Here is a 115,343-nt window from a genome sequence, read left to right on the forward strand (position 1 = left end):
TTGCACAGATGATATCCTATGAAATTCCCCTCGTCATGTCTGTCATCGGGGTGATCCTTTTTTCAGGAAGTCTTAATCTATCAGAGATTGTGGAAAGTCAGCGATATGTGCCGTATATCTTATTACAGCCGATTGGTTTTCTCGTATTTGTCATTGCGGCTACCGCTGAATTAAACCGGACACCATTTGACCTTCCTGAAGCAGAATCTGAACTCATTGCCGGATATCATGTTGAATATTCAGGATTCCGTTTTGCGTTTTTTATGCTGGCAGAATATGTTTATCTTTTTGCCATGTCTGCTTTAATCACCGTTTTGTTTCTGGGTGGATGGAACCCGATTATCGGCTTGAATTTCATTCCGGGGGTGATCTGGTTCGTCTTGAAATTCAGTCTCGTTGTCTTTTTCTTCATGTGGCTCCGGGCTACTTTTCCCAGGCTTAGAGCGGATCAGCTCATGGAGTTTGGATGGAAAGTTCTTCTTCCAGTAGCCCTTTTCAATATATTTTTGTCAGCCATTATGAAAGAGCTGTTTTTCTAGACCGTATGATCAGTCGGGATTTTGAATGATATCACAAAAGGGGTGTAAGCCGTGAAAGGATTAGCAAAGGGGTTAACATATACCCTGAAAAATATGACCCGAGAAAAAGCAACCTATCATTATCCGGAAGAACCGCTTCCTCTGCCAGACCGGTTTCGGGGAATCCAAAAATTTTACCCGGAAAAATGCATTGTGTGCAACCAGTGTGTGAATATTTGTCCCACTGATTGCATTACGCTGACCGGTAAGAAACACCCGGATCCGGAAAGGAAAGGGAGAATTATAGAAACCTATAACATTAATTTTGAGATCTGCATCCTATGTGATTTGTGCACAGAAGTATGTCCGACCGAGGCCATAGTAATGACCAATAATTTTGAGCTCGCCGAGTATTCAAGGGATGAATTTTTTAAAGATTTGCAATGGCTGGATGAAAACGACACGAATATTCGAAAGGAGAACTGACCATGAACGGAGAAATCATCGCATTTGCGCTCCTTTCTGCTGCCAGTGTCCTGGGTGCACTGGCGATGCTGTATGTATCGAAAGTGGTTCATATGCTGTTGTCCCTTGTGCTGACCTTTTTCAGTCTGGCCGGAATTTATGTGCTGTTATCCGCTGAATTTGTAGCGGTTGTGCAGGTGCTGATTTATTCCGGAGCTGTGTCTATCATGATGATTTTTGGCATTATGTTGACAAAGCACAAGGATCAAGAGAACAGACCTCCAAATATAAAGCGTTCGCTGATCACTGGAGCCGGAATCATTGTTTTTTTTGCAGCTGTATATGGTGCCATTCGAAAAGTTCCCTTTGGTGAACAGACTCCGAACCTGCATGAGGCAAACACTGAACAGATTGGGATTAAAATCTTTTCCTATTATGTCATACCGTTTGAGGTGGTTTCTGTCGTATTACTTGCAGCACTGGTGGGAGCCATTCTGCTCGCCAGAAAGGAAGGAGATGATCAGTCATGAGTTCCGTTCCTGCACAGGGGTACTTAATTCTTGCTTTAATCCTGTTTTGCATCGGTCTGTTTGGAGCTCTGACCAAACGAAATACAATAATTGTACTCATATCGATAGAATTGATGTTAAATGCCGTAAACCTGAATCTGGTGGCATTTAGCAAATACGGAATCAATCCGAACATGACCGGTCAGGTATTTTCACTGTTTTCCATCACGATTGCTGCGGCTGAGGCAGCTGTTGGGATTGCCATTCTGCTTTCCCTTTACCGGAATCGCCGTACAGTTCATATCGATGAAATGGATACGTTAAAACATTAATCACGATTAGAAGGGATATGATAAAATGATCAGTTTTGCATGGCTGATCCCGCTGTTTCCGTTGCTTTCCTTTCTAGTATTGATTCTCTCGGGAAAAAAACTGAAGACGGTAAGCGGCTATCTGGCTTCTCTGCTGACAGGAATCTCCTTCATTTTTACGTTAGGAGTGATCGCAGATTTACGCAGCGTTACTGAATATGAAGCGACATGGACCTGGCTGACCATTGGCACGACAGATATTCAGGCAGGTGTGTGGCTCAATCCATTAAATGGACTGATGCTGTTCATCGTATCTTTTGTTAGCCTCCTAGTACATATTTATTCGCTTGGCTACATGGGGGAGAATGATCGCAGGGCAACCTATTTTGCTTATTTGGGCCTGTTTACATTTGCGATGCTCGGCCTCGTCATGTCACCCAATCTTATTCAGTTTTATATGTTCTGGGAACTGGTAGGGCTTGGTTCCTTTCTGTTAATCGGCTTTTATCTGTATAAAGAAAGTGCAAAACGTGCGGCACGAAAAGCTTTCATTATGACACGAATTGGCGATGCGGGATTGCTTGTCGGATTGATTCTAATATTCTGGCAAACAGGTTCTCTCTCTTTTACAGAAATTTTTCAGGCTGTGGAGCAAAACGAATTCGCCCCGGGCATGGTTACACTAACGGCCATTTTGCTGTTTATCGGGGCAGTGGGGAAATCCGGCCAGTTCCCCCTTCATACCTGGCTGCCTGATGCCATGGAAGGTCCGACACCGGTATCAGCTTTAATTCATGCAGCAACGATGGTGGCTGCGGGGGTGTATCTCGTCGCTGCGGCTTACCCGTTATTTTTAGCCAGTGAATGGGCGTTAATGATTGTGGCGGTTATAGGGGCATTTACAGCCATTTTCGCTGCTACGATCGGTTTAGTCCAGGATGATTTGAAGCGAGTTCTGGCATATTCTACGGTATCCCAGCTGGGCTATATGATGCTGGCACTGGGCGCGGGAGGGTATGTGGCCGGCATGTTCCATCTGACGACTCATGCCTTTTTCAAAGCCCTCTTGTTTCTGGCAGCCGGAAGTGTAATTTTAGCCCTGAGAAAACAGAATATCAAAGAAATCGCCGGAGAAGGGAGACATTTGGCCATTACAAAGTGGGGGTTTCTGGCAGGCACCCTTGCAATCAGTGGTTTTCCACTGTTATCGGGGTCTTTCAGTAAGGAAGCGATTTTTGCAGCTCTGCTGGAAGATGGTCAATACGGGCTCCTGGGGGTTGCTCTGCTTACCGCCTTTTTAACGTCTGTTTATATGTTCAGGCTATATTTCATGGTGTTTCACGGAAAAGGGGCAGACAAACCACCGAAGTCTGTTCCTGTCAGCATGAAAATCCCCGTGATCATTCTTGCGGCACTCGCTGTCATCAGTGGATTTTTCGCTACCGGATTTGCTGACTGGCTGGCAGCCGAACAGGAATATGCCGTATTGCATCATAGCCCGACCTGGCTGATCTTTCTGGCTACCTTACTATCCCTTGGGGGAATCGTATTTGCCTATTTCATCTATGTGCGAAAACAGATGGACCGGGAGGAATGGAAGACGACGTTTTCATCAACATACACCATTTTATATCACAAATATTTTATCGATGAGTTTTATCAAAACACCATCATATACAGTACACGTGCCATTTCTTATCTCATGTATTACACCGAACGTTATGTAGTGGAAACCATTGCGGCATTTGCAGCAGGAATGGTAAAGGAGATCGGAAAAACAGGGTCCAGACTGCAAAATGGCCGGGTCCAGACTTATGGAACCGTAGCTTTGCTGGGACTCGCCGTCATTGTACTGATCTTTGTTGTCAGAGGGGGGTATTTCTAAATGGGACTGCTAAGTCTGTTCGTGTTTTCACCGATTGTTGGATTGGTTCTCATATCTCTGCTGTCAAACAACAGCAGCCCAAAAATCGTTCAGCGTTACGCTTTAATTGGTGGCTTCATCCCCCTGATCGTTTCCTGGATTGTTTATTTCATTTATCAGCGAAATAACCGTCTGGCGGAAAACTTTTCCTGGTTTTCCTATGAAACAGACAGCCGGACACTGGTCATCGACTACGAACTAGAGTTGAACGGATTTCGGCTTGCACTCCTATTATTGACCACTTTAATTGTCACGCTGTCCATTCTGGCGTCTGTTAAGGACATCAAAAAAAATCCGAAATTGTTTTATCAATGGCTGTTCATACTGGAACTCGGTATGCTGGGTGTCTTTGCTTCAGATAACATGTTTTTATTCTTTTTCTTCTTTGAACTGACTCTCATTCCCATGTTCTTTTTAATTGGGAAATGGGGTCATGTAGAAAGGGAAGAGACTGCATATAAATATCTCATTTATAACGGACTTGGTTCAGCGGTTCTTCTCATCGCGATTGTTGCTGTCTTCATTCAGGCAGGTAACGCCAATTTTGAGGCTGTAAAAGACTATATGTCCACCATGGATGATCAGGCTTATCAGATTGGGGTAATCGTTGCCTTTCTGGTTGCCTTTGGTGTGAAATTGCCTATCGTTCCGCTTCATTCCTGGATGGTGAATGTGCACGTGTATGCACCGCCGGCTGTCGTCATGATCCACGCGGGCGTCCTGTTGAAAATTGGCGCTTATGGTTTGCTTCAGTTTGGAGCTGGAATGTTTCCGGAGACTTTCCCGTTACTGGCCGTCACCCTGGCTGTACTGGGGCTCATTAATCTGTTATACGGTGCATTTCTCGCCCTGATTCAGGACGACCTGCGAAAAGTTTTTGCCTATGCCAGTGTATCCCATATGGGAATCATTCTTCTCGGAATAGCCGGAATGAACACTGCAGGCTATCAGGGAGCCATCTTCCAGACCATTTCCCATGGCTTAATTTCTGCACTTCTCTTTTATTTAGTAGGGGTTTTAATCAACCGAACTAGCACAACCAATCTGGAAAAATTAGGGGGTCTGTGGACAACTGCACCGGTGCTCTCGGGGTTCTTTTTAGCAGCTGCCCTTGCAGGACTCGGACTTCCCGGTATGAGCGGTTTTGTCAGCGAATTCATGGCATTCCTTGGCGTCTTTGAAAATCTTCCTGTATTCGGTGCAATCGGAATCATTGGCATCATCCTGACAGCTGTCTATTTCCTTAGAGCGATTTTAAACATCAGTTTTGGAAAAAGAAAGGGAAAAGCCTTAGATAAAATGACCGATTTGCGCAATCTAGAACTTCTTCCTGCAGGAGTTCTGCTGGCGTTCATTATCTTGATCGGCGTATATCCTGACAGCCTCGGTCAGCTTCTACAAATCACCCTGGAAACATTCGTTGCAGGGATGGGGGGATAAGCAATGGATTTAGAAACACTATTGAGTTTTAAATGGAGTATCATGGCACCGGAATTCACCATTTTAATAACAGGAGTCATCGTTTCACTGCAGGATTTGTTTTACGGAAACAAACGTTTGTCCAGCTGGCTGTCCATTCTGGGTGTCCTGCTGGCCATTGCCTTTCTGTCCACCCAGTATCAGCACGAATCAGTATCCATTCTTTATGACACGTATATATTTGATGAAGTCACTTTCTTCTTTAAAATCATTTTGCTGACTGGTACACTGCTGATCCTTTTGATGACCAGCCCATCATGGGATGAAGAGACAGAACGGGTAAGGGGAGATTTTCATTATCTGCTGCTGGCAGCTCTGCTTGGAGGAATGATTGTCGTGTCCAGCGGGGACGTCATTACCCTTTATGCAGGACTGGAACTGCTGTCGATTTCCTCCTATATCATGGTTGGAATCAGGAAATACAATCGAAATGCCAATGAAGGGGCTATGAAATACATCATTACAGGATCCCTGGCATCAGCGGTTACCCTGTTTGGGCTCAGCTACATTTATGGCTTAACAGGTACGACAAATTTATTCGATATTTCCCGGGAAATGTCGGCCATTGACACTCAACTGGAACCGCTGGCAATACTGGGGTTTGTCATAACATTTGTAGGCCTGACCTTTAAAATTTCCACTGTACCATTTCATATGTGGACACCGGATGTGTATCAGGGGGCATCTACTCCAGTTGCAGCCTTTTTAAGTGTTGTGTCCAAAGCGGCAGGTTTTATACTGATCGCCCGAATGTTGATCATCGCCTTTACTGCGGAGCCGGGGCTGGAGCAGGGGACTGTCTATGAGTACGGAGTTGGGCTCATTGCCGTTTTGGCCGCATTAACGATGATTGTTGGAAATACGGTCGCTTTAAGACAGCGAAACATGAAGCGACTGTTTGCTTATTCCAGTATTGCCCACGCCGGCTACCTGCTCATTCCACTGGCGGCTCTTACATCATTCAGCCTGGAAACCATATGGTTTTATTTACTCGCATACATGCTGATGAATATTGGTGCATTTGCGGTTCTTCATGTATTAATACAAAATCATGCAAATGAAGATATGTCCATATTTTCAGGGCTTTATCACCGTTCGCCTGTTCTTACCGTGATGATGACGATATTCCTTGCATCACTCGCCGGTATCCCGGGCACAGCTGGCTTTATCGGGAAATTTAACATCTTCCTTGGAGCATTATCGGCTGATCCAGCCCGTTACGTGCTGGCGGGGATCATGGTTGCAACAACTGTCATATCCTATGTTTATTATTTCAATATCCTGGTGCAGATGTATTCCCGTCCGGCTGAAAAACATGCAAACCTCCAGGTTCCAGCGATCACCTGGGTGACAGTGGGATTTTGTACGCTTGGTACGGTTCTATTCGGAATTTTCCCGAATCTCCCTTTACAATTTTTCAACTGGTAACCTCCTGTTAGGGGCTTTGTTTGACAAAGCCCCTAAAAACGTGTAATGGTTGTATAGATGAGCAAACGAAGGAGGGAACTCGCATGTTGCAGTCACTGGGTATTGAAGCGGTTATCGGCATGTTTTCACATGTTTTATTTATCATTCTGACATGGAGAGCCATGCAGGGCTTACGTCTGGAAGCGATCATAAGAAAGGGAAGTGTTGTGGAAGCACGGATCATTTATCTTTTAATTGCAATTGCCATTGGAACAAGTGTCAGCCGCTTTTTTCTGGATTTCTTAAAATGGTCCCAGCAATTAAATTATTTATTTCAGTAACGATGAAAATAAATGATCTTATTTCGTTATAAACTCTTCTTCTCCCGTCCATACTGTTGATAAAAACGAAGCGGGAGAGGAAGAGACGTATGAAAAAAAGATGGTTATTTCCTTTTATTTCTATGATTCTATTATCAGCTTCATGGATCAGTCACGCAAATGCGAACACTGAAGAGGACTTAAAGCCCCTGTTAAACCTTCACTCGTTTATGCATGAGGAAAACCTGCCGTTAACCAGCTTTGAGCTTATGATGCGGAAGACGATGAAATGGGAAGGTGAAAAGACCCTCGAGGGAGTGAAGCAGGCACTCCATCTAAATACCCCCTTTAAAACAGCAACAACGAATCAATCTAAGAAATATTACATAGAAAACGTACATAAAAAAATAGGTCTATCCGAACAGGTAATAGTGATAAAAGAAAAAGGGAATTTGCAACCATATGTCGAAATCATATATACATTATCAGGAAAAAAGTTAGATAAAAATATGATGAATTCAATCGAAAAGCATCTAAATTTGGCGAAGTCACATATTTTTCAAGAAAATACACCGATTTACACTTGTTTACAGTCCAAAACAGATGCTATTATAAAAAATAGTTTATTAGACAAGTTTATGCACGATCACAAAGTGGATTTACTACATAAACTGGAAGAAGAAGACTTTTTGGTTATATCGGGCTATACGGATCAATGGGACGTCCATGTTCCGATTTCTGAAGACAGCAAGATGAATGTTCAGTTTTCAATTCGAAGAGGATTGGACGGGATGACTTATGTCACAATCGGCACACCAATCCTGACAGTTGAATATTAATATATAGAAACTAGTCGCGGAGGGGAATAACTTGGAAAAAATCATCGTACGTGGTGGGAGGCAGCTTAAAGGTACCGTAAGAGTTGAAGGTGCCAAGAATGCTGTACTGCCTGTCATCGCAGCAAGTATAATGGCAAGTAAAGGAAGAAGTGTCATCCATGACGTGCCCGCTCTTGCAGATGTAGACACCATGAATGAAGTTTTGCGATATATGAATGTGCAAGTCATCAATCAAAACCACACGATAAAAATTAATGCAGAACTGCCGCTAAAAACCGAAGCCCCTTTTGAGTATGTGCGAAAAATGCGTGCATCGGTCCTGGTGCTTGGACCACTCCTGGCGAGATACGGCCATGCTAAGGTAGCCATGCCGGGAGGATGTGCCATCGGTTCAAGACCAATTGATCAGCATTTGAAAGGTTTTGAAGCCATGGGGGCCGAGGTCCATGTGGGAAATGGCTTTATCGAGGCCCACACGAAACAGGACCGATTGAAGGGTGCACGTATTTATCTGGATGTGCCCAGTGTTGGTGCAACAGAAAATATTATGATGGCTGCGACACTGGCTAAAGGCCGCACAATTATTGAAAACTGCGCAAAAGAGCCAGAGATTGTGGACTTAGCGAATTTCTTAAATAAAATGGGGGCAAACATTGTCGGTGCTGGAACAGAAACGATCCGGATAGAGGGAGTGGATTGTCTCCATGGATGCGAACACACGATTATTCCGGATCGCATCGAAGCAGGAACCTTTATGGTTGCATCAGCCATCACAAAGGGAAATGTGTTCGTCCAGGGAGCTGTTTCAGACCACCTTCGATCCCTTATAGCAAAATTAAAAGAAATGGGTGTCGGAATCGAAGAATATGATGAAGGCATTCGGGTCATTGGACCGGAACAATTAAAGTCAGTAGATATTAAAACAATGCCGCACCCGGGATTCCCAACGGATATGCAGGCACAGATGATGGCACTTACTATGGCAGCGAACGGAACGAGTGTGATTACAGAGACCGTTTTTGAAAACCGTTTCATGCATGTCGAAGAGTTTCGGCGTATGAATGCCAGAATCAAAATCGAAGGACGAAGCGCCATTATTGATGGCCCGGTTCAGCTTCAGGGTGCCGAAGTCGCTGCAACAGATTTGCGTGCAGCTGCTGCCCTTATTCTCGCCGGTCTTGTCGCAGACGGTTATACGAGGGTGACCCAGCTGAACCATCTTGACAGAGGTTACGTGGATTTTGTCGGTAAACTAAAACAATTAGGAGCCGATATTCAGCGCATATCTGAATATAAATCAAGCGACCAGAAACATCTATCATCCCTATAATCCTTATCCCGAATCTAACCCCTGATGGCAACGTTGTAGTTTCCATCGGGGGTTTTCGTTTTCTGTGCTTTAAGTTGTCCCTGGTTTAGTCAAACATTAAAAGCAACCTGTTTCGGTATGAGACGCAGTATTTTTACGAAAGGGCCAGATTATCACCGCATTGTTTTATCACAAAAATTGTGACGAATGGTTCCTCAACAGAACCACTCCCTTACCCCATTTTCTTCCTTTGAATGATTCAGCACTTTACCTTTTCCATCCAGTAAAAACATTCATAGGTTTTCAAAAAAGATCCTTGTTTTTGTCTCCTTATGTTAAATGGTAATTTTGGTTCTATTAAATCTCCTTTCTGTATAAGTTTTATAGTAGAGACCAGAGAGGAGGCGAAGTGGTTGAACTGGAAAAAATCGGGCATCATTCTTGTGAGTATCCTGGCAGCGATTATCCTGATTATTCCGAGTGTGATTGTGATACCATTCATTGAAGCAGGGGAAAATGAGACTACTCAATCAAACCGGCATGAAAATGATTCAATTCTGGAACTGGATTCGTCTTTTACAATCAAAGTATTTCGTACTGCCAGCAGTCAAGTGGAAGATGTGCCGCTGGAAGTCTATGTTGCAAGAGTAGTTGCTTCGGAAATGCCAGCTGACTTTGAAATGGAAGCGTTGAAAGCACAGGCGCTGGCAGCCAGAACATTTCTTGTGAAACATTTGCTTCAGGGTAGCCAGGCTCCGGAAAATTCCCATGTCAAAGATACCGTGGAGCATCAGGTTTACAAAAACGAAGATGAACTGAGACAGCTATGGGGAACAGATTACTCCTGGAAGATGAAGCGGATCAAACAGGCGGTTGCTGAAACACAGGGAGAAATCATCACATATGAAGGCGAACCCATTACCGCAGCCTTCTTTTCCACAAGCAACGGCTTTACCGAGAATTCTGAAGACTACTGGCAAAATTCCATACCATATTTACGAAGTGTCCAAAGTCCATGGGATGAAGAGTCACCCAAGTTTCTGAATCAGAAAATTGTCGCGCTCGATGAGGTGGAAAATAAGCTTGGGGTGGATTTAAGTCAACAACCGATTTTCTCTGATTTAACTCGTACAGAAAGTAACCGTGTCGAAACGGTAACCATTGGAGATAAAACGTTTACCGGAAGGGAAGTAAGGGAAGCCCTCGGCCTACATTCCAGTGATTTTTCCATTGCGAAAAAAGATCATTATTTAATTTTTACAACAAAAGGCTATGGCCACGGGGTCGGGATGAGTCAATACGGGGCCAATGGAATGGCAAAAGAAGGGAAAACCTATAAAGAAATTGTTCAATACTATTACAAAGGTGCGACGATTTCCGATATTACGCCTTATCTGGAACGGATGGAATCCAGTAAACAGTAATTTTTCTGTATGGAAGCTGGCTTGTGGTGAAGCCAGTTTTTTTGTGTTCAGGTATGATAACCATCAGCGGATGTGGGCTACTTTACGTGGAAACGGCTGCAGCGCCTGGTTCCCGGGGATGCTTTGTTCATCCACCCCGGGTAAGCGCCAGGAGCCTGAGGGCCTGTCAGGGCGCCATTGTGTTTCTTGTTTATAACGCCAGCATTTCCCCAAAATTTTTGGGGAAAAATGAATAAAAAATGTATATATTTTTCTGTGTGTAGAAAAATAAAAGGAAAAATTTTTAAAAAACATGTATATATTTTCCTCTTTCTGCTCAGAATGGTTGCTGAGGTGATGGAAAATGAAAGAGGAAGGCAAAAAGCCAAACTTCAAACATTCAGCCTGGAAGAAAATCTCAAGAAAAAAATGGTTTTATCCAGCGGTTTACTTAACTTTAGTAGCGTTTGTTTTAGCTGGTGTACTCTGGTATCAAAATCGGTCTGTTGATCTTCCGGATGAGAATCAGACAGCAAATAATGAAACACAGGACAACTCTATGGTATCCAATCCGTTATACAACAACAATAATGAAGACGAGGCTACTCCAGTAATGGAACAGAGCGAAATGATTCAGATGCCGGTAAAACATGCAGACGATACGGAGATTGTTACCAAATTCTACGATTATAATGCATCAGAAGAAGAACAAGAACAGGCCCTAATTCTTTACAACAATAAGTATTACCAGAGCATGGGAATTGACATTGCATCACAAAATGATGAACCATTCGACGTAACGGCATCACTGAGTGGCAAGGTAACGGAAGTGAAAGAAGATCCCCTTTATGGAAATGTGGTCGAAATCACTCATGACTATGGTGTAACCACCAAATATGCTAGTCTGGGTGAAGTCATGGTTGAAAAAGGGGCAAACGTACAGCAGGGAGATGTGATTGGAACCGCTGGAAGAAATCTCTATGGCCAGGCTAATGGAATTCATGTTCATTTTGAGTTAAGAAAGGACAACGAACCATTAAACCCTGAAGAATACTTTAACAAACCGGTCAGCGAGATTAAACCATCCACTGATGAAGAAGACCAGGCAGAAGAAAATGAAAGCCAGGAAGAATCTGATAACAAAGTAACCAATGACGAAACGGAATCCTCTATTTCAATGGAAAACACATAATGGTGAAGTTGATACCCCCGGAACAGCATGCTGTTCCGGGGTTTTTTTCTACAGGATCATGCTCTGGATGGTCAAAGGATCAAGCTGACCGCCCAAACGGGGGAGGGAATGACCCATGACAGGAACAAAACGGCCCAAACGGGAGAGGTAATGACCCATGACGGGAACAAAACGGCCCAAACGGGAAAGGGAATGACCCATGACGGGAACAAAACGGCCCAAACAGGAGAGGTAATGACCCATGACGGGAACAAAACGGCCCAAACGGGAGAGGTAATGGCCCATGACGGGAACAAAACGGCCCAAACAGGAGAGGTAATGACCCATGATGGGAACAAAACGGCCCAAACGGGAGAGGTAATGGCCCATGACGGGAACAAAACGGCCCAAACGGGAGAGGTAATGGCCCATGACGGGAACAAAACGGCCTAAACAGGGGAGGTAATGACCCATGATGGGAACAAAACGGCCCAAACAGGGGAGATAATGACCCCATACTCGACCGACTCGAACGCAATCGCCCCTACCCCTAATCGGAAATTCAGCTCCAGCATGCCCGAAAGAGCTGTTGCTGCCCAGAAAAAAAGAACTCAGAGAATAATCTCCTTAACCAGCAAGCTGCCCCAGACAATGAAAAGGGATTTGGAACCAGATCCTATCTATTCCGTGAAAACAAACAGGAAGGAATCAGTTAATGGTTCCATCTGTTTCAGGCAAAATGAATTCAACCCTTGTCCCCCTTGAAATTTAAGCATATTCCCATAAAAAAATTAATAAAATTATACAAATCAAGCTAAAGGAAAGGTTTGAGGTGAGAAAGTGTGGTTTGTTGCTGAAAACGTAAAAGAAGGATCTGCCACTGTATGTCTTCTAATCATTTATGCCAATTTCCCACGCACCATCACCACGTCTCATTTCACACCTTTGCAAGATCCAACTTAGGGAGGCGAGTGGTGTGCACGATTACATCAAAGAACGAACAATCAAGATTGGGAAATATATCGTGGAGACGAGGAAGACGGTGAGGGTTATTGCGAAAGAATTTGGCGTATCCAAAAGCACCGTCCACAAAGATTTGACCGAAAGGCTGCCGGAAATCAATCCGGAACTGGCCAAAGAGGTCAAAAAAATCCTCGAATACCATAAGTCCATCCGTCATCTGCGGGGGGGAGAAGCAACAAAACGGAAATACAGAGAGCGTTCAACGACAAAAGCCGGCTCATAAAGGAACAGCCTATCCTAATCTCCTTCACATATTTCCGATAAAAAAAGAATAAAATTCCTCTATTACAAATTAAAAGAAAAATATGATCTTTTTTTCAAAACAAAGAGACGCATTCATCCAATTTATGATAAAATATTATAATAGTTAAACTACGTTCTGTGACATCGTTCGAAGTTTTATATGGCAGGGAGGATTAATGGTAAATGTTTTCTAGGGATATTGGCATTGATTTAGGTACTGCAAATGTCTTGATTCATGTGAAGGGAAAGGGCATTGTGTTAAACGAGCCATCCGTTGTCGCAATGGATCGAAATACAAATCGTGTACTTGAAGTAGGTCATGCAGCACGCCGTATGGTCGGACGTACACCGGGCAATATCGAAGCCATTCGTCCGCTGAAAGATGGCGTGATTGCTGATTTTGATGTTACCGAAGCTATGTTAAAACATTTTATTAAAAAAATCAATGTTCGTGGATTTTTGTCAAAGCCGCGAATTCTCGTTTGTTGTCCGACAAATATTACGAAAGTCGAACAAAAGGCAATTAAAGAAGCAGCCGAAAAAAGTGGGGGCAAACCTGTCTACCTGGAAGAAGAACCAAAAGTCTCCGCAATTGGTGCCGGTATGGATATTTTTCAGCCAAGCGGAAATATGGTGGTAGATATAGGCGGTGGGACAACTGATGTTGCTGTGTTGTCAATGGGAGATATCGTCACCGCCTCTTCCATTAAGCTGGCAGGGGACAAGTTTGATCAGGAAATTTTACAATATATTAAACGAAAATATAAGCTTTTGATCGGTGACCGAACCGCCGAAGACATTAAAATCAACGTGGCTACCGTTTTCCCTGGAGAACGTCAGGAAGAAATGGATATCCGGGGACGGGATATGGTAACCGGACTTCCCCGCACGATCACGGTTCAATCAGAAGAAATTCATGACGCTCTGAAAGAATCGGTCGCCGTCATTGTACAGGCAGCTAAATCGGTTCTGGAGCGCACACCACCGGAACTGTCTGCTGATATCATTGACAGGGGAATTATTTTAACCGGAGGTGGTGCACTGTTAAATGGTCTGGACAAGCTTCTTTCCGAAGAGCTGAAAGTACCTGTATTTATTGCAGAAGAACCGATGAACTGTGTCGTAAAGGGAACAGGCATCATGCTGGAAAACATCGATAAATTGCCGAAAAGAAATACGGTTAAATAGGAGGTAGCTGCTTTGTTACGAGGATATTATACAGCTGCATCAGGAATGCTGAGCCAGCAGCGGAGACAGGAAGTTTTGTCAAACAATATGTCCAATGTATTGACACCCGGTTACAAAGCTGAACAAACCACAGTAAGAGCCTTTCCTGAAATGCTGATTGAGCGGATGGAATCCCACAAGCTTCCGGTAAAAAACAGCGGGCATATCCCTTTTAGTTCCCGAATCGGGGCATTAAATACCGGGGCATATGTCCATGAAACGCTTCCCACATTCACCCAGGGAAGTTTGAGAGAAACGGGGTTTTCGACGGATTTTGCTATCATAAATGGTGAACTTCCGGATGAAAATGGGTATTTGTTTTTTACCGTTGAGAATGAAGACGGCACTTTAAGGTACACCCGAAACGGTAATTTTACCGTTGACAGTGAAGGATTTCTTGTCACCAGTCATGGGCATTACGTACTGGATGAAAATGGAGAGCGGATTCAGACCGGCAGTGAGGAATTTGCTGTCAATTCAAGTGGTGTCATTGAGCTGGGTGACGGCACAACAGCAAACCTTGGAATCGCTTATTATCTGGATCAAAGCAATTTTGTCCATGAAGGGAACAGTTTATTTCGATTCGAGCCGGATACACCATTGAATGCACGTGCCCAAAACTTCCCCTTCCAGATTACACAGGCTGGAAACAACCTGGCTATTGAAAATGGAGAACTTCCAGATGAAAACGGCGGACTGTTTTTCGCTTTGCAAAACGAAGAAGGCGAAATCCAGTATACCCAGAATGCTGATTTTGTGGTGGATGAGGATGGTTTCCTGACAAACGGAGCCGGATTTTATGTATTAAATGAACGCGGAGGCCGAATTCAGGCCGATGCTGGTTATACAGTAGATGAAAATGGCGTCATCCAGTCCGGAGATGACGAAGTAAATCTCGCTGTTGTTTATCATCCAAATATGGATGAACTGGATCAGGCGGGGGCATTCTGGCAGCATGCAGAGCCGGAAGATGCACGGGCAATCGGAGAAGGAGTGCCCTTTCAAATTAAACAGGGTTATCTGGAACAGTCTAATGTCAATCCTGAACGGACCATGACGGAAATGCTGCGTACATACCGTTTATTCGAGATGAATCAACAGGTGCTTAAAGCGTATGATAAAAGTATGGACCTTGCCGTAAACCGGATCGCACAGCTTCGCTAAAATAGGAGGTTAAAGGCATGATAAATTTATACTATTCAGCCGTAACGATGGAACAGCTCCAGAAAAAATTAGATATGATCAGCCATGATGTTTCCAACAGCGAAACTCCAGGGTATAAGGACAAAAGCACAAACTTTTCGTCACTGTTAGTACGTGAACTGGAATCACTGCCAGGTGATGAACCAGGGAATCGCGGACGTATTGCCCCGCTTGATCTTCGGGTAGGTTCCGGAGCAAGACTGGGCCATACCAATGTGAATATGAAACAGGGGGCTTTGAAGATGACCGAGCGTCCCCTTGATGTAGCAATCCTCTCAGAAAACCAGTTTTTTCAGGTTCAGGTGACGGAAAACGGGGTGACCGAGACCCGTTATACGAAAGCTGGAAACTTTTATCTCCAGCCGGTCAATGGCGGTCAGGAAGCCATGCTGGTGACCAGTGAAGGATATCCTGTCACAGGCCAGAATGGAGCAATTTTGATTCCGAATGATGCTGAATCCTTATCGATTAATGAAGATGGCACCATTCTTGTTCGTGATCAGGGACAGACTTATGAAGCAGATCGTCTTGAACTGGTTGAGATTGATCAGCCCCGTACGCTGATGGCTGCAGGAAACAATACATTTCGTTTTCCCCCGGAAGAGGACCTCGGAGTGAATCCGCAGGAACTTGTGAATGAAGTGGCCAGAGAAGACGCTTCTCTTAAACCCGGAGCCCTTGAAGTTTCCAATGTAAATATGGGCGAGGAATTGACCGAATTGCTTCAGACCCAGAGGGCATATCAATTTAACGCCCGTGCCATTTCCATTGGTGATCAAATGATGGGACTCATCGGGAACCTTCGTTAATCATCATGAATAGGACAAAAGGAGTTAACGGTTATGCCATCAAATGAGATGAGGAAGCAATCCCCGTCGACTCGTGCAAAGCGCCGAATTCAAAAAAAGGAACAGCGAAAAGAAATAAGGCAGGCAAAACAGGAAAAAAAGGATGCTGCCAAACATGCAGACAAGCCGGAACGTCCTAAAAAGCTGAGAAAACGGCTGATACCAATCTGGCTCAGGGTGATCATTGTGGTGCTGCTATGCTTTGTCTCCCTGATGGCCGGGTTAGTGTTCGGATATGGGGTTATTGGCGAAGGAAATCCATCTGATGCCCTTGACAAGTCTACATGGCAGCACATCATTGATATTGTCACAAAACAGGAATAGGAGGATTCCGAACATGTATGACATAGAGGCAATTAAGAACGTGATCCCCCATCGCTACCCTTTTCTTTTGATTGATCAGGTAACAGAAATGGAAGAGGGGAAACGGGCGGTAGGCGTAAAAAATGTGTCTGTGAACGAACCTTATTTTCAGGGTCACTTCCCTGACTATCCGGTTATGCCGGGGGTGTTGATTGTTGAAGCCCTTGCACAGGTTGGAGCAGTAGCCATGCTCAGTAAAGAAGAAAACAGGGGAAAACTCGCTTTTTTTACGGGAATTGATAAGTGCCGCTTTAAACGTCAGGTCAAACCAGGAGATCAGTTGAAGCTGGAAGTGGAGATTATACGGGCAAAAGGCAGAATAGGAAAAGGGAAAGGAATCGCGACAGTTGCCGGAGAGGTAGCCTGTGAGACAGAAATCATGTTTGCTATTGGGGAATAATTAATTATAAAAGATTACAGATGGGGATAAAAGGGCTGTTCATGCAGCTCTTTTTTTCATGGTTGTTTGGCAACAATGGCATCGGGTGAAAGGGAAAGGATCATCCCGCTGGTATTTCTCTAGCTCCGCAGAATTTCCGTCATTCCTCGTCATGCTGGTTGCCTGTCTTTTTTTGGCTGTTGCCATTTAACCTCAGTATGATTCTTGAAAAATTCAAGGATCTGTCATATTTTTTCACAACCTGTACAACCTAATTTTTAGAGATGCTTTTCCAGCTAAAAGAGAATCACTGCTAACATGATTCGGAAAAGCGGTTTTAGAAATTCATGCAAAAAAAAGGAGGATATACGTATGAAAAAATGGTTGTGGAAAATCAGCCTTCCTTTTATGGCAGTCGTGCTTGTCACAGCATGTGCCCAGGAAGAGGGCGGAGATAATGGAGAGGAACAGCAGCAGCAGGACCAACAGGAACAGCAAGGCAATCAGAATGGTGGTGGGGGTGAAGGCGCAGATCAAGGAACAGACCAGGGTAACCAGAATGATCAGGGCGGTCAGGAAGAACAGGGAGATCAGGATAATGATATGATGCAAGAAGATCAGGAAGGCGGAGAAGGTCAAAACGGAAACAACAATGAAGATCAATAAAATGGTGCCTGTCTCTTGTTGGATTCAACCAGAGACAGGCACCATTTTCATGAGCTTAACCTTTCATATCAATGTGCTTTCCCAGAGTCGGGTGGGGCAGGTGAACATCAGGTACAGATTTCTCTAACATCTGTATCAGATCATTACCCTGCTGTTTCATTTGTAACATGGCTTTGTCCATTAAGGCCAGGCTTGCATCCTGACGTAATTGGCTGTGACTCAATGCCATTGATAATTTTGCTACATCCAATAAAATTCCCTCCTGACACATTAACGGGCTGTATGCTAGCGTCGTTATCCAAATTCGACAAATAAGCAAAACGACCTTGTATATTTTCAAAAATAATTCAATATCCCTAATAGATTAACAATATATAGAAATTATTGAGTTCAAAAAGAAGGATTTTTGGCATAGAAATAGTAAATATATGGTATATGATGTTTGGATACACTGTGGAGGGAGAAAATATGGATAAGTTTTCAAACCGTTATATCGTAAATAAAAATACTCTAGCTATTTTCTACAACCATGATCCACTCTATATCACAAAAATTCTAGAGCCAGATCAAACGATTTATTGTACACGAACAGCTCTTAAAGTTTTAGAAGACTCATGTATAGAAGGGGGAGCAAGCCTGGCTGGGAGAAAAGAGGTTATGAAAAGAGTTCTTCGTACCCGGACCAAACTTCCCATTCCCGTTAATCCAAAAATGGGGATATATATGTTCCCAACTAAATCCCATCTCAATATAGAATGCAATTGGATTTCCTTTTTCCATGTCAGTGGTTATTGGTCCAGCACGGATAAGAAAGATCACCTGGAAATTCAATTTACAAATGGGTCAAAACATACCATTGCTTCCTCTTACACCTCCTTTCAAAAACAAATGTTAAAAACAGGCCTCGCTGTTGCATATTATTGCAGAAATGATTTCTGGCCAGACGACGGCCTGACCCTTTACTAACCGTAAGGGGGTGCCTGTACCTGTCGAATCTAGGGAGAAACCATATTCGACAGGTGACAGGCAATTTTTATGTCTTTTGAAACCATTTTACGTGAATGGTCTGATCTTTTGCGTTTTTCTCGTCGGCAAAATGTAACAGGTGACAGGCACCACAACCATGTCATAAAGTATTCATATTTATTCATTGCAGCAGGTGTCTTTTTCTTGTATAGTCTAAAATGTAGCAAACTGACTGACCGGTCATACATACATCGTAACCCACCCTCATCGTTTTTTCAGTCATCCACCTGGAATCAAAGCTAAAAAATCTACACCACGCACCGAGGTGATCCAGTCCTTTCCGAGCATTCCATTTCAGGATCATCTCAAGCTAAAAAATAAATCGGACACATATCTCCAAAAAGGAGTGCCCAACATGAATGAAAAGAAAAAAAGAATGATCGAAACGGCGATCGACCTTTTCGCCCAGAAAAGTTTCCATACGGTATCCGTTAAAGAAATCACCGACAAAAGCGGGGTATCTAAAGGTGCCTTTTACATTTATTTTGATTCAAAAGAAGATTTAGTGCTTGCGATTTACAAATACTACTACCAGGTTATCATGGACCGAATCATCGAAGTCGGCAGTCAGCACAAAGATCCCAAACAGTCTCTGATTGAGCAATTAAACATGTTTTTTGAAACTTTATTTCATAACCGATCGTTTATATTAATGTTGCTCCGGGACCAGGTCTCCCTTGGGCCAAAAGTAAAGGAAATGATTTATCAGATCAAAGATCAGCAGATGGAGTGGGCGAAAAACAACCTGCGAGCCATCTATGGATCCCAAATTCAACCTTATATTCTGGATGGGGCCATTATACTCCAGGGTCTGATGCACAGTTATTCAAACTACATGGTAATCGAACATCATCAAAACATAGACCTTCCCGAACTTTCCAGATTTATTGTCAAGCGGCTCGATGACTGTGTTCAGGGCATGATTCAGAGCAAGGAACCACCTGTCATACAGGAGATTGAAAAAACCGATGATCTTGAGCATATGTTAGACAAAGTAGAAGTAAAATTTCAGTCAGCTAACATCCCCCCTGAACAGAGAAGAGATCTAACCGAAGCGCTCTCCGTTTTGAAACGGGAACTTGTCAAAAACAGACCGAACCCAATCATTGTTCAGGCAATGCTCAATCAATTTCAGTCCGTTCAGCCGCTGAAAGAAGTATATAAATCCCTTATTAATCATCATACCATTCAGGCTATGATTCATAATCAAAGGAGCGATTACTCATGAAACGTTTTTCCATTATAACCGGAATGATTTTTCTCATTCTTACCGGATGTGCACAAAATACAGAAAACCAGAGTGACCAGCCTGATCCTATAACCCCAGTGGAAGTCGCCCGGGTGATAAAAGGTGATTTGCAAAAGGAACACGAGATCTTTGGCCGTGCTATACCGGGAGACAGTGAAGCGGTTATTCCGAAAGTATCCGGAGAACTGACGGAAATCCACATTCAAAAAGGAGATGTGGTGGAAAAGGGACAGCTGCTTGCCAGAGTCGACCCGGAATCCATTCAGAACCAGATCGAGCTTCAGCAGATCGCTGTAACTCAGGCTCAGACCCAGCTTGATCAGGCCATCTCAAGCAAGGAGGCGGCGGAAACAGCACTGGATAACGCCCGGGACCAGCGAGCTGATGCAGAAGAAAATGTAGAGCAGGCCTCAGACGATCCAGCAGCGGCAGAAGCAGCCCGTCAGCAATTGAAACAGGCTGAAAACGCTGTTTCCCAGGCAGAACAAAACCTGGAGCAGGCCGAATTTGGTGTGGAACAGGCCCGCATTCAGCTTCAGCAGGCCCAAACTCAGCTTCAGCAAACAAAAAGTCAGATGGAAACCGCGTCTATTACAGCGGGGATGTCAGGAATTGTGACAGAAGTAAACGGAAAAGAAGGCGGATTCGCATCCAACACCCAGCCGTTTGCTACCATTATTTCGTTGAACCCGATTAAAATCCAGGCAAATATAGGTGCTGATGAATTGCCTTTATTTCAAGATCGAGAAAACGTAGCGGTTTATATCTATCCGTTACAACAATCGCATGATGCAGCCATTACCTATATTTCACCGGTTGTAAACGACAGCGGGATGTATACGGTTGAAGCAGAACTCGAGAATAAAAATCAAGAGATCAAACCCGGGATGATGGCCGGGTTCCAGCTGCCGCAAACAACTGTAAAAGATCAACTGCTTGTACCGACGAGCGCCGTTGTGGAACAGGGGGAATCTTCATACGTTTTTATGGTTGAAAATGACCGGGCTGTACAAAAACAGGTAAAGATGATTGAAACACAAACTGAATTCACTGCCATTGAAGGAGATCTCAAGCCAGGGGATCAAGTTGTGACCAAAGGCCAGCTTACTTTATCCGATGGCAATAAAGTACAGGTGATGAAGGAGGCCCAGCAATGAAACTGGTAGACGTATCTGTAAGACGGCCCGTTGGTGTCACCATGCTTGTCATCGCCATACTTGCACTGGGCTTTGTATCATTAAGAAACCTGGTTATTGACCTTTATCCTGATATTGAACTTCCCATTGCAGTCGTTTCCACCAGCTATGAAGGGGCAGCTCCCCAGGAAGTGGAAAACCTTGTGAGCCGACCAATTGAGTCTGCAGTCAGTACCATTGAAGGGATTGATACGGTTCAGACCCAGTCCCAGCCTGGTGCATCCCTGGTTGTTCTCATGTTCAACAATGGTGTAGACCTGGATCAGGCTCTTCTGGATGTCCGGGAATCAGTGGACCGGGTGAAAGGATTCCTGCCAGAGAATGCTGGAGAACCGAATGTGTTAAAATTTGATCCCCAGCAGGTTCCGATCATGTGGCTGGGCCTTAAGGGAACCGATTCCGTTGAACTGCAGCGGGTTGCTGAAGATCGCATTGTCCCTTTCCTGGAACGTCAGGAAGGAGTTGGTTCGGTCAGTATTGAAGGAGGAAGGGAACAAGTTATCCATGTCGTGTTAAAGCAGGAACAACTGTTTAACTATGGATTGAACGCCTCCTCTCTGGCCCAGGCCATTAATGCTGCCAACCAGTCCGCATCAGCGGGCGTCATAGATAAAGGTGATCAGGATCTGCAAATCCGTATTCAGGGGGAGTATGAATCCGTTGAGGAAATTGAAAAAACGTTGATCCAGACTCCGGCAGGAGAACAAATTTATTTAAAAGATGTGGCAGATATTGAAGAAACGTTTAAGGAACAAAACTCCCTCTCCATCGTGAATGGCGAACCTGCAGTCGTTTTGTCCATATTGAAAAAATCAGAAGGCAACACCGTACAGGTCGCTGACGAAATCAATGAAGCGATCAAAGAAATCAGGCCAGAGCTTTCCGATGAAATCTCGCTTGATGTTGTTTTTGATACTTCCATCTTTGTGAGGCAGGCCATTGATTCCGTCGTCAAAAACATGCTGGCAGGGGCGGTTTTTTCCGTTTTCGTATTGCTCTTATTTTTAAAAAGCTTCCGGGCTACCATTGTAATTGGTCTGTCCATACCGATTGCCATTATTTCAACATTTACCCTGATGTATTTTACCGGAGAAACCTTGAATGTTCTGACCATGGGCGGGCTCGCTCTTGGTATCGGTATGATGGTTGACTCATCCATTGTCATCCTGGAGCACATCGTCAGTTACAGACAGCAGGGCTATTCCCTTGTTGAAGCTGCGAAAAAGGGTGGATCCGAGCTGGCCCCGGCTGTGATCGCATCTACCACTACGACACTGGTCGTGTTCTTGCCGATCGTATTTGTTGAGGGACTGGCATCAGAGCTGTTTACACCACTGGCGATGACAGTTTCCTTTGCCTTAATTGCTTCCCTTGTAGTGTCTATTACTTTGATCCCGATGCTGTCATCCAAGTTGCTGAAAAAATCTTTTCAGACACAAGGGCGCCGCTACTGGTTCGACCGGCTGATGGAAAAAGTATATCGTGTGTATCGCAGCATGTTGTCCTTTGTGTTAAAACACCGAAAAACAACTGTTTTTACAACATTACTGCTAATTGCAGCCAGCCTGTCCCTCATTCCAATGATCGGAACATCGTTTATTCCTGAATCGGATCAGGGACAGCTGGAAATCAGGGTTACCGCACCAGAAGGAACATCGATGGAAGCAACCAGACAGATCACTGAGGAAGTCGATGAGAAGATAAAAAAGTATGAGGATATTATGCAAACGAACTATTTAAGTATTGCCGGCGGCGGATTTGAAGGGTTTGGCGGAAGTGCCAACCGGGCCACTTATACCATTCAGCTTATCCCGCCCGATGAACGGGAAATAACCACCCAGGAAGTGGTAGCCAATCTTGATGAAGAGCTGCAAAAAATTCCCGGGGCTGAGATCGTAGTCAGTGAAATGAGTGCTGGCCTGGGTACAGGCGATCCCGTGCAAATTAAACTGAATGGACCGGACTATGATGTGCTTACTGAAATCGCAGACCAGGTGGTCTATATGATATCGGATATTGAAGGGGTCCAGAACCCAGAATCATCAGCGTCAGAAGGGCGGCCGGAAATACAGGTAGAAGTAAATCAAGATCTGGCAGGGGAGTATGGTTTAACGCAGCAGCAGGTCATGAGCCAGGTCCAGCTTGCTTTTAATGGACAGACGGTAACCCGTTACCGGACCGGCGGTGATGAAATCGATGTCCGACTTGTTCTGCCGGAAGAAAAACGGCAATCAATTGAGGATTTGGAAACATTGCTTTTACAGACTGCCACCGGACAGATGATTCCGTTAAGCGCAGTGGCTGAGCTAAAACAGGTTACGGGTCCTGTAGCCCTGAACAGGGAAAATCAGCAACGTCAGGTCAATGTTACCAGTGATATTGCTGGCAGGGATCTCGGCAGTATAACAGCGGATATTGAAAACCGCCTGGAAAACATGAATTTCCCTGAGGGATATTCCTATACGATCGGGGGCCAGGCTGAAGATATGCTTGAATCCTTCCAGCAGCTGGCGCTTGCTTTAGTCTTTTCCATTTTTCTTGTTTATGCGGTCATGGCGATCCAGTTTGAAAACTATTTATATCCATTTGTGATTATGTTTTCAATGCCGGCTACCGTCATCGGTGTGCTACTGGGGTTATTTGTCACCCAGAAACCCCTCAGTCTGCCAGCTTTTGTCGGGGTTATCATGCTTGCAGGTATTGTCGTAAATAACGCTATTGTCCTTGTGGATTATATCAATATTCTTAGAAGAAGAGGAATTGACCGGTACGAAGCAATCATGGAAGCGGGTCCAAGCCGCCTGCGTCCAATATTAATGACCACCCTTACGACCGTGCTCGGCATGGTGCCGCTAGCTCTAGGATGGGGGCAGGGTGCTGAAGCCCAGCAGCCCCTCGCCATCGTCATTATTTTTGGATTGACAGTTTCCATGATCTTTACACTACTGTTAATCCCGGTGGTGTATACCTATTTCGATGATCTGCCTAAATTAAAGGGAAAAGTGGCTGGCTTGTTCAGAAGAAGCCGAACAAATCCATAAAAGATAGGAAAAAACCAGAAGGCGCAGGGCCTTCTGGTTTTTGTTGTGGTCATTTTCTGGGATGGCTTGCAGCAAGTCATGCATAACCGCCCAGGCCTGGGATGCAACGGCCCAAACCGGGGATGTAATGGCCCAAGCATGGGGAGTAGTGGCCCAAGGTTGGGTTGCAATGGCCCAAACCGGGGATGTAATGGCCCATGCAGGAGTTGCAACGGCCCAAGCAAGGGGTGTAACAGCCCAAGCGTGGGGAGTAATGGCCCAAGCTTGGAGAGCGATGGCCCAAGTATGGGGAGCAACGGCCCAAGCATAGGTTGCAACGGCCCAAGCAAGGGGAGCAACGGCCCAAGCGCGGGGAGCAACGGCCCAATCCCGGAGCATAAAGGCCCAAGCTGGGGATGCAACGGCCCAAGGCTGGGGTGTAACGGCCCAAGCGCGGGGAGCAACGGCGCAAGTCTGGGACGCAACGGCCCAAGCGCGGGGAGCAACGGCGCAAGTCTGGGACGCAACGGCCCAAGCGCGGGGAGCAACGGCCCAAGCAAGGGGTGTAACAGCCCAAGCGTGGGGAGTAATGGCCCAAGGTGAGGAGCTAATGGCCCAAGCGCGGGGAGCAACGGCGCAAGTCTGGGACGCAACGGCCCAAACAATTGATCCAACACCTAGAAATTTCTTTTATCGAATCACCATGGGTATCCCTTGTAGGCGCTAGCTAACCATCTTGTTTTGGTAAAGCTGTGATAACTTATCATGACAGTCCAAAGGGGATTATCAAATATTTATAGGTGGAAATATTCACCTGCGATGATCTACTACATTCTTAAGTGAACGTTTAAAACTTAAATATTTGTTGCGATAAAGAACATGATTCCAATCATAATGGAGATTTCCGTGATAATTTCGCGATCATATAGTTAAAATGAAAAAAACTCCACAGTCGAATATCAGAAACATAAAAAATACCAGGCCAATTATGATGATTTTGACAGCATAACTAATGGAAAAAGCGCATTTTATCGTTTTTTCTTTTTTCTAAAAAAATCTAAAATATAAGTTAAAATGACTTAAGGAGTGTAAAAAAGATATGATCTTACTTCCCCGAACCAAGCCTCACACTCTTCCACAACTGGAATCTCTGCTTCCTCGTCTAGATCCGAAAGATTCTATTTATCCAGTATTAAAAAATATAAAACATCGTCTTGAATCAGGCTACGCAGGAGAAAAATCACTTGACTATTTTTATGAGATTTTAGATCTGCAACCTTTCCCCATTCTCCACAACTTACGTCTCAAAAATAATGACAAATATTTTCAAATTGATACTCTCATTCTTTTTAACAATTTTTTCCTCATCATAGAGGTGAAAAATTATAGCGGAATAATTAGGTATAATCCAGATTCTTCACTATTGGTTCGTGAGGGTGATAACGGGAAGCTGGAACGTTTTAGTGATCCGTTCATACAGGCACAAATCCAGCGGAATCATCTTGCTAGTTTTTTGAGGAAACACAATTTGCCTGCCATTCCTATCCATACGTTAATTGTATTTTCTCATCAAGCTGCAATTTTAGAATTTAGTCGTCATATACCTGATATGATTGTTTCTCAGAAATTATTAGACCGTGTTCCTGAGCTCCGGAAACAGTATGGATCTAAAATCTACTCCAATCAACAATTGGTTACGATTGGAAAATTACTCGCCGGTGCAAGTGAACCTCAAAAAGACCGGGTGATCGATATTTACAGTATTTCTCACAATCGTATTAAGAATGGTGTCTGGTGTACAGGCTGCCGGAACGAAATGATGGTAAGAGAAAGAAGAAATTGGCTATGTCCAATATGTTTTCACAGAGATCGAAAGGCCCATATTCCTGCTTTACAGGACTATAAATGGATTTTCGGACCTGAAATAACGAATGAAAAGGCCCGTACATTCTTAGGAGTCCCATCACGATGGATTATAAAAAATTTGTTAAAACGTTCAGGACTCACTCAAATAGGTGTAAAAAGCAAAACAAAATATATTATTCCGTAAAAATTGCATAAAAAAGGAAGGCGCGTGATTCACGCGCCTTTTCATTTAACTTTTGCAATGCATGTGAGAATACCTGAGCGCGAAGTAGGTACATTTCATCCCGCCAATAGAAGCGATGACATATAACTGGAAAACAAGGCCCAATCAGGAGAGCTAATGACCCAAGTCTCGGTTGCAACGGCCCAACCGCGGGACACAACGGCCCACGCTTGAGGATCAACAGCCCAAGCCCGGGACGCGATGGCCCAAGGAAGGGGAGTAATGGCCCAACCGCGGGACACAACGGCCCAAGCCCCAGGCGCGATGGCCCAATCCCGGGACGCAACGGCCCAAGCCCCAGGCGCGATGGCCCAACCCCGGGGAACAACAGCCCAAACCTGAGGATCAACAGTCCAAGCCCCAGACGCAACAGCCCAACATCAACTCCAGGCGCAATCCCCATTCTCAAGGCTGGGATACGATCTCTCCTCAATTCCCCGGAAAAGCATATGGTAAATATCGCCTGCCAGAACCTTTCCCCCATCCTTATCACGTCATCCAACATTATTTCTTTTGCTTTCTGACTAACTGCATCATTTTCAAAACCCTCTTCCGATCAATCAAAACTAGAATCGCAGCATATACTCCGCCCCCGGCGCCTGCCAGTACCAGCAATTCCAGAAGGGTATACAGTTCTGCGATGGCAGGGATTTGCATCAGTCCGTAGACGGCAGCTGACATTACTCCTGTAGCGATACCGGCACGGGCCAGCAGGTTTAAAAAACGGAGCCATTCCCTTCGGCCGGTTTGTCTCAATAGAACAATCATAACCGCCGTCATGTAGTACAGCGAAACAAGGGAGGTGGCAAGCGCGATTCCAGGATAGCCGAACAGATGACTTAAAATATCGTTCAGCCCGATATTTAAAAGGATGGTCGTTGAACTAATCGCCAGTATTTGTCTGTTCTGTCCCCGTGCATACATTCCTTTCACCGACACCATGGACATGGCCTGGGTTACAATGAGCGGGACGTAAAACTGCAAGGCCCGGTATGTATTGGCTCGATCGACGGAAGTAAAAGCACCCCGCTCATAAATAAAAGATATAACAGCTTCACCTGTTAAAAGCACACCTGCAGCCACAGGCAAAAGTCCTAAGATCCCAATCTGGTATCCCATAAAGAGCGTCTCGTTAAACTTCCCCTGATTCCGCACCTGTTCTGAAAGAAGGGTGAAAATAATAGCCAGAAAAGTAGTCGAAAAAATGGCTGTCGGAATGCTCGTGATCAATGAAGCATTATTTAAGTAGGTTACCGCTCCGCTGACCGTTCCCGTTGCAAACAGTTTGTCCACAAACAAATTAATATGCCCCACTGATGAGTGTAAAATCGCCGGCCACAGCAGAACGAAAAATGTGCGGTGAACCTGAGATTCCATGTCCAATCGGGCATGCCAGCGAAAACCACTTTTCAGCAAAAAATACAGCTGAATCATCCCCCCTAAAAACATTCCGAAGACAAAACCATAAGCGATGCTGTATACCCCCCACAGATCGGCAAAAAACACAATAAAGAGGGTAGCCATCAGGGTTCCCATCATTTTTGAAATATGGGTAGGTACATAAATTCTGCGGGCCTGCAAAAAGGAATCCAGCACACTGCTAAATACGATCACCACCATAAACAAAAAAAAGAATTGCGTGATGTCAATAGCCAGCTCTTTTGTCACCGGATGCATTTCGCCAAAGACAAGGGGGACCAGCCACGGGGTCAGCCCATAACCTGCAGCGGATAAAATGAGAAAAAACAGTATCGTCCGGTTTAACAGACCGCTGGCGTTTTGATCGGCCTTCTGTACATCCTGCTGCCGCTCATTCACATAATGAGGCAAAAACGCGGAGTGAAAGCCGTTGGCGATCAGGGCAATTATAAATGTGACAAAAGTAAATGAAAGCAAAAATCCGTCCGTATATTCATTGGCGCCAAACTCACTGGCAATCATGCTCTCCCGCAAGAAACCAAGGATTTTAAGCAGTACCGATAATATTGTGATCCAGATGGCAGATTGTTTTAAACTGGACATGCCACATTCCTTCTTTGAATTATTTTCGCACGGAATCGTATACATCAACGTAGGATTTTGCCGCAGAAAGATGGGAATAGTGCTGTTCAATTTTTTCCCTGGCTTTCCTGGCAAGACGGCTGCCAAAATCAGCATCCTGGAGCAGGCGTACTATGGCATGAGCCAGCTCCCCTGTATCTTTTTCCTTTACAAGCAAACCGTTTACCTCATGATCAATGATTTCCTTCAGCCCACCTACAGATGAAGCAATGACGGGAATTCCTGCCCCCATCCCTTCAAGCGCAGAAATGGACGTCGCTTCCTCCACCCCATCAGAATGGATGCTCGGAATCAATGTTAAATCGCTCATGGCATAGTAATCCTTCATCTGTTCATGGGGAATGGCCCCTATCAGATGTACCCGGTGACCAATCCCCAGCTCTTTTGCTTTTGCCCGAATATGTATTTCCTCTTCCCCGGTGCCGGCATAAACAAGATGAACATCTGGCACCTGCCGCAAAATCACCGGCATGGCCAGAACAGGATAGATCACCCCGTTTTTCTTCGTCAGCCGTCTCGGCACAAACAAATAAAAACTTTTCTCATTCAGACCATATTTTTTTCGCAGATTATTCCGCTGGTCGGTCGCTGGCTTAAATTGATCCACGTCAATAAAATTGTGAATCTTCACGCTGTCAACGCCTGCGTGTTTTTTTAAATATTCCTTGATCCGATGATCCACGGTGATGGTCTGAAGGGTCTGCTGGTAGGCGAGCTTCTCCTTTTCCAGCAGCATCCTGGCAGGCCGGCTTCCCTCTTTCATTGTTCCCCGGCTGATCGCCTCATAGGTCATGTAGCCGTGAACCGTTGTCACCACAGGGGCGCCTGCCTGGATGGAAGCAAAAGTGGCATAAACATCCTGGGCATTCACCATGTCATAACACTTCTGTTCATGTGCATCCCGTATCAATGTCATCAACAGCTGTGAGCGTTTCTCAGAGTTATATAGCAACCCTTTTCCTGCCGAGAAGCGATTCATGAAAAACCCCGGTCCCCTCACAAGAAACTGCCTTTTCCATCCGGGCACTTCTGAAAAAGAGATGATATCCACTTCATGGCCCTGGGATTCAAGGCCTGATTTCAGGGTTGTCATATGGGTCGATAACCCGCCGGTATGGGGATAATCGAAAATGGTTGCAAGTAATATCTTCATTGAATCCCTTCCTTTGATCCGGAATGAAAATCCACTTTTTTTACAAGTGTTGCCGAAATGACTCCCCTGTAAAATTATATTTTTTTCTTCCGGACATATTCAGTGGGTTTACACAACGTTTACGTAAAAATCGTTTTTCTGACATATTCAACCAGCCTCCCTTTCATATACATCAAATAAATAAACTATTCTGCTGTCAGGGAATCTGAGCTTTTCTGGCATGCTGTCCGTCATTGATTCCGGGGCATGCCTGTTTTTCCAATGTTGCCTGTCCTGCACATATGATTGCTGAGATTTCCCTTCTGTTTTTCAGCCAATCTAAACGAAAGAAGTGTCTGATGATGAAAAACATTTGCGTAATCGGTCTTGGGTATATCGGATTACCCACTGCGGCTTTATTTGCGAGCAGAAACTTTGAAGTATTGGGCGTGGATATTGACCCCAGAGTTATAGAAACGATCAGGCAGGGCAAAATACATTTAGAAGAACCAGGTCTAAAAACGCTGATCAAAGATAGTTTAAAAAAAGGAACTTTACGGGTGTCTTCCACACCTGCTGAGGCAGATATTTTTATCATTGCCGTTCCCACCCCGGTCTATGAAGACAAACGGGCGAATCTGGAATTTGTTAAACAGGCAGTACGGGACATCATTCCATTTATCAAACAAGGGGATACGATGATCATTGAATCCACCATTCCCCCGAGAACGACGGACGATGTCATCGTTCCTATGCTGCAAAAAGCAGGATTTGACCCGAAGAACAACGACCTTTATGTCGCCCACTGCCCGGAGCGGGTCATTCCGGGAAAAATTTTGATTGAGCTTGTTGAAAACCACCGCATGGTCGGCGGGGTGACCAGGGAAGCAGCCAAACGGGCCAGCGAAGTATATAAACCTGTGATCAATGGGAAAATAATAGAAACAGAGGCGATGGTTGCTGAGACAGCAAAGTTAATGGAAAACACCTATCGGGATGTTAATATTGCCCTGGCCAATGAACTGGCCAAAATTGCTGCCAGACTCAACATCAATGCTCACGAAGTCATTGAGCTGGCCAACATGCACCCGAGGGTCAACATTCTGGAACCCGGTCCCGGGGTAGGGGGGCACTGCATTGCGGTCGATCCCTATTTTATGATCGAAAAAGCAAAAGATGTGGCATCTTTAATTCAGACAGCCCGAAAGATCAATGATTCCATGCCCACTTTTGTTGTGGAAAAAGTCAAGCAGCTCACATCAAGAATTGCCAATCCAAAAATCGCGATTTTGGGCCTGACCTATAAAGGCAATGTGGACGATACCCGGGAGAGTCCGGCGTTGACCATTGTCCATAAGCTGATGACAGACAAACATAATTATACGGTGAAGTGCCACGATCCACTGCTCAGACAGGAACATATTCCGCTGAAATTATACGGCCTCCATGAAGCCCTGGAAGACACCCATCTCGCTCTAGTGCTCGCAGACCATCAGCCCTTTAAACAATTGCATCCATCGGTTTTTGCCGAAACGATGAAACATCCCATTATTTTTGACACGAAAAACTGCATTGCCGATGATCCTGACATTACGCTATATAAAATCGGACATCTTTCCGGTTTAAAGCCAATCGAACCGTAAGAAGGTATGGGTTTGGACCGTCTCAATCGCAGACAATAAAGCCAATCCGTAAGAAGGGGTGAAGCATGAAAAAGGAGACTTATCTGGGGGTGAACGTCAGCCCCCTGACGTACGAGGAAATCATCCATGATATCCAAAAACGGATGAATGCCCAAAAACAGTCCACCATTATCGCTGTGAACCCGGAAAAAATCATGAAAGCCCAGCGGGATGAGCAACTGAGGAAACTAATTAACGAATCCACCTATCAGCTCCCAGATGGCGTGGGCGTCCTCCTTGCATCCCGTTTAAAAGGAGGAGCCATCCGGGAGCGGGTAACCGGGATTGACATGATGGACCACCTGCTCCGTCTCGCCCACCAGCACGCCTATCGGGTCTTTTTCTATGGAGCAAAAAAGGAAGTCCTCAAGCGGGCCATAAAAAATATTCAGTCCAGGTACCCGGGGCTAGACATCGCGGGCTATCAGCACGGTTATACAGCCAATGAACAGGCCTTGATCGAACGAATTCAAACAACCAGGCCCCATATCCTGTTTGTCGCCCTGGGTAGCCCGAAACAGGAACACTGGATCCGCAAACACAAGGACCGCCTTCCAGTCTATATCTTTCAGGGGGTAGGCGGAAGTTTTGACGTGTACGCCGGAGAAGTGAAAAGAGCCCCGGCTGTTTTCCAGAAGGCGGGACTGGAATGGCTATACCGGCTGATTACAGAACCCAAACGGTGGAAGAGACAGCTCGCCCTGCCAAGATTTTTCTTCAAGGTGTTATTCAAACAGTCCCGTATTTCATAAATAGGATGTTGTAGTTAAAAAAAGTGGTACGGAAACCCAGATATTTCGAGCGTGAGTCCTGATAAGTTAAGTACGAGTCCTGATATTAGGAACGCGAATCCTGATATTAGGTGCTTGAGCTCTGATATTAGGTGTGAGCTCTGATATTAGGAGCGCGAGCCTTGATATTAGATGCGTGAGTCCTGATATTTACGATGTGAGCCCTGATATTAGGAGCACGAGCCTTGATATTTGCGATGCGAGTCCTGATATTAGGAACGCGAATCCTGATATTAGGTGTGTGAGTTCTGATATTAAGAGCGTGAGCCTTGATATTTGGATTGCGAGCCCTGATTAGATGCGTGAGTCCTGATATTTACGATGTGAGCCCTGATATTAAGAGCGTGAGCCTTGATATTTGGATTGCGAGCCCTGATTAGATGCGTGAGTCCTGATATTTACGATGTGAGCCCTAATATTAGGAGCACGAACCTTGATATTTGCGATGCGAGCCCTGATATTAGGAACGCGAATCCTGATATTAGGTGTGTGAGTTCTGATATTAAGAGCGTGAGCCTTGATATTTGGATTGCGAGCCCTGATTAGATGCGTGAGTCCTGATATTTGGCACCTATGCGTGGCATTTCCTACGTTGTTAAAGATAGGGGGGAAAATCGTGAAAGTCATGCATCTGATTTCCGGGGGAGAAACAGGGGGATCAAAAGTACATATGATCAACCTGTTATCCCGGTTTCCCCGGAGCCAGACTACGCTTTCGGTGATGGAGACAGGCCCATTATATGAGGAAGCCAGGGATAAACAGCTGAACGTCCTGTCTTTGAACCAGAGATCCCGTTATGATCTAAGCGCATTAAAAAAACTCATCCATACCCTGAAAGATGGAAACTATGATTTGCTCCACACCCATGGGCCAAGGGCAAATGTTTATGGTGCACTCGCAAAACGGTCAATCCAAATCCCCTGGTTGTCTACCATTCATAGTGATCCCCGGCTTGATTTTATTCAGGGTGGTTTGAAGGGGAAGATGTTTACTCGGATGAATCTGTGGGCTCTGAATAAAATCGATCATTTTTTTGCGGTATCCAGCCGGTTCAAGCAACATTTAATCCAGCTGGGCATTTCTGAGGAAAAAATAACGGTCATCTATAATGGGATCGACTTTTCCCGGGATATCACGATGCGGAAAGTCGGCACCGCCCGCAAGTCGTTCGGGCTGACAGATGAGGATTTCGTCATGACAATGGCAGCGAGGTTGCATCCCATCAAGGGTCACGTCTCCGTTTTCGAAGCGATGCAAAAGCTAGGAGATCCGACTGTTCATTTGCTGCTCGCAGGGGATGGACCCGAGCGTTCCACCCTGGAAAAAAGAGCTGCCAATCTTGGCCTGAGCAGACAGGTGCATTTTCTCGGATACAGGAACGATGTGGCTGATCTTTATCGGACGAGTGACGTGGGGCTCCTGGCATCTCTCAGTGAAAGCTTTCCCTTTGCTCTGCTGGAGGCAGCCCGGGAAAAGACTCCGGTTATCGCCACGGATGTCGGTGATGTTGCCCTGATGCTGGACAATTACGGCTGGGTTGTTCCCGTGAAAGATTCGAATGCGCTTAAGGAGGCAATCAGCGAAGCAAAGCAAAAGAAAAAGTCAGGAGAACTGGATGCCTTAGGAGAACGTTTTCATGACCACGTTCGCAGACATTTTTCGCTAGAACAATTGGCTCATTCTGTAAAAACCACGTATGAAACGATTGTTGGACGGTGAACCTCTAATCAAGTTGGATTCTGTGGGACATACATAGATGATGGATGATGAAACAGTTGTTTAGGATGGACAGCAGCCGCGTCGATTAACATGGAGCTAAAGAACCAGAGGAGCTGCTGCATGTCTGTGGTATCAGGTGCACGGTCCCCGATGAAATGGATTGAGGTGAGTTTCTAAAATGGAAAAACAGCATTCATGGACATATTATGTGATTTTGCTGATGATCGTTATCATACCGCTTGTCCCATTTAAAGGGTATATTGGGCCGGTTCCGTTATCAGCCGAGGTTTTTCTAATCCCGCTGCTGACGGCTGTGTTTTTATGGGAATGGGTTCAGGGCCGGATCAAACTTAATGACACCCCCGTTAATATGTTCCTCTATTTATTTGGCATTTTTTTGTTGGTTCAGCTCATTTCCCTCAGCCAGGCGGTTGCCCTGCTGCCGGCTGTTAAAGAAATCGTGCGCTATATATCCTATGTTGTCCTGTTTTATATTGTCATGAAAGTCCGATTTACGCAAATGGAATATCGTCATTTTGCCTATACTTTTCTGGGCACTCTGACTATCGCAGTTGTTTACGGGCTATTTCAATTTGTGTTTGATTTTAATCTGAACAAAGCAGGACTCTATGCGCTTGATGATGCCTGGGGGCGGGTACCATCCACGATGGTTAACCCGAACTACTGGGGCGGCTTTATTAATTTTGTTCTGCCTGTTATCCTGCTGGTGGCCGTCATTTACGTAAAAAAGAAACCATGGCAGCTCGTTTTTTTTGGGCTTTTTTCCATGCTAGTCATCAATCAATTGTTGACCTACACCCGCTCGGCCTGGGTGATTATGGTTCTGGCCATCATTCTGACTGCTTTGATGATGCCAAAAATGTTTTTCAAAAAGTTTTTGACGGTCCACCTGCTGATCGCCACATTGTTTCTCGCATCAATTGTCTATCATCTGCCGGACGTCGAAAACAGAGCCGTGTCATCCCTGCTCGTGATTCAATCCTTTATCCCGATTCAGGTGATTCAGCCTCAGGGAGCGGATCAGGCAGACGGACCTGCGGAAAACCTTAAAGAAAACAAAGAAGATACAAGCAAAGCGGTCGTATCCCGGACGACCCTGTGGAAAACAGGCTGGTACATGTGGCGTGATCATCCCGTGATCGGAGTGGGAATCGGCAATTACTATGAAAGATATAAAGATACCGTAGCAAAATACCCGGAACTGGACATCGGACATGACCGCTATTCAGTCCATAACTCCTATCTGAAAGTAGCAGCCGAAACCGGCACCATCGGGCTGATCAGCTTTTTACTGATTTACCTTTATTACTACGTGCAAATCGGAAGGGAATACATAAGAAACAGGGATGAACTGCTGAAAAAAATTTTGCTTATCGGGCTGTTTATTGGAAGCGGGACCTTTCTGGGACAAAATCTGGCCAACAATCTCATCTTCATTCCCCAGGTCAATGTCCTGTTCTGGCTCGTTTCCGGGCTACTATTCAATTACGTCCATTCCAGTACCTCTTCAAGCCCCATTTAGGTGCCTGTTTTGGTACCAGTCACTGCCCACATGGAAAAGCGAAATTCTAGAGGGGTGGGGTTTTCACCCTTCTAATCATGAATCTGCATACCCCAATATCCCAAATTTAAGTGCCAGTCACCTCCCGAATATTGTCGATATTTGTCATAAGGGGTTACCTCTCTTCTTTCGTGCAATCTGCAATGGAGTCAGTCACTCCCTCAATCATGGCGAAAGTTGTCTTACGATTTTCCGTTTTACCAGAATCGATGTCGAACGGCTTTAATTTTGGCAAAATTCCTATAGCAATTTTGCCAATTTTGAGCTGAAAAACGGCTAAATCGAGATGTGATTTTTCGAAAAAATTTTTCTACCATCATCATAACCGCGGAATACACACAGAAGAGCGCGCTTTTCGGAAAGAGGTTATGATGAAAGGATTGTCGTATGAAGAAGTGGTTGAAGAGTACGGGAACATGATCCACCATGTGATTCACCGTCTGGGGATTCACGATTCCTATCAGGAGTTCTACCACGAAGGGCTTTTGGCCCTCTGGGAAGCCTGCCGAAAGTATGATGAGTCAAAAGGGGACTTTCCGGGATTCGCTTATTTCACAATCCGAAGCCGCATCATCGATGCCATCCGGAAGAAGCGCCGTTACACCGAGCGGGAGAGACCGGCTGAAGATTTTCCGGTTATTGGCTGCATACACGAGGAAATGGAGGAATTGGATCCCTATTTCTGGCGAATGGTCCGTGGCCAGCTTACCGACAAACAGTGGATTTACGTGAACGAACATATTGTAGAAGGAAAATCTATCAAAGAAATCGCCCGAAATCACAACACCACGATCGACGCCGTCAAAAACTGGGGAAAACTCGCCAGAAAAAAACTCAAGAACTGTGAATTTCTGAAACAGCGTTATTAAATGCTAATCCCGGGGAGCCTTCCCCCGGGCTCACCAAGTATTTATAAACGTAATCTTTTTCGAGCTCCTGCGGGGCCGTCATCTGTCGAATGAAATTTCCCGGGAAATTAACAAAAAACTCATAAAATGCAGAAAGAGAGTGGAAAAATGAATTTTATTCCTCTATGGAGCTAAAAAACGTCTAAAGGAGAGTAAGATGGGTACCAAATTTCGTAGCTTGTCGAAATTGAATCATACCTTTCAACATGCCAGAAGTTTCTACTCGCAGGTCAGGTTCAAGGAATTTTTACGATAGCGCATCAAAAACAGACATAAAATAAAGGTATTGATCGAATGCTATAATTAATCGATTCAAATAAAAGTATAAAGAATTTTCGACAAAAATACCCCCTTGCCTATGAAATTCGGCAACGATAAAATAGGAAGAGACTGTGAAAAAAGAACTAATCCCAACATAATAACGTGTTGCAACTTCATACCTATTCGTTTTTAGATATAGGATATTTGTCAGGTGTATCGAACCGGCAGTAAAAAGAAAAGCTTGTCGTAAACGTTTTACTTCTTTTTAAAGAAAAAACATAAATCTACAATTCTATCTGTCGAAAATCTGTCATTCTATGCTATAATTTCTTATGTAAGCCAGTGCTTACCAGATCAAAAGATTCAGAACAATTTGTAAAAGGGAGAGCAAGGGATGGAAGAGGAAATCAGTCTACGGGAAATCATTGAAACCATGCTGGACGGCAAATGGATCATCGCAGGTGTGACTGCAGTTGCCGTGGCAATCAGCGCCGTTTTCAGCTTTTTTGTGATCGATCCGACCTATAAAGCCAGTTCAACTATGATGGTCAATCATATAAACCAGACGGAGACAACCTTTAATGAATATTTAGAAGGGGTCATGACTCCACAGGTCTACGTGGAAAAATTAAAATCGCCGGAACTGTTATCACGGGTGATTGATAAAGAGAACCTGGATCCGGAAGTATGGACGGTGTCATCGTTGCAGCAAAAACTGCAAATTGAAAACAAGGAAAATACAAACTTAATTACGATATCCATGGAGGGCAAAGACCCCGAACAGCTTGCCAGCATTATTAATACCGTTGTCGCCGAATCAAAAACACTGACAGCGGAACAAGTACATACCCAGCTTCAGGCATTAATGACCGAATATGAAGAAAAAATGACAGAAGAACAGAAAAACCTGGATGCGGCCATTGCTGAATACAATCAGCTAAAAGCGGATGCCGGCCTGCCTGCTTTAATCCTGTTCCAGCAAACAGCTTCCGGGTCCCAGTACATCATGGAAGCCAATCAGGAGCTTTTAGATGAATTGCGAAATCTGGATAAAGAAAAGCAGGTACAATTTGAACAGATCAATACGAAAATTAATAAGTTGACACAACTTTATAATTCCTACTATACCAAATACGAAGAAGCCCGCAGCATCAGTTCTGCAGAGCTGATTCAAAATAAAGTCGAAACCATTGCCGAAGCATTTCCACCGCAGAATCCTGTCGGACCAAATAAAATGCTGAACATCGCCATAGCCGTTGTCCTGGGATTAATGGCGGGCACAGGATACGTGTTTTTAAGAAGTTACTGGAAGAATACAGAGCCGGTGAACGAGCCGTCGGTTGGTGTGTAATTCCATGTTTTCCCCATTTGCAAAAAATGGGGATCTTTATTAGTGCACATTAACTGTACGATCTAAATGTACAGAAAAAAACCAATTAGAAAGGTTCGGTATATGATGAGAAACATAGCGGTTGTCGGAACAGGATATGTGGGCCTGGTTACAGGAGTATGTCTGTCAGATATTGGGCATCACGTTACCTGCATTGACATTGATGAGCAGAAAATTCAACTGCTAAAACAGGGGAAATCACCGATTTATGAACCAGGCTTAGAAGAACTGATGCTGAAAAATATCAACAATGGCAGGTTAACATTCACAACCGATCATCAGACAGGATTTCATCAAAAAGAAGTCATATACATAGCCGTTGGTACTCCTCAAAAAAAAGATGGTTCGGCTGATCTCTCATATGTGCATCAGGTTGCCAGGGATATTGCCCGGAATATCAAGCAGGATGTAATCGTAGTTACCAAAAGTACCGTACCCGTTGGAACGAATGACGAAATAAGACAGGTCATTAAAGAAAATCTGGTTTCAGATGTTCAGGTTGATGTTGTATCCAATCCAGAGTTTTTAAGGGAAGGTTCTGCGGTACAGGATACCTTCCATGGTGATCGGATTGTCATTGGTGCAGACAACGAGAAGGCAGCTACCATGATTGAAGAAATTAATAAACCCTTTGGCATTCCTGTTGTTAAGACGGATATTCGCAGTGCTGAAATGATCAAGTATGCATCAAATGCCTTCCTGGCAACGAAAATCAGTTTTATCAATGAAATTTCGAATATATGCGAAAAGCTTGGCGCCAATATTGAAGACGTTGCATACGGAATGGGACTGGATCATCGGATTGGCAATCAGTTTTTGCGAGCCGGAATCGGTTACGGGGGATCCTGTTTTCCAAAGGATACGAAGGCACTGGTGCAAATGGCCGGAAATGTTGACCATAAGTTTGAACTGCTAGAATCAGTCATTCGTGTAAATAATGTCCAGCAGGCGAAACTGGTGGAAAAAGCAAAAGGTTTTTTCGGTTCGCTTGAGGGAAAAACGGTAGCCATCCTGGGACTGGCTTTTAAACCGAATACAGACGATATGAGGGAAGCCGCGTCAGTCGTTATTGCCAACATGCTTATTCAAGAGGGTGCCAGAATTAAAGGTTATGATCCCATTGCGCTGGAAAATGCCAAACGTATTCTGGGAGATTCAATAGAATACTCAGATAATATTGAGGATGTTCTGGCAGATGCGGATATTGCGTTTATTTCGACGGAATGGAAAGAAATCGTCGAATTTGAACTACACCTGTACTCAAAATATATGAAAACACCCATAGTGTTTGATGGTAGAAACTGTTACGCCCTCGAAGAAGTGGAAAAACATGATCTGGAATACCATTCAATCGGCCGTCCAAGTGTTTACCGTAGCAAGGCCAAAGTATAAACAGGGGGAATGAAATTGAAAAAGGTCCGAAAAGCCATTATTCCAGCAGCCGGACTGGGTACCCGATTTCTTCCGGCAACAAAGGCAATGCCAAAAGAGATGCTGCCTATTGTCGATAAACCGACGATTCAATATATTGTCGAAGAAGCCATTGATTCAGGAATTGAAGATATTATCATTGTCACCGGAAAAGGGAAACGGGCCATTGAGGATCATTTTGATAATAATTTTGAACTGGAACAAAACCTAATGGAAAAAGAAAAATATGACCTTCTGGAGAAAGTACGCCAGCCTTCAAAGGTGGAAATTCATTATATTCGACAGAAAGAACCTAAGGGGCTGGGACATGCCATCTGGGTAGCCCGAAAATTTATCGGTGATGAACCGTTTGCGGTCCTGCTGGGAGACGATATTGTCCAGTCTGAGGTGCCATGTCTGAAACAGCTGATTTATGAATACGAACAGACTTCAGCTTCGATTATCGGAGTTCAACAGGTAAGGGATGAAGATACCCATCGTTATGGCATCATTGACCCAATGGATCAAGATGGAAGAAGGTATCAGGTTAAAGATTTTGTAGAAAAACCGCCACAGGGTACGGCACCTTCTAACCTGGCCATCATGGGCCGCTATATTCTCAATCCTGAAATATTTATGTTTCTGGAAGAACAAAAGATTGGTGCTGGCGGTGAAATTCAGCTCACTGATGCCATTCAGGAACTGAACAAAATTCAGCGGGTGTTTGCTTATGACTTTGAAGGTAAACGCTATGATGTAGGAGAAAAATTAGGATTTATTCAGACAACTATTGAATTTGCCATGCAGGATCAAAATTTAAGGGAAAAATTGCGTCCGTTTTTAGAAAACATCCTGAAAAAGGAAGGATCGGAAGCATAATTTAACCGAAAGTCAGGTGAGACTATTGTCTTATCAGATGAGATTGATCTCTTTAATCATTATCGATTCGCTGATTGTATCTTTTTCGATTTATATGTCCCATTTTTTCCTGAACCCATATGCAGCAACGTTTAATCAGATGATTCTATTAAGCTCGATTATTCTTCTTGCAGGGCATCATATCTTTTCTTACGCTTTTGGGCTTTATCGCAAGGTATGGCGCTATGCCAGCCTGGAAGAATTGAGGGGAATCTTTTTCGTTGTCACCCTTTCCGTTTTATTGGCTGGTGCAGGGCAATATCTCGTTTATGATTCGATATATCAGCGTGCTTTAATCGTGACCTGGATGCTGCATATCATTTTAATCGGCGGAGTTCGCTTTGCCTGGCGCTATATCAATACATATGGATTTAACTTGTTCCCCAAAAAGGTCAAATCACCTGAATCCCAAAACCGCACTCTCATTATTGGTGCCGGTTCGGCCGGTCGCATGCTGGCACGGCAATACAAGGAAAATCAGGGGAATGATTTTGAGGTAATTGGATTTATTGATGATGATTTTACCCTTCACCATTTGACCATCTCCGGTTTGCCGGTTTATGGCTCGATGCATGATTTGCCAAAAGTGGTGGAAAAGAAAGGCATCAATCATATTGTGATTGCCATGCCTTCGGTAGAAAAATCAAGGATTAAGGAAATCGTTCAACAGGCAAAAGCGGTGTGTCAAAATGTGCAAATCTTGCCGATGATTGAAGATCTGGTCCTCGGGAATGTCTCAGTGAATCAGGTTCGGGATGTCTCCATTGAAGATTTGCTGGGAAGGGAGCCTGTTGAGCTGGATATCGACAGTATCTCGGGTTATATCGAAAATAAAACCGTTCTCGTAACAGGAGCCGGGGGATCAATTGGTTCGGAAATTTGCCGGCAAGTTTGCAAGTTTAATCCCAAAAAAATCATACTTCTTGGTCATGGCGAAAACAGCATATACCAGATTGATATGGAACTTCGCCAGAATATGTATGACATGGAGTGTGAAATCGTTCCTGTCATCGGGGATATTCAGGATCGGGAACGGATGTTTGAAGTCATGGAAGAACATCAGCCCGATGTCGTCTATCATGCAGCTGCACATAAACATGTACCCCTGATGGAGTATAATCCAAAAGAGGCAGTAAAGAACAACATTATTGGGACTAAAAACGTCGCAGAAGCAGCAGATGCCTCAGAAGTTCATACTTTTGTGCTGATTTCATCGGATAAAGCCGTGAATCCGACGAATGTCATGGGAGCGACCAAGCGTGTAGCCGAAATGGTCATTCAGTCTATTAATGAAGATAGTCATACAAAATTTGTCGCTGTTCGCTTCGGTAATGTACTGGGAAGCAGAGGGAGTGTCATTCCATTATTTAAAAAACAAATTGCCAATGGCGGCCCGGTTACCGTTACTCATCCAGATATGACCCGTTACTTTATGACGATCCCGGAAGCATCCAGGCTTGTCATTCAGGCCGGGGCACTGGCAAAAGGCGGAGAAATATTTGTTCTCGATATGGGCGAGCCAGTAAAAATTGTAGATCTTGCAAAAAATCTTATTAAACTGTCCGGTTACGATGTGGATGAAATTGGAATTCAATTTACCGGGATTCGCCCGGGTGAGAAAATGTATGAAGAATTGTTGAATGAAAATGAGGTACATCCTGAGCAAATTTTTGAGAAAATATATATTGGTAAGGTACATCATATTAATAAAACTTATTTAAACAAAATAATCAAAGATCATTTACATATGTCTGACAATGAAATAATATCCCATGTGTTAAATATAGCTAATGCTAAAACAGGCTCAACGCAATTGGGTCAAATGATTTAAGGTCAATTTTTTGTGGGGTGAAGACGTTGTACCAACAATTTTTTAAAAGATTTATAGATATTGTTTTATCCTTTTTAGCACTTATTTTATTATCCTCATTATTTGTATTAATTTCATTGTTAATCAAAGTTGATTCAAAGGGTCCGATTTTATTTAAACAAAAGCGAGTGGGTAAATACAAAAAACATTTTTATATATTGAAATTCAGAACGATGAGGACAGATACACCCACAGATATGCCTACGCATATGCTGGACAACCCTGAATCATATATTACAAGGATTGGAAAAGTCCTTAGAAAAACAAGTCTTGATGAACTACCACAAATTTTTAATATTTTAAAAGGAGATATGAGTATAATTGGCCCCAGACCAGCTTTGTGGAATCAATTTGATTTAATAGCGGAAAGAGATAAATATGGGGCTAATGACTTGTTGCCTGGCCTTACTGGCTGGGCACAAATTAATGGTAGAGATGAAATACCGATCGAGGAAAAAGCCAAACTAGATGGATATTACGTAAAGAAAATAAGCTTTACTATGGATGTAAGGTGTCTGTTTGGAACTATTATAAGTGTTATAAAAAGTGAAGGAATAGTGGAAGGTAGAAACGGTATTAATAATAAAAGAGTTGTTTCGGATAAGGAGTCTATTACAAAATGAAAAAAATACTTATTACGGGTGTTAATAGTTATATAGGTAACAGCTTTGAAAAATGGTTAAAGAGATTCCCCGATAAGTATTTAGTGAACAAAATCAGCTTAAAAAATGATAAATGGCAAGAAAATAGTTTTTCTATGTACGATGTAATATTTCATGTTGCAGGAATTGCGCATGTTTCATCTGATCCTAAGATGGAAGACTTGTATTTTAAAATTAATCGTGATTTAACTATTAAAGTGGCCAAAAAATCAAAGGCTGATGGAGTAAAACAGTTTATTTTTATGAGCAGTATAATTGTTTATGGGGATAGAAGTGCAGAAAAAGGATATATTAACAAAGATACAATACCAAACCCTGAGAATTTTTATGGAAAAAGTAAGCTACAAGCTGAAAAAGGTTTAAAACTTTTAGAAGATGATAACTTTAAGATAGTTATATTGAGGCCACCAATGATTTATGGCAAAAACTCAAAAGGTAATTATTCTAAACTATCTAAAGCTGTTAAATTATTGCCGCTATTCCCTGATGTTCACAACAAGCGTAGTATGATTTACATAGACAATTTGAGTGAGCTTATCAGATTAGTGATTGATAATGAAGATAAGGGAATTTTTTTTCCTCAAAATACCGAATATATCAAAACAAGTAATATGGTTAAAATAATAGCAGAAGTAAATGGAAAAAAGATTAGATTTACCAGGCTTTTTAACTATTTCTTAATAAAAATATTGAAACCGAAACTTGATTTAATAAATAAGGTTTTCGGTGACCTTTACTACGATAAACAAATGAGTGAATATAGAGATAATTATAGAGTTATCAGTGATTTTCGGAAAACCATTGAATTATCTGAAATGGGGAGAAAAAATGAGGAATAAAGATGAAAACGATAAAGATTTAGTTTCAGTAATTATTCCTGCTTATAATTGTGAAAAATTTATTGGTAGTGCTATAGAGTCGGTTATATCCCAAACATATAATAATTGGGAAGCAATAGTTATCGATGATTGTTCAACTGATAGAACAGGAGAGATCATTAAGTCTTATCTTAAAAAGGAACCTCGTATTAGATACTTTAGGCTAGATAAAAATTCTGGTGCTGCTGCTGCCAGAAATAAAGCAATAGAATTAGCAAATGGTAAATATTTAGCCTTTTTAGATAGCGATGACATATGGCATCCAGAAAAACTATCAAGACAGATAACATTTATGAAACAAAATGGCTATAATTTTACTTGTACAAGTTATTCGAAAGTAGGCGAAAACGGAAATGATCTTAATAGAATTGTTGAGGCTAAAGCTAAGAGTGACTATGAGGGCTTACTAAAACATTGTCCTGGGAATTCAACAGTGATCTATAATGCCGAAGTTTTAGGAAAGTTTGAAATACCTAATATTAAAAAGAGAAATGATTACATTTTATGGCTGCAAATAATTAAGGAAGAGAAGTACATATATGGTTTAAAAGAAGTTCTTGCAAGTCATCGTGAAAGAGATAATTCAATTTCCAGTAATAAAATATCTCTCGTAAGCTACCACTGGAAAATATACCGAGAATATGAACATTTATCATTGGTTAAGTCTATGAGTTTGTTAATATACTGGATTCTCAAAGCAATCATTAAAATAAAATAAATAATGTAATACCCATTACTTTTATTAATTTGTTAATGCTTTTAGATGTGAGGGATAATCTTGTCAATAGCTCTTCAAAACCAACAAAAAAGTATTTTTAACTTTATTTCTGTATCCTGGATTATTTTTATTATTGGTTCATATGTAGGATATGTTTATACAAATGTATATAACCCAGTTGTACTCTTTACTTTTGCGGTTTTTGCATTTTGCGGATTAAGATTATTTTTTACAAATGTAACTTATGATTACTTTATTTTATTTTTTACTGGATACCATATTATTTCGGGGATAGCATATAACAATTTATATGATTTTCTCTCATTAACAATTTACAGCATATTATTACTATTTATGTATTTGATCGTTGAGTATTTAAAATATAACGCTATTACCTATGTATCCTACATTATTATGATCATTAATAACATTAATTTTTTAATCATAATGTTTTCCCCTGTTTCAAAAACAAGAGTTAAATATATATTTAACTTGGCGATAGAAATTAATTCTGTAGAATTTTTAAGGTTTAGTGTTACAGCTTTAGTTGCTTTAATTTCTTTTATATTTGCGCTGCATTTAAAACCTCAACAGATTTTTTTAAAAATATTTAAATTTTCTACATTGGCTACAAGTCTATATATTATTTTCTTTAGTGGAAAGTTAAGTATTTTGGGTTCGTTTATAATTGTTCTTATCTCATCATTTATTATTTTTAAAGTTATCAAAAATAAAATACTGCAAAAAATCATTACAGTGTTAATAATAGCTATAACCTTTAGTTCGTCTTTTTTTATGGAATTTATAATTTCGAAGTCTTCAGAATATGGTTTGAATTATCGATTGATTTTTAGTGGAAGAGAAGAGATATGGATAGATTATATAAACTACTATAAGAATTTATCAGTAGTAAATCAGTTAATAGGTGTCTCATATGTTAGGAATATAAATAATATAGGTGGGTTCCTACAAGTACATCCTCATAATCAATATTTAACTATATTGATAGGTACTGGTGCTATTGGATTTTTTCTTTACACTTTTCTGTTTTACAAAGCATATAAGGCAACCCTTATTTCAAATGATCGAAGGGGCTTTATGCTTATATTGGCAATAAATTTATATGGGTTAACAGATGACTATGTTTTTTTAACTGTATCTTGTATAAACGCTTTCTATATAATATATTATTTTTCTATACATAAAATGATTAAAAAAGTAGGGACTACAAAAGGTGGATGACGTAATGGACAATTTAAAGGATATAAGGGATTGGTTTATCAACATAGAAAAAAATTATCAAGTATTTGATTTGAAATATAAAAATATTGCTTTTTGGAAGTTAATCCGTAAAGATTTGTTTGAGGAAATTTTAATGAAAAGAGGCTTGATTGAGCAGGGCCATCCAATGTCAGTTGCTGATAAATTTAAACGTATAGTGTTACTAATTAAATATAGCATATTAAACATATCAAAAAGGAAAAATTTACAAGACTATGATGTATTGATATTGTCTCATGGTAGAAAAATAAAGTATAAGGGAGATTATGTAGATGCATATTTATATGATATTATTGAGAAATTAAAGATAGAAAATAAAAATTATTTGTTCCTTGACAGACCTGATCATTACGGAAAACATTTAGGGGAGAATGTAGGATTATATTATGAGAGATTTGGTCACTTAATTAGAGACGGCCTCTATAAATTGTTTTCTTGGAAAATTAAGCTGCAGGGTATAAAAATTTTGAAAGACATTGAAGATGAAATAAAACAAAAGTTAAAGATTAATATCAAGATAACTCATTTAGTAAAAAAGAAGATATTTAGGTTTTATTTTGATAAGAAGTTTTATGACAAGTTATTAGATAAAATTAAGCCTAAAGAGATATATCTTGTGGTTTCCTATGGAAAAGAAGAACTTATTGCCGCTGCAAAAGAAAGAGGTATTCTAGTTAAAGAAGTTCAGCATGGAGTTATAAACAACTATCATATGGGATATTATTTCCCGGTTGATTATGAAATACCGTACTTTCCAGATGAGATAATCACTTTTGGTGAATATTGGATTGACAGCGTGAAGTTACCTATTAATAATATTCAATCAGTAAATGAATTTAAATGTTTAAAACCATTAAATAATATTTTGGAATACAAGTTGAAAAGTGATGATGTACTATTTATTTCCCAAGGAACTATAGGGAAACAGTTATCAAGTATTGCTGCAGATTTTATAAGTAAAAATAAAGATGTAAAAGTTTATTATAAACTCCATCCAAGTGAATTCAATAATTGGGAAGAAAAATATAAGGATTTATATTTATTTAAGGATACACAACAGTTAGAAGTTATAACTAATCAATTATCAATATATTATTTATTAAATAAATGTAAATATGTTATAGGAGTAAATAGCACTGCAATCTTTGAATCTTTACTATATAATTGTAAAACTTTTGTAGTGAATATTGAAGGATACCAATATATGGATGACCTAATAAAAAGAGGTTATGTTAAGTTGATTTCCACCAATATCTCTTATAGTCAATTAAAAAAGATGAATTTAAAACCGTTAAAAAATAAGCAATATTTTTATTACTGATGATACTGATCAGTATACCTATATTAAATGTATTAAATTTTTTTTACCACCTTATTTAGTGCAGAATAATATTTGGAGGTATAGAAATTGTCTTACTTATTATTGTCAACTTATCCTCAAAGTGGAACAAAAAATTCTGGAGATGATTTAATCGGTAAAAGTCTTGCCGAACTTATAAAATATGTGAAAGGAAGTGAAGTAAAGATTGATTTTACAAGTGCGGTTGATAATACGCCAATAGAAGTTGAAAACCTTACAAAATATAAAGCAATTTTAGCACCAGCATTAAGACCTACTCTTAAAGGTAATAGTGTAGCTCCTAAAAACAGAAGTATGTTTTTAGAAGAAGCATATAGAAATGCAATACCTATATTTGCGGTGGGGGCTGGATGGAAAGCTTATCCAGGTACATTAAGACAATCACATAAATTAATGCTTGACAAAAAAGATAAAGAACAATTAGCAAAATATTTCGGTGAAAAAAATGATTCTTATGGTGCTCATGGGGCTATATCTTGTAGAGATATAACCACTGAGAATCTCCTAAAGAATAATGGAATTAATTGTTATGGAACAACTGGTGATTGCGGATTGTTTGACTATAATTATATAGAGAAACCATTTGTACTCCCCAAAGAAATAAAAAATATTAGTATATCTATACCCCATAATAATCATCATAAAGAAATGGCGTATTTGTTAGCACTAAAAGTAAAAAAAGAATTTTCTTGTGATGTATATATAACATTTCACGGATATAAGGGGAGTTTAGAAGAGGAAATTAAGCCCCATTGGAATAGAAATGAAGTATATTTTGTTGATTTATCTGGTGGATCAGAGAAATTATCTTTTTATAGTAATATTGATGCTCATATTGGATTTAGACTCCATGCACATATATGGTTTCTTCGAACACGAAAACCTAGTTTATTATTAGCGGAAGATGGAAGAGGTTTGGGACACTTATATACCTTTAATGGGTTAGGGTATTCGGCTGCTCCAAAATTATCCCTTAAAACTTCAAATGTATTTCCTAAGTTTACTGATTCGTTAATGAAGATTCTTAACAGAAAAAACCCTAGTTACGATGCAATAGAGATGTTTAAAGAGGAAATGCAAAATGGTTACCCTACAACTCAAAAAACTTTGTTAGAAATTGACAATTTATGGAAAGTTAAAATGAAACCATTTTTAGAACTTATCCCTTAACATTTTTTCCATAACTCTATTTGAAAGAGAGTTATTGATCATGTATTTAAAAAAGACATTAAAGAAAAATATTTTTTTAAGAAACTCCATATTGTATATTTTAGGAGGAATCGTAACCCCATTAGTAGGATTTTTAATGCTTCCTATTTATACTTATTATTTGTCTCCTTCAGAATATGCAATAATGACTACAGTTCAAACACTTGTTGGTCTATTTGAAATTTTTTTAATTTTTTCATTAAAAGGTGCAATAACACGCTTTTATTATGATTTTAAAGATCAAACGATAAAGCAAAGGGAATACTTAGGGTCTATATTATTATTTTCTATATTACTATCATCATGTATTGCGGTTGTTTTGATATACTTTTACGAATTTATAGGTGGAATTTTATTTAATAATATCCCAGTGTTCCCATTTTATTTTTATTTAATAGGTATATCTTGGGCTTCAGCATTGCTTTCTATTCCAATGGCTCTTTTTAGGGTTCAAGAAAAGGCTGGCTTATTTGTTTTAATAAACACAGTAAAAGCAGCTCTGATAATGTTACTTACAATATATTTAATTATTGGTAAAGGTTTAGGTGCTGAAAGTGCTTTAATATCACAATTATTATTTACTTCTATTTTGCTAATATTCAGCTACATACTGCAGTATAAATCTTTTAAATTTAAGATAAATCTAAATTTTGTTAAACAAAGCTTAAAATATAGTATTCCTATGATGCCTCATGTAGCAAGTGTTTGGATAATTAATTCATCTGATCGAATCATCCTGGAAAAGTTTGTTGATCTAAATGATCTTGGTGTTTACTCTTTAGCAGTTCAGATTTCAATGGTACTTGCATTATTTTATACTAGTGTCAATAATGCCTTTGTACCAAGATATATGAGGTTAAGAACTGAGGAAAAGCAGGCTGAAGCAGAAAAACTGTTAAAAATATTCTTTTACATAGTTCTAGTATTTGGATTGATATCTATACCAGTAGCTATGTTTGGTTTAAAGTTAATCAGTTCCAGTGGTTTTTATGGACCAATATTACTCCTTCCTAGTTTATTAATAGCACAAATTATTAAAGGATTTTACTATATACCTGTTGCAAAGATACTATATGAAAAAAAAACAAAATCAATTGCAACTAGTAGTTCTCTCTCTGCCATGATTAATGTAATAATAAGTTTAATTCTTATACCAGTAATAGGAATATTTGGAGCAGTTTGCTCAACCATTGTTTCTGAATCAGTAAGGTTATTATTAATGTTAAAGGCTAGTAAACGTTAATAAATAAAGTTGTTTTACTTTTAATTATTATCTTAAAAAAAATTGTTAGATACGTGGGAAGTTATATGACACTATTAATTTATTCAATATAAAGGGTTATAAAATAAACATTGGAGTGATTCTATGTATAATCTGAAGAACAAAACCATCCTGGTAACTGGCGGTACCGGTTCATTCGGGAAAAAATTTATTAAGAGGATCCTGCAATACGATGTCAAAAAAGTCATTGTGTTCAGCCGGGATGAATTAAAACAGTATGAAATGGCGCAGGAATATACGGATCCCCGGATGCGTTTCTTTATTGGAGATGTAAGAGATAAAGAGCGTCTCTACCGGGCTTTTGACGGTGTGGATGTCGTCATTCATGCTGCTGCCCTGAAGCATGTGGGCGCATGTGAGTACAATCCGTTTGAAGCGGTGAAAACCAATATTCACGGGGCTCAGAATATTATTGAAGCGGCGATTGACCGCGGGGTTGAGCGGGTGATTGCCCTGAGCACCGACAAAGCTGCAGCACCTGTGAATCTCTATGGAGCGACAAAACTGGCATCTGACAAGTTGTTTGTTGCGGGCAATTCGTATGTTGGCGATAAGGAGACGAAATTTGCTGTTGTCCGTTATGGAAATGTCGTTGGCAGCCGGGGCAGTGTCGTGCCGTTCTTTTTGAAGATGAAAGAAACCGGAAGTCTGCCGATTACGGATGAACGGATGACGAGGTTCTGGATTACGCTGGATCAGGGTGTGCAGTTTGTTATTGACAACCTCGAACGGATGAAAGGCGGAGAAATTTTTGTGCCGAAGATCCCGAGCATGAGGGTCGTTGATCTGGCACAGGCGATTGCGCCGGAGTGTGAACTGGACTTTGTCGGTATCCGCCCGGGAGAAAAACTGCATGAAGCGATGATCACGGAGGATGATGCCCGGAGAACCCTGGAATATGAAGATTATTTCATTATTCAGCCGGAGTTCCCGTGGTGGAATGATCAAGAAATAAACGGCGGCAAGCCACTGCCCGATGGATTTAAATATACCAGTGATACAAATGATGAGTGGCTAACCGTGGAAGAATTGCGGGCTTTAGTCGAAGATCTTAACCAGCCAATAGCGAAACAGGGAGTTTAGATGACAATGCCAGACGTAAAACATCGCTTTATCCCATATGGAAGACAGTGGATTGATCAGGATGATATTGACGCGGTTGTGGAAGTGCTAAAAGGTGATTATTTAACGACGGGGCCATACATCGAACAATTTGAGGAGGCCATTGCCGAGTACACAGGTGCAAGGTATGCGGTTGCCTTTGCTAATGGGACCGCTGCCCTCCATGGGGCCTGCTTTGCTGCGGGTATAACGGAGGGAGATGAAGTCATTACCACTCCGATGACCTTTGCGGCCAGTGCCAACTGTGTCCTGTATCAGGGCGGTACCCCGGTATTCGCGGATATCGACGAAAAAACCTATAACATAGACCCGCAAGAAATTGAAAAGAAAATCACAGCAAAAACAAAAGCGATCATACCCGTTGATTTTACCGGACAGCCGGTTGATCTGGATGAGATCCTTGAGATTGCCAGACGCCACAATCTGGTGGTCATTGAAGATGCCGCCCATGCCCTGGGAGCCACTTATAAAGAAAGAAAAATCGGTTCCATCAGTGATATGACCATGTTCAGCTTTCATCCGGTTAAGCACATTACATCCGGGGAAGGCGGGATTATTACAACCAATCATCGGGATTACTACGAAACATTGGTGCAGTTCCGCCAGCACGGCATCACCAGGGACCCGGACAGGCTTCAGAATCCGGATGAAGGACCCTGGTTTTATGAAATGCATTTTCTCGGCTACAATTACCGGATGACCGATATTCAGGCAGCACTGGGAACGAGTCAAATGAAAAAACTGGATCCGTTTGTGGAAAGACGCAGGGAGATTGTGAAGCGATATAACGAAGCATTTTCCGATGTTCCCGGGATCACCATTCCATTTGAAAAAGATGACCGCCGTTCCAGCTGGCATTTATATGTGATCCGTCTAAATCCGGAACATTTAAAAAATGCTGACCGTAAAAGGATTTTTGAGGCATTGCGTACACAACAGATCGGAGTCAATGTTCATTATATCCCCGTTCATTATCATCCGTATTACCGTGAACGTGGCTATGAGAAAGGATCCTATCCGATTGCTGAAAAGCTGTACGAGGAAATGATGACGCTGCCGTTATTTCCAGCTATGGAAGATGATGATGTGCAACACGTCATTGATACAGTCAAGCATATTATGTCAACATATAGCAGGTGATGTTTGTGAAAACTGTTGCGATTATCCAGGCAAGGATGGGGTCTACCCGTTTGCCCGGAAAAGTGTTAAAAAAAGTGCTCGGGAAACCTTTGCTGGAATACCAGCTAGAGCGGGTGAAAAAATCCAGGCTTATTGATGAGATTGTGGTAGCTACCACAGTAAAAGAACAGGACCAGCCAATCGTTGATTTTTGCACGGAAAAGGGTGTTTCCTGTTACAGGGGATCTGAAGAAGATGTACTGGCCCGATACTATGAAGCGGCGAATGAATATGAGGCAGAAATTGTGGTTCGGCTGACATCGGATTGTCCGGTGATTGATCCCGGTGTGATTGACCGGGTGATCCAGGCGTTTCTGGAGGATGAAGAAGCGGATTATGTGTCCAATACGCTGGAGCGCACCTTCCCCCGGGGCATGGATACGGAAGTATTTTCGTTTCAGGCTCTGGAGCAGGCTTTTCAGTCTGCCCGTATGCAATCGGAACGGGAACATGTCACACCGTATATCTGGAAAAATTCTGATCGGTTTTCGATTAAAAGCGTATTTCATCGTGATGATTTAAGCATACATCGCTGGACTGTTGACACTCCGGAGGATTTCGAATTAATCAAGAAAATGATTGAACACCTGTATCGGGTTCAACGTGATTTTTCAATGGAAGATATGCTCCAATTGCTGGATCAGCATCCTCAATGGAAAGAAATCAATGCACATATTGAACAGAAAAAAGTTGAGAATGAAGCGTGATTGTGATGAACGTGGTTATACGAGCAGACGCATCAGTACAAATCGGAACCGGTCATGTCATGAGATGTCTAACCCTTGCCGAACAGTTAAAGGAGCGGGGGACAGACGTTGCTTTCATTTGCCGGGAACATGAAGGACATTTGTGTGAGTTCATCCGGGATAAAGGCTTTCATGTTTTCGCTTTGCCCGGGAAGGATGTCAAAATTAACGAGCCGAGAAATACCCATGAGAAATGGCTGGGAGTCCCGCAGGAAAGGGATGCAGCGGAAACCATTGAGGTTTTGAAAACCATTCGACCCGATTTGCTGATTGTTGATCACTATGGAATCGATCATATATGGGAGCAGACCATCCGCCCTTATGTTCACAACATCATGGTCATTGATGATCTGGCAGACCGGCCGCATCAATGTGATTATTTGCTGGATCAGAATTTTTATGAGCAAATGAACAGACGATATGATGCGCTGGTTCCCCGGCACTGTTCATTATTTCTGGGACCCAAATATGCGCTTCTTCGCAAAGAATTTCGCCAAACCGATACACGTGTTAGAAATCAACTGAATCATGTCCTTGTCTTTTTTGGGGGCAGTGATCTGTCAAATGAGACGGCAAGGGCTTTGCAGGCGATTCAGCATATCAAATCCAGAACATTAACTGCGGATGTCGTTCTCGGAAAAAACAATCCCTATAAAGATGAGTTAAAAGCCAGATACGCTGAAGATGAGAGAATCCATTTTCATATTCATGTAGATTATATGGCCAGACTGATGAATCGGGCAGATGTATGCATTGGTGCCGGCGGTTCGACTACATGGGAGCGCTGCTATCTGGGCTTGCCAACCATAATGATGACAGTTGCCAAAAACCAGGAGGAGATTGCAAGAGATTTATCCGAAAACGGAATCGTTCATTATCTGGGGAAGAAAGAGGACGTAACCCCGGAAATGATCGCCCAATCTCTTGAACAGTTGATCCAGCATCCCGATCAACTGCGCCAGTACAGTCAGAAATCTGTCAAATTAATGGAAAAGAAAGAAATGCACATGGAAAACCTATTTCAAACGATTTTACAAAAAGGAGATCATTCCCATTGAGCAAGTATAACTTAGAACCTGTCCGTCAAGAACATCTGGAAATGATTTTGAAATGGCGTAATTCGGAGCGGATTCGAAAAAGCATGTTTTCCGAGAATAAGATATCTCTCGACGAGCATCAGGAGTGGTTTAAAAAAATATCCGCAAGTGATCAGTATGCCTATTTTATTTTTTCCATGAAGGAACGCCCCATCGGACTGATTGGCTTTTCCGATATCCATAAGCACCATAGCCACTGTTACTGGGGATTCTATATCGGTGAAGAGGATGCGCCCAGTGGGGCAGGCACGGTTATGGGCTATTTAGCTTTAAACCATATGTTTGAACAATTTGATCTTGTGAAAATTTGTGGAGAAGTCCTGCTGAATAACCAGGCCAGTTTACACTTTCATCAGAAGCTTGGATTTATTCAGGAAGGTCATTTTAAAAAACATATCCGTAAAGGTGATACCTATATAGACGTAGTCAGATATGCCTTGTTTAAGGAGAGCTGGTATGAAGTTCGTGAGCATGTGAAAAACCATCTTCGTGAAAAAGGGATAGAGATGACATAAATTATTATGAGAAGGGTGTTTGCATTGAAAGACATTTATATCGAAGGAAAAACCATCGGTAGAACCCATAAACCTTTTATGATCGCTGAAATGTCCGGGAATCATAACCAGTCACTGGAACGGGCGCTTGAAATTGTGGAAGCGGCAGCTGCTGCTGGTGCCGATGCGTTAAAACTACAGACTTATACCGCGGATACGATGACGTTAAACATCAAGAGCAAGGATTTTTACATAGACGATGCAGAAAGTCTGTGGGAAGGGAAATCCCTGTATGATCTGTATCAGGAAGCCTACACCCCGTGGGAATGGCATCAGCCGATTTTTGACAGATGCCGGGAGCTGGGGTTAATCCCGTTAAGCACGCCTTTTGATGAAACGGCGGTTGATTTTTTAGAGGAACTGGACATTCCTCTTTATAAAATCGCTTCCTTTGAAAACACAGACATCCCGTTGATTAAAAAAGTAGCATCCACCGGAAAACCGATGATTATCTCAACCGGAATGGCAACAGCTGCTGAATTGGAGGAGGCGGTTCAAGCAGCCAGAGAAGCCGGATGTCAGGATTTGATTTTGCTCAAATGTACAAGCACCTACCCGGCATCTCCAGAGAATACCAACATACGGACCATCCCGCATATGCAGGACCTGTTTAAGTGCCAGGTGGGGCTATCTGATCATACTATGGGTACTGGTGTCGCCGTAGCCAGTGTAGCCCTGGGGGCAACCGTAATCGAAAAACATTTTACTTTATCAAGGGCAGATGGCGGTGTAGATGCCGCATTCTCACTTGAACCAGATGAATTGCGGGCTCTTGTCGTTGAAACCGAACGTGCCTGGCAGTCCCTGGGTGAAGTGACATATGGACCGACAGATAAAGAGAAAAACTCGTTAAAATTCCGCAGATCCATTTATGCAGCAAAAGATATTCAAAAAGGAGAAACACTGACGAAAGAAAATATAAGGGTGATCCGACCAGGTTATGGGCTTGCACCCAAATATTATGACAGGCTGTTAGGCAGAAAAGCAAATCAAGATATCCAGGCGGGATCACCGCTTAATTTTGATATGCTATGTTAGGTAAGGATGGATCAGGGTCAGCTGGGTATGACCGGTTATCGGTCATGCCTCTTTGTTTTTCAAAAATTTTCCAGAAGGATCCTGATATCTTTTCCTGCGGTTTCAGCACTTTCATTAATATTATCACTGTTTACTACATGTTAACATCTAATATATTCTATGGAGGTCAAAAGCACTTTAAAGAAAACAGCTATCAAACCTGGAATGATTTTTAACATGAAAGGATATGGGGGGGGAAGATGAAATGTCTAACAATTATGGGGAACGTTATCATACGAATCAACCTTATGGTGGTACGTTAGTTAGTTTAGAGCAAGAGGAAAATGAAAAAAATAAACTGCTATACAAAGCGAAAAACATGAGGTCACTTCAGTTGTCATCCTGGAGCATATCCGACCTCGAGCTCATAGGCATCGGCGGCTTCAGTCCATTAACTGGATTCATGGGCAAAGAAGACTACGAATCCGTTGTGCATAACATGCGTTTATCTAATGGTTTAGTCTGGAGCATCCCAATTACCTTGCCTGTTACGCAGGAAGAGGCGGATCAGCTGAACATTGGCGAGGAAATTGCTTTAAAAGGTGAGGATGGGGTGATTTACGGTACGCTCACCCTGGAAGAAAAATTTACTTATGATAAAGACCTGGAGGCAGAAAAGGTTTATGGAACAACTGATCTGGCACATCCCGGAGTAAAAAAGGTTTATGAAAAAGGAGACGTATACCTGGCAGGTCCTATTAAACTATTGAACCGCCCGGATCATGGTGAATTTAAAGACTTTTATCTGGACCCTGCAGAAACTCGCAAGATGTTTGCCGATCTTGGATGGAAGACGGTTGTCGGTTTCCAGACCCGCAATCCGGTTCATCGTGCCCATGAATATATCCAGAAGTGTGCGCTGGAAGCCGTGGATGGACTGCTGTTAAATCCCCTTGTTGGCGAAACGAAATCGGATGATATTCCGGCGGATGTGCGGATGGAAAGCTATCAGGTGATTCTGAAACATTACTATCCTCAGGATCGCGTGCGCCTTGTCATCTATCCGGCAGCTATGCGTTATGCCGGTCCGCGTGAAGCGATTCTTCACGCTATCGTACGGAAAAACTATGGATGTACACACTTTATTGTAGGTCGGGATCATGCCGGGGTTGGTGACTACTACGGGACCTATGAAGCCCAGGAGCTGATCAGTCAATATGAAGATGAACTGGGGATTCAGATTTTTAAATTTGAACATGCTTTCTATTGCACGAAATGTGAGAACATGGGAACAGCTAAAACCTGCCCGCATGATAAGGAGTACCATGTGCATTTAAGCGGCACGAAAGTACGGGAAATGCTGCGAAATGGCCAGAAGCCGCCAAAAGAGTTTTCTCGTCCGGAAGTTGCTGAGGTTTTAATCAAGGGAATGAAACAGAACACCGAAACGGTTTAACATAAGGTACGTGATCTATTATGACCTGGGAAATGGCGTTCGTCCTCATCGTGGTATTGCTGATGCTGGCCGGGCTAATATTTGAAGTTGCCCGGCCTGATATCATTATGTTTATTACCCTGACAATTCTTATGCTGACGGGTATTCTAACGCCCGCTGAAGCTTTAAAAGGTTTTTCTAATCAGGGAATGTTAACGATTGCTTTATTGTTTATCGTGGTTGGAGCCGTTCAGAAAACGGATTTGATTGATCGTTTGATGACGAAAATATTAAATTCAGATCATAATCACAGACGGGTAATGTCCAGATTTTTATTCCCTGCATCAGGCATTTCTGGATTCTTAAACAATACACCGATTGTCGTTGCTTTTACACCGGTAATCAGAAAATGGTGCATTGATCATAACATTTCCCCATCTAAATTTTTAATCCCGTTATCCTATGCTACCATCATGGGCGGGATGATTACTTTAATGGGGACGTCGACGAATCTGGTTGTTCATGGATTATTAATTGATGCCACGGGAGAAGGATTTTCCATTTTTCAGCTGGCTTTCATTGGTGTTCCTGTCACGATTGTCGGAATCGTCTATTTGGTGACGATTGGGTATCGATTGTTGCCTGATCGTAAAGTTTTAACAGAAAAAGCAGACAGGGAAAGTCGTGAATACTTAAGTGAAGTACTGGTAGAACCCAATTATCCATTCATTGGGAAAACGGTAGAACAGGCAGGACTTCGTCATTTGCAGGGGCTGTTTTTGGTATCCATTGTGAGGGGAAAGGAGAAAATTTCTCCGGTTAAGTCCTCTACCAAAATTCAAGCAGGAGACCGATTGATTTTTACAGGGTTAATTTCCACCCTGGCGGAATTACAGCGAAACAAGGGACTGAAAATGGATACTGGTACGGATTTATCTCTGGATACCATTAAGAACGGAGATTCCCAGCTAGTGGAAGTGGTTGTTTCCCATCAGTCCCACTTAGCTTATAAAACCGTGAAAGAAACTGGTTTCCGGGGCCGGTATGATGCAGCAGTTCTGGCTGTCCACCGCAAACATGAACGAATTAAAAGCAAAATCGGTGACATTACGCTTAAACCCGGAGATACCCTGTTGTTGTTGACAGGTCCGGATTTTAAAAACCGGATGAACCATCAGGATTTTTATGTCGTTACCCCCATTTACGAACCGAAATTGATGGAGGATAGTCGTCAAACCTGGTTTTCTCTGGGTATATTAACGTTGATGATTTTCCTGGTGACCTTTAATATGTTGTCGATGTTTAAAGCGGCAACCCTGGCTGTCGTGTTAATGCTGATTTTCCGAATGATTACTCCGGATGAAGCAAAACAATCGGTACAATTTAATGTGTTGCTGTTAATTGCCAGTGCCTTTGGTATTGGAGAAGCAATGGTGAAAACAGGGCTGGCGCAATTTATAGCTTCCAATTTAGTATCAGTTGTACAGCCATTCGGCATAATTGCTTTTTTATTTATGATTTATGTTTTGACAAATGTATTTACAGAAATGATTACGAATAATGCGGCAGCTGTTATAATGTTTCCCATCGCGATGGAAATGGCCCATCAGATACATATCAATCCAATGGCTGCAGCAGTTACAATTGCGATTGCTGCATCCGCAAGTTTTGTTACACCTATTGGTTACCAGACAAATATGATTGTCTACGGTCCAGGGGGATACCGGTTTATGGATTATGTTAAGGTCGGGCTGCCTTTAAGCTTCATGACAATGGTGATCACCATTTTTATTGTTCATTTAGTATGGGTCTAACCATAGAAAAGGGAGAGTAGAAGATGAAAGCAACCAATATTACCTGGCATGAAGGAAAAGTTACGAAAGAAGACCGGAGAAACTTGAACAACCATCAGAGTTTTGTTCTCTGGTTTACCGGTTTGTCAGGCGCTGGAAAGTCAACCTTGTCTGTTGCCGTTGAACAGGAGTTGTATAAGCGTGGCATTCGCACTTACCGGTTAGATGGAGATAATATTCGTCACGGGTTAAACAAAAATCTCGGATTCAGTCCAGAGGATCGTAAGGAAAACATTCGTCGTATTGGTGAAGTGTCTAAATTAATGGTAGAGGCGGGTGTCGTCACTCTATCTGCGTTTATTTCTCCATATCGTGAAGACCGTAACATGGTTAGAGAACTGGTTGAAGACAATGAATTTATCGAAATTTATGTGAAGTGTGGCCTGGACGTCTGTGAACAGCGGGATCCAAAAGGGTTATATAAGAAAGCTCGTGCAGGAGAGATTAAAGGATTTACGGGTATTGATGCACCATATGAAGCACCTGAAAATCCCGATATCATTGTTGAAACCGATCAGCAGTCATTGGAAGAATGTGTAGAGAACGTATTGCTGTATCTAGAAGAAAAACAGCTGATTCCGGTACACACGAAAAGTTAGGAGGTTCCATTGTGCTCGAACAAATTGATCTGAATGAAGTGGTGTCTATAGCCATATCCGCTGGTGAAAAAGTACTTGACGTTTATCAGACCGATTTTGAAGTGGAGAAAAAAGAAGATCAGTCTCCATTAACGCTGGCTGACCGGCAATCTCATATGATTATCACGACAAAGCTGAATGAACGATATCCAGATATCCCGATTTTAAGTGAGGAAGGGAGAGAAATCGATTATTCTGAGCGTTCCCGCTGGGGGTACCTCTGGATAGTCGACCCTCTGGATGGAACGAAGGAATTTGTCAAGAAAAATGGAGAGTTTACTATAAACATTGCCCTGGTACATCATGGGAAACCTGTACTCGGAGTCATTTACGCCCCTTTTTTAGATACCCTTTATGTAGCCAGAAAAGGGATGGGAGCGTATAAGCTTGAGAAAGCAACCGCATCGATGGATAAAGGGCAATGGATGGATCAAGCAGAAAAGCTCCCTCTTAGTTTCGACAAGAAAAGGTTTACAGTCGTCGCCAGTCGTTCCCACCTGTCACCGGAAACCGAAGAATATATCGATCATTTAAAGGCACTGCATGGTAACATTAGCATCACTTCAGCCGGAAGCTCCCTTAAACTCTGTCTGGTCGCAGAAGGGAAAGCTGACGTATACCCTCGTTTCGCTCCAACGATGGAATGGGATACGGCAGCTGGACAGGCAATTGTGGAACAGGCCGGCGGTAAAGTATTAACTGTTGAACATGAACGTCCATTGACCTATAACAAGGAAAATCTTTTAAATCCATGGTTTATTGCCAGCAAATAGCGAAAGAATAGATAACATCTAAGCACATGGCTAAGCCATGTGCTTGTTTTGTAAATGATTCTCTAATTCCTGTTCATAGAATTCAGGGTAATCCGGAAGAATGTGAGCCTTTAAAAAGTTTATGAATTTAGACCTGATGACTTCAGACAGTTCCGCTGGCAAGTGAAAGTGTAGAAAGTCTTCTTCAGGCTCAGTAATATTAAACATGCTGTAGAGGTGTTTGATTTTTTCATCATTCGCAAATTCTACAAACCGTCTATGAACCCACTTGCCGGTATGTGCATGGTTTTTGACAAGATAGGTTTTCTCCTGGGCATCACGATAGTTGTCCGATTGTGCTAAATTATTTAAAATCATGCGGTTCATCCCGTTTAATTTGGACAGAAGATATACTCTTTCAACATCGAGAGATGGATTTAATTTCTCGCTGATCCTTGTTTCTGCAACAGGAGTGTTAAATGAATATGAAATAATTTCCCAGAATGCCTGTTCATCTTGTTTTAAAATTTCATATGGGAGAATTAAAATGTTCCCGAAGTATCGCTGATAGCAGCCTAGTATATGTTCAAGATCCAGAGAATGTTTCAAAAAGGTGAACTGCCTGTCAACAAACTCCTGGGCACTGCCGCTCCATCCTTCTTTTATGGACTGTATGTATATAGACCTTATCCATGATAAGGGTTCCCGGATGACCATCAGCAAATTCGGTGTCTCTTTCGCCAGTTTCCCGAGGTTGCGGCTCGTTAAATCAATAAAGTGGGGGATCTTTGCCTGGAATTCCAGTTGATTGAGGTAAGCCGTTGAAAATCCTTCATTGCTGATGACAAGGGTTTCTCCTTTATTCAGGTTTCTGTCTACATGGATGTCCAGTGAAAGGTCATGAAAAGCATCATCTTTTTTGGCAGTCTCTCTCAGCTTTTCTAAAAATGACATCGTCCCTCTCCACGATAATGAATAGGATTTGTCCCTCAACCAGACATTTTGCATATAAGTGGAAGCGGTTTTCATCATTCCGATATGTATAAAACCAGTGTTCATTAAATAGTTCCCCTTTCCTTCTATGTATGTTTTCTCCGATAATAAATAGATTATAACATTCAATAGACAAAAACCACCATATTTCGCAGAATGAGTTACTAGTTTAATGAAAACCAGTACCTTTATCGATATATACTTTTAACTAATAGAATCATCACTAATTGATTATAGAGATGGACAATAGACTACTATATAGCCTATGTTTTCATGGTAAAATAATAGATAAATTTCAGTAAAAACAACTCGTTTAGAGCTCAAAGCTTAATAGGCTTTGAGTCCGGGAGTCGGGGATCGTGTGTGACATATCAGAGCCTTGCGAATCGGAAATCAGGACTCACGCATGAAGAATCAGAGTTCATGCATGAGATATCAGTGTTCACGCACGAGAAATCAGAACTCGCTGCAGAAGAATCAGAGTTCACGCGCGAGAAATCAGAACTCGCTGCAGAAGAATCAGGTCTCACGCACGAGAAATCAGGACTCGCTGCAGAAGAATCAGGTTTCGTGATCGAGAAATCAGGACTCACGCATGAAGAATCAGAGTTCCCGCACGAGAAATCAGGACTCACGCATGAAGAATCAGGGCTCACGCACGAGAAATCAGGACTCGTGCACGAAGAATCAGGGCTCAGGCGCGAGAAATCAGGATTTACGCTCGAATAATCAGGACTCACGATCGAAATATTCAGGACTTACGCAAGTCCTTGCAGGAGTTTGTTCAAGTGAATCGAAAGATAAAGAAGAAAAATATATACAGGTGACCAGGAGGTTTTTTGATGCACTGGCAACACGCTTATCAAAAATGGAAGCATTTCGATAAACTGGATAAAGAATTAAAACAGCAGCTGGATAATATGGATGAAAAAGCACTGGAAGACGCTTTTTATAAACCTCTGACCTTTGGTACGGGCGGGATGCGCGGGGAACTTGGCCCCGGTACGAACCGGATGAACATTTATACCGTTCGGAAAGCAGCGGAGGGGCTGGCCCGTTATCTGATGGAAAAAGGCGAGGAGTGGTCGGCGAAAGGGATTGTGGTGGCCCACGATTCCCGGCACATGTCGCCGGAGTTTGCGCTTGAGACGGCGAAAGTGATGGGAGCCCATCGGATTCCGGTGACATTGTTCACTTCCCTGCGTCCGACCCCGGAGCTTTCCTTTGCGGTCCGTCACCTGGGTGCTGCCGCTGGCGTGGTCATTACCGCCAGCCACAATCCGCCGGAATACAACGGCTACAAAGTTTATAACGAAGCCGGCGGTCAGGTCCCGCCGGATGAGGCCGAAAAGATCATCGCGAAGGTTCAGGAAGTGGAAAATGAACTGACGGTGAAGGTCGCTGAAAAAAAAGAAATGGAAACGAGGGGGCTGCTGCGCTGGGTCGATGAAGAAGTGGATGGACCGTATGTGCAGGCACTGGAGACAATTGTGCGGCGGCGTGACGTTATTCAAGAACAGGCGGACAGACTGAAAATAGTCTTCACCCCACTGCATGGTACATCCCGTGACCTCCTTGTCCGTGGCCTGGATCAGCTGGGCTTTAAACATGTAACGGTTGTGGAGGAGCAGGCTCAGCCTGATCCGGAATTTTCAACGGTGGAGTCACCGAACCCGGAAGAGCACCAGGCTTTTACCATGGCTATTGAATACGGAAAACGTTTGAATGCGGATATTTTAATCGGAACCGACCCAGATGCTGACCGACTCGGTGTCGCCGTGAAAAATGACCAGGGTGACTATCCGGTTTTAACCGGTAACCAGCTCGGCGCTTTGATGCTGCATTACCTGCTTTCAAAAAGCGAGAAGCTCCCCGACAACGGCGTCATGATCAAAACCATCGTCACTTCCGAGATGGGACGGGCTATTGCCGATCATTTCGGTATTGCTACCATCGACACCCTGACCGGCTTCAAATTTATCGGCGAAAAAATCCGCCAGTACGAATTGAGCGGTGAACATACCTTTTTATTTGGCTATGAAGAAAGTTATGGCTATTTAATTGGCGACTTCGTTCGGGACAAAGACGCCATCCAGGCTGCCATCGTTGCCTGTGAAATGGCTGCGTACTACAAGACGAAAGGGAAAACGCTGCTGGACGCCCTGAATGACCTGTATCAGCAGTTCGGTTATTATCGGGAGGATCTCCACTCCATCACCCTGAAAGGAAAAGAAGGGGAAGAGAAGATTCGCGGGATCATGGAAGACTTCCGAAAGAACCCCCTGGATCGTGCCGGTGATCTCCGCGTGTATGCAGTGGAAGACTATCAGACTGGTGAACGCACATTTGTCAAAGACGGACAGGTAGAATCCATCAATCTTCCCCGTGCCAGCGTCGTCAAGTTCTTGATGAACGACAACTGCTGGTGCTGCCTCCGCCCATCCGGTACCGAGCCGAAGATGAAGTTTTACTTTGGGGTGAGGGGGGAAACGAGAGAAGCGTGCAACAAACGCCTGAAGGAGCTGAAAGAAGCCGTATTAAGCAGAGTAAAAGTAGAAGCATAAATGAAAACTGTCATTATACTTTTAACGGAAGAACGTCTTTGCTTACCTTTTTGGTAAAGTTGAAGCATAACGAAAACCCTCTGTCCGGGAAACCGAAAGATTCCACGGACAGGGGTGTATTTTTTACACTGGGTAGCCGTCCAAAGCACCTTTATCATCCCTGACATTCTATTACGGTGTAGAATGATGCAGGCTATTCATAGCGGCTCATTTACAAACCAGCATAGACTTTAAACGGATTAAATCGAACAGAGGAACGGAAATTACTTGATTTCCAATTTAACATTTATTCTTCAACAGGATGACTGGCCTCATACAATAACTGATCCAGTTCTGCCGTATAGGTCTGTTTTTCATGATCTGACCAATCCAATACTTTTGCTAAATAATTCATCACTGCATCCTTATTTTGAAAAACCCACTGAATATTAAAGAAAATCGCGCCGGTTCGCCGAATAAAGAAGTCAACGGGCTTATAGGATAACTCATGTTCAATAGAATAACGTAATATGGCATAAACGACAGGGTCCAAATGTTCTTGATGAGCACTGGATTTTTCATTTTGGTAAATGGCAAAAACATTGTCGACATTTGAGCCATATCGTTTGGTTAAATATTCAGCTTCAGTTGGAGATAAACCGATCTCTGTCCCTTCTTTAACCTTTGTCGTGACAAATTCTGCAAACTTTTCAGACCCTCCGACGTCACCGCCGGAAATCGGGAGATGTTTGGTGGACGACTCTGGAAATTCTATACCATACTCTTCCTGCAACTGGTTGGCAATTAGATTAACAACATTTTCAGCCATTTTACGGTATCCTGTCAGTTTGCCTCCCGCAATAGAGATTAAACCAGATGGAGACACAAACATTTCGTCTTTTCTTGATATTTCAGAAGGGCTTTTTCCTTCTTCATGTATAAGGGGGCGCAAACCGGCCCAGCTGGATTCAACATCTGCTGGCTGAATGTGTACATCCGGGAACATGTAATCAATGGCTTTTAATAGATAATTTCGATCTTCAATGGTTACTTTCGGGGATGCTAAGTTTCCTGAATAAACAGTATCCGTCGTTCCAACATAGGTTTTACCTTCTCTGGGGATGGCAAAAACCATGCGTCCGTCTGGTGTATCAAAGTAAATCGCTTGTTGTAACGGGAATCGCCTGTGATCAAAGACTAAATGAACGCCCTTGGTCAATTGCAGAAATTTTCCTTTTTTCGATTGGTCCAGTTCCCGGATTTGATCGACCCACGGTCCTGTGGCATTGACAATTTTTTTGGAAATGACCGAGTGTCTGGTTCCATCCATTTGATCTTCAATGACTGCTCCTGCAACATGGTTGTTTTGGTAGGTTAGTTCGCACACTTTTGCATAATTCATTGCAAGTGCGCCTTTTTCGATTGCTTTTTTCATCACTTCTATGGTTAACCGAGCATCGTCCGTTTTATATTCCACATAATAGCCTGCCCCTTTTAAGCCTTCTTTTTTTAAAAGGGGTTCTTTCTCTAAAGCTTCGGATGGAGTTAACATTTTTCTCCGTTCACTTTTTTTCACACCCGCCAGAAAATCATAGGTGCGGAGGCCGATATTGGTTAAAAACGGTCCAAATGTTCCGCCTTCGTAAAAAGGAAGCATCATCCATTCAGGTGTTGTTACATGAGGCCCATTTTCGTAAACGACCGCCCTTTCTTTACCAACTTCTGAAACCATGCCAAATTCATATTGTTTTAAATAACGAAGTCCGCCGTGAATGAGTTTTGTCGACCTGCTTGATGTGCCTGCAGCAAAATCCTGCATGTCAACAACAGCAACCTTCATTCCCCTTGTTGCTGCATCTAACGCTATGCCGGCACCTGTAATTCCTCCGCCGATGACCAGCAAATCAAGTTCTGTTTCTTCCATTTTGTTGTATATTTCGGATCTTCTTAAGCTGGAAGATATCATATTTATCGCTCCTTTAAACATCAGATCACTTCATTTAGGTATAGTAGTACAGTTAGACGAGTCCTCTAATGGCATAAAAGAATCAAATTGATTTGTAAACCCTTGTTGCTTCTACGGCTTTTTTCCATCCGTCATAGAGTTTTTGCCGTTTTTCATCAGAAATGCTGCTAGTGAATGTGCGGTCAATTTTCCATTGCTTTACGATTTCCTCTTTACTGTTCCAATAACCTACAGCTAAACCAGCAAGATATGCAGCTCCCAGTGCGGTTGTTTCCTGGACGACTGGCCGGTCAACCGGCACACCCAGGATATCGCTCTGGAACTGCATTAAAAAGTTATTTTTCACCGCTCCGCCATCGACGCGAAGGGATTTTAATTCAATTTCTGAGTCAGCTGTCATGGCATCCAGTACATCTTTTGTCTGATATGCCAGTGATTCTAGAGTAGCTCTGACTAAATGTTCTTTTTCGGTCCCCCGTGTTAAACCAAAGATGGCTCCCCGAGCATCACTATCCCAGTAGGGGGTTCCTAATCCGACAAATGCCGGTACGAAATATACTCCATCGGTAGAGCCTACTTTTTGCGCAAGATCTTCCGTCTCTGCGGCACGTTCGATCAGTTTTAAACCATCACGCAGCCATTGGATGGCAGACCCGGCAACAAAAATACTTCCTTCCAGCGCATATTCCACTTTTCCATCTACACCCCATGCCAGTGTGGTCAATAACCCGTGTTTGGAAGGTACGCCTTCTGACCCTGTGTTCATTAACATAAAACAGCCGGTACCGTAAGTGTTTTTTGCCATGCCTTTTTCAAAACAAGCCTGGCCAAAGAGTGCTGCTTGCTGGTCTCCGGCAATACCCGCGATTGGAATTTCGTGTCCCTGGAACAGGTTCCGGTCCGTATGTGCATAGATTTCAGAGGACTGGCGAACGTCAGGCAGCATGGATTTCGGGACGGATAAAAGGTCCAGCAGCTCCTCATCCCATTTTAAATCGTGAATGTTAAACAGTAGGGTGCGGGAAGCATTTGAATAATCGGTGATATGGACTTTACCTCCCGAAAGCTTGTAGACGAGCCAGGTGTCGATCGTCCCAAACATCAACTCGCCGTTTTCAGCTTTTTCCCTGGCTCCTTCCACATGGTCCAATATCCACTTGACCTTTGTTCCCGAGAAATAGGCATCAATTAAAAGACCGGTTTTTTCACGGAATAACTCATGGTAACCCTTTTCATTTAATTCATTGCAAATATCGGCTGTCTGGCGTGATTGCCAGACGATGGCGTTATAAATAGGCTGGCCCGTATGTTTATCCCAAACCACTGTTGTTTCCCGTTGATTGGTGATACCGATTCCGGCAATTTCAGAAGGATCGATATCAGTCTTTTTTAAGACATCATTCATGCAATATAAGATGGTGTCCCAAATTTCATTCGCATCATGTTCGACCCAGCCCGGTTTCGGAAAGTGCTGCTGAAATTCCTTTTGTGCTGCAGCAACCATTTCACCCTGATGATTAAATAAAATGGCCCGGGAGCTTGTGGTTCCTTGATCGAGAGATAAAATAAATTTACCCAATAGGATCGCCTCCTAAACGTTTTTGATATACGATAAACCTTTTTGGTATCGGTTTAACTCATGCTTTTTTCGGACGCAACATCAGAATCAAAATAGGATTTCGATTTTTTTAATTCTGAGAATGCTGCTAAAAAGAGGATGACTGCCATCATAACAGATAATATCCAGAAAGCGGTTCCAATTTCATGATGGAAAATGGCCTGATAAAAGACTGCCCCATAAATCCCTCCTATAATGGGCCCGACAACCGGAATCAAGGCATAGCTCCAGTCAGAACGGCCTTTACCTGGAATCGGCAAGACTGCATGTGCAATTCTTGGGCCTAAATCTCGGGCAGGATTGATGGCATACCCTGTGGTTCCCCCTAAAGACATACCGATGGCAACAATTAGTAACCCCACTATAAATGGATTTAGTCCCTGTGTAAATTCATTGGCACCAATGAATAACAGTCCCAGTAACAGAACAAACGTGCCTATGATCTCGCTAACCAGATTCGAAAGAGGGCTGCGTACAGCTGGATCCGTTGAAAATACAGCTAATTTGGCTCCTTGATCTTCAGTTTTGCTCCAGTGGGGCAGATATTGAAAAAACACAATCACTGCACCCAGAAACGCACCAATCATTTGAGCGGAAACATAGAGCGGCACTTTATCCCATGGAAATTCACCAATCGAAGCCATGCCAATCGTAACAGCAGGATTAATATGGGCACCAGAAATACTGCCTACTGCATAAATCGCCATGGTTACGGCAAGCCCCCACCCGATCGTGATGACGATCCACCCGGCTCCTTCTGCCTTTGAGTTTTTTAATACTACACCACCTACTACACCTCCTCCAAAAATAATCAAAATCATCGTCCCAATCAGTTCGGCTAAAAACGCTGACATGTTAACCATCCTCCTCCTCGTTTTTTTTAATATTCAAAAAAATAAGCATATAAAAAACCCACACTTCGGACCTATACTTCCATTTAGCGGAAGTATGGCTAAAGTGTGGGTCTCAACATCTCCGACACAATCTTAACTTGTTAATTCAAATTTACATTACTATGAAAGCGCTGTCAATACCTGATATGGAAAAAGATTCACATACTGAATAAATATGAGGAAGGCCCGACCTGATCAATTTGAGCCCAATTGAGAACCCATGAAAAAGCAGAACAAGACCGCTTTATATAATATAGGACAAACCATTTTAGCAATCCCACAGGTCGATATGAGAAGTCGTAACTGCGCTGGCACCTGCCTGTAATGCCATCTCTACATCTTTAGATGTTCGAATGAGTCCACCTGCAATGACGGGCAAACCTGTTTTTTCACTCACTTCCTTTATCATTCTGGGAATGATCCCGGGTAACACCTCAACATAATCAGGTTTGACATTGCCTGTCATTTTTAAGTTGTGATCCAGTGCATGGCTGTCCAGCAAAAACAACCTTTGAACAGCCGTGACATGATGTTTTTTTGCCAGTGAGATCACGTTGACTTTAGTAGAAATCATTCCGTCTACTTCTAAATGACGTATCAGAAATTCAATGCCGTATTCATCCGTCTTTAATCCCTGGATTAAATCGACATGAAGCCATACTTTTTTGTTATATCTTTTGGCATATTTCACTATACTTGCCAACTGTGAAAGTCTTGTCTCTAAAAAAATCACGTGCTCATGATTGCTTGAAAGAATTTTTTCAAAATCGCGCAGGTTGCGTACCGCTGGTAAAATACCCTGTAATTGTATCATTGGGAATTCACCTCACGTTCAAAACCTTATCCATACGTGTTATTAAACATATATATGGTCGAAAATCAATATTAGAAGTACGCAGACTTTTAGGGAGCATAGTAGCAGAAGGTGACGAATAGGTGTATGATCATGATGTCATTTTTGAATAATATATTACTAAAATAACAAATGAATCAAAATTTTATTGTATTTTTTGTCAAAAGGGTTATTTTAATTAGATCCATTGATTAAACTGCATCTTCAGAATGACGATTTCATCCGGTATAAAGATATCACCCAGGATGCCATTGTCGTCTGCGAAATGGTAGGGTCTAAGGCAAAAGGCAAAACGTTGACGCTGCCTCCATCCATTCGACACCATGACGAAGATGAAGTGTGCTTCATGTCGAGCGGTTGCAGGTATGAAAAGAAACTGTAATGACTATGGAAAAGCTTGAAAAAAGCCCTCGCCCGTGACCGTGATTCGCTTGCGGACGGGGGTTGTTTTATATAAAAAAGTTCCCCTGAGATAGTTCTATATATGGCGAGCACGATAGATTGAAGATATCGGCCGGCAAATGATTCAAATATTAATCGAAAAAGAAAGGAATAACCAGAGAGAATTGAAGATATGATGCTTCATGTAATTTTTTCCATTCTTTAAAATCACGAATTACAGGGCATGATCATCGAAGGAGGCACGAGAATATGTTCTAAGAAATAAAGTCCTCAGGAAAGGGGAATAAATGATTGAATCCCCGATGTCCATAAAAAAACTTAGACTACAAATAGAACAAATTTTTAAAATTTTTTCAATTGCTACTTTACAGAAACCGACAATTATTTTAAAATATACAGCAAGAGTTAGTTAGTTAACTTTACTTACTAACTTTGATGACGCAGTACCTTATAAGGAGAATTAGGATATGCAGAAAAAAAATACTGAACATATAGAGATGGTATTAAGTTGTGTAAAAAAGGAACAAATTACTTCAAGAGCAGAGATCGCAAAAAAACTTTCATTAAGTAAACCTACAGTTTCGAAAATTGTCAATCAGTTAATAGATGAGGATTGGGTGTTCGAAACAGGGACCGGAGAAGCGTCGACAAGCGGTGGAAGAAAACCTGTCAAGCTAAAGTTTAATCCCAGGAAAGCGTTTGTTATAGGTGTAGATATTGGGGGAACAAAAGTAGCTGTCGGGATATTGGATCTGGTGGGAAATGTTTGTGCATATAGTGAATTTCCTACCCAGCAATATATCGCTAATGGATTTTTTGAACAAATGAAATATAAAATAGATGCTATGATCAAAGAAAATCGAATTGAAAAATCCAAAATACTGGGAATGGGGGTAGGGATTCCTGGAATTACAAATGTAGAGAGTGGAGTTGTTCAAGATGCCCCGGCACTTGGATGGAAAAGCTTCCCTGTCAAAGAAAAACTAAAAGAATTCTTCGACATCCCTATCTACATTGATAATGATGTCAATATTAATGTTCTCGGTGAGCAATGGAAAGGAGCTGGAAAAGGAAAATCCAACCTGATTTATATCGCTATTGGGACGGGTATTGGAAGCGGAATTATGATAAACGGAGAATTATACCGCGGAAGCAATTACAGTGCCGGTGAAATGGGTTATATGGTTACCGACCGTCAATATGCAAATAAATACTATCCCGTATATGAAGGATACGGTTTTTTAGAAAGTGTAGCAAGTGGCTCATCTATTGGAAATTCACTGACTAGAAAACTAGGCTACAAGATAACTGCTGATGAAGCATTTTCTCTTTATGAACAAGGGAATCCAGCTGTGAAAGATGTGATAGAAGAAGCAGTAGATCATTTGTCAATTGGTATTGCCAATTATATTTCTCTGTTAGACCCAGAAGTTGTCATTGTGGGGGGAGGTGTAAGCGGGTCATTCTCATTATTCGAACAAACAATTAAGGACGCTATTAGCCATTATACTCCTCAGAAGTGTAAAGTAGTGAAAACCACATTCGGGAAGGAAGCAGGGGTCATTGGAGCAGTAGCTCTATTTCTAAAAGAGTATGGAGGCATTTTTAAAATTTAGAATGCAAACACAAAAATGAAAGGGGTTTCATACATGAAAAATATTAAAAATTTTAAGTTTGTGAGCTTCGGATTATTGTTAGTATTATTTGCATTTGTGCTGGCAGGATGCATGGCTGGAGAAAATACCGGAGGCGATTCGGAAGAAAACAATTCTGCCAGCCAATCCGGGGATTCCGGAAACGTTAATACGGACAACCTGGAAGAAAAAGTTGTTGTCTATTCTCCACATGGTAAAGATATTTTAAGTGAATTCGAAAAACAGTTTGAAGAGAAATACGGTATTGATATGCAATTCTTGGATATGGGTTCACAGGAAATTTTGGATCGTGTGCGTTCAGAAAAAAGCAATCCTCAGGCGGATGTATGGTGGGGTGCTCCTCAGGTAAACTTTGATCAGGCAAAGGAAGAAGGTTTGCTTGCTCAATACAAACCTACATATGCCGATGCTCTGGACGAAATGTATTATGACGAGGATTGGATGTGGACGGGTACTTCGATCACTCCAGAAGTCATCTTATTCAATACAAAAGAAATCTCAAAAGAAGAAGCGCCGAAAGATTGGGATGATTTGCTAGACCCTAAATGGAAAGATGAAATCATAATCAGGTATCCTCTTGCCTCTGGTACAATGCGTACGATTTACTCTTCTATGATTTATAGAACCTACAAAGAGACAGGAAGTGCGGAAGAAGGCTATGAATGGTTAAGAAAGCTGGATGAAAACACAAAAGAATATGCGGCTAATCCAGAGATTATGTACAATCAGGTAGCAAAAGGGGTAGGGTCCTTATCTGTATGGAATATGCCTGACACAGTCATGTTGGCGAAAGAAAAAGGATATCCATTTGACTACATTATTCCGGAAAGCGGCACTCCGGTGTTGACTGAAGGAATAGCCATAATCAAAGATGCACCGCATCCTAATGCTGCAAAAGCATTTTATGAATTTGTAAATACACCTGAAGCTGCGAAATTATTAGCAGAAACCTATTATCGGATTCCGACGAGGAATGACGTTAAAGACTTGCCGGACTGGATCAGTGAAAGTGAAATAAAACCTATGGAAATTGACTGGAATGTATTCCAGGAGAAACAAGATGAATGGATGGAGTATTGGGATACAAATATAAAAAATACTGAGAAGGATAAGAGATAACTGGATAACGTAATGATAAATAAAGTCTATCGCGGATCATTCCGCGATAGACTAAATTTACTCAAAAAAGTGAGGTTGTTGTTCATGTCATCAGTGCAGTTAACGAACATAACTAAAAAATTCAAGGATGTGACAGCAGTTGAAGATTTAAATTTAACGATCAATGAAGGGGAGTTTTTCACATTTTTAGGTCCAAGTGGATGCGGAAAAACAACAACACTCAGAATGATTGCCGGATTCTATTATCCGACTGCTGGAACAATTACATTTAACGATCGAGATATGACAAAGGTTCCTCCTGAAAAAAGAAATACTGGAATGGTATTTCAAAATTATGCTTTATTCCCACACATGAGCGTTTTTGAAAATGTAGCGTTTGGATTAAAAGTAAGAAAATTGAACAAAAGTGACATTAAAAGAAAAGTTATGGATGTGTTAGAAAAAGTCCGTTTGGAACAATATTACGATCGTCAAGTCAGCCAACTAAGCGGCGGACAGCAGCAGCGCGTTGCTTTAGCAAGGGCATTAGTTATTGAGCCGGATATTTTATTATTGGATGAACCGCTTAGTAATCTTGACGCACGCCTGAGAGATCAAATGAGGACAGAAATATTAAGGCTTCAGAGAGATTTTGGCATCACGACAATATATGTAACTCATGATCAAGTTGAGGCTTTAACAATGAGTGACCGGATTGCCGTATTTAATATGGGGAAATGTCAGCAAGTTGGGACGCCACTTGACATTTATAATAATCCTGTCAATGATTTTGTCGCACAGTTTATCGGCGAAACCAATTTGTTCCCGGTAGAACCTGAAATTACAGATGAACAAATTAAGGTTTATAAACTGAAAGATAGTAATTTTAAAATACACGCCAAACATAAAAAGTCAGAAATTTCAGATGACAAACATAGCGGGCTGTATATGTCTATTCGGCCTGAAGCAGTTCGATTAAAGAATGAAAAGATGGAAGGAAATAATGTAGTGGAAGGTGTAATTGAAATTGTCCAATTTACAGGTGCTTCCGTCCATTTTTTTGTAAGGGTTGATAAAAGTATTACGGTTCGGATAACCAGACTTAATAAAGGTCCTCATACATATTTCAATGAGGGAGATAAAGTATTTGTTCAATTGCCCGAAGAACATATTCGTATTGTCCCAAAGGCAGGGGAGTGATGGAATATGATGAATGCTGAAAACAGAAGAACAGCGATGCTGCTCATCCCTATATCATTAGTTTTGATAGGATACGTTTTATATCCATCGATTGAAACAATAATAGAAAGTTTTAAATCGCAGGATGCCTTCTCATTTAAGAATTATGAGGATTTTTTTGGATCAAAAGCATCAGCTAATCTCGAAGCACTATGGAATTCTGTTTGGATATCAATCTTAAGTGTTTTTTTTAGTGCATTAATAGGTGTTCCTCTGGCATTTATATTTAATCGATATGATTTTCCGGGAAGAAAGTTTTTTTCGAGCGTTGCGATTATGCCGATTGTCCTTCCTTCCTTAGTTGGGGTTATGGCATTTATGTTTTTATATGGAGAAGCTGGCCTTGTTCCGAATGCCATTAAAGATTTGTTTAATCTGTCGGAGGTTCCGTTCAGTATTGGAGGGGTTTCTGGAATATTAATTGTCCATGCCTATACTATGTATCCTTACTTTTATATGACAACCTCGTCGGCACTTCGAAATTTGGATCCATCTCTAGAAGAAGCAGCGTTTAATCTTGGTTCCAATCGATTTAAAGTTTTTTGGAAAGTAACTTTTCCGTTATTAACACCCGGATTGGTAGCAGCATCGTTGCTTGTTTTCATGGTATCGATGGCTTCGTTTAGTGCTCCTTTTCTTCTTGCAGGAGGATTTAGGGTATTAAGTCTGCAAATCTACTTTTCAAAAATAAATGGAGATCTTGAAATGGCTGCTACTCAGTCAGTTATTTTATCAGTCGTGTCGATATTATTCCTTTTATTTATGAGGTGGTTTCAGGAAAGAAAAGATTATCGTATGGCAAGTAAAGGGATAGGCGCCCATCGAAGTGAGGTAAATAATCCTATTCTCAAGTGGACAATGGTTACCATTGGCATTCTCAGTATGATTATCCTTTTGCTGCCTCATGCTACACTGTTAATTTTGTCTCTGGTACCTGAGGGTGCCTGGACATGGCAAACTTATCCTACCGCATTCAGTTTAGAAAACTTCAAATTGCTATTTGAAGATCCAAATATCTGGGATCCGGTCAGAAATAGTCTAGTAATGTCTTTTATCGCATGTATAGGTGTATTTGTATTCGGGATTATTACATCCTATACTCTTGTAAAAAGGAAATTTGTCGGGAAAAATCTTCTGGACATTTTAGTGATGATTCCCTGGGCATTACCTGCAACAGTAGTAGGGATGAATTTGATTTTAGCTTTTAATGAAAAGTCTATATTCTCCTTTGGTTCAATCCTTGTAGGAGCTTATTGGATTCTCCCTCTTGCCTATTTTATCCGTTTCTTACCGTTGGTGGTACGTTCCACGAATGCCGTATTGGAACAGATGGATGATTCACTCGAAGAAGCTGCTAAAAATTTAGGGGCTAAGTGGTTTTACACCTTTAGACGTGTAGTTATTCCATTTATTTTGCCAGGAGTACTCAGCGGGACGCTATTAGCCTTTGTTCAGGCGGTCGGGGAGTTTCCAACTTCTGTGCTTCTTTATACTCTGGATAACCGGCCAATTTCTATAGAGATTATGAATCAATTGCGCATGTTTAATATTGGTCAAGCAGCTGCATATGGAATGATTCAAGTTGCGTTAATTTCAATCGTCATATTCATTTCCGATAAATTTCTGGGGATAAAAGCAGAAAGATCCCTATAAACACTTTATGCAAAATAGATAAATATAGAGGTGTGCATGAATGAATTCATTAAAACAAAAATTTGAAAGTCGAGATGGAGCTCAATTTCCCGGAAAAACTTATGTTGAGGAATTGTTGAAACCTGTTTTTAATGACCAGAAAGAATACTTGCTGGAACCTATGCTGGAGATTCATAAAGCACATACGATTATGCTTGCAGAGCAGGGAATAATCTCCCCGGAAGAAAAAAATCAAATATTAAACGGAATCGATCAGGTAAGACGGATTAATGGCGATGATATAGAGTATTCATCCGAATACGAGGATTTATTTTTCGTGATTGAGTCTAAATTTAGCGAAATTATTGGTGAAGAACTGGCAGGTAAGATGCATATAGCAAAGAGCAGAAATGATTTGGGTGAAACGATGTACCGTATGGTATTAAGAGGATATTTAGAAAAGACAATATCTGAAGCTGAAACCCTAAGAAAAACAATATTATATCAAGCAGAACAGCATATTCATACAATAATGCCGGCACACACACATACTCAGCCTGCTCAGCCAACAACATTTGGACATTATTTAGTTGCCATTCATGATAACTTATCAAGAGACATCCAAAGGATAAAGAATGCTCTAAAAACCATTAACCAGTCCCCAATGGGGGCTGCAGCCCTAACAACTACTGGATTCCCTATTAATCGGGAAAGAGTGGCAGATTTATTGGATTTTGAAGGTGTACTAGAAAATTCCTATGATGCAATAGGAACAGCAGATTACTTAATTGATGCGGCACAGGTGCTAGTAAGTCTAATGACTAATATAGGGAGGTGGGTACAGGAGCTCCTGCGTATGGCATCAAAAGAAGTTGGCTTGTTAGAAGTATCGGATGCCTATGTGCAAACCAGTAGCATTATGCCCCAAAAAAGAAATCCTGTTTCATTAGAACATTCCAGAGCCATTGCCAGCAGTGCAGCTGCGGAAGGACTGGGTGTCATTCATATGATTCATAATACTCCATATGGAGATATCAACGACACAGAAGATGATCTGCAGCCTCACTTATATAATGGCTATAAGAAAGCTATTCGGGTTTTACGATTATTAAATGCGGTCATTCTTACGATGAACATTGATAAACAGAAAGCCTTTGAACAGGCCCGAAAAAATATGATCACCATTACCGAACTTGCTGATGTTCTTGCGAGAAATTACAACATGCCTTTTCGAAAAGCGCATGCTAAAGCAAGCCAGATTGCCAGAAATGCTTACCAACTAAACCTTGAACTGTTCGAAATACCGCTAAATCAGGTAAATGAATGGATAGGTGAAGTTAAAATTAATGAAAAAGAGTGGTCTGATATAACTAATCCGTTTAGTTTTGTTGAAAGAAGAAAAGTTACAGGCGGGCCAGCTCCTGAAGTAGTCCAATCCATGATAGAGAAAAGAAAAAGGGAATAAACAGATTGACAGGTGACTCATCATTTGAGATGGGTCACAACTTTTTTACAGATCATTATGATTCCGACGAATCAGGAGGATTGCTATGAACTTAATCATTACAGATAACTACGAAGAAATGAGTCAAGAAGGGGCAAAAATGATTTTACGAAAAATTTTGTCCTCGAAACAAATAAATTTAGGGTTAGCTACAGGAAGTACACCGCTAGGATTATACAAAGAGTTAGTCAAATATGTCAGGGAGAACAACATAAATTTATCCGGCGTAGCCACATTTAATCTGGATGAGTACATTGGGATTCTGCCAACTCATCAGGGCAGTTTCCACTATTATATGGAAAAAAATGTTTTTGGTCCATTAAATATTCCTGAAAATCAAAGGTTTATCCCAGATGGCATGGCCGAAAATATTCTAAACGAGTGCCGTAACTATGAAAAGAAAATTCAACAATATGGGGGAATCGACTTTCAGTTGCTGGGCGTTGGAGAAAATGGGCATATTGGTTTCAATGAACCAGGAACAGATTTTACAAAAACCACCCATGTGGTTGAATTAACCGAAACAACTCGCCAGGCAAACAAAAAATTTTTCGGTCAAGTAGAAGATGTGCCAGGGAAGGCAATTACGATGGGAATCAGTACTATACTAAGAGCAAGAGAAATATTACTTATTGCAAACGGTGTGCATAAAGCGGAAGCAATATATCAATTATTTCACGGTGAGTACAGCAAAGATTGGCCGGTTACCGCTCTGCAAAAACATAAAAATGTTTGCGTTATCGTTGATCAGGAAGCTGCTTCTTTACTAATAAAACAAAATAATCTATGTTATTAATATCAAGAATGGGTGAGTGAATAAAAGTTGACTGCTACATCATTTACGAGCAGCAAATATTATCAGGAACCCAAAACCTCCTGCCCCTTACTTTACAGAAAAAGAAAAGGCAGCATCATTAATGACATAATCGTTAAGCTCTGATCCCCCTTAGATTTTTGCTATAATAAACGAAACAATAATCCAATCAAAGCAGGTGATGACAAATGAAACACGATTTAATCCATCGGTTAATCAAGTATGCCAGGGTGGACACCCAATCCAATCCAGACAATGAAACGTGCCCGTCATCTGATGGTCAGTGGGATTTGGCCCGAATGCTGGTCGATGAACTGAAAGCGATTGGCATGGAGGATGTGACCATGGATGACAATTGCTATGTCATGGCAACCCTTCCTGCCAATACAGACAGGGATATTCCGACAATCGGCTTTTTGGCGCATCTGGATACGGCAACAGATTTTACCGGCAAGAACGTCAATCCTCAGATCGTCGAAAATTATGACGGGAATGATATTGTTTTGAATGAAGAACGGCAGGTCATCCTGTCACCGAACGATTTTCCGGCCCTTCTAAATTATAAAGGGCATACCCTCATGACAACTGATGGAACAACCCTGCTCGGTGCTGATAACAAAGCGGGGATTGCCGAGATCATGACGGCAATGGAATATTTGATTCAGCACCCGGAAATTAAGCACGGAACGATCCGTGTTGCATTTACCCCTGATGAAGAAATCGGACGCGGTCCGCACAAATTCGATGTGGATGCGTTTGGTGCAAAATATGCCTATACGGTGGACGGCGGACCTCTGGGCGAACTACAGTTTGAGAGCTTTCATGCTGCGGGGGCTGCGATCACCATTAAAGGGACCAACGTCCATCCAGGAACGGCTAAAGGGAAAATGGTCAATTCCATTAAAATGGGGATGGAACTGAATGACCGGCTTCCGGCTGAAGAAGCGCCAGAATATACTGAAGGGTATGAAGGTTTCTTCCACCTTCTGTCTTTTAAAGGGGATGTGGAGGAAACGAAACTTCAGTACATCATCCGTGACCACGACAGAGACAAGTTTAATGAGAAAAAAGCTTTAATGGAACAGGCTGTCGCATCATTACAGGAAAAGTATGGCCGTGAGCGGATTCAGTTTGAGATGAAGGATCAGTATTACAACATGAAAGAAAAAATTGAACCCGTTTTTCATATCGTAGAGATTGCCAAACAGGCGATGGAAAACCTGGATATTGAGCCGGACATCAAACCAATCCGCGGCGGCACCGATGGATCCCAGCTATCCTACATGGGACTCCCGACACCGAACATTTTTACCGGCGGAGAAAACTTCCATGGCAAGTTTGAATTCATTTCCGCTGATGTCATGGTTCAGGCCGTGCAGGTGATCGTTGAGATTGTGAAGGGATTTGAACAGAGGGGAGAATGATATAAGGATGTTTTGTCTGTAATCGTTTTTGGAGTATGCACGGAACTGGAAACCAAGCTAGATGAAAGGTAATTGCTTTTGCTTACGAGTCGCACCTTTGACATAAGGCCATTGTAGCTGGAATAACATCGTTTCGGGCAAGCTACACTGCAAATAATCGCTGAATCTTAAGGGTTACCTTTATATTTGGGAGGATCATGGCTGGAAAATTTCGAGCTGTATTTTTTATATAAACATGCGATAAAAGTTTCCAGCATCAGAAGCTGATTTCCGGTAAGCGAAGAAGGATTTCACATGGTGAAAGGATGATGGAAATGTCCTATGTCGTTGATTTTAAAAATGTGTCTACGGTTGGTTTAGAGTCTTCACCCGTCGCAGAAGCACTTGCTGGCTTACGTGCTAATGAAGCCCGTTACTTTATGAACAAATACAAGCATGAATTTACAGTTGTACCTGCTAGCGAAAGCCAGGAGACAATTGATTATGTAAACCAAATTTTGAAGGAAGAACGTGATATAGAATTTTCGGCCAGGCCTTTGGAAACATCGCGTTTTCAAGTGGATAATATCAAATTTGCCTATGTCTTTTATGAAGATGGTCTTGTGGTTAACGTCATGTATACGATTGATAACCCTAAGAAGCGGGCCGTTGGTTTTAAGCTTTCTGAAGGGATGGAAGTGCCAGAAGCGTTAGAAGGAAAGTTTAAGTTTGCCAGACAGAAGTCTAAATTAGCTGGAACCATTAGAGGCTCTTTTTTTGTCATTAAAGGGGAATATTAACGTAATGGCAGATGTGGAGTGTTCATTAAGTCGACATGCAGAGGTGATTTTACCGGTCATAACTGCCAGAGATTCGAGGATCTATACTTTGCTACTAAACGTTAAACTCAATTCTATAGAAATACAAAAACAAAGCCCTAATCCATTCTTCCTGATATGGATTAGGGCTTCACAGTTGTGACTGATAGATCATTTCGTTAATCTAAAAGGTAGTTGGAGTTTGACTGGTTATAACAGTAGAGGAGAGGGGAGTATGCCCCATTTCCTTTGTATAGGAGCACAGAAAAAGCAATAATTTAAATAATCCCCTGGAACCTCAGGACAATCTCAGCAATAATTGCAGATCCAATAAAAGTTCCTAATAACACAAAGGATGCGACGACGATTGTTTTCCAGCCTAACTTTGCGAAGTCAGTCCAGGATCGTCCAATGGCAATTCCGGCATAAGCAAGTATGGGAGTGGCTAATGCTAATAAATTGACGTCACTGGTATATTGAACGACCAGATCAGAACCGGGCATCCATGGCATGGAGACGATGATTCCGATGATGGCAATGTAGGCGACACTCGGGATATTGCCTGGCATCAGCTTTTGAATAATGAGTCCTGCCAGGCAAATCAGTATGAGTATGATTATACCCGGGATGGCTGTTGCAGGCATGACATCATAACCGATCCAGTTTCCGAACAATGAAACAATCCCGAAAATGGTTAGGAGCAATGTCCATTCTTGAATATTTTTAAGCATATTAGCCCTCCTCCATTTCTGATTCATGTACTTTTTTCTGATCGCGCCGCCTGGTCAGAACCTGATACATTTTCTCAGTCAGCGGTAGGGCGATAAAGATACTGACATATAGACCTGTTGATAAGGACAGGAGATTGCTTGCTCCGGCAAAAGCAATAATGTCATTTTCTAGTTGCGGGAATGCTGCAATGAGTGAGCCGCTGGCAGCTGCCATCATGCTTCCACTGCCAATTCCTGATGCCATTGCGAATGATAGCGGATGAAGGGGAGTGATGGTGGCCAGGAACCCTGAAATGAGGCCCATAAAAATGGCTCCAAATACAGTTCCGAAAATGTAGACCGCTATAACTCCCCTTCCTTCTGGTGAGTTGAAGCCATACTTGTCCATAATTAACCCTACATTGGGTTCACGGGCTACAGAGTGGGTCATTCCAATGGTTTCCCGTTTAAGTCCCAATAGGACGGCAATTGGAAGGGCGAAGAAAATGGTTCCCAGATTTCCAAGTTCCTGAAGAAGAAGGGCCGGTCCCGCCTCTATGATTTGGGGGAGGGAAGGGCCGATAATAACACCAATTTTTGCAATTAATAACGTAACCCCAAGGACAATCAGCGGTTCGGCATTTTTGGATTGTTTTTCCTTGATTATGGGCGTAAAATATAAGATCAGTCCAATAATCATCGCATAAAGCATAGGCAACAGCAGAATCACACCGGGCCCTAATGCAAATTGGTGGGTTCCAATTCGCTCGGTCAACAGTACAATGAGCCAAACGATCACATGTAATCGCCAGTCTTTCCAGATTTGTTTTTGGCTTTCGCTCATCTGGATTCCTCCTTCATGATTAATAGTTTATTACTGATCAATCTTACAAGATGCCAGATCTTCCAAAACTTGACTAACTCCGGATGTATCGAGTCCTCCTTTCCCCTGGTGGTTAGCTATATCATATAGAAGCTGAATAGTGGAACCAAGAAATGCAGGAATCTTGTGTTCCTTTGCCAGGTTCATATAAAGCTGGATATCTTTTGTCATATGTTTCAGCAAAAATTTGACCTCGTCATGAGAGCCTTTCAGAATATTGGGGCCAAATATGGACAGTACCCGATTCTGGGCCGACCCCTTTTGCATGATGTCGGCAATTTTTTGAGCAGGAACACCGGACTTTGTACCAGTGAGTAAGGATTCACTCAGCAAAAGAACGATTCCAGCCACTACTAGATTGCAGCAAAGTTTGGTGGTCTGTCCTGCTCCCGCATCACCCAGATAATCTATTTCTTTACCCATGGCATGAAGAACAGGTTTTATGGCATTGAAATGGTCAGGATTGCCACCCGCCATTATGGTCAGATTTCCTGAATCCGCTCCCTCGGGCCCGCCGCTTACAGGACAGTCAAAAAAGAAAATTCCTTTTTCCTGTGCTTGCTTGTGCAATTTTTTAGTGGCCATGACATCGGTTGTGCTCATATCTAATACATAGGATCCTTCTTTAAGATAGTGAAAGGCTCCATCTTTTTCCCGGGTGAGGGCATTCTCCACCAGTTCGGTTGTGGGGAGGGAGAGGATTAGGACCTCTGCCTGTCTGGCGATTGAAGGGACGTCCTTTTCAGGAATCCCTCCCAATTGTTCAGCTTCATTTAATGCTTTTTCCTGGACATCATACACATGAACGCTATAACCATGCCGGGACAAATTTTTAACCATTCCCCTGCCCATAGCTCCGCATCCAATTACTCCAACATGTTTCACTGCTTTTTACACCGCCTTCTATAGTATGGACTTAGTTAAGGTTATTTTCTGTTCTGGATTCTTCGATAATGGCTTAGGCTTAAGGGTTAACGTAAACGGTTTTGGTCTCGGTCCAAAATTCGAGGGCTGAGCTTCCCTGTTCACGAGGACCCATGCTGGAACTTTTTTTGCCTCCAAATGGATATTGGTTTTCAAAATGAGTGGAAGGCATGTTGACATGGGTCACGCCGGATTCAATGTTCCGAACAAAATGAAATGCTTTCTTTAGATCCCTGGTAAATATGGCAGAAGACAGACCAAAATCAATATTATTCGCAATTTCAATGGCTTCTTCATAGGAATCAACTTCCATAATGCCAATCACAGGTCCGAATATTTCTTCCTGGGCGATGGACATTTCTGGTCTCACCTGGCTAAATACAGTTGGAGCAACAAAATATCCCTTGTCCATCCCGTTATTCATTAACCGCTTTCCGCCATACTCCAGCCTTGCCCCTTGCTCGATGGCTTCCTGAACGTAATGCAGATATTTATTTAATTGTGATTCATCAATAACCGGGCCATTATCAACACCAGGCTCAAATCCGTCGCCAATGACCAGTTTTTCAGCCCGTTCGACTAATTTTTTTGTTACTTCTTTTGCAATGGATTTTGGGACAATCAGCCGGCTTGTCCCGGTGCAGCGCTGTCCATTATCCAGAAATCCGCTGATGACTACACTGTCCAGTGCCTGATCTATATCGGCATCCTCTAAAATAATGGTTGGGTTTTTACCGCCCATTTCGGCCTGCATTCTTCCGCCGCGGTTCGTTACCCACTTTCCTAGCTGAACGCCAACATCTGTAGACCCAGTAAAAGATACCGCTTGAATTTCCGGGTTTTGGCCAATTTCTTTTCCGACTACGCTTCCGGGACCTGTTACCATGTTAATGACACCTGAGGGAACTCCTGTCTGCTCAAATAATTCCATAATCTTCACACTAATTAATGACGTATGGCTGGCGGGCTTAAAGATCACTGTATTTCCTGCCAGAATCGCCGGGGCAATTTTCCAGATACCAATGCCTAAAGGGAAGTTGTACGGAGCAATTACACCAACTACACCAAGTGGTTCCCGAACGGTATATCCAAGAACATTCGTGTCATAGGAGGGGACTGTTTCCCCTGTGAGTCTGGTTGCTTCTCCGCTAAACTGTTGCATAGCCTGAATCGTTTTTTTGACTTCACCTTTTGCCTCCCTTAGAGATTTTCCCACTTCTTTTGTAATGATTGCAGCCAATTCATCTTTTTGTTCTTCTAGAAGAGATATTAGCCGGAACAGAACTTCGCCTCTTTTTGGAGCTGATGTGCTGGACCAGCCGGGAAATGCTTTGCTGGCAGCTTTAATAGCCATTTGGACATCCGCTGATGTGGACTTTTGAAAATAACCTAACACCTCTTCTGTGTTGGCGGGGTTGATGCTGGGGTAAGTGTCGCCGGATACGGATGGGACCCAGGTACCCCCGATGTAGTTATAATAAGTTTGCGTCATGGTTTACCTCTCCTTTCGTGAATGTTTGAAAGTGCTTTAGGGATGTTAATAAGATCTCGGCCACAAGCCTAACCGTGTCCGGGATCAGTTCATCATTTACGAGAAAAGCCGGGTCATGCCATGGTTTATCAATACTCTTCATTGGATCACCGGTTCCCACCCAGAAGTAACAGCCCGGGACATGTTCCTGATATAGGGAGAAATCCTCACCTCCCATGGTAGGTTCAGGTTTCACTATGGAATCTTTCCCCATTACGGATTGGGCTGCTTTCTTAACAATGGATGTCATCTCGGCATCATTCTGGATGGCGGGCACCTGTGGGATGATTTCAGCTTTCGCTTCGGCTCCGCATCCTGCTGCAATATCGACTGAGATCCTTTGAATCAATTCCGGCAGCTGTTTACGTACATCGGGGTTAAAACTCCTAACGGTGCCCCATAACTCAGCAGTACCTGCAATGACATTGTGTGCTGTTCCGGAATGAAAAGAGCCAATGGTTATGACGACTGGCTCAAAGGGGTCAATATTCCGGCTTACAGCTGTCTGCAGTCCCATCACAACAGCAGAACCTGCCACTACAGCGTCAATATTTTGATGGGGAATGGCCCCATGGCCGCTTTTTCCCTTGATGGTAATATGAAGTGTATCCACAGCTGCCATTAACCGGTGCTCCGTAATGCCGACTTTTCCAGCGGGAATGGATGGCTGATTATGTAGTCCGAATATCCCCTGGATCTTTCCGTCTTGAAATAATCCATGATCAATTAAAGCTTTTGCGCCTTGAGTAGTTTCTTCTGCGGGCTGAAATATAAATCGGACATGACCGGCAAATTGATCCCGGATTTGTGATAGGACCATTGCGGCACCCAGGGCAATGGTTGTATGCCAGTCATGGCCGCACCCGTGGAAAGCGTTTTCATTTTTAGAGGAGTAGGGGAGTCCGGTTTGTTCAGGAATGGGAAGGGCATCGATGTCTGCCCGGAATGCTACTGTCGGACCCTCCTTGTTCCCGGACACTTCTGCAACTGCTCCTGTTTGCGTGTTTATGGGAAGAATTCTGCATCCAGCGTCCGTAAGCCACTGTTTGATTCTCCTGGTTGTTTCATATTCCTCACCACTGACTTCAGGATGCTGATGGAGTTCTTTTCTGATTTCGAGTAGTTTATTAGTTAATGGTTCTGTCATTTGCAATATATTTTTCATTGGAAACCCCCTTTGCTACAATATTGTTTATAAAAATAATAATATTCTGACAACTAAAAAGAAATGTGGAATACCACAAAAATAAAAGTTATTTATTGTGGTACTCCACACATATCTTGTAAGCCACGACCAAATCAATCCAGTCTGATTCATGACTTAGAGAAATATCGAGGATTTGTTCGATTTTCTTTAAACGATGATAAAGGGTGTTCGGATGGATATGCATGCGTTCGGCTGTCAGCTTATGATTTTTATTCGTTTCGATAAAATTTCCGAGGGTTTCAAACAATTCTGGATATTGGTGGAGGAGTTTTCCCATTTTATCTTCAACAAAATACGTTAACGAGGATCGGTCCAGTTTGTGCAGGAGTCTTTCAAGGCCTAACCTGGAATATTCGATAACCTTTTTATGCTGCACGCTTTTCCCGTATTGAATGGCATTTAGCGCTTCTCGGTAAGATAGATTAAGCTGGCTGATGGGAACCTTTCGTCCAATCCCGTATATCATATCCTTTAAATATCCCCACTGGTTATCAATTGTGTTTGCTATTCGGGCAACCACACTTTCACTCTTGACAATAGGAATGATTAACACCGTCTGAAACGCTCTTGTAAAGACAAGACAGTGATCACAAATCGAATGACTAATCGATTCAATGGAGCGGATAAACCATTCCTTATCTTTGATTTGGCTGGTTTCCCACAGGGGGCCATTTCTCCCCTGAATCACCATGCAGGCCATGTCCCATTCTGTTTTCCAGTTCATATGCTCGAGGATCTGATTCAATTCTGAAGAAGGAACCCCTTCAAGAATCTGGTTAAATATTTCTTCCCGGAAATGCAGCTCCTTTTCATACAATGCGTTGATTTTAACCAGTTCTAACGCCATTGCAGTTGAGGCATGCTCAACCGCAACCTTTTCAAGTGAAGATAATTCGGAATAATCTTTCTCTAGCTGCAAATACCCAAGAATCTCATTTCTCCTTGCAATGGGGTATAATTTTTGATCATCTTCTATTTGATTCTTAAACTCGACCCGGGAGTTGATAATGTTGGACAAAACGGATGTTATCTGATTAATGCCCCCGCCATCCAGGATGACCTGTGTAAACTTCTTATGAATTTCCAGGGAATGTTCAAGCTGATCATTTTTCTTTTTCAAGATTTGATAGAGATTGGAATTTTCAATGGCAATGGCACTCTGATCGGCAATAACTTCAATTACTTTCATATCATCATAGGTAAATATCCCGTCATTTTCAAAATTATCGACTACCAGAACCCCTAAACATTTCTTTTTGTAAAGCAGCGGAACACAGAAGGCACTCCGAATTTTTCGCCGGTATACCCCTTCAAAATAGTACTGATAATTTTCTTCAGACATAGAAGACATAGATTTCTGAATTTCCTCTTCATGGGCAAACAGCTGGGATTCCTTATCGGAAAAGACTTTTCCCGTCAGTGATTCACCGGGCTTGAATCGAATGTTTTTCATAACATCAATGTTAACCCCAACACCGTCAGCGATTTTTAACGCATTATCATCAGAGTCATACAGATAAAGAATAACAGTATCAGACACTTCAATTAACTCTTCGGCAGCTTCTACCAGGTTTCTTAGAACGGTTTCAATATCAAGTGAACTGGTCAATATTTTGTTAATTTCCAATAACTTTAAAACTTTTGTCTGGTTAAGGAGAGAATATCCTGACATGGAAACACCACCTTTATAATCTCCCTTAGAGTGTTATAAAGAATATACCATACTATTGGGAGGTGGGTGCGCTGATTGATGATTTTGTGTGGGAATTCTTTTTGATACAGAACGTAACCAGCAAAGAAGAATTTAATTCGATGTTCGGAAGAGGGATTCGGCGAAAAAATGGCTGGGACATGACCGAAAACAGAGGAGAGGTTTACTCGTCATTAAAATATCATTGTTCAGGTATTCAGCCTACAAATGGACTACCACAATCAGAAAAAAATCGCCCAGAACATTGCGTCTGGGCGATTGGTATTTATATAAATCTTTTTCGCACTCTGGAATACCAAACGAATGCCAGGCCGATTCCCACCAGTCCAATTCCAATCAAGAATGCCTTGCCAAGATCTGTGGATGTATCTGGCAAACGATTTCTTTCATCCGGGCTGCCAGAGGCATGTTCCTTGCCGTCATCCGGTATATCGGTTTGATCATGACCGGGTTCCTGGGTTCCGTTATCTGGTTTCTCATCCGCTGCTGCCACGATTCGCCCTTCCACTTTCGGAGAGATCGGTGAAAAAGTCTGTAAATATTCGCTGAAGGCTTCGTAGTCCGGGACGTCGATGTTGGTCATCCTTCCGTCTTCATAAGCCTGTTTCAGCGTCTCAAAGCCGTCGCCGCCTTTGGCGATAAATGAGTTCGTTGCAACGGTGTAGACTGCGTCTTTGTCGATCGGAACAAATTCATCGTCCTCGGTTTTCACTTCTACCGACCACACGCGTTTTCCGATCGGTTTTTCCGGGTCATATGTGAAACGCAAACCCGATACATGCAAAAACCCGCCGCTCGTCTCCGGATACGAGCTCACGCTTTGTTCCAATATACGCCATATTTCTTCCCCGGTCAATGTCATGGCTACAAGGGTATTGTTAAAGGGAAGCACTTCCCGAATGTCTCCCATCGTAATTTCACCCGCGTCGATGGAAGCCCGGATGCCGCCGCCGTTTTGCAGAGCAATGGATGTCTCCGGGATGAATTGTTTCATTTTCCAGACCATACTGTCGGTTATCAAGTTGCCGAGGTTGGTTTCCTTTGAACGGACATGTTCCCTCTTTCCGTCCAGGGCCACCGTTGTTTCTCCGACTACTTTCTGTAGTAATCCTTCAATCCCGGCGTAATATTCATCGACTTTCGCCTGAAGGGCCGGATCCGCTTCGTAGTTTTCCAGATGCAGCAATTCGGCTTCGTAATCGGTAATGACTCCGGTTTCATCAAAGGTCACATCCAGTGCACCTAAGTGTTCCAGGTTTTCCCCGGCCTGTACGATGACCGTCGGTTCTTCTTTTTCAACAAAGGCACCTTCTGGAAGCTCGGTATGGCTGTGCCCGCCGATTACTACGTCGATGCCGTTTACGGCTTTCGCCAGTTCCAGATCTGCGTCATCACCCATATGAGATAGGGCGATAATTTTGTTAATGCCGATCCGTTCCAGCCGTTTCACCGTTTCCTTGGCCTTTTCGACGGCATCGTGGAATTGAATATGTTCTCCGGGATTGGCTATGGTCGGTGTATCTTCCGTTGTGAGGCCCAAAATTCCGACAGACTCACCGTCTAATTGTTTGACGATCGCCGGATAAATGTTGCCCCCTTCACCCGGCCGACCAACATCCGAGTGTACGAGACTTCCCAGTATGGGGTCTGAGGAAAAGTCGATGTTTGCACTTACAAAGGGAAAATCCGCACCATTGACAAATCGGCCTAAAACTTGTGAATCCCTGTCAAATTCGTGATTCCCGAACACCATGGCGTCATAGCCGATTTCGTTCATAAATTCCAAATCGGCCATTCCTTCAAATACAGTGAAATAAAGGGAACCGGAAAAAACATCTCCCGCATGAAGCAGCAGGTTATTTGAATGGTTGGCTCTTATATGATCAACGGCTGTTCCTAGATAGGGGAATTGCTCTACACGGGCGTGGCTGTCGTTTGTATGCATAATGGTCAATTCCCATTCATCTGCAGGAGGAGAGGAGACGTCCTCTTCGAAGTTCAATTGCGCCAAAACCGGGTCGTGATCCGAAGCCCTTCCGTGTTCTTCCATATAAGCGGCATTCAAGTTAACTATATCTGCCTGTGCATGCTCGGCCAGATTATGGGAAACTAATATATGGTCAAGCACCTGGGAATTCCCTTCATATATATACGTGTAACGATCCTTAAGGGGAACCCGGTTGATCAGATTGACTAAATCATCTCCCTGTAACCTGTTGATCGCCTCAGAAAATGGAAAATCATTCAAATCTCCCATGACGACGACATTCGCACCCGGGTCCTCAGAAAGGATATCTTCAACGAATCCGTTTACGATCTCAGCGATTTGTATTCGTTGATGTTCGCTGTGTAATGTAGGAGGCTGATTCACTCCAAATAAAGGTTCGTCCCCGCCCTTTGAGTTAAAGTGATTGTTAATGACAATAATGTCTTCGCCGTTAAAAGTGAACTGGGCCGCCAGCGGTTTCCTGCTGTCGGAAAAGGCATCATTTGTCGGATCGATTCTTCCAGGATTTAACGTGAGGGAACCGTTAACAAAATCGACCGCTTCCGTCGCTGTTCCTTTCCGTCCTTCAGTCAGCTGCACCCGTTCCGGATTGTACAGAAATCCGACACGAATGTTTCCTCCGGGCTGTCCGCCATCCTCGTTATATTCTGGAGCGATGTCGGTCCAATGGTATGCTGGTCCCCCGGCAGTTTCTATAGCTGCAATAAGTGCTTCGTAGTTTTTGTCGGCTTTCGTGACACCGGAAGTCTCCGGGCCGTCATTGTCCTGCACTTCAACAAGGCCGATAATGTCCGGGGATTGCAAATTGGTGACGATGGATTCAGCAATTTTTTCTGTCTTTTCCGTCAAACCGTGATGGTAGTTTTCAATGTTGTACGAAGCAATGGTCAACGAATCCCTGTCACCGACCAGTGCGGTTACAGGACGTGTATATTCTTCTTCAATCAATTCTGGCAGATCATTTTCGTCTGTGTAAATCATGAAATTACTGTAATCATACGACAAAACACCGGTTATGGTACCGTTGAAGCGATCGCCGACTTTTACCGTGAAATCATCATTGAAGACGTCGATAAATATTTTTTCCGGATTGGCCGTTTCCGCTGTCAGCAAAATTCCGCCTTCATCTGTATAGGGTTTTCCATCCGCTTTTTTGGTCAGGACTGGGAACTCTCCGTATTTTTGGGGGCCGACAACGGTCGAATCTTCTACGGAAACAAGCATGCCTTCCAGGGATTCGTAATAGTCGATGGCATCTTCTGCTGGGTCAAACTCTGTGAAGCTGTCATTATCAATGATTTCCGTCGGGGGATTCAGTTCAACAGGTTCAGGCAATTCCACATTCGATTGAATGACGGTAATGTCCGTTGCGTTTATTTCCGTCACTGGCAAATCGATTCCCACTTTACTTCCGGTAACGACCCATTCCTTCACCGTTCCATCTACCTTTACGAGATCGCCCACACTGACGTCATGTTTGTCTCCTTTGTAAATCAGAATCCCTTCGGAAGTGAGGGGATGATTATCGGGTGTCTGGGATTGGATAAAAAAGTTTCTGTCATCCTGGACAAAGGTAACCACGCCTTCCACTTGTTGCACGTGCTGATCCTTATAGGGAGAAGTGTGCCCGTCTCCCTGGATTTCGCTGATTGTCACGATTGCGCCTTCTTCTGGAGGCTCATCACCATCACCTGGTGGTTCAGATCCTTCCAGCCACATCGCAGTGGGGGATTTCAGTCCCTCAACGCCAAAATAATCCTCCAGGCTTCCTGTAATAAACACTTTTTCTTTCAAATATTCGGGATGGTCAGCCAGGTTAAAGGAGTCCCTGATGTCGCCCTTTGGCAACTGAACCGGCAAAATGTTTGAAGGGTTCGCTTCATCCGGACTGTCTGCCAGTGCCAGATTGGTCTTAACCGAAAAAGGAGGTTCATTCTGATAAGTCGGGCCGTTACGGACTGTACCGATGATGTAACCTGTTACTGTAGCCGTTCCGTTGTTGTTCGCTATCGCTTCTTCAACGGAAATTGCATCCGCCTCGTCAGCCTGTGAAACGTGAACAAGAGGGAACACACTGTTTAGCAACATAGTGAATATAACCACAATAGAAAAGCCGCGTTTCTTAATAAACGCCATGTTATTTCCTCCCAAAATGATTAATCGTTTCTCCCATAGCTACGAAAACGATGTCCGGCTAGTCATTGATCTGGGAATCATGTACCACCTCCACTTTTTAGAGTAAAGTGTCCGCTCAAGATGTATAGATCATGATCATTTTACCTTAATTCATCTACAAAATTTGTAAAATTTTGAAATTGTGAAAAAAATAAACATAAACTTAACAAAATGAACAACACTTGGGTAGAAGCGGGAAGGATTTCGTGGATAAGGGTGTTTCGGTAATTTTCAAACCCCATAGTGGGCGTCCTTAACAACAATATTTGACAAACGATTCAATCATGGATATAATTTCCATGAAACTGTGTTTTATGCACCGTCATAAAATGGTATCGTTTGAAGAATGTTCTTTATAGAGGTGAAAATGATGCAGCAGGAACCAAAAAGGGAACCTAATGTAAAAGAACTGCTCCATGCCTTATATGAAAAAGGAAAAGAAAAAGGCCAGACATCTGAAAAATATATTCAGCAGATTATTCCTATGATTAAACCACTGTTGCAGAGGAAGGACTAAGCTGTTTACCGGATGGAATCCTTCTTTTGTCAATGCCCTCCACCGGTCCGAGGAAATGCCTGCGCTTAACCTAAATTCCGACTAATAAAAAAACTGCCGTTTTCAAGGGCAGTTTTTTTATTTTTCTTGATTTTTTTGTTTTTGCCATTTTGAGAATTCAAGAAATTCTTTGAATTGCTCTTTGCTGATTCCTGATTCCATGGCCTCACGAGCGAGGTCTATCCATTCAGGGTCCAGTCCTTCAGCTGGCACTTGCTCATCACTCTTATTTATGAGCAGATGAATGTCAATATCGAGCACTTCTGCAATTTTTTCGAGTTTCTGAATGGATGGATTTTTTTGTATGCCTCTCTCAATCGAACTCAGATAGGATTTTGCAATTCCCGCACGCCTGGCCAGTTCGGTAATTGACATGTTTTTCTTTTCCCGAACTTCTTTTATTTTATTTCCAATCATATGATCACCTGGATTTAAATATGAATTTGATAGTTTCATCATACCACGAAAAGAAAGGGAAGTTAGAGAATTGTTTTTACTATAAAAAAATAGTACCGCATTACTATAGCGGGGTAAAGATTTTTGCATAACGTGTTCCATTAAAAAACAACAGTCCAATCGCTAAGGTCTGTTGTCTCTTAAGCATTTTTAATTTTGTATTTTTGGATGAATGTCTTGACTTCCTCTTTTGAGATTCCTGCCTGTTTTGCTTCTTTCATTAATTTTAGCCATTCCTTGTCTTCTTCGGTTTTAAAACTTTCCAGCTGCAACTTCATCTTACCTTCCATAAAATCCCCTAACCTCTTTTCCAGGTGACCAGTATCCAGATAAAATGATGACCTTAATCCGGTGTTTTAAACCCTTTTGGTAGTTCAACGGTATACCCTGTTCATTTGGAACTAGTCATAAAGAATCAGTTCCTATTTTTATCTTAAGGAGCGACCCGGTGAATAACAAGGAAAACTTATACAAAAATTATGATAATTGTTTACGAATATAGCGGTATTTAGATAAATAATACTAAATTTTTGTCGGATTTGATGGATTTGGGTTAACACAGTTGTTTTCTTAGATGTGAGTAACCAGATATCCATTTCTACATTACATATAATCCTATACCAATCGGTTTGTTCATTATAACGAATACTGAGTTTATAAAAGGGAATCCAATTGCTGCTAAAGGGAAGAGGATTCAGGGTGAAGCTGAGATCCCGCAAAAAAGAGGGTCAATTGCCCGGGTGAGGTGGATGATCCGCCCAAGCCTGAAGCACAACGGCCCAGGACCTGAGCGCAACAGCCCAAGCATTGGAGCAGATGGCCCAAGGAGGGGAGTAGATGGCCCAAGCTGGGGGACGGATGACCCAAGGCAGGTACGTGACCGCCCAAAGAATTGCCCTAACGGCCCAAGCGCAGGAAGCAATGACCCAAACATGGATTAGGATGACCCAAGGCAGGTGCGTGACCGCCCAAAGAATGACCCTAACGGCCCAAGCGAGGGGTGAAATGGCCCAAGCCTGAAGCACAACGGCCCAGGATCTGAGCGCAACAGCCCAAGCATTGGAGCAGATGGCCCAAGCGGGGGGACGGATGACCCAAGGCAGGTGCGTGACCGCCCAAAGAATGACCCTTACGGCCCAAGCGAGGGGTGAAATGGCCCAAGCCTGAAGCACAACGGCCCAGGATCTGAGCGCAACAGCCCAAGCATTGGAGCAGATGGCCCAAGCTGGGGGACGGATGACCCAAGGCAGGTACGTGACCGCCCAAAGAATTGCCCTAACCGCCCAAGTGCAGGAAGCAATAGCCCACCCCCTGAAGCACAACGGCCCAATTAATAGATGAGATCGCCTAAGAATATCACTTTTCGCTCAAGAATCAGAGAATAGGGGAGATCGATCAGCAATTATGTTCTATATAAAAAACAAAATTCAAAGAAAAAAGAAGAAAACAGAAGAAAACGCAAGATAATGTTCTTAATATAGAACATAACTGCCTGAAATGAAGTTTTCCAATGAATGGGGCATCCATTATACTGAAATTGTGTTCATTATATAGAACAAAAAGGTCTGAGCCTGAATGCGATAGGGGTGGTAGGGATTAGAAGCTCCAGACTCAGAAAGTATCGGAAAAGAAGAAGAAAAGAAACGTTTGTGATTTTTCAGGTGGCGCTCATTCATTATTCCTTTTTTGCCACTGGAACATATATGACTACGCCTGCCTATGCCCTTTTTACCGATTATGAAACCCATCAGGTAACGCTCCAGGCCGGATACTGGGAAGAAGCCTGGGACAAAAGTTCACTTAAATTCATTGATTCAGGCTTGATGAGCGAGACCTTGCAAATATATGGAACAGTAATGAATGGCGATGGTTCTGAAGATATGCAGGGACCCGTTAATTATGAGGTGTTTTACATTGAGAGGGGCAATCCTAAAAGAGGTGAGAGGATCGGGTCAGGAACAGTTCCGCCCCTTACAAAGGGGGAGTCCTACCAGATTATATTTTCCCCAACACAATCAGGAAATTACATGTTTAAAGTTTATCAGCGTACTGGTCATCCAGGAAAGGGTGTCTTGTGGAGTGAATCGATTTCTGTAAATTTGAACGAATCAGAAATATTACAGGAATTAAACGTTTCATCAGATATCAAAAATGCCTTCAGGAAACAACTTCTTACAGCTGAAGATTTGACTGCGTTTAAAGACGGAATCATCTCGGAAAAGCATTTAGCTGCAGTTCTTCAACGTGAGATTACCAGGGAAGATTTGAATGCATTAAAGAATGGTGTGATTACCGCCCGACAGCTGGATGATTACCTCGATGGGAAGATCAGTGAAGTTATCTTTTCTGCTTTAAAAGAGGGAGAGATTTCGGATGAGGATTTGCATCACGTTCAGAAAGGAAAAGTAACTGAGCGGGATATTAAACAGCTGCTGAACCGCGAAATCACCCGGTATGAATTGGATGCGTTAAAAGCAGGGGAGATTACCCGGGAGGACGTGGAAGCTTTACATAATGGAAGTGTGACCCATGAAGATTTGAAAGCCTTGATCAAAGGAAGGCTGAGCCGGGAAAATTTTGAAGCACTAAAGAGTGGTGTGATCACCCGGGACGATTGGCGGGCTGTTCAAAAAGGCATTGTTTCTGCTGATGATTTGGCAGACCTCCGAAATGGAGAAATTTCCCGAGAGGATTTTGAAGATCTTAAGTCAAGAAAAAAATCAGCAAAACAGGATAATGAAGCTCTGAAGGAACCCCTCCGGAAAGATGAAGAAGATCAATCGGAAGACAAAGAGGAGAACGACTTCAATGGAGAGGGTCCGAAAAACGATGACAAAAAGAATGCAGCTAACGTTTCTTCCGGGGAAGAAGAAACGGAACTGCAGGATAAGCAAAATCAATCCCGTGATGGCGCAAGTGACAAACACGTGGATCATAGAGACCCGAAAAACGAAAACGAGAACGAATCAAGTGATACTAAGGAAAATCAAGATGAAATAAAGGCGGATGATCAGGATGGGAAAAAGACGGGAGAACATACGGAGAAGCGAGGAGAAGACAAAATACAGAACGTTCCAACCAGTCAGAATAAAAATGAATCCTATCATTCTTCGGATGACGAAATGATCGAGTGCGAGTCAGATAGAGAGAAGCGGGGATTAGACTCAGACTCAGTGGAAGAAGATCAGTCGGATTCAAAGGAAGTCAGCTCAGCTGAAAATAAAACTGTTCCATCTGAAAAAGATGAGAATCTGTGTGAACAACAGACTGAAGATGAACATGGGTTAGACCAGAAAGAAGAATGTACGGACCCAGACGAAGATGAAAACCAGTGCATCCGAAAAGAGAACGAGGAAAAGGATCAGGAAGATGACCCGCTCACAGGTGACTTGACGGATCAAATGATTCAGCGCTTAAGGTCTGCACTGCTGGAGGAAGACAATGAAAGGGGATGGACCATTTGAAGAAAGCAAGAAAATGGATAGGGAGAATTATAACGTATACGTTAATGACCGTTTTGGTCATCATGTTGTTTTTCGTCATTACTTCCAAATTATCTGGTGGCCCGCCGCAGGTGTTTGGCTATCAAATCATGAAAGTGCTCTCCGGTTCGATGGAACCAACCATTGATACAGGTTCGCTCATTGCCGTTAAACCGGTATCCAATACGGAAAAGCTGGATGAAGGAACAGTGATCACCTATCAATCTATAGATAATCCCGATGTTTTGATCACTCATAGAATTGTAGAGGTTCAGGAGAGTGATGGAACCATCTCTTACATGACAAAAGGGGACAATAATGATTCAAGAGATGCGGTCGCCGTTCCGTCAGAAAATGTGGTTGGCGTGTTTTCTGGATTCACCATTCCCTGGCTGGGGTATTTCTTTACCTTTGTCCAATCCAAAATGGGAATTGTGATGTTCATCATCGTTCCTGGTGTGATCTTAATTCTGTCCCAGATATATAACATTTTCAAAAGCATTGGCAGATTAAATGGAGATAAAGCCAGTTAATCGTTAACTTCCCCAAAAAGGGGGTTAAAATAAAAAAATTTCAAGGAGGAGATTTGATTATGAATCTCAAAAAGAAACTTGGCATGGCAATTGCCGGAACTGCTTTAGGAGCATCTCTCGTAGTGGGAGGTACGACAGCGCTATTTACAGACACGGCCACCAACGAAGGGAACACCTTTACAGCAGGAACAGTAGACATCGTGGATGTCACAGAGGGTGCAGTGTTTTCAGCGTCTCAATTCGTTGACAATCTTGCACCAGGAGACAGCGAAACTGCTACATTGACGATCCGAAATGAAGGCTCCCTGGATGCCTGGGTGGAGGTGTATGACGCGACTACAAGCGGTGATCTGTTTGAAGGGGATTATCCTGTTGAGCTAACCTTTGATGATTCTGCTGTCCTTGTTCCAGCTGGAGGAGAAACGACAGTAGAAGTAAGCTATCATTTTCCAATTGAGGCTGGAAATGAGTATCAGGGCGCAACAGGCAATGTTGACTTCCAAATCCGTGCGGTTCAGTCAAGAAACAACAGCGTAGATCATGATGGTGGTGGTACTTATGATGGTCCAGCGAACTGGAACTAATGGTTTACATCTTTGATGAAAAAGGGTGGTGCGCCATCACCATCCTTTTTATTTAAGATATGACAAACGATGAAAAAAATCAAATAAATTGGAGGCGAGAACATTGCCCAATGCTTCAAAAAAGTCATTGGCTCTCCTGTCGATTCTCATTTTAACGTTGACTGCTCTCATAGCAGGAGGAGTCACATTAGCTTTATTAACAGATGCTGAAACCAACAGCGGTAGTGAAGTGACAGCGGGAACCATTGATTTAACGGCGAAACGGGATCATGGTGATTATGTGCCGGGTCCAATGTTTTACCCCGATTCACTCGATCCGGATGGCAATCATCCTTACGACAGAGAGGAAATTAATCCAAGTGGTGAGTCGATTGGCGGATGGGCTCCTGGAGATCATGTCCAGCGCACCATGATTGTCACCAATGAAGGTTCCCTGGATGCGAAAATCACCGGAATTAGAGCAAACGTACGGGAATCGTATACCCAAAATCTCCAGTCAGGAGGCAGCCATACTGTAACAGGATTGACTTCTGGTGAAGCCTACGAAGAGTTTATTCAAAAGGCAAATGTCGTGGTATCCATTCCGGATCAGGAACTGCTTCTTTACGAAGGTCCGCTGGCTGATCTGATTTTTGAAAATGAGGATGAATTTGCTGCTACCATCAATCAGCCTGTTGTTCAGGGAACAATACCTCCGTTTGAACCGGGACCACTTAATATTACCTTTGATGTCACGCTGGACCGTTCGGCTGGGAACCGTCTTCAGGGCCAAAACTTTATTTTTGATTTCGGCTTCTATGCCGAGCAGGTTACCAATAATGAAGACGGCGAGCAAGAACCTGAAGAAGGTGTTGCCAGCGGAATGATTTATGATGCGTTAAATGGGGATGGTCTTGGCGGATTTCTGATGCAGTTCAGAGAAGGGGAAGATACTCAGTCTGGAGAAGTTGTTGCAAGCACCACGACAAACGAAGATGGCAGCTACAGCATCAGTCTTCCGGCAGGCACGTATACGGCTGAAGTGAGCGGGGATGGCTACATTACAAATTACTTCACCGTACAGGTTGAGGCTGATACTGAAACCCCGAATCAAAATGCAGCATTATCCCCGGTTTTAAGTGAAACCCAGACCAGGATTGTTCTGACATGGGGAGAGACACCGAGGGATTTAGATTCCCATTTAACCGGTCCTACATCTGATGGAGGAACTTTCCATATTTATTACGGCAATAAAGAATACTGGGAAAATGGAGAACTGGTTGCAAAGCTGGATTTTGATGATACAAATAGCTATGGACCTGAGACCACGACGGTCACCATCAATCATATGCTGGATGGAGACTACACGTTTTATGTTCATAACTGGTCAGGAGAAGCCCCTATAACAACGTCCAATGCTGTGGTGAAGGTATTCCAGGGAAGTCAGCAGGTAGCGAGCTACAATGTTCCGACTGAAGGAGAAGGGCGATACTGGGATGTATTAAAAATCAGTGAAGGACAAATTATTCCAATCAACCATATTCGTTAAGCAGCCGTGAAACGGATTATGGATTCATCTTCACAAAGTTTGCATGAAAGAACGTGAGGAACTTGTTAGAAGCATATAATCAAAAACGCCTGGGCATTTATCATCCAGGCGTTTTTGCATTGCAATCATGCCGGTTTGTTTCTTATGGAAGCACTATTAGACCGAAGAATACATTTTAAAGAGCCAGGAGAAAACTGTTATGAGGTAGCCTGCTTTTCTCCTGGTTTTCCTGATTGAATAAAGAAGGATAAAATCCATCCCGCAATCGCGAGAATTCCTGCCACAATAAAGGATACGTTTACGCCATGGAGGGCCCCCTGAACTCCCTGTTCAGGGATTGCCCGTGTGGTCATGACGGAAACGAGCAGGGCAGTGCCAATAGCCCCTGCCATTTGCCGAAACGTATTGTTCATGGCTGTTCCATGGGGCATAAGTCGCCTTGGCAGTTCATTTAAACCCGCTGTTGTCACCGGCATCATCACCATCGCAATCCCAAACATCCGGGCAGCATTCACCACGGTCAGGTAAAGGAAAGTTGTATCGTCTGTTAAGTTTGAAAACATAAACGTGGTTATAACGACAATCAGTAAACCAATAATTGATAAATATCGGGCTCCAAATTTATCAAACAGCCGGCCAGTGATCGGGTTCATTAACCCCATCAAAATAGCACCCGGCAAAAGCATGAGGCCGGATTCAAGCGGTGTAAACCCGAGCATATCCTGCATCATGATCGGCAAAATAACCGCTCCCCCAATCATGGACATAAATGCAATCATGCCAATAGCTGTGGTAAGGGTGAACACTTTGTATTGAAAAATGCGGAATTCCAGAATTGGCTGCTTCAGTTTTAGCTGGCGGATGATAAACCACACAAGTGTGATCGTTCCGATGATTAATGAAATGATAACGTTTTGATTTGCGAATCCTGTATCCGGATTGCCGGCAATACTGAAACCGTACAGCAGTCCACCAAACCCGAGGGTGGATAACATAATAGACGGTACATCCACTTTCGGGAAGGTGCGCTCGGTTACATTTTTTAAAATAAAGTAGGCGATGATGAGATCGATGACGGCTATTGGCAGCACGACATAAAATACACTTTGCCAGGGGAAATGTTCCACCAGGTAGCCGGACAATGTCGGCCCGATAGCAGGGGCAAAAGCAATGACAAGACCAAACATCCCCATCGCGGAGCCCCTTTTATCAACCGGATAAACAAGGAACATAATCGTTTGCATGAGGGGCATCATAATGCCGGCTCCTGCAGCCTGGAGAATCCTTCCTGAAATGAGAACTTCAAATGTGGGTGCAATCGAACTGATCAATGTTCCAAGGGCGAAAGATCCCATCGCTGTTAAAAATAATCCTCTTGTGGTGAAACGTTCAATGAGAAAAGCAGTAATCGGAATCATTATCCCGTTTACCAGCATAAAAATCGATTGAAGCCATTGAGCGGCGGCGTAATTAATATGTAGGGATTCTGCGATTTTCGGCAGGGCTGTTCCCAGCAGCGTCTGATTCAAAATGGCTACGAATGCACCGGAAATCAGTACTGCCATAAGCGGCCCCCGTTTAATGTTCGGTTGGTTTTCTTCCTCATATGTTACTTTTTCCATCATGAAACCTTCTCTCTTTTTTTGTCGCTAACAATATATCATACCAAAATTCTTTAGATTTGCGAAATAAATTGACTGAGCCATAGGAAATCACCATAGTCCTCCTCTGACAGCCCATGATGGGTGTGTGAAGGCTCAACGTATATGGCTTACGGCCCAATATGAGAGGGTAATGGCCCAACGTTGTTGCAGACAGCCCAAGTTGAGAGGGTAATGGCCCAACGTTTGTTGCAGACAGCCCATGATGGGTGTGTGAAGGCCCAACATATATGGCTTACGGCCCAATATGAGTGGGTAATGGCCCAACATTTGTTGTAGACGGCCCAAGTTGAGAGGGTAATGGCCCAACGTTTGTTGCAGACAGCCCATGATGGGTGTGTGAAGGCTCAACGTATATGGCTTACGGCCCAATATGAGTGGGTAATGGCCCAACATTTGTAGTAGACGGCCCAAGTTGAGAGGGTAATGGCCCAACGTTTGTTGCAGACGGCCCATAGTGGGTGCGAGATGGCCCAAAGATCCTGGCTGCCAGTCCATAATAGGTGCGTGAATCCGAACAATGCTGTACTCGTAACCTCAAACTTTTCTCGCATTTAAAAACATCCTTCTATTTTCTTATTTTTACCATAAAATGACATAAAACAGAATTTAGCTTAGTAAGATTAAATGAATACAGATTCAATTGTATTCAATCACCAGCGACGGAAAACGAATGCTGGTGGCCATATTACAGTCAATGGGACGGAGGGGAGAATGGTTGAATAAGAAGAAAGTTTTTGGCTCATTTTTGTTGGCCTTTTTATGGGCAGTCGGATTTCTGGTCATTCATTTTTCTGAAGATGCCAGTGCAGCAAAAGCAGGCGTCAAGCCACCTGAAGCGGTCAATGGAGATGTCTCCATCGCAGGAAAAGTCGGGAATGACAATGACGAAACACCTGGAGAATGGTATATTGGAGAACAGCCTACTAATCCGAAAGAAAATGCCCCTGTACTTTTATTTGTTCAAGGGTTAAACAGTACAGCACAGGTATGGTGGGAAGACAACGATATGTACCAGACAGCCGTGAATGCCGGCTACCAGACGGCATTCCTACAGCTTTATGACGCCGGAGGGGCTTCTGCAGATATGTGGGATAACGGCCAGCTACTTGCTGAAAAAATTGTAGAAATTTATAACTATTTTGATCAGACGCCGTTGACAATTGTTGCCCACAGTAAAGGTGGAGTGGATACACAGACTGCACTTGCTTATTACGATGCATGGCCATACGTGAATCGCGTGATTACACTTTCCAGTCCTCATCATGGTTCAGAATTGGCTGACCTGGCGTACAGTTCCTGGGCCGGCTGGCTAGCAGATCTTTTAGGAGGGCAGGGAGAAGGAACCTACTCCCTTCAGACGGCGTATATGCAGGATTTTCGCGCAACGATCGACGCCATGCCCGAAGCCTATTATAACGATTACTATACAATGGCCGGCACCGACTGGGGTTCCATGTTTTCCTCCCTGTGGATGGGGGGCGTCTATTTAAGCCAGTATGGAGATAATGATGGGGCTGTGACCGTTGCCAGCAGCCGTTTGCCCGGCGGAGAGGAAATTGCTGTTGGAGACTGGAACCATACTATGATCAGAACAGGTGAAACATTTCCGGTCTTTGAACCTTATCTGGGCGTGAATCATCTGGCACAGGCCAGGATATCTGAAGTGAAATCCAGTAACTCCGTAGATGTTTTAACCAGTAAAAAGCCGGTGTTTACTCCAGGGAGCGAAAAGGAAGTGATGGAGACTAATCCAGACACGGATTTATGGATACACGGCGGCGAATTGGACTCTGGAGAAAATGGTATTCAAGTAGCGGTTGAAGATGAGGTGAAAGAACTGCGGGTCAACCTTCTAACTTCAAAGAAACCCCGTAATATATACTGGGTAGATCCATCCGGCAAGCAGATCGCAGCAGAAGTGGAAACGGGAGCAGACCACACAGGAATATTTCATGAGGCCGCTTATCAAGGAGTTCAGCTGAAAAATCCTCAACCTGGTGAATGGACATTAAGAGTGGATGCAGAAGGAAAAGATGCCTATTTGTTAGTTGCCGAATATGTGACTGATCTGGGAATTGATCTGAATATGAAGAGAACAGTGCAACAGGCAGAACAGGGATTGAAGCAAAAACAGCTGGAAACTCGGATTAATATAAATGACAGGAAAATTGATCAACAATCCCTGACATTCACTTATAAAATCAATAAAGAATCAAGTCCGAGTGTTGTAAAATCCCTTCCTCAACAAGCGAAATCAGGGTTGAATCACCTTATCACACTGGAGGAAGCTGAGCACATATATAATGTGACCGTAGAAATCGAAGGTAAGACAAAGGATGGCTATCTGTTTAAACGTACGATTGTGAAGAGTTTTTAAGTAGCGAAAACAAAAAAGACCCTTTGAGGGTCTTTTTTGTTTGAAAGTGAAAGAACAAGGAGGAAGATAGGCAGCATACAGCTGCCACACTTATGCAAAATTATGTATGACCTGAAAAGGTATGTCAGCATAGTAAATGACAGTGCCGGCAAAGACAGGATTTATAAAGAATGGCATGTCATCGAATGAAAAGAAAGATGGATGTCTTTGTCGAACTGTATTCAATTTAAAGTTATTATATCGAATTAAGTCGAAATAGTAAATGAGCAAAATGTCTGAAAATTCTAAAACCATTTATAGGAAAAAATACCCATATATGAAATGGAAGTTGAATGGGACTGAGTGTCTGAAAATCGTCAGGGATATTAAGAAAAGAGGGATATTAGAAGATCTGGCAAAATGCAAAGACTTTGTTTCATCAAGCGTGTCAAAAAAGGGAGGTTCTTGAATTCAAGGAATTGAACTGACATTTATATCGGAAGTCCTTTCACTAAAATCAGAAGCTTTTTCGGCAAAAATCTACGGGTGACAGGAACCCTGAATATGGTAGAATATAGTTTAATATATGTTTGATGGATGTGCGAAACAGGAGGGGAAGTCAGTCATGAGGCCGTTAATTGGAATCACCACTTCCATGGAAGCTGAAGAAGATCGTTCGTTCGTAGGAAAAGATAATGTTCAAGCCATCGTCCTTGCAGGGGGGACACCGCTGCTATTGCCAAATCTTACAGATGATGAGCGGATCAAGCAGTATGCAGAACTCCTGGACGGTTTATATGTCACCGGAGGGTATGATATTGACCCAACCCTGTTTGGGGAAGAGCCCCATCCGGAGCTAGGCATTATTACACCTACCCGGGACCGTTTTGAAACCGCATTAATCCGGGAGCTATTAAAAAAAGATAAGCCTATACTCGCTGTATGCCGCGGGTGCCAGATTTTAAACATTGCTGCAGGGGGGGATATGTATCAGGACATCTACTCCCAGATTGACGGAGAATTATTGCAGCACAGTCAGCATGCACCAAAGGGGCACGGTTCCCATTATGTTCTGGTTGAATCCGATTCGCTGTTACAACGGATTACTGGGGAAGCCCGTCTTCGGGTTAATAGCCGCCACCACCAGGCCAATCGCCGGATTCCATCGGGGTTTATGGTAAGCGGCACAGCCAGTGATGGAGTCATTGAAGCGATCGAAAGCCAGGAACATGCCTTTGTTCTGGGGCTGCAGTGGCATCCAGAAAATATGGCCGCAGCGGGTGATGAAGCATCCAAAAAAATTTATCAGGTCTTTATTGATGCATGCAATCAGCAGAGGAGGAGTGGTTGATGATCATTATAGACACCCATTGTGATGCTTTACTCAGGCTCCAACTGGCCAAAAGGGGGAAGCCTTACGGGAAAAATCCCCTTTCTTTCCGAGATGACAGCCAAATTGAAACCAGTGTGAAAAGACTTAAAAAAGGGAATGTGAAGGTGCAATTTTTTGCGATTTTCGTGGATCCGGACATTCCGGATAATCAAAAATGGCAGCATGCAATCGAACAAATCGATTTATTTTATGAGGAAGTGCTCGGGAATCCAGAAATGAAACATATTCGTTCCTGGGAGGACTTTGATCGCCTGCAGGAAGGGGAAATCGGTGCACTATTAACCCTGGAGGGAGCGGATGCCTTTGGCAATGACATCAGCAAGTTGAGACATTTGTACCGCCTGGGCGTGATGTCTATTGGTTTAACCTGGAATCATGCCAATCTCTGTGCCGATGGCGCCGGTGAACCGAGGGGAGGAGGCCTGACACTGCTCGGAAAGGAAGTCGTCCGATTAAATAATGAGCATCAAATATTAACTGATGTTTCCCATTTGAGCGTAAAAGGATTCTGGGATGTGATGGAGCTGGCGGACTATCCTTTTGCCAGCCATTCCAACGCAAAAGCACTGTGTAATCATCCCCGAAATCTGGATGATAGCCAGGTGAGGGCCATGTTTGACAAAGGCGGCATGATCCATGTTGTTTTTAATCCGCCATTTATCAACGAAGGACAAAAGAAAGCTTCGATTGATGATTTAATCCGACATATCGATCACCTCTGCTCCCTGGGGGGAGTCAGACAAATTGGATTTGGCTCAGATTTTGACGGAATCTCTTATTACGTGAAAGGACTGGAACACGCCGGTAAGTATCAGAATCTCATCAATGAATTGCTGAAATATTACAAAGAAGAAGAGGTCAAAGGGTTTGCGTACCAAAACTTTTTGCGCAACCGTCCTTCAATGTGATTTATAAAGAGAACAAAAATGAAATGATTAAAAGGATGAGTCCGCTCCATAATGTCGGGGCTGTCATAGAGAACCTGCGAGTTTCATGAAAACGGGCAGGTTCCTTTTTTTCTATTTCATCTGCCATCCGGCCGGTTTTGCTCGTGATTTTTAAAAAATAGTTAAAGTTGGCTATAAAAGCCGAAAAAAATCTACCCTGAATGATCAGCATGACCCCGCCGGCAACTAAAAGAACCATGGATATTGTAAAGATGGTATTGCCGAAATAGACTAGATGAAATGAAGGATAGATGAAGTAGGTCATCACTAATGCGATAAGCATTGAAACAGAAAATATCCATACCTGTTTTCGCAGCATGGGCTGCCCTCCCGAAACCGTATTTGCTACTATTATAAATCAATCAAACGAAAACACTATGGAAAAGCTTCGAAAGTTATGATAAATTATTTAAAAAATATTCTTTAAATTCAAAATAGGGGGAAAATACCTGGATGAAGAGACGGTTCGGTTTAAAAATGGTATTGTTGTTCGGTTTAATGCTGATTGCGGCAGGTTGTAACTTTAGTGGTTCCGAAGATACGGGCACCCAGGATTCAGGCTCTGATCAGTCAGACCAATCCTCTTCAGATGATGCAGACAACAATCAAAACGAAAGTGTGATCAATCTTACAGCAAATGCGGATATTCCTACACTGGATTCTGCACTGGCACACGATTCAATTGGATTTACCGTTTTAAATAACATTATGGAAGGGTTATACCGAAGCGATGAAAATCACCAGCCTCAACTGGCGCTTGCGGAGGATCATCAAGTCAGTGACGATGGACTCGTACATACGTTTATATTAAGGGATGCCGTCTGGAGCAATGGAGATCCGGTCACTGCAGAAGATTTTGAATACGCGTGGAAACGGGTATTTGAAAAAGCCGGAAGCTATAATGTGATGTTTGAAACAGTGGGGGTTAAAAACGCTTCGGCTATTTTAGCGGGAGAAAAAACCCCTGATGAATTGGGCGTTGAAAGTCTGGATGAAAAAACACTGCAGGTCACGCTGGAGCATCCCAGCCCCTTGTTTAAACAACTGTTGACCTTCCCGACCTTCTTCCCGGTCAATCAGTCCTACGTCGAGGAAATGGGTGAGGATTATGCGCTGGAAGCAGACAATCTAGTCTTTAACGGACCTTTTGTGCTGGCAGACTGGAAGCATGATCAGGGATGGACTTATAAAAAGAATCCGGATTACTGGGATCAAGAGTCGGTTCAAATGGATCAAATCAATGTCGAAGTGGTCAAAGAAACCTCAACTGCTGTGAACCTGTATGAGACGGAGGCAGTAGATCGTATTTTGCTGAGCTCAGCATACGTGGAGAATTACAAGGACTCAGAGGATTTTATCAGTGAATTGCGTCCAGGCATTGTCTTTATGCGATTCAGTCATAAAGATGAATTTGCTAACCCGAATATTCGCCGGGCCATCAGTCTGGCCATTGATAAGAAAGGATTAACCAGTGTGATTCTGGCAGATGGCTCGAGACCATTAAACGGATTGGTTCCATATGAATTCTCCTATTCTCCTGATGGCCAGGACTTCCGGGAACTAAATGGGGAATTTAATGTTCACGATGTAGACCAGGCTCAGGAATTCTGGCAAAAAGGCCTTGATGAGCTGGGAATTGACGGTTTTGACATGGAACTGACCGCAGCAGACAATGACTACCATGTAAAGACGGCGGAGTATATTAAAGATCAGCTGGAAAAAAATCTGCCGGGCATTGGCGTAGACATTAAACTGGTCCCGTTCAGCAACCGTCTTGAGCTAGAAAAGGCGATTGAATATGACATGGTGATCAGTACCTGGGGTCCTGATTATAATGACCCGATGACCTACGTTGACATGTGGGTGACAGACGGTCCGGCTAACCGCATGGAGTATTCCAATCCTGCGTTTGATGAAATGGTCAAACAGGCTTACGCCGAAACCGATGCAGCTGCACGATATGAGTTAATGTTAGAGGCGGAACGGGTATTGCTGGAAGAGGACTTTGCCATTGTACCTCTTTATCAAAATGCCGACGCAATCTTGATGCGTCCTCATATCAAAGGAATGATTCGTCATCCAAGTGCACCGGAATTTGATTATAAACACGCTTATATTGAATAAAAAGGGTTAAAAAGCAGGGTGTGCGTATATGGTACACCCTGTTTTTGTCCAGAGAATAAACGGTTTTTGACTTCTCTCTTGACAAGGTGAGGTGAAAATATGGCCCGATATATTTTCCAGCGGATTGGTTATATGGCAGTGACCCTTTTGATTATCATAACGATTACATTTTTCCTCATGCAACTATTGCCTGGAACCCCTTTTAACAATCCGGAAAAACTCACCGATCAGCAACTGGAACTGTTAAATGAAAAATATGGTCTCGATCGTCCGCTGATTTTTCAATACTTTACCTATGTGGGGAACCTGTTAAAAGGAGACCTGGGGACTTCGTTTCAATTTTCGGGAAGATCGGTTACAGAAATCATTTTCGAACGAATTGGACCATCTGCTCTGATCGGTGGACAGGCCGTCTTCTTTGGCGCTATTGTCGGCTTTTTCCTGGGGATTATTTCTGCATTGAGGCATAATACGATTTTTGATTATGGTTCTGTCACGATCGCTGTTCTGGGGATGTCCATCCCATCGTTTGTGTTCGGAGCATTACTCCAGTACTACATCGGGGTGAAATGGGGTATCCTTCCAGCCGCGCTCTGGAAAAGTTATGAATACTCCATTTTGCCTTCGATTGCCCTGTCTGTGATGGTCATTGCGACAGTCGCCCGGTTTATCCGCTCGGAAATGCTGGAAGTGCTCGGACAGGATTATGTCGTCACAGCCCGGGCGAAAGGGATCTCTGAATTTGTCGTCATTACGTTTCATGTGGTCCGCAACGCCCTGATCCCGGTCATTACCGTACTGGGGCCACTGGCGGTCAGCATTATGACGGGAACGCTTGTCATTGAAAAAATCTTTGCGGTCCCCGGCCTGGGTGAACAGTTTACCCTGTCCATACTGGTGAACGATTACAGCGTCATCCTGGGGATTACCCTTTTTTACAGTGCCTTATTTATTCTAATTGTCTTTGTAGTCGATATTCTATACGGCATTATTGATCCGCGCATTAGTCTGGGGGGAGGAAAAAGAGATGCGGCATAATCCTTCTGAAATTACAGATGATCTGTTTGTTCCATCTCCTATGGAAGAAAGCAAGAAAGAAGAAATTACTTCTCCTCCTGAATCTTTCTGGAAGGAAGCCTGGAATCGCCTGCTGAAAAACAAAGGGGCCTTCTTCAGCTTAATCATGATTCTGATCATAACGTTATTAGCCATATTCGGGCCCATGCTTAACCCCTATGAATACGATGAACAGAATTTGGACCGCTCCAATCTCCCACCGCTCATTCCTGGGCTGGAATGGCTTGGATTCAATGGAGAAGATACGAACGGAGTCAATGTTTACGAACAGAGGGAAATATCTGATCCTGCATGGTTTGGAACGGATGAATTTGGACGGGATTTGTGGACAAGGGTCTGGAAAGGCACACAAATTTCGTTGTTTATCGGCCTGATGGCAGCCCTTTTGGATTTGCTGATCGGTGTCATTTATGGAGGGGTTTCTGCCTATTACGGGGGTAGAGTAGATGATGTCATGCAACGGATCATTGAAATTTTAATTGGAATACCCAACCTGATTTTGATTATTTTATTTATTCTCATCCTTGAGCCCGGAATTACATCCATTATTTTGGCCATGATTATTACCGGCTGGGTTAACATGGCCCGGATTGTCCGGGGTCAGGTCTTACAGCTCAAAGGCCAGGAATTTATACTGGCATCCAGAACACTGGGGGCTTCCCACCGCCGCTTAATCGGAAGGCATCTGTTGCCGAACGTGCTTGGTCCAGTAATCGTTACAGTGATGTTTACGATTCCAACAGCGATTTTCTTTGAAGCCTTTTTAAGTTTTATCGGACTGGGCTTGCAGCCTCCCCTTGCTTCACTGGGAACGCTTATCGAAAGTGGCTATCAGGAGATGAGATTTTTCCCGTATAAATTGATTTTTCCGGCCATCGTCATCAGCCTGATTATGATCTGTTTCAATGTACTTGGTGATGGGCTGCGGGATGCTTTTGACCCCAAAATGAGAAAGTAGGAGGAAAGCCGTTATGGGAGAAACAATTTTATCAGTCAAAGACTTGCATGTATCCTTCCAGACCTATAATGGAATCGTCAAAGCAGTTCGGGGTGTAAGTTTTGACTTAAAGGAAGGGGAAACACTGGCGATTGTAGGTGAATCGGGATCGGGAAAATCGGTTACAGCAAAAGCCGTCATGCAACTGTTGCCAAAGGAGACTACTCGTGTAGAAAAGGGGTCCATTTTATATCAGGATGAGGATCTATTGACGTTTCATCGTAAAGAAATGCAGAAGGTGCGAGGACGGGAAATATCAATGGTTTTTCAGGATCCAATGACCTCGTTAAATCCTACGATGAAAATTGGCAAACAGATCATGGAGGGATTGAGGAAACATCATCAATTAAGCAAAAAGGAAGCGTATGACAGAGCGAAGGAACTATTGGAACTGGTGGGCATTTCGAATGCGGACGCAAGAATGAAAGCTTATCCCCATCAATTTTCCGGGGGTATGCGGCAGCGGGTAGTCATCGCCATGGCCCTTGCCTGTCATCCCCGAGTTTTAATTGCAGATGAGCCGACAACCGCTCTTGATGTCACCATTCAGGCGCAGATACTGGATTTGATGAAAGAAATACAGGAGAAAACAAACACTTCCATCATCATCATCACTCATGATTTAGGAGTGGTTGCAAACATGGCCGATCGGGTTGCGGTGATGTATGCAGGTGAAATCGTGGAAACAGGCACGCTGGAAGAAATGTTTTACGAACCCAGACACCCATATACCTGGGGTCTGCTGCAGTCAATGCCCCAATTGCATCAAAATCGAGATATCCCGCTCATGCCGATACCTGGTTCACCCCCCGATGTCTCAAGTCTGCATGATGGATGTCCTTTTGCCCCGAGATGTCCTTATGTCATGAGCGTATGTCACAGTCATTTGCCGGATTACACGCAAATTTCAGAGACCCATACGGTGACATGCTGGCTTGAGGATCATCGGGCACCAGAGGTTGAACGGCCTTATCGTCCCGACAGCGGATATCGAGGAAAATCTACAACAGTGGGAGGTTAACGTGGATATTTCGAATTCAACTGATATAACTATGACAGAAAGGGGCTGGTTATGTCATGTTATCCGATACAACCGTAAAAATACCCGGTGTTCCCCACATCAGACAATTTCCAGAGCTGGCCAGAGGTTGTGAAGTGACCAGCCTGGCCATGTTGTTAAACTATGCAGGGGTTACAGTAAATAAAATGGAACTTGCGGAAACCATTACAAAGGTACCTTTTCAGAAAAATGGTCTGTACGGAAACCCCAATGAAGGGTTTGTAGGGGATATTTATACATATGACCGTCCCGGCTACGGCGTGTACCATAAACCGATTGCGGAATTGTTCAGGCAGTACCTCGGGGAACGGGTTCTGGATCTGACCGGGGAGGAAATCGCGGCGATTTATGACATGGTTGAGGCAGGCAAGCCTGTTCTTGTGGTGACCAATTCCTGGTTTCGAAAGCTCCATGACTGCCATTTTACTTACTGGGAAACAAAACAGGGGAAGGTAAAAATCACTTACAGGGATCACTGTGTGGTTGTAACAGGATACAGTCCCAGTCATGTCTATATCCATGATCCGCTGTATCCTGTTCCTTATCGGAAAGTAATGCGCAAACCATTTGAAGAGGCCTGGTATCAAATGGGAAGGCAGGCGATCAGTTACGTGGATAACGTGGAGGAAAAAAAGGTGTTTGTGTAAGGATGATCACAGGAACTTCTGAAAGGGAATAATAGAAGAACACCCATTTTTCATCATGATTTATAAGGGTTAAAACGATTGACCCGAAAGATCTATATTCTTTTGGAATCCCTTGTTGACATCCAGACATATACCTTTTATAATTTCTGTAACAGGTTACAGAATGTCTTTATATTTTTTTGCCTGAAATGAAACCGGTTACATACTGATGTGAGGAGTACTGCACATGACGACGATTCGCGATGTGGCGAAAAAAGCAAATGTTTCTGTTGCCACGGTTTCCAGGGTATTAAATGAGAATGGATATGTGAACGAAGACACAAGAAAACGGGTTCAGGAAGTCATTCAGGAATTAAACTATAAACCGAATGCGGTAGCCCGGAGTCTGTTTAAAAAAGAATCCAAGACGATTGGATTTATTGTTCCAGATATCACTAACCCTTTTTTCCCCGCACTGGTACGGTCAGTAGAGGATTATATCAATCAAAAGGGGTTTACCATTATTCTCAGCAATTCAGATGAAAATCCAGAAAAAGAAAAACATTATCTGGACATTATGAAACAAAAATACGTGGATGGTGTGATCATGGTCACGAATACCCTTGATCATGAGCAGATTTCCACTTATTCTATGCCAATTGTTTTGCTGGATCGCCCGATTCATGCCGATGTACCATCCGTTTTTGTCGATAATCGCCTGGGGGGGAGACTGGCGACAGAACACCTGTTAAAACAGGGGTGTCAGCGTATTGCTCATATAAAAGGTCCAGAAAAAGTAATCAATGCTGACGATCGATATCAGGGGTATTTGGACGTGGTGGGGAAGCTTCCGTGGTTTTCGAAACAATATATCGTTTCCGGAAATTATGATAAAAATACCGCCATGGAAGTGACAAAAAAACTTTTGCAAAATCATCCTGAAATTGATGGGATTTTTGCCGGGAATGATATGATGGCACTCGGTGTCCTAAAGGCGGCTGAACAGCTGGGGATCAAAGTGCCTGAACAGCTTGCCATAATAGGTTTTGACGACATCGATTTAACAGAAATGACTTCACCTGAATTATCATCTGTTGCCCAGCCAGTTTATGAAGTAGGAAAAAAAGCAGCGGAAATGCTGATACATCTAATAGAAGGAAAGAATCTCGAAAAAAAACAATATATTTTTGATGTAGAGTTAATGGAACGGAAATCATCGAAACGGTTATAGGAGGTTTTTTGGGTGAAGAAGCCAAAGATCACAGTCGTGGGAAGTATCAATATGGATCTGGTTGTGTCAACTTCCGCGTTTCCACATAAAGGAGAGACCATTATGGGGGATTCCTTTTCCACGATACCCGGAGGAAAGGGAGCCAACCAGGCTGTTGCGGCCGCCAGACTCGGGGCGGATGTCACATTAATCGGATGTGTCGGGGATGATACTTTTGGCAGGGAATTGATTCATCATTTACAGTCATGTGGTATAAATACGGCTAATGTGAAACCGGTTACAGATGGATCAACAGGTGTTGCCTCCATCACCATTGCAGAAAAAGATAACAGTATAATTGTGGTTCCTGGAGCGAATCATCGCCTGACACCAGACATGATTGAAGAGTATGAATCGGTGATTGCTGAGAGCGATACGGTTCTATTGCAGCTGGAAATCCCGGTTGAATCGGTGGAAAAGACGGTGGAACTTTCTAAAAAACACGGGATTCGGGTGATTATGAATCCAGCACCGTTCCAAAACCTATCCTTAAAAACGCTGGAATTAGTGGACTATATTACCCCAAATGAACATGAACTAGCGAGTTTATTAACTTCAGAAGAGAAAAAGGAGTTTTTTGATCACCATAAAGATAAATGGATTGTGACGAAAGGAAAACAGGGTGTATCTTTCTATGAAGATGATGAGGAAAAGCTTGTTCCTGGTTTTCGTGTTGAGGTTAAAGACACTACCGGAGCTGGCGATACATTCAACGGAGCCTTGGCGGTCGCTCTGTCAAAGGGGGAAAGTCTCTATGAAGCCTGTCGATATGGAAATGCCGCTGCTGCTTTATCTGTCACGAAATTCGGAGCACAGAGCGGTATGCCTGGCCATGAGGAAGTTGCTTCATTGTTGCAGAAAGGAGATTCAGCATGAAAAAACAGGGGATCTTAAACAGTCATATATCAAAGGTGTTGTCTGAGCTTGGTCATACCGACACCATTGTTATTGCAGATTGCGGGTTGCCAATACCTCAAGGAGTTAAGCGGATTGACATTGCTCTTAAACCGGGGATGCCAGGGTTTTTAAATACATTAGAAACGGTTTTAGAAGATATGAAAATTGAAAAAGCAACCCTTGCCAGGGAAATACAGGTCCATAATCCATCGCTACATCAAGATATTCAATCGCTTATTGATCAGGAAACAGAGTATGTTCCCCACGAACAGTTTAAACAGTTAACCAGAGAGGCGAAAGCCATTATTCGAACAGGTGAAGCAACCCCTTATGCCAATATTATTTTACATGCCGGGGTGATTTTTTAAATGACTGTGCAGCCACTTGTTGAAATGAAGGGAATTTCTAAGTCCTTTAATGGAAACCAGGTGTTAAAAAAGGTCAATCTCGATGTGTATCCCGGGGAAGTTCTGGCCCTTGTAGGTGAAAATGGCGCAGGTAAATCTACGTTAATGAAAATTCTAACAGGCATTTATTCCCGGGATGAAGGCGAAATCTTTGTAAAAGGAAAAGAAGTTTCGTTTAAAGATGCGAATGAATCCAAACAGTCCGGGGTTGCCATTATTCATCAAGAATTGAATATTATCCCACATCTGTCGGTTATGGAAAATATGTTTTTAGGAAGAGAACTAACATTTGGCAAAAGCGGTGTTTTGCAGACAAAAGGAATGCGGCAAAAAACGCTGGAATATCTGGAGCAATTGGGTGTTTCGATTGATCCCGATGAACAAGCTGGCAATCTTTCGGTAGGTCAGCAGCAAATGATTGAAATCGCAAAAGCTATCTCAACAAACGCAGAAATTATAATTATGGATGAGCCAACCGCCGCCTTAACCGAACGAGAAACACGAATGCTTTTTGACATCATCCATCATTTGAAAAACCGGGGAGTTGGAATCGTTTACATTTCCCATCGGATGGAGGAAATATTTGAAATATGCAGCCGAATAACTGTTCTGAGGGACGGAGAGTACATTGGTACAAGAAGAGTCGATGAGACGGATGTCGATGAGATTATTCGTATGATGGTAGGGCGCAAACTGGGAAATATGTTTCCAGAACGGAGACAGACACGAGGCAACGAACGATTAAAGGTCGAAAATTTATCCGGCGATCAGTTTGACCATATCCATTTTGAAGTGTATGAAGGTGAAATTTTGGGAATTGCAGGCTTAATGGGGGCAGGGCGTTCAGAAATCGTGGAGGCGTTGTTTGGTGCCCGTCCGAAGCATTCAGGGAATGTGTATATCGATGGAAAGGAAGTCAAAATCAAATCCCCCTACGATGCGATCCAGGCCGGGATCGGTTTCGTAACAGAAGACCGAAAGCAAGAGGGACTGGTTTTGGGAATGTCTGTCAGAGAAAACTTCACATTAACGAACTTGCGGGATATTTCCAGCCATGCGATTGTATCGAGTAAAAAAGAAAAAAGCTTTGTTCAATCGATGATTGATAAGTTTAAAGTGAAAACATCCAGTATGGAACAAGAGGTCAAATCCCTCAGCGGAGGAAATCAACAAAAAATCGTCATCGGAAAATGGCTTGGAATCAATCCGAAAATCTTAATTCTCGACGAGCCTACCAGAGGTGTAGATGTAGGAGCCAAAAAAGAAATCTATCAAATTATGAATCAACTGACCGAACAGGGGGTAGCAATCATTATGATTTCATCTGAACTCCCTGAAGTTCTGGGCATGAGTGACCGCATTCTCGTCATTCATGAAGGAAAAGTCGCTTCTGTTTTCAATCGGAAAGAGGCTAATCAAGAAAAAATCATGCATGCTGCAACTGGAGGAATGTAATATGTTTGGACAACAATCCATTCGTGCATATGTTCAAAAGTTAGGACCGCTCATTGGTTTGTTTGTCATCACCATTGCTTTAAGTATGATGAGCCCCAATTTTTTGGAACTCAACAATATTTTAAATGTGCTGCGCCAGGTTTCGATTAATGCATTAATTGCATTTGGAATGACCTTTGTTATTTTAACTGGCGGCATTGATCTTTCTGTAGGATCCATTCTTGCTCTGGCAGGTGCCATAACTGCTGGATTTTTATCAAGCGGCATGGATCCGGTTCTGGCTATTTTATTAGGTGTCATGGCTGGTGCTCTGATGGGGGCATTTAACGGATTGATTATCGCCAAAGGAAAAGTGGCCCCTTTTATCGCTACTCTGGCAACCATGACTATTTTCCGGGGATTAACCCTTGTATATACAGATGGAAGACCGATAACTGGTTTGTCGGATGGCGGATTGTTTGAATTGATGGGACGGGGGTATTTCTTTGGTATTCCTGTACCTGTTAATTGGATGCTGGTCATATATGCTGCTCTATTTTTTGTTTTGAAAAAAACCGTTTTTGGAAGACAGGTATACGCCCTTGGCGGAAATGAAGAAGCATCGATCTTATCTGGAATCAAAGTGGACCGGGTGAAAATATGGGTTTATACATTAACCGGTGCACTGTCTGCAATTGCCGGAATCATATTAGCTTCACGTTTAAATTCAGCACAGCCGAATGCTGGTTTTACGTATGAGTTAGATGCGATTGCAGCCGTGGTGCTGGGAGGAACCAGTCTTTCCGGCGGAAGAGGCTGGATTTTTGGAACACTGGTTGGTGCCCTGATTATCGGGGTTCTCAATAATGGTTTAAATCTTTTAGGCGTTTCCTCGTTTTATCAGCAAGTCGTTAAGGGAGGTGTTATTCTCCTGGCAGTACTTCTGGACCGGCAAAAATCAGCTTAATCGATTTGAGAAATGAGATGAAAAAATTACTTTAGGGGGTAAAAAAATGAAAAAAGTGATCGTTTCAATTGTCGTGTTGTTATCACTCATTGTTGCTGGATGTTCCACTGATTCTCCTGCAGAAAATAATGGAGATAATCAAGAGAATGAAAAGGATGGTCAGGTAACTGTAGGTTTATCCGTTTCTACACTAAATAATCCCTTTTTTGTTACGTTAAAAGAGGGGGCAGAATCTGCTGCCGAGGAACATGGAGTGGAATTGACAGTTGCAGATGCGCAGGATGATCCGGCAAAACAGGTGAGCGATATTGAGGACCTGATTCAGCAAGGTGTGGATGTTTTAGTCATTAATCCGACTGATTCAGCTGCGGTAGTTTCAGCAATTGAGTCTGCAAATGATGCAGGTATTCCGGTTATTACAGTGGACCGCAGTGCAGAAGGCGGGGAGGTTGTTTCCCATATCGCTTCAGACAATGTTGCAGGTGGAGAAATGGCTGGGAAGTTTATTGTTGAAAAGCTTGGTGGAGAAGGTAGAGTCGTTGAATTAGAAGGTATTCCTGGTTCGTCTGCAGCCCGTGAGCGCGGTGAGGGATTTCACAACATCGTAGATCATGAAGCTGGAATTGAGGTAGTAGCTAAACAGCCTGCAGATTTTGATCGGGCTAAAGGGTTAACGGTCATGGAAAACATCATCCAGGCTACCCCGGATT

General features: G+C 42.7%; 105 protein-coding genes (2 of these 105 cut by a window edge). 81 read left to right on the top strand and 24 right to left on the bottom strand.

Features of this window, described 5'->3' with window-relative positions; translation table 11 throughout:
• From nuoH to EDD68_RS03215, 20 genes are all read left to right on the top strand, one after another.
• On the top strand, positions 1-539 hold the 3' portion of the coding sequence (nuoH, locus tag EDD68_RS03120; protein WP_132370882.1) for an NADH-quinone oxidoreductase subunit NuoH. 460 nt of this gene lie to the left of the window's left edge; 539 of the gene's 999 nt are visible here — the last part of the coding sequence; its start codon lies off the left edge, out of view; it ends in the stop codon at positions 537-539.
• A gap of 51 nt (positions 540-590) precedes the next feature.
• The gene (nuoI, locus tag EDD68_RS03125) at positions 591-1,004 is read left to right on the top strand and encodes an NADH-quinone oxidoreductase subunit NuoI (RefSeq protein ID WP_132370775.1); all 414 of its coding nucleotides are present in this window, start codon (positions 591-593) and stop codon (positions 1,002-1,004) included.
• Between the two features lie 2 nt (positions 1,005-1,006).
• Positions 1,007-1,513, top strand: coding sequence for an NADH-quinone oxidoreductase subunit J (locus EDD68_RS03130; RefSeq protein ID WP_132370776.1), 507 nt, complete (start codon positions 1,007-1,009; stop codon positions 1,511-1,513).
• Positions 1,510-1,824 (top strand): NADH-quinone oxidoreductase subunit NuoK, encoded by a 315-nt coding sequence (gene nuoK / locus EDD68_RS03135; protein ID WP_132370777.1) that lies wholly within the window; start codon positions 1,510-1,512, stop codon positions 1,822-1,824. The genes EDD68_RS03130 and nuoK overlap by 4 nt, the downstream gene beginning before the upstream one ends.
• A gap of 25 nt (positions 1,825-1,849) precedes the next feature.
• The gene (gene nuoL, locus EDD68_RS03140) at positions 1,850-3,688 is read left to right on the top strand and encodes an NADH-quinone oxidoreductase subunit L (protein ID WP_132370778.1); all 1,839 of its coding nucleotides are present in this window, start codon (positions 1,850-1,852) and stop codon (positions 3,686-3,688) included.
• Complete coding sequence (locus tag EDD68_RS03145; protein ID WP_132370779.1) at positions 3,689-5,167, top strand: complex I subunit 4 family protein; 1,479 nt, start codon at positions 3,689-3,691, stop codon at positions 5,165-5,167. It begins immediately after the preceding gene.
• Between the two features lie 3 nt (positions 5,168-5,170).
• The gene (gene nuoN / locus EDD68_RS03150; RefSeq protein ID WP_132370780.1) at positions 5,171-6,634 is read left to right on the top strand and encodes an NADH-quinone oxidoreductase subunit NuoN; all 1,464 of its coding nucleotides are present in this window, start codon (positions 5,171-5,173) and stop codon (positions 6,632-6,634) included.
• A gap of 83 nt (positions 6,635-6,717) precedes the next feature.
• Positions 6,718-6,954 (top strand): DUF1146 family protein, encoded by a 237-nt coding sequence (locus tag EDD68_RS03155; RefSeq protein ID WP_132370781.1) that lies wholly within the window; start codon positions 6,718-6,720, stop codon positions 6,952-6,954.
• A gap of 122 nt (positions 6,955-7,076) precedes the next feature.
• Positions 7,077-7,772 carry a YwmB family TATA-box binding protein gene (locus tag EDD68_RS03160; protein ID WP_207902530.1) on the top strand — a complete coding sequence of 232 codons (696 nt, stop codon included), beginning with the start codon at positions 7,077-7,079 and terminating at the stop codon, positions 7,770-7,772.
• 31 nt (positions 7,773-7,803) lie between these two features.
• Positions 7,804-9,102, top strand: a complete 1,299-nt coding sequence (gene murA, locus EDD68_RS03165) for a UDP-N-acetylglucosamine 1-carboxyvinyltransferase (RefSeq protein ID WP_132370783.1) — start codon at positions 7,804-7,806, stop codon at positions 9,100-9,102.
• A gap of 392 nt (positions 9,103-9,494) precedes the next feature.
• Positions 9,495-10,505 carry a stage II sporulation protein D gene (gene spoIID, locus EDD68_RS03170; RefSeq protein WP_243646738.1) on the top strand — a complete coding sequence of 337 codons (1,011 nt, stop codon included), beginning with the start codon at positions 9,495-9,497 and terminating at the stop codon, positions 10,503-10,505.
• Between the two features lie 343 nt (positions 10,506-10,848).
• Positions 10,849-11,676 carry a stage II sporulation protein SpoIIQ gene (spoIIQ, locus tag EDD68_RS03175; RefSeq protein ID WP_132370785.1) on the top strand — a complete coding sequence of 276 codons (828 nt, stop codon included), beginning with the start codon at positions 10,849-10,851 and terminating at the stop codon, positions 11,674-11,676.
• A gap of 27 nt (positions 11,677-11,703) precedes the next feature.
• Complete coding sequence (locus tag EDD68_RS03180; RefSeq protein ID WP_132370786.1) at positions 11,704-12,108, top strand: hypothetical protein; 405 nt, start codon at positions 11,704-11,706, stop codon at positions 12,106-12,108.
• Between the two features lie 523 nt (positions 12,109-12,631).
• Positions 12,632-12,901, top strand: coding sequence for a sporulation transcriptional regulator SpoIIID (gene spoIIID, locus EDD68_RS03185; protein WP_132370787.1), 270 nt, complete (start codon positions 12,632-12,634; stop codon positions 12,899-12,901).
• A gap of 203 nt (positions 12,902-13,104) precedes the next feature.
• Positions 13,105-14,109 carry a rod shape-determining protein gene (mreB, locus tag EDD68_RS03190; protein WP_132370788.1) on the top strand — a complete coding sequence of 335 codons (1,005 nt, stop codon included), beginning with the start codon at positions 13,105-13,107 and terminating at the stop codon, positions 14,107-14,109.
• A gap of 12 nt (positions 14,110-14,121) precedes the next feature.
• Positions 14,122-15,312 carry a flagellar hook-basal body protein gene (locus EDD68_RS03195; RefSeq protein WP_132370789.1) on the top strand — a complete coding sequence of 397 codons (1,191 nt, stop codon included), beginning with the start codon at positions 14,122-14,124 and terminating at the stop codon, positions 15,310-15,312.
• Between the two features lie 17 nt (positions 15,313-15,329).
• Positions 15,330-16,160, top strand: a complete 831-nt coding sequence (locus EDD68_RS03200) for a flagellar hook-basal body protein (protein ID WP_132370790.1) — start codon at positions 15,330-15,332, stop codon at positions 16,158-16,160.
• Between the two features lie 33 nt (positions 16,161-16,193).
• On the top strand, positions 16,194-16,523 hold the full coding sequence (locus tag EDD68_RS03205) for a DNA-directed RNA polymerase subunit beta (RefSeq protein ID WP_132370791.1): 330 nt from the start codon (positions 16,194-16,196) through the stop codon (positions 16,521-16,523).
• Between the two features lie 13 nt (positions 16,524-16,536).
• On the top strand, positions 16,537-16,962 hold the full coding sequence (fabZ, locus tag EDD68_RS03210; RefSeq protein ID WP_132370792.1) for a 3-hydroxyacyl-ACP dehydratase FabZ: 426 nt from the start codon (positions 16,537-16,539) through the stop codon (positions 16,960-16,962).
• A gap of 351 nt (positions 16,963-17,313) precedes the next feature.
• A complete protein-coding gene (locus EDD68_RS03215) occupies positions 17,314-17,607 on the top strand; it encodes a hypothetical protein (protein ID WP_132370793.1) in 294 nt (97 codons plus the stop codon).
• Between the two features lie 55 nt (positions 17,608-17,662).
• Here EDD68_RS03215 and EDD68_RS03220 read toward each other — a convergent pair whose 3' ends face one another.
• The gene (locus EDD68_RS03220) at positions 17,663-17,857 is read right to left on the bottom strand and encodes a YjfB family protein (protein ID WP_132370794.1); all 195 of its coding nucleotides are present in this window, start codon (positions 17,855-17,857) and stop codon (positions 17,663-17,665) included.
• Positions 17,858-18,075: 218 nt separating this feature from the next.
• Between EDD68_RS03220 and EDD68_RS03225 the strand changes: the two genes are divergently transcribed.
• The 4 genes from EDD68_RS03225 (at position 18,076) to EDD68_RS03240 (ending at position 24,119) form a co-directional block, all read left to right on the top strand.
• Complete coding sequence (locus tag EDD68_RS03225) at positions 18,076-18,573, top strand: competence protein ComK (RefSeq protein ID WP_165902042.1); 498 nt, start codon at positions 18,076-18,078, stop codon at positions 18,571-18,573.
• Between the two features lie 415 nt (positions 18,574-18,988).
• Positions 18,989-19,861 (top strand): TetR/AcrR family transcriptional regulator, encoded by an 873-nt coding sequence (locus EDD68_RS03230; RefSeq protein WP_132370796.1) that lies wholly within the window; start codon positions 18,989-18,991, stop codon positions 19,859-19,861.
• Positions 19,858-21,039 (top strand): efflux RND transporter periplasmic adaptor subunit, encoded by a 1,182-nt coding sequence (locus tag EDD68_RS03235; protein ID WP_132370797.1) that lies wholly within the window; start codon positions 19,858-19,860, stop codon positions 21,037-21,039. Before EDD68_RS03230 ends, EDD68_RS03235 begins: the two co-directional genes overlap by 4 nt.
• Entirely contained in the window at positions 21,036-24,119 is a 3,084-nt protein-coding gene (locus EDD68_RS03240) for an efflux RND transporter permease subunit (protein ID WP_132370798.1), read from the top strand. Before EDD68_RS03235 ends, EDD68_RS03240 begins: the two co-directional genes overlap by 4 nt.
• On the opposite strand, the gene EDD68_RS03245 is transcribed toward EDD68_RS03240, so the two are convergent.
• The gene (locus tag EDD68_RS03245; protein WP_132370799.1) at positions 24,047-24,775 is read right to left on the bottom strand and encodes a hypothetical protein; all 729 of its coding nucleotides are present in this window, start codon (positions 24,773-24,775) and stop codon (positions 24,047-24,049) included. The genes EDD68_RS03240 and EDD68_RS03245 overlap by 73 nt on opposite strands.
• Before the next feature lie 422 nt (positions 24,776-25,197).
• On the opposite strand from EDD68_RS03245, the gene EDD68_RS03250 reads away from it, so the two are divergent.
• Positions 25,198-26,148, top strand: coding sequence for a nuclease-related domain-containing protein (locus tag EDD68_RS03250; RefSeq protein ID WP_132370800.1), 951 nt, complete (start codon positions 25,198-25,200; stop codon positions 26,146-26,148).
• On the opposite strand, the gene EDD68_RS03255 is transcribed toward EDD68_RS03250, so the two are convergent.
• The 3 genes from EDD68_RS03255 to EDD68_RS03265 are packed head-to-tail and all read right to left on the bottom strand — an operon-like array spanning position 26,138 to position 29,401.
• Positions 26,138-26,689 carry a hypothetical protein gene (locus EDD68_RS03255; protein WP_207902531.1) on the bottom strand — a complete coding sequence of 184 codons (552 nt, stop codon included), beginning with the start codon at positions 26,687-26,689 and terminating at the stop codon, positions 26,138-26,140. The genes EDD68_RS03250 and EDD68_RS03255 overlap by 11 nt on opposite strands.
• Positions 26,690-26,691: 2 nt before the next feature.
• The gene (gene murJ / locus EDD68_RS03260) at positions 26,692-28,209 is read right to left on the bottom strand and encodes a murein biosynthesis integral membrane protein MurJ (RefSeq protein ID WP_165902043.1); all 1,518 of its coding nucleotides are present in this window, start codon (positions 28,207-28,209) and stop codon (positions 26,692-26,694) included.
• 19 nt (positions 28,210-28,228) lie between these two features.
• A complete protein-coding gene (locus EDD68_RS03265; protein WP_132370803.1) occupies positions 28,229-29,401 on the bottom strand; it encodes a glycosyltransferase family 4 protein in 1,173 nt (390 codons plus the stop codon).
• A 341-nt stretch (positions 29,402-29,742) separates the two neighbouring features.
• On the opposite strand from EDD68_RS03265, the gene EDD68_RS03270 reads away from it, so the two are divergent.
• The 26 genes from EDD68_RS03270 to cysQ all read left to right on the top strand — a co-directional run bounded on the left by EDD68_RS03270 (position 29,743) and on the right by cysQ (position 59,716).
• Positions 29,743-31,023, top strand: a complete 1,281-nt coding sequence (locus tag EDD68_RS03270; RefSeq protein ID WP_132370804.1) for a nucleotide sugar dehydrogenase — start codon at positions 29,743-29,745, stop codon at positions 31,021-31,023.
• 65 nt (positions 31,024-31,088) lie between these two features.
• The gene (locus tag EDD68_RS03275; protein ID WP_132370805.1) at positions 31,089-31,814 is read left to right on the top strand and encodes a WecB/TagA/CpsF family glycosyltransferase; all 726 of its coding nucleotides are present in this window, start codon (positions 31,089-31,091) and stop codon (positions 31,812-31,814) included.
• Between the two features lie 664 nt (positions 31,815-32,478).
• Complete coding sequence (locus tag EDD68_RS03280; RefSeq protein WP_243646743.1) at positions 32,479-33,573, top strand: glycosyltransferase; 1,095 nt, start codon at positions 32,479-32,481, stop codon at positions 33,571-33,573.
• A 178-nt stretch (positions 33,574-33,751) separates the two neighbouring features.
• On the top strand, positions 33,752-35,116 hold the full coding sequence (locus tag EDD68_RS03285) for an O-antigen ligase family protein (protein ID WP_132370807.1): 1,365 nt from the start codon (positions 33,752-33,754) through the stop codon (positions 35,114-35,116).
• Between the two features lie 410 nt (positions 35,117-35,526).
• The gene (locus tag EDD68_RS03290) at positions 35,527-36,024 is read left to right on the top strand and encodes a sigma-70 family RNA polymerase sigma factor (RefSeq protein ID WP_165902044.1); all 498 of its coding nucleotides are present in this window, start codon (positions 35,527-35,529) and stop codon (positions 36,022-36,024) included.
• A 694-nt stretch (positions 36,025-36,718) separates the two neighbouring features.
• Positions 36,719-37,675, top strand: coding sequence for a GumC family protein (locus tag EDD68_RS03295; protein ID WP_132370809.1), 957 nt, complete (start codon positions 36,719-36,721; stop codon positions 37,673-37,675).
• Between the two features lie 105 nt (positions 37,676-37,780).
• Entirely contained in the window at positions 37,781-39,106 is a 1,326-nt protein-coding gene (locus tag EDD68_RS03300) for a UDP-glucose dehydrogenase family protein (RefSeq protein WP_132370810.1), read from the top strand.
• 15 nt (positions 39,107-39,121) lie between these two features.
• A complete protein-coding gene (gene galU, locus EDD68_RS03305; RefSeq protein WP_132370811.1) occupies positions 39,122-40,003 on the top strand; it encodes a UTP--glucose-1-phosphate uridylyltransferase GalU in 882 nt (293 codons plus the stop codon).
• Between the two features lie 25 nt (positions 40,004-40,028).
• Entirely contained in the window at positions 40,029-41,873 is a 1,845-nt protein-coding gene (locus EDD68_RS03310) for a polysaccharide biosynthesis protein (protein ID WP_132370883.1), read from the top strand.
• Positions 41,874-41,899: 26 nt separating this feature from the next.
• Positions 41,900-42,535, top strand: coding sequence for a sugar transferase (locus EDD68_RS03315; protein WP_132370812.1), 636 nt, complete (start codon positions 41,900-41,902; stop codon positions 42,533-42,535).
• Positions 42,532-43,413, top strand: coding sequence for an NAD-dependent epimerase/dehydratase family protein (locus EDD68_RS03320; RefSeq protein ID WP_132370813.1), 882 nt, complete (start codon positions 42,532-42,534; stop codon positions 43,411-43,413). Before EDD68_RS03315 ends, EDD68_RS03320 begins: the two co-directional genes overlap by 4 nt.
• Positions 43,403-44,170, top strand: coding sequence for a glycosyltransferase family 2 protein (locus EDD68_RS03325; protein ID WP_132370814.1), 768 nt, complete (start codon positions 43,403-43,405; stop codon positions 44,168-44,170). The genes EDD68_RS03320 and EDD68_RS03325 overlap by 11 nt, the downstream gene beginning before the upstream one ends.
• Before the next feature lie 60 nt (positions 44,171-44,230).
• Positions 44,231-45,412, top strand: coding sequence for an O-antigen ligase family protein (locus EDD68_RS03330; protein WP_132370815.1), 1,182 nt, complete (start codon positions 44,231-44,233; stop codon positions 45,410-45,412).
• A gap of 4 nt (positions 45,413-45,416) precedes the next feature.
• The gene (locus tag EDD68_RS03335; protein ID WP_132370816.1) at positions 45,417-46,772 is read left to right on the top strand and encodes a hypothetical protein; all 1,356 of its coding nucleotides are present in this window, start codon (positions 45,417-45,419) and stop codon (positions 46,770-46,772) included.
• Between the two features lie 87 nt (positions 46,773-46,859).
• Positions 46,860-47,981 (top strand): polysaccharide pyruvyl transferase family protein, encoded by a 1,122-nt coding sequence (locus EDD68_RS03340; RefSeq protein WP_132370817.1) that lies wholly within the window; start codon positions 46,860-46,862, stop codon positions 47,979-47,981.
• Positions 47,982-48,021: 40 nt separating this feature from the next.
• Positions 48,022-49,263 carry a lipopolysaccharide biosynthesis protein gene (locus EDD68_RS03345; protein ID WP_132370818.1) on the top strand — a complete coding sequence of 414 codons (1,242 nt, stop codon included), beginning with the start codon at positions 48,022-48,024 and terminating at the stop codon, positions 49,261-49,263.
• Between the two features lie 123 nt (positions 49,264-49,386).
• Entirely contained in the window at positions 49,387-50,385 is a 999-nt protein-coding gene (gene pseB / locus EDD68_RS03350) for a UDP-N-acetylglucosamine 4,6-dehydratase (inverting) (RefSeq protein WP_132370819.1), read from the top strand.
• On the top strand, positions 50,386-51,564 hold the full coding sequence (pseC, locus tag EDD68_RS03355; protein ID WP_132370820.1) for a UDP-4-amino-4,6-dideoxy-N-acetyl-beta-L-altrosamine transaminase: 1,179 nt from the start codon (positions 50,386-50,388) through the stop codon (positions 51,562-51,564).
• 5 nt (positions 51,565-51,569) lie between these two features.
• Positions 51,570-52,310, top strand: coding sequence for a cytidylyltransferase domain-containing protein (locus tag EDD68_RS03360; protein WP_132370884.1), 741 nt, complete (start codon positions 51,570-51,572; stop codon positions 52,308-52,310).
• Between the two features lie 5 nt (positions 52,311-52,315).
• Positions 52,316-53,407 carry a UDP-2,4-diacetamido-2,4,6-trideoxy-beta-L-altropyranose hydrolase gene (gene pseG / locus EDD68_RS03365; RefSeq protein ID WP_132370821.1) on the top strand — a complete coding sequence of 364 codons (1,092 nt, stop codon included), beginning with the start codon at positions 52,316-52,318 and terminating at the stop codon, positions 53,405-53,407.
• A complete protein-coding gene (gene pseH, locus EDD68_RS03370) occupies positions 53,404-53,961 on the top strand; it encodes a UDP-4-amino-4,6-dideoxy-N-acetyl-beta-L-altrosamine N-acetyltransferase (protein ID WP_243646740.1) in 558 nt (185 codons plus the stop codon). The genes pseG and pseH overlap by 4 nt, the downstream gene beginning before the upstream one ends.
• Positions 53,962-53,967: 6 nt before the next feature.
• Positions 53,968-55,038 carry a pseudaminic acid synthase gene (pseI, locus tag EDD68_RS03375; protein WP_424399145.1) on the top strand — a complete coding sequence of 357 codons (1,071 nt, stop codon included), beginning with the start codon at positions 53,968-53,970 and terminating at the stop codon, positions 55,036-55,038.
• A 244-nt stretch (positions 55,039-55,282) separates the two neighbouring features.
• Positions 55,283-56,473, top strand: coding sequence for a sulfate adenylyltransferase (gene sat, locus EDD68_RS03380; protein ID WP_132370822.1), 1,191 nt, complete (start codon positions 55,283-55,285; stop codon positions 56,471-56,473).
• A gap of 20 nt (positions 56,474-56,493) precedes the next feature.
• Entirely contained in the window at positions 56,494-58,266 is a 1,773-nt protein-coding gene (locus EDD68_RS03385; RefSeq protein WP_132370823.1) for an SLC13 family permease, read from the top strand.
• A 23-nt stretch (positions 58,267-58,289) separates the two neighbouring features.
• Complete coding sequence (gene cysC, locus EDD68_RS03390; protein ID WP_132370824.1) at positions 58,290-58,904, top strand: adenylyl-sulfate kinase; 615 nt, start codon at positions 58,290-58,292, stop codon at positions 58,902-58,904.
• An 11-nt stretch (positions 58,905-58,915) separates the two neighbouring features.
• A complete protein-coding gene (gene cysQ, locus EDD68_RS03395) occupies positions 58,916-59,716 on the top strand; it encodes a 3'(2'),5'-bisphosphate nucleotidase CysQ (protein ID WP_243646741.1) in 801 nt (266 codons plus the stop codon).
• 30 nt (positions 59,717-59,746) lie between these two features.
• On the opposite strand, the gene EDD68_RS03400 is transcribed toward cysQ, so the two are convergent.
• Entirely contained in the window at positions 59,747-60,754 is a 1,008-nt protein-coding gene (locus EDD68_RS03400) for a hypothetical protein (RefSeq protein ID WP_132370826.1), read from the bottom strand.
• Between the two features lie 357 nt (positions 60,755-61,111).
• On the opposite strand from EDD68_RS03400, the gene EDD68_RS03405 reads away from it, so the two are divergent.
• Entirely contained in the window at positions 61,112-61,417 is a 306-nt protein-coding gene (locus EDD68_RS03405) for a hypothetical protein (RefSeq protein WP_132370827.1), read from the top strand.
• A 113-nt stretch (positions 61,418-61,530) separates the two neighbouring features.
• Positions 61,531-63,252, top strand: a complete 1,722-nt coding sequence (locus tag EDD68_RS03410; protein WP_132370828.1) for a phospho-sugar mutase — start codon at positions 61,531-61,533, stop codon at positions 63,250-63,252.
• Positions 63,253-63,538: 286 nt separating this feature from the next.
• Here EDD68_RS03410 and EDD68_RS03415 read toward each other — a convergent pair whose 3' ends face one another.
• The 4 genes from EDD68_RS03415 to EDD68_RS03430 form a co-directional block, all read right to left on the bottom strand.
• The gene (locus EDD68_RS03415; RefSeq protein ID WP_132370829.1) at positions 63,539-65,197 is read right to left on the bottom strand and encodes a glycerol-3-phosphate dehydrogenase/oxidase; all 1,659 of its coding nucleotides are present in this window, start codon (positions 65,195-65,197) and stop codon (positions 63,539-63,541) included.
• An 82-nt stretch (positions 65,198-65,279) separates the two neighbouring features.
• A complete protein-coding gene (gene glpK / locus EDD68_RS03420) occupies positions 65,280-66,776 on the bottom strand; it encodes a glycerol kinase GlpK (protein WP_132370830.1) in 1,497 nt (498 codons plus the stop codon).
• A 53-nt stretch (positions 66,777-66,829) separates the two neighbouring features.
• Positions 66,830-67,669 carry an MIP/aquaporin family protein gene (locus EDD68_RS03425; RefSeq protein ID WP_132370831.1) on the bottom strand — a complete coding sequence of 280 codons (840 nt, stop codon included), beginning with the start codon at positions 67,667-67,669 and terminating at the stop codon, positions 66,830-66,832.
• A gap of 307 nt (positions 67,670-67,976) precedes the next feature.
• On the bottom strand, positions 67,977-68,522 hold the full coding sequence (locus tag EDD68_RS03430) for a glycerol-3-phosphate responsive antiterminator (RefSeq protein WP_132370832.1): 546 nt from the start codon (positions 68,520-68,522) through the stop codon (positions 67,977-67,979).
• A gap of 226 nt (positions 68,523-68,748) precedes the next feature.
• Here EDD68_RS03430 and EDD68_RS03435 point away from each other — a divergent pair, with 226 nt between their 5' ends.
• The 9 genes from EDD68_RS03435 to EDD68_RS03475 all read left to right on the top strand — a co-directional run bounded on the left by EDD68_RS03435 (position 68,749) and on the right by EDD68_RS03475 (position 79,108).
• Positions 68,749-68,943, top strand: coding sequence for a hypothetical protein (locus tag EDD68_RS03435; protein WP_132370833.1), 195 nt, complete (start codon positions 68,749-68,751; stop codon positions 68,941-68,943).
• A 487-nt stretch (positions 68,944-69,430) separates the two neighbouring features.
• Entirely contained in the window at positions 69,431-70,579 is a 1,149-nt protein-coding gene (locus EDD68_RS03440) for an ROK family transcriptional regulator (protein ID WP_132370834.1), read from the top strand.
• A gap of 33 nt (positions 70,580-70,612) precedes the next feature.
• Positions 70,613-71,737, top strand: coding sequence for an extracellular solute-binding protein (locus tag EDD68_RS03445; RefSeq protein ID WP_132370835.1), 1,125 nt, complete (start codon positions 70,613-70,615; stop codon positions 71,735-71,737).
• Positions 71,738-71,821: 84 nt separating this feature from the next.
• Positions 71,822-72,916, top strand: a complete 1,095-nt coding sequence (locus tag EDD68_RS03450) for an ABC transporter ATP-binding protein (protein ID WP_132370836.1) — start codon at positions 71,822-71,824, stop codon at positions 72,914-72,916.
• A 6-nt stretch (positions 72,917-72,922) separates the two neighbouring features.
• Positions 72,923-74,608 (top strand): ABC transporter permease, encoded by a 1,686-nt coding sequence (locus tag EDD68_RS03455; RefSeq protein WP_132370837.1) that lies wholly within the window; start codon positions 72,923-72,925, stop codon positions 74,606-74,608.
• Between the two features lie 40 nt (positions 74,609-74,648).
• Positions 74,649-76,052 (top strand): argininosuccinate lyase, encoded by a 1,404-nt coding sequence (gene argH / locus EDD68_RS03460; protein ID WP_132370838.1) that lies wholly within the window; start codon positions 74,649-74,651, stop codon positions 76,050-76,052.
• Positions 76,053-76,137: 85 nt separating this feature from the next.
• Positions 76,138-76,887, top strand: coding sequence for a glucosamine-6-phosphate deaminase (gene nagB, locus EDD68_RS03465; RefSeq protein ID WP_132370839.1), 750 nt, complete (start codon positions 76,138-76,140; stop codon positions 76,885-76,887).
• Between the two features lie 206 nt (positions 76,888-77,093).
• On the top strand, positions 77,094-78,329 hold the full coding sequence (pepT, locus tag EDD68_RS03470; protein ID WP_132370840.1) for a peptidase T: 1,236 nt from the start codon (positions 77,094-77,096) through the stop codon (positions 78,327-78,329).
• Between the two features lie 314 nt (positions 78,330-78,643).
• Entirely contained in the window at positions 78,644-79,108 is a 465-nt protein-coding gene (locus EDD68_RS03475) for a phage tail protein (RefSeq protein ID WP_132370841.1), read from the top strand.
• 296 nt (positions 79,109-79,404) lie between these two features.
• Here EDD68_RS03475 and EDD68_RS03480 read toward each other — a convergent pair whose 3' ends face one another.
• From EDD68_RS03480 to EDD68_RS03510, 7 genes are all read right to left on the bottom strand, one after another.
• Positions 79,405-79,857, bottom strand: a complete 453-nt coding sequence (locus EDD68_RS03480; protein WP_132370842.1) for a hypothetical protein — start codon at positions 79,855-79,857, stop codon at positions 79,405-79,407.
• Between the two features lies 1 nt (position 79,858).
• Positions 79,859-80,680 carry a DUF3100 domain-containing protein gene (locus EDD68_RS03485; RefSeq protein WP_132370843.1) on the bottom strand — a complete coding sequence of 274 codons (822 nt, stop codon included), beginning with the start codon at positions 80,678-80,680 and terminating at the stop codon, positions 79,859-79,861.
• A gap of 30 nt (positions 80,681-80,710) precedes the next feature.
• The gene (locus tag EDD68_RS03490; RefSeq protein ID WP_132370844.1) at positions 80,711-81,604 is read right to left on the bottom strand and encodes an NAD(P)-dependent oxidoreductase; all 894 of its coding nucleotides are present in this window, start codon (positions 81,602-81,604) and stop codon (positions 80,711-80,713) included.
• Between the two features lie 79 nt (positions 81,605-81,683).
• Positions 81,684-83,135 (bottom strand): aldehyde dehydrogenase family protein, encoded by a 1,452-nt coding sequence (locus tag EDD68_RS03495; RefSeq protein WP_132370845.1) that lies wholly within the window; start codon positions 83,133-83,135, stop codon positions 81,684-81,686.
• The gene (locus EDD68_RS03500; RefSeq protein WP_132370846.1) at positions 83,116-84,339 is read right to left on the bottom strand and encodes a M20 metallopeptidase family protein; all 1,224 of its coding nucleotides are present in this window, start codon (positions 84,337-84,339) and stop codon (positions 83,116-83,118) included. Before EDD68_RS03500 ends, EDD68_RS03495 begins: the two co-directional genes overlap by 20 nt.
• 88 nt (positions 84,340-84,427) lie before the next feature.
• Positions 84,428-86,053: a helix-turn-helix domain-containing protein gene (locus EDD68_RS03505; RefSeq protein WP_132370847.1), complete on the bottom strand. Its 1,626-nt coding sequence runs from the start codon at positions 86,051-86,053 to the stop codon at positions 84,428-84,430.
• Between the two features lie 304 nt (positions 86,054-86,357).
• Complete coding sequence (locus EDD68_RS03510; protein ID WP_132370848.1) at positions 86,358-90,236, bottom strand: 5'-nucleotidase C-terminal domain-containing protein; 3,879 nt, start codon at positions 90,234-90,236, stop codon at positions 86,358-86,360.
• A 409-nt stretch (positions 90,237-90,645) separates the two neighbouring features.
• Between EDD68_RS03510 and EDD68_RS15160 the strand changes: the two genes are divergently transcribed.
• Entirely contained in the window at positions 90,646-90,792 is a 147-nt protein-coding gene (locus EDD68_RS15160) for a hypothetical protein (protein ID WP_165902045.1), read from the top strand.
• A gap of 117 nt (positions 90,793-90,909) precedes the next feature.
• Here EDD68_RS15160 and EDD68_RS03515 read toward each other — a convergent pair whose 3' ends face one another.
• The 4 genes from EDD68_RS03515 to EDD68_RS15165 form a co-directional block, all read right to left on the bottom strand.
• Entirely contained in the window at positions 90,910-91,248 is a 339-nt protein-coding gene (locus tag EDD68_RS03515) for a helix-turn-helix domain-containing protein (RefSeq protein WP_132370887.1), read from the bottom strand.
• A 179-nt stretch (positions 91,249-91,427) separates the two neighbouring features.
• Positions 91,428-91,577, bottom strand: a complete 150-nt coding sequence (locus EDD68_RS03520; protein ID WP_132370849.1) for an anti-repressor SinI family protein — start codon at positions 91,575-91,577, stop codon at positions 91,428-91,430.
• A gap of 404 nt (positions 91,578-91,981) precedes the next feature.
• Positions 91,982-92,221 carry a hypothetical protein gene (locus EDD68_RS03525; RefSeq protein ID WP_132370850.1) on the bottom strand — a complete coding sequence of 80 codons (240 nt, stop codon included), beginning with the start codon at positions 92,219-92,221 and terminating at the stop codon, positions 91,982-91,984.
• Between the two features lie 195 nt (positions 92,222-92,416).
• Complete coding sequence (locus tag EDD68_RS15165; RefSeq protein WP_165902046.1) at positions 92,417-92,587, bottom strand: hypothetical protein; 171 nt, start codon at positions 92,585-92,587, stop codon at positions 92,417-92,419.
• 286 nt (positions 92,588-92,873) lie between these two features.
• Here EDD68_RS15165 and tapA point away from each other — a divergent pair, with 286 nt between their 5' ends.
• The 4 genes from tapA (at position 92,874) to EDD68_RS03545 (ending at position 97,414) form a co-directional block, all read left to right on the top strand.
• Positions 92,874-94,751, top strand: coding sequence for an amyloid fiber anchoring/assembly protein TapA (tapA, locus tag EDD68_RS03530; protein WP_165902047.1), 1,878 nt, complete (start codon positions 92,874-92,876; stop codon positions 94,749-94,751).
• Positions 94,748-95,302 carry a signal peptidase I SipW gene (gene sipW / locus EDD68_RS03535; RefSeq protein WP_132370852.1) on the top strand — a complete coding sequence of 185 codons (555 nt, stop codon included), beginning with the start codon at positions 94,748-94,750 and terminating at the stop codon, positions 95,300-95,302. The genes tapA and sipW overlap by 4 nt, the downstream gene beginning before the upstream one ends.
• A 59-nt stretch (positions 95,303-95,361) precedes the next feature.
• Positions 95,362-95,886: a TasA family protein gene (locus EDD68_RS03540; RefSeq protein WP_132370853.1), complete on the top strand. Its 525-nt coding sequence runs from the start codon at positions 95,362-95,364 to the stop codon at positions 95,884-95,886.
• A gap of 103 nt (positions 95,887-95,989) precedes the next feature.
• A complete protein-coding gene (locus tag EDD68_RS03545) occupies positions 95,990-97,414 on the top strand; it encodes a carboxypeptidase regulatory-like domain-containing protein (protein ID WP_132370854.1) in 1,425 nt (474 codons plus the stop codon).
• Between the two features lie 197 nt (positions 97,415-97,611).
• Here the strand turns inward: EDD68_RS03545 and EDD68_RS03550 are convergent, their stop codons facing one another.
• Positions 97,612-99,036, bottom strand: a complete 1,425-nt coding sequence (locus tag EDD68_RS03550; RefSeq protein WP_132370855.1) for an MDR family MFS transporter — start codon at positions 99,034-99,036, stop codon at positions 97,612-97,614.
• A 400-nt stretch (positions 99,037-99,436) separates the two neighbouring features.
• On the bottom strand, positions 99,437-99,616 hold the full coding sequence (locus tag EDD68_RS03555) for a hypothetical protein (RefSeq protein WP_132370856.1): 180 nt from the start codon (positions 99,614-99,616) through the stop codon (positions 99,437-99,439).
• A gap of 177 nt (positions 99,617-99,793) precedes the next feature.
• Between EDD68_RS03555 and EDD68_RS03560 the strand changes: the two genes are divergently transcribed.
• The 3 genes from EDD68_RS03560 to EDD68_RS03570 all read left to right on the top strand — a co-directional run bounded on the left by EDD68_RS03560 (position 99,794) and on the right by EDD68_RS03570 (position 103,735).
• Positions 99,794-101,455, top strand: a complete 1,662-nt coding sequence (locus tag EDD68_RS03560) for an esterase/lipase family protein (protein WP_165902048.1) — start codon at positions 99,794-99,796, stop codon at positions 101,453-101,455.
• A 604-nt stretch (positions 101,456-102,059) separates the two neighbouring features.
• Entirely contained in the window at positions 102,060-102,785 is a 726-nt protein-coding gene (locus EDD68_RS03565) for a gamma-glutamyl-gamma-aminobutyrate hydrolase family protein (RefSeq protein ID WP_132370858.1), read from the top strand.
• On the top strand, positions 102,785-103,735 hold the full coding sequence (locus EDD68_RS03570) for a dipeptidase (protein WP_132370859.1): 951 nt from the start codon (positions 102,785-102,787) through the stop codon (positions 103,733-103,735). Before EDD68_RS03565 ends, EDD68_RS03570 begins: the two co-directional genes overlap by 1 nt.
• A gap of 1 nt (position 103,736) precedes the next feature.
• Here the strand turns inward: EDD68_RS03570 and EDD68_RS03575 are convergent, their stop codons facing one another.
• Positions 103,737-104,093 (bottom strand): DUF3899 domain-containing protein, encoded by a 357-nt coding sequence (locus EDD68_RS03575; RefSeq protein WP_132370860.1) that lies wholly within the window; start codon positions 104,091-104,093, stop codon positions 103,737-103,739.
• A gap of 134 nt (positions 104,094-104,227) precedes the next feature.
• On the opposite strand from EDD68_RS03575, the gene EDD68_RS03580 reads away from it, so the two are divergent.
• From EDD68_RS03580 to rbsB, 11 genes are all read left to right on the top strand, one after another.
• Positions 104,228-105,898 carry a peptide ABC transporter substrate-binding protein gene (locus EDD68_RS03580; RefSeq protein ID WP_132370861.1) on the top strand — a complete coding sequence of 557 codons (1,671 nt, stop codon included), beginning with the start codon at positions 104,228-104,230 and terminating at the stop codon, positions 105,896-105,898.
• A gap of 99 nt (positions 105,899-105,997) precedes the next feature.
• The gene (locus EDD68_RS03585) at positions 105,998-106,936 is read left to right on the top strand and encodes an ABC transporter permease (RefSeq protein ID WP_132370862.1); all 939 of its coding nucleotides are present in this window, start codon (positions 105,998-106,000) and stop codon (positions 106,934-106,936) included.
• On the top strand, positions 106,926-107,933 hold the full coding sequence (gene opp3C, locus EDD68_RS03590; protein ID WP_132370863.1) for an oligopeptide ABC transporter permease: 1,008 nt from the start codon (positions 106,926-106,928) through the stop codon (positions 107,931-107,933). Before EDD68_RS03585 ends, opp3C begins: the two co-directional genes overlap by 11 nt.
• A gap of 13 nt (positions 107,934-107,946) precedes the next feature.
• Positions 107,947-108,993, top strand: a complete 1,047-nt coding sequence (locus EDD68_RS03595) for an ABC transporter ATP-binding protein (protein ID WP_132370864.1) — start codon at positions 107,947-107,949, stop codon at positions 108,991-108,993.
• Between the two features lie 56 nt (positions 108,994-109,049).
• Complete coding sequence (locus EDD68_RS03600; protein ID WP_132370865.1) at positions 109,050-109,679, top strand: C39 family peptidase; 630 nt, start codon at positions 109,050-109,052, stop codon at positions 109,677-109,679.
• 226 nt (positions 109,680-109,905) lie between these two features.
• The gene (locus EDD68_RS03605; protein ID WP_132370866.1) at positions 109,906-110,889 is read left to right on the top strand and encodes a LacI family DNA-binding transcriptional regulator; all 984 of its coding nucleotides are present in this window, start codon (positions 109,906-109,908) and stop codon (positions 110,887-110,889) included.
• A 12-nt stretch (positions 110,890-110,901) separates the two neighbouring features.
• The gene (rbsK, locus tag EDD68_RS03610) at positions 110,902-111,804 is read left to right on the top strand and encodes a ribokinase (protein WP_132370867.1); all 903 of its coding nucleotides are present in this window, start codon (positions 110,902-110,904) and stop codon (positions 111,802-111,804) included.
• Positions 111,801-112,193: a D-ribose pyranase gene (gene rbsD / locus EDD68_RS03615; protein WP_132370868.1), complete on the top strand. Its 393-nt coding sequence runs from the start codon at positions 111,801-111,803 to the stop codon at positions 112,191-112,193. The genes rbsK and rbsD overlap by 4 nt, the downstream gene beginning before the upstream one ends.
• Positions 112,194-113,687: a sugar ABC transporter ATP-binding protein gene (locus EDD68_RS03620; RefSeq protein WP_132370869.1), complete on the top strand. Its 1,494-nt coding sequence runs from the start codon at positions 112,194-112,196 to the stop codon at positions 113,685-113,687.
• 1 nt (position 113,688) lies between these two features.
• Complete coding sequence (locus EDD68_RS03625; RefSeq protein WP_132370870.1) at positions 113,689-114,633, top strand: ABC transporter permease subunit; 945 nt, start codon at positions 113,689-113,691, stop codon at positions 114,631-114,633.
• 46 nt (positions 114,634-114,679) lie between these two features.
• On the top strand, positions 114,680-115,343 hold the 5' portion of the coding sequence (rbsB, locus tag EDD68_RS03630; RefSeq protein ID WP_132370871.1) for a ribose ABC transporter substrate-binding protein RbsB. Its footprint extends 263 nt past the window's final position; only the first 664 of its 927 coding nucleotides appear in the window; it begins with the start codon at positions 114,680-114,682; its stop codon lies off the right edge, out of view.

The organism is Melghiribacillus thermohalophilus, from assembly GCF_004342905.1.
In the GTDB taxonomy this organism is placed as follows: domain Bacteria; phylum Bacillota; class Bacilli; order Bacillales; family Alkalibacillaceae; genus Melghiribacillus; species Melghiribacillus thermohalophilus.

Coding starts and splice junctions, on each gene's coding strand:
- EDD68_RS03130 (WP_132370776.1), top strand. CDS start 1,007: ATGAACGGAGAAATCATCGCATTTGCGCTCCTTTCTGCTGCCAGTGTC.
- nuoK (WP_132370777.1), top strand. CDS start 1,510: ATGAGTTCCGTTCCTGCACAGGGGTACTTAATTCTTGCTTTAATCCTG.
- nuoL (WP_132370778.1), top strand. CDS start 1,850: ATGATCAGTTTTGCATGGCTGATCCCGCTGTTTCCGTTGCTTTCCTTT.
- EDD68_RS03145 (WP_132370779.1), top strand. CDS start 3,689: ATGGGACTGCTAAGTCTGTTCGTGTTTTCACCGATTGTTGGATTGGTT.
- nuoN (WP_132370780.1), top strand. CDS start 5,171: ATGGATTTAGAAACACTATTGAGTTTTAAATGGAGTATCATGGCACCG.
- EDD68_RS03155 (WP_132370781.1), top strand. CDS start 6,718: ATGTTGCAGTCACTGGGTATTGAAGCGGTTATCGGCATGTTTTCACAT.
- EDD68_RS03160 (WP_207902530.1), top strand. CDS start 7,077: ATGATTCTATTATCAGCTTCATGGATCAGTCACGCAAATGCGAACACT.
- spoIIQ (WP_132370785.1), top strand. CDS start 10,849: ATGAAAGAGGAAGGCAAAAAGCCAAACTTCAAACATTCAGCCTGGAAG.
- EDD68_RS03180 (WP_132370786.1), top strand. CDS start 11,704: ATGCTGTTCCGGGGTTTTTTTCTACAGGATCATGCTCTGGATGGTCAA.
- mreB (WP_132370788.1), top strand. CDS start 13,105: ATGTTTTCTAGGGATATTGGCATTGATTTAGGTACTGCAAATGTCTTG.
- EDD68_RS03200 (WP_132370790.1), top strand. CDS start 15,330: ATGATAAATTTATACTATTCAGCCGTAACGATGGAACAGCTCCAGAAA.
- EDD68_RS03205 (WP_132370791.1), top strand. CDS start 16,194: ATGCCATCAAATGAGATGAGGAAGCAATCCCCGTCGACTCGTGCAAAG.
- fabZ (WP_132370792.1), top strand. CDS start 16,537: ATGTATGACATAGAGGCAATTAAGAACGTGATCCCCCATCGCTACCCT.
- EDD68_RS03215 (WP_132370793.1), top strand. CDS start 17,314: ATGAAAAAATGGTTGTGGAAAATCAGCCTTCCTTTTATGGCAGTCGTG.
- EDD68_RS03225 (WP_165902042.1), top strand. CDS start 18,076: ATGGATAAGTTTTCAAACCGTTATATCGTAAATAAAAATACTCTAGCT.
- EDD68_RS03230 (WP_132370796.1), top strand. CDS start 18,989: ATGAATGAAAAGAAAAAAAGAATGATCGAAACGGCGATCGACCTTTTC.
- EDD68_RS03235 (WP_132370797.1), top strand. CDS start 19,858: ATGAAACGTTTTTCCATTATAACCGGAATGATTTTTCTCATTCTTACC.
- EDD68_RS03240 (WP_132370798.1), top strand. CDS start 21,036: ATGAAACTGGTAGACGTATCTGTAAGACGGCCCGTTGGTGTCACCATG.
- EDD68_RS03250 (WP_132370800.1), top strand. CDS start 25,198: ATGATCTTACTTCCCCGAACCAAGCCTCACACTCTTCCACAACTGGAA.
- murJ (WP_165902043.1), bottom strand. CDS start 28,209: ATGTCCAGTTTAAAACAATCTGCCATCTGGATCACAATATTATCGGTA.
- EDD68_RS03265 (WP_132370803.1), bottom strand. CDS start 29,401: ATGAAGATATTACTTGCAACCATTTTCGATTATCCCCATACCGGCGGG.
- EDD68_RS03270 (WP_132370804.1), top strand. CDS start 29,743: ATGAAAAACATTTGCGTAATCGGTCTTGGGTATATCGGATTACCCACT.
- EDD68_RS03275 (WP_132370805.1), top strand. CDS start 31,089: ATGAAAAAGGAGACTTATCTGGGGGTGAACGTCAGCCCCCTGACGTAC.
- EDD68_RS03280 (WP_243646743.1), top strand. CDS start 32,479: ATGCATCTGATTTCCGGGGGAGAAACAGGGGGATCAAAAGTACATATG.
- EDD68_RS03285 (WP_132370807.1), top strand. CDS start 33,752: ATGGAAAAACAGCATTCATGGACATATTATGTGATTTTGCTGATGATC.
- EDD68_RS03290 (WP_165902044.1), top strand. CDS start 35,527: ATGAAAGGATTGTCGTATGAAGAAGTGGTTGAAGAGTACGGGAACATG.
- EDD68_RS03295 (WP_132370809.1), top strand. CDS start 36,719: ATGGAAGAGGAAATCAGTCTACGGGAAATCATTGAAACCATGCTGGAC.
- EDD68_RS03300 (WP_132370810.1), top strand. CDS start 37,781: ATGAGAAACATAGCGGTTGTCGGAACAGGATATGTGGGCCTGGTTACA.
- EDD68_RS03320 (WP_132370813.1), top strand. CDS start 42,532: ATGAAAAAAATACTTATTACGGGTGTTAATAGTTATATAGGTAACAGC.
- EDD68_RS03325 (WP_132370814.1), top strand. CDS start 43,403: ATGAGGAATAAAGATGAAAACGATAAAGATTTAGTTTCAGTAATTATT.
- EDD68_RS03335 (WP_132370816.1), top strand. CDS start 45,417: ATGGACAATTTAAAGGATATAAGGGATTGGTTTATCAACATAGAAAAA.
- EDD68_RS03345 (WP_132370818.1), top strand. CDS start 48,022: ATGTATTTAAAAAAGACATTAAAGAAAAATATTTTTTTAAGAAACTCC.
- pseB (WP_132370819.1), top strand. CDS start 49,387: ATGTATAATCTGAAGAACAAAACCATCCTGGTAACTGGCGGTACCGGT.
- pseC (WP_132370820.1), top strand. CDS start 50,386: ATGACAATGCCAGACGTAAAACATCGCTTTATCCCATATGGAAGACAG.
- pseG (WP_132370821.1), top strand. CDS start 52,316: ATGAACGTGGTTATACGAGCAGACGCATCAGTACAAATCGGAACCGGT.
- pseI (WP_424399145.1), top strand. CDS start 53,968: ATGAGAAGGGTGTTTGCATTGAAAGACATTTATATCGAAGGAAAAACC.
- sat (WP_132370822.1), top strand. CDS start 55,283: ATGTCTAACAATTATGGGGAACGTTATCATACGAATCAACCTTATGGT.
- EDD68_RS03385 (WP_132370823.1), top strand. CDS start 56,494: ATGACCTGGGAAATGGCGTTCGTCCTCATCGTGGTATTGCTGATGCTG.
- cysC (WP_132370824.1), top strand. CDS start 58,290: ATGAAAGCAACCAATATTACCTGGCATGAAGGAAAAGTTACGAAAGAA.
- EDD68_RS03400 (WP_132370826.1), bottom strand. CDS start 60,754: ATGAACACTGGTTTTATACATATCGGAATGATGAAAACCGCTTCCACT.
- EDD68_RS03405 (WP_132370827.1), top strand. CDS start 61,112: ATGCATGAGATATCAGTGTTCACGCACGAGAAATCAGAACTCGCTGCA.
- EDD68_RS03410 (WP_132370828.1), top strand. CDS start 61,531: ATGCACTGGCAACACGCTTATCAAAAATGGAAGCATTTCGATAAACTG.
- EDD68_RS03415 (WP_132370829.1), bottom strand. CDS start 65,197: ATGATATCTTCCAGCTTAAGAAGATCCGAAATATACAACAAAATGGAA.
- EDD68_RS03425 (WP_132370831.1), bottom strand. CDS start 67,669: ATGTCAGCGTTTTTAGCCGAACTGATTGGGACGATGATTTTGATTATT.
- EDD68_RS03430 (WP_132370832.1), bottom strand. CDS start 68,522: ATGATACAATTACAGGGTATTTTACCAGCGGTACGCAACCTGCGCGAT.
- EDD68_RS03440 (WP_132370834.1), top strand. CDS start 69,431: ATGCAGAAAAAAAATACTGAACATATAGAGATGGTATTAAGTTGTGTA.
- EDD68_RS03445 (WP_132370835.1), top strand. CDS start 70,613: ATGAAAAATATTAAAAATTTTAAGTTTGTGAGCTTCGGATTATTGTTA.
- EDD68_RS03450 (WP_132370836.1), top strand. CDS start 71,822: ATGTCATCAGTGCAGTTAACGAACATAACTAAAAAATTCAAGGATGTG.
- EDD68_RS03455 (WP_132370837.1), top strand. CDS start 72,923: ATGATGAATGCTGAAAACAGAAGAACAGCGATGCTGCTCATCCCTATA.
- argH (WP_132370838.1), top strand. CDS start 74,649: ATGAATTCATTAAAACAAAAATTTGAAAGTCGAGATGGAGCTCAATTT.
- nagB (WP_132370839.1), top strand. CDS start 76,138: ATGAACTTAATCATTACAGATAACTACGAAGAAATGAGTCAAGAAGGG.
- pepT (WP_132370840.1), top strand. CDS start 77,094: ATGAAACACGATTTAATCCATCGGTTAATCAAGTATGCCAGGGTGGAC.
- EDD68_RS03475 (WP_132370841.1), top strand. CDS start 78,644: ATGTCCTATGTCGTTGATTTTAAAAATGTGTCTACGGTTGGTTTAGAG.
- EDD68_RS03480 (WP_132370842.1), bottom strand. CDS start 79,857: ATGCTTAAAAATATTCAAGAATGGACATTGCTCCTAACCATTTTCGGG.
- EDD68_RS03485 (WP_132370843.1), bottom strand. CDS start 80,680: ATGAGCGAAAGCCAAAAACAAATCTGGAAAGACTGGCGATTACATGTG.
- EDD68_RS03495 (WP_132370845.1), bottom strand. CDS start 83,135: ATGACGCAAACTTATTATAACTACATCGGGGGTACCTGGGTCCCATCC.
- EDD68_RS03500 (WP_132370846.1), bottom strand. CDS start 84,339: ATGAAAAATATATTGCAAATGACAGAACCATTAACTAATAAACTACTC.
- EDD68_RS03505 (WP_132370847.1), bottom strand. CDS start 86,053: ATGTCAGGATATTCTCTCCTTAACCAGACAAAAGTTTTAAAGTTATTG.
- EDD68_RS03510 (WP_132370848.1), bottom strand. CDS start 90,236: ATGGCGTTTATTAAGAAACGCGGCTTTTCTATTGTGGTTATATTCACT.
- EDD68_RS15160 (WP_165902045.1), top strand. CDS start 90,646: ATGCAGCAGGAACCAAAAAGGGAACCTAATGTAAAAGAACTGCTCCAT.
- EDD68_RS03515 (WP_132370887.1), bottom strand. CDS start 91,248: ATGATTGGAAATAAAATAAAAGAAGTTCGGGAAAAGAAAAACATGTCA.
- EDD68_RS03520 (WP_132370849.1), bottom strand. CDS start 91,577: ATGGAAGGTAAGATGAAGTTGCAGCTGGAAAGTTTTAAAACCGAAGAA.
- EDD68_RS03525 (WP_132370850.1), bottom strand. CDS start 92,221: ATGTTTGGGTCATTGCTTCCTGCGCTTGGGCCGTTAGGGCAATTCTTT.
- EDD68_RS03540 (WP_132370853.1), top strand. CDS start 95,362: ATGAATCTCAAAAAGAAACTTGGCATGGCAATTGCCGGAACTGCTTTA.
- EDD68_RS03550 (WP_132370855.1), bottom strand. CDS start 99,036: ATGGAAAAAGTAACATATGAGGAAGAAAACCAACCGAACATTAAACGG.
- EDD68_RS03565 (WP_132370858.1), top strand. CDS start 102,060: ATGAGGCCGTTAATTGGAATCACCACTTCCATGGAAGCTGAAGAAGAT.
- EDD68_RS03570 (WP_132370859.1), top strand. CDS start 102,785: ATGATCATTATAGACACCCATTGTGATGCTTTACTCAGGCTCCAACTG.
- EDD68_RS03575 (WP_132370860.1), bottom strand. CDS start 104,093: ATGCTGCGAAAACAGGTATGGATATTTTCTGTTTCAATGCTTATCGCA.
- EDD68_RS03580 (WP_132370861.1), top strand. CDS start 104,228: ATGAAGAGACGGTTCGGTTTAAAAATGGTATTGTTGTTCGGTTTAATG.
- EDD68_RS03585 (WP_132370862.1), top strand. CDS start 105,998: ATGGCCCGATATATTTTCCAGCGGATTGGTTATATGGCAGTGACCCTT.
- opp3C (WP_132370863.1), top strand. CDS start 106,926: ATGCGGCATAATCCTTCTGAAATTACAGATGATCTGTTTGTTCCATCT.
- EDD68_RS03595 (WP_132370864.1), top strand. CDS start 107,947: ATGGGAGAAACAATTTTATCAGTCAAAGACTTGCATGTATCCTTCCAG.
- EDD68_RS03600 (WP_132370865.1), top strand. CDS start 109,050: ATGTTATCCGATACAACCGTAAAAATACCCGGTGTTCCCCACATCAGA.
- EDD68_RS03605 (WP_132370866.1), top strand. CDS start 109,906: ATGACGACGATTCGCGATGTGGCGAAAAAAGCAAATGTTTCTGTTGCC.
- rbsD (WP_132370868.1), top strand. CDS start 111,801: ATGAAAAAACAGGGGATCTTAAACAGTCATATATCAAAGGTGTTGTCT.
- EDD68_RS03620 (WP_132370869.1), top strand. CDS start 112,194: ATGACTGTGCAGCCACTTGTTGAAATGAAGGGAATTTCTAAGTCCTTT.
- EDD68_RS03625 (WP_132370870.1), top strand. CDS start 113,689: ATGTTTGGACAACAATCCATTCGTGCATATGTTCAAAAGTTAGGACCG.